Raw genomic sequence first — 115,343 nt, 5'->3', positions numbered from 1 at the left:
TAACAAAACTTAGTTTATATTTTTACATTTTAAGGAGAACAAAATGCCAAATTTACAAGATAATAACTACGCTCAAGATACCCTAGCCCTGCACGCAGGTTATGATTACGACAGTCAAAGAACCATTTCAGTCCCTATTTATCAAAATACAGCTTATAGCTTTGAAAGCTTGGAGCAAGCTGCTGCTAGATTTGCCTTGCAAGAGCTTGGAAATATTTACTCAAGGCTTACAAATCCAACTTGCGATGTTTTAGCTAGACGCTTAGCAGCTATTGAAGGAGGAGCCTTTGCAAATGTTACTTCAAGTGGCTCAGCGGCTGTTTTTTACTCTCTTTTAAATTCAGCTCATAGTGGAGATAAAATTCTTTACTCAAATAAAATTTACGGAGGCTCACAAACTCTACTTTCTTATGTCCTGCCAAAAAGGTTTGGCATAGAAACCCAAAGTTTTGATATAGACAATCTAAGCTCTTTGGAGAATTTAATCGATTCTAAAACTAAGGCTATATTCTTTGAAAGCCTTTCAAATCCTCAAATCGCAATAGCAGACACAAAGACTATCACAGATATAGCTAAAAAACACGGCATTATTACAATCTGTGATAATACAGTTGCCACGCCTTTTTTGCATATGCCTTTTGATTACGGGGTTGATGTTGTTGTATATTCTCTTAGCAAATACATAAACGGCCAAGGTTCAACCATAGGCGGTGCCATCATAGAAAGACAGGGGCTTAATGACTTGATTAAGGATAATCCTCGCTACGAGAGCTTTAACAGTCCTGATGAGAGTTACCATGGGCTAGTTTATGCGAATTTACCTTTGCCATTTTTTTCCATAAGGATAATCACAGAATGGTTAAGAAACATAGGAGCAACCCTTAGCCCGCACAGTGCTTGGCTCTTGCTTCAAGGACTTGAAACTCTAGAACTTAGGATTAAAAAACATAGTCAAAATGCCTTGGATGTGGCCAAATTTTTAGATTCTCATCCTAAGATAAGTTTGGTTTCTTATCCTGCCCTAGAACAAAATTCTTACAATGCTTTGCTTAAAAAGTATTTTAAAGACTCTAGAGCTAGCGGGCTTTTAAGCTTTGAGGCACAAAGTTATGAAGAGGCTAAAAAGATATGCAATAAGGTAAAAATCTTTATCATAGCCGCAAATTTAGGCGATGCAAGATCTCTTATCATACACCCTGCCTCAACCACACATTCTCAGCTTAGCGAAAGCGAGTTAAAAGAGGCTGGCATAAGCCCTTGCACAGTTAGGCTTAGCATAGGTTTAGAAAGCTCTAGCGACTTAATAGCTGATTTAAAACAAGCGATAGAGGCTTGAAGCACCTTTAAGAAAGCTAGTAAGTTAAAATCAAGGAGCAAATATGCCTGTTATCATACCAAAAGAAATTCCAGCCTTTAAAGAATTAGAAAAAAGCGTGTTCGTAATGGACACGCAAAGGGCTAACACCCAAGATATAAGAGCTTTAAAAATTTTGATTTTTAATCTCATGCCTACTAAAATTCAAACCGAAAATCAACTCCTAAGTTTGCTTGCAAATTCTCCCTTGCAAATAGACATAAGCTTGCTTTCTACTCAAAGTTATGTTGGCAAAAACACCCCAGCCTTGCATTTGGACAAATTTTACAAGGGTATAGATGATGTAAAGGATAAGAAATTTGACGGGGCTATAGTTACGGGTGCACCTATCGAGCTTTTGAGCTATGAGGAGGTTAAGTATTGGAACGAATTTAAAACCGTGCTTGATTTTTTACGCAAGAATGTAACTAGCACCATGTATATATGCTGGGGTGCCATGGCTGCTTTGTATTATTTTTATGGTATTAGAAAAAAGGTTTTTAAGGATAAATTATCAGGAATTTACAAGCATAAAATTTTGCACAGCGACTTACTGCTAACAAATTCAAATGATGAAATTTTAATGCCTCATTCTAGGTATGCTAGGTTGAAAGAAAAGGATATTGCAAAACATAAGGATTTGAAAATTTTACTTTCCTCCAAAAAGACGGGAGCTGCCTTGCTAAAAGATGAAAAAGATGTGTTTGTTTTGGGACATCCGGAGTATTTTAAAGATACTTTAAAACTTGAATATGAGAGGGATTTAAGCTTAGGCTTAAAGATAAAAAAGCCTTGCAATTATTTTAAGAAAAACTCTAAAATTTCATATTCTTGGCGTTGCGATGCGAACAATATCTTTGCTAATTGGCTAAACTACAGCGTCTATCAAGCCACACCTTATGATATAGAGTAAGCTTATACGTAAGCTTGCTTACGCTGATAATTATTGTTTTTAAATTTATGCGCTAGTTGCTGTGTTTTGCTCATTGGTTTTGGCGGTCAAACAAAGAATAGATTAGATTTATTTAGTCCTTAAGCAATAAATCCAAAAGAAAGTTCCAACAAAGATTTTTTTATAATCATCTGCGATACATGCTTAAACATAACAGGCGAGTAGGACAAGGGTGAAAAGATTGGCGATATTGATGAGTTTAATATGCGTTAAATTTAATGCAAAATAAAACACTAAAGCAAAGGCAATTCCCTCATCATATTGTGTAATTTTATCGCTACTCTTGGCAAATGCTCGGCGATAGTAAGTCCTACTAGCTCATAGTTTGCGTGAATAGCATTTATGAGATTTAGCACTTCAGCTATCTTTAGTCCATTTTCCACCACGCCAACTGCCATTACTAGCTCGCTAGGATCAAGCACATCTAAGTCAAAATGCACCACGACCTTGCTTTTTCCTGAATTTTTTAGCCACTGCAAAAGCTTTTCAGGAGCTTTAGAATTCTCTGGGCTTAAGTAGCTCACGCCAATTTCTTCTAGCCTTTCTTTTTTGCCCTCAAAGTCCCGCACACCCACAAGGATACAATCTTTAGGGCTAAAATGATAGGGCAAAATCTTTGCGATACCCTCCTTATCCACAAGCCCACAGCAAGAAGCCAAAGCCATAGCGTGATAACCCTCATAGCTATCGCCGGGCAAATTCAAGTCCTTATGCGCATCTATCCACACCACCGCCACATCGCCTTTGTATTTATGTCCTAGATAGCCAAAGGGCGGCACAGAAACAGAGCATTCACCACCAAGGGTTAGAATTTTGTCAGGATTTTGTTTTTCTAAAAGCTCCAAAGCCGCCTTAGTTTGCGTAAGAATTTCATCATAATTTAAAATTCCGTTTTTACTCTCTCTTTTATATTCCATAGAGACAGGCATTCTGGCGGTTTTAGCACTTTTAGGCGCTAAAAACTCTAAGAGCTCCGCACCCAAAGCATAACCAAGGCTCACATCCTTTGCCTCTAACTCTGGCACAAAGGTAGCTATATCGCCTCCCTGCCATTGCGGGTAAATAAGACGCAAGGTTTTTGAATTTGTGTTTTTAGAATTTGTGCCATTTTTTGAGCTTTTTGCTATAAAATCAGCATTTGTATTTTCTAAAACTCTTTTTTGCATTTTTTGCTCCTTATTTTTAGCATTTTATCCTGACCTATTTTTGAGCTCATCTCATATTCTATTGTATAGCCATATCAATACGCGTTTCAAGCACCTTATGTCCTAGAGTTTGTGAGCTATCTTTCGCCACATTATACAAGGCAAGATTAAGCCTAGAGCCAGACTAGCCAAAAGCCTTACCACCATTGAGTAAGAGTATTTTTGTGTATAGATTTTCCTTTAAAAGCCTTAAATTATATTTCAAAAGGAAATTATAAAGCTAAGGAAATTTTTGTCAATACGCACCTTTTTGTAATATGTTTTTCTTTTAGAAAGTATGAAAATTTATCTAACTATAAAAAATAATGAAGTTTATAAAAAATTATCTCATCTATATTCAAACCTCTTAAAATACTCATCAATTTCATTTCTCATTTCGCAGCCCACTTCTTCAAAGGCTTCAAGCAAGACTTTATAGCTGGAATTTCCACCTAAAAAATCCCAGAATTCACTTGCTACTTTGAGTTCAGAATCTAAATCCAGCATCCCAGCCATAGTCCATCGCTGATAAGGTTTTGGTTCGTAAGGATTATAGGGAATAGCAATGAGTGCATGAATGTCTATGTTTGGATTGTTGTGTGCAAAACTCGCTACCCAAGTTAAAAGCGTGCGTTTAAATTCCTTAAATCCACCCTTGTTTGGTTTAGCCGTTTTTATATCTATCAAATACACATTTTTATCTTTTTGTAAAAATAAATCTACCTTTGTGGGCTTAATCTCACTTACTTCGCCACTTTTTGCCACAGCTAGAATCTTTTGCATTTCATCTGCCTTGCAAGGCTTGGAGTTACCACTCTCTAAAGAATCCATTATATCTTGTATAACTCTTTGAGCCTCTTTTGTGATAATGCTACCAGCTTCAACCTGCCTTTTAACCACATCAAAATTTTGCAGAGCTAACTCCTCTGCCACAGGCTCAAAGATACTTGTGCCAAAATTTGTATTAAGACTTTGGATAAAACTATACAAAGCCATTCTATCTTTTCCTAAAAGTCTTGTGTGAAAAGGCATAAAGGCACTTTCAGGCTTGTAGTTTGTAAATTTTTGCCTTAGAGCCGAACTAAGCCTAGCTTTTATCTTTTCTTTAAGCATTCTTATCCTTCAGACAAAATATACTTTCGCTATATGTTTTAGAATCTCTTTCGCTACGATTAAGCACGGGTCTGTCGTATTTTTTGATTATTTTCATTCCAGCTAAGTCAGCTATTTTTGGATAGAGGCTAAATTTATCATTTGCCACTAAAAAGATTACATAGTCTTTTTGCAAAAAGGCTTTTGCATTTTTTAAACTCTGTGCTATATCCTTTACATACTGCTCTTGTGCGGCTTTGCCTTGTCCCTCACTTAATCTTCCTATCTCGCTAGAATCTTGCCTTTTTAGTCCAAAAATATCATAAGAGTATGCGTGCTGTTCGTGGTAGTCAATCAAGCCCACATAGGGCGGCGAGCTAAAAATTCCAGCTATTTTTTGAGATTTTAGCAAGGTGGCAAAATCACTATCTTGCTTTTTTAGCAAATCCATAATGTTTGCATTCTTAGAATCTGCATTTAAACATATTTGCTTGGTACTTGTTTTTAAGTTTTTAAATTCTTGCAATCTTTTTAGTGTATCTTTGGCATAGCTTTTAAACCACTTTTGTATGCTAAAAAGCGGCTTACAGATTCTGCCGTGCTTTTTGCAATAATAGCTCATCGTTACAGGCTCTTGCAAGGTCGCTAAATCGCTATGTGTGGTGGCTCTGCAACTCCTTGCCGTGCGGCTTAGTATGATTTGTAATATCTCTTGTAAGTCTTTGGGTGCGGTATCAATGGCATTTTTTAAAAGCATAATCTCTTGCTTTATAGAATCTACATACCACTTCTCAAAAAAGCTTCCCTCTGTGTTTAAGCTCGTATCAATGCGAAATTCTTTTAGCAAATTTTGATAGATTGGCAAAAACTCCAACTCTTTTTGCTTGCCATAGCTCTTTTCATCAAGCTCTTTTAAAGCTACCTTTCGTTTGAAATCTCTTGGAAAATATTTAGCATTAAACTCACTTAGTGCTTGATTTAAGACATTCTCAAAAGCTTTAATTCCTTGTGTTGTATTGTATGATTCTAAAAGCTTGCTTAGTCTTTGTAGCTCAGATTCTAAAGTTTTTATATCATAGTCTTGCACCTTTGCATTGGCTAGTTTTGTATTAAAAATGGAGAGTTCTAAACCTATGGCGTGCATTCCTAGCTCATTTGCTACGCATAAGGTCGTGCCAGAACCACAAAATATATCAAGCACTATGTCTCCCTTTTTAAAAAAACTTTCTTGTTTTAACTCATCAATATGAGAATCTAAAAAATACTCCACAAGCTGCGGGATAAATTTGCCTTTATAGGGGTGTAGTCTATGGATATGCTTTGTTGTCTCTGCTTCTTTATATTTTGAAAAAGAGAGTGGGTGAGATAGGCTGTCATTATTTTTACTTAGAGAATCATAATAATTCTTAAGCTCCTCTATATCTATTAAGCTTTCTTTTAGATTTTTAGAGCGATTAGCAATCTTACCATAGTTTATAAGATAGCTAATATTTGAGTTGCTTACCTTTTTGCCTAGATACTCACTCGCCCATAAAGCTGCTTGTTGAGTGGTAAGGAGATTTTCTGCTTGGGTTTTGAGACTTTGCTTTTGTTTATCTTTTTTATTTGTATATGTCTTATGAGAGTTTTCTTTAAATTCTTGCATTTGGGTAAAAAGACTCTGTCTTGTATCTTTTAAAATCAAATTTTTATCCTTGTTAAAGTATTTTGATCATTATACTTTAACAAAGCTTAGATTTATAACTCCCTTTGCTCACATTTGTTAGCCCTAACAAATAACCCTACTTTGCCATATAGGTTGATATCTCATGTATTATTTTTTCATATAATTCCAAAGATTTTTAACAACTTCCACATCGCTGTGGTTCATAAAATAGCTTTTGTTTTCATCAAGTTTTGCAATTTCTGCCATATCGCTAGAATCTAAGCTAAAATCAAAAACATTGAAATTTTCTTTCATTCTATCTTTGCTCAAAGTCTTTGGAATGACCGCAATTTCTCTTTGTATAAGCCATCTTAAAATCACCTGTGCCACGCTTTTATTGTGCTTTGCTCCTATGCTTTTTAAGGTAGCGTTGTTAAAAATATCATTTTGCCCCTCTGCAAAAGACGCCCAAGACTGCATAGCGATATTATGCTCCCTTAAAACCTTTTGCCACTCGTGTTTTTGGAAAAATGGATGGCATTCGATTTGATTAAGGGCTGGGATAAGCTCATTATTTAGACAAAAATCCGTGATTTTATCCGGATAAAAATTACTAACCCCGATGGCTTTTATCCTGCCCTCTTTATATAGCTTACTCATAGCCCTCCACGCACCATACACATCGTTATAAGGCTGGTGGATAAGGTAGAGGTCGATGTAATCAAGTCCTAAATTTTTTAAGGATTTTTCAAAGGCCTGTGTGGCTTTAGATTCGCTAGTATCATCTATCCATAGTTTTGTGGTGATGAAAAGCTCCTCTCTTTTTAGTCCGCTTGCCTTTAGTGCCGCACCCACTCCCTCTTCATTGCGATAAGCTGCTGCGGTATCAATGAGGCGGTAACCCACTTCCAAAGCGTCCTCTACGCACCTTTGCGTATCTTTTGCTTGAATTTGAAAAACCCCATAGCCTAAAATTGGCATTTTCACGCCATTATTTAGAGTGATTGTTTGCATACTTTCTCCTTTAAGTATAAATAAAATGAAATTATAAAAGCCATAGATTTTTTTTGTCAATATGCGCTTTTTTAATATACTTCCCTTTTAGAAAGTGTAAGATAAAAATCTTAAGACTCTATTTGTTATAATTGTAACAGCAAGAAGAATTTTACAAAGCAAGGAAATATATTGAATCAACAAGAATTTAAAGAAAAACTTCTTAGCGTACAACCTGCCTTAGAGTGCTTAGAGTTTCTTTATAAAAGGGTTTTGCGAGAGGATTATCGTGGCACACATAAGATACAACATTATCGTTGGGATAAGGACTATATAAAAATTATCTTAAAGCATTTGCCAAAAAACGAGCTTTTATATCACACGAAAGGAGATGTTTATGCAGATTATAGATACACTCCAGAAGAAGAGGCTTTTTGCGAGTATTTAAAAAATGTAAATAAAGATTTGTTGGCATATAAAAAATCCGTTGAAGATATGTCTATGCGAAAAATTATATTTGTAAATTTGCAAAGAATGGGCTTTATAGAAAGATTTGATAAGCATAAAAAACTTTGCGAAATAGGCAAAAGAAAGCAGTATCGCTATGTAAAAATCACACAAAACGCACTTGATTTTTTGCACAGTAAGGATATTTTTGAAGAACAAAAGCATTTAGGTATAGCCCTTGATTTTCTTTTTGGCGGAGTGGTGCAAGATATTTTAGACATTATCAATGAGTTAGAGCCAAAATATGTGAGTGTGATCGAAATGATGTTTTTTGTAAGCTATCTTGGTAAAACTTATGAAAATGAAATTATTACAAAAGATAAAATTTTAGAATTTATAAATGAATTTAGAGGTCTTAAAGCTAGACAAAAGGTAGTGGAATCTGTGATACAAGAGTATTGTGTTCCAAAACAATTCAATGGTACCAAAAACACAAAAAAAGATTTTCATAACTGGAAAAATGAGGCTCAAAGTATCTTTAATAGCCTAGCTCTTATGTCCTTGTTTGAGTATGATGGACAAACAAAAAGACTGTTTTTAAAAGCTGATATAAGCGGAGAAAAAATTGCTTTTAGACGAAGTTCGCTTATAAAAATACAGTATTTCAAAGAACACGAGGTGCAAAAAGACCTTCGATTCGAGCTTCATCATATAGTGCCGTTTTATTACGCAAAGGATATAGACGCTTTAAAAGCCATCGATGATTGGCAAAATTTGATTTATATTGATGCAAATTCACATAAGATTCTAAGCCTTGATAAGAATAAGAAAAAAGCAATACGGCTAAATTTTGAGGATAAAAATGCCGTGCTTGATAACTTAATAGGCGATGAGATTGTTTTGCGATATACAGATAATGTAAAATATAAACTATCCTTGCAAAAAAGATTATTAAACTACAATAAAAGACTGCTTGGATTAGAAAGCTGAAAGATGACAAATTCACTAAACCAAATTTTTTACAAATCTAGTATTTCTATGAATGAAGTGCTAGATTCTAGTATAGATTTGATTATCACATCTCCTCCGTATTTTAATATCAAAGACTATGCAAAAGACGGCTATCAAAACCTCAAACATTCAGAAAGCAAAAAGGGTGATTTGGGAGCTTTACAGGATTATAAAAGCTATATTAGTGAGCTTTTAAAGGTATGGCAGGAATGTTTTAGAATCTTAAAGCCAAATGGCAAACTCTGTATCAATGTGCCCTTAATGCCGATCTTTAAAAAAGACTTAAACACACATTATAACCGCCATATCTTTGACTTGCAAAGTGATATTCAGCACGCTATCTTAGAATCTACAAAATTTTTCTTGCTTGACTTATATATTTGGAATCGCACGAATACGACTAAAAAGCTAATGTTTGGTAGCTATCCTTATCCGAGAAATTTTTATGCCCAAAATACAAGTGAGTTTATCACTATCTATGTCAAAGACGGTAAGCCTAAAGAGAGTGCAAAAGAGCTAAAAGAGCAAAGCAAACTAAGCCAAGCAGAATGGGTAGAGTACACCAAGCAAATTTGGAATATCCCTATCCCAAATAAAAGTGATATAGCCTTTGGTAAGCATCCTGCGATAATGCCTAGTGAGATTCCTTATCGTCTTATAAGGCTTTTTTCTTTTGTGGGTGATGTGGTATTAGACCCTTTTGCTGGGAGTGGCACGACCTTAAAAGTAGCAAAGGATTTAGGGAGGCATTACATAGGTTATGAGCTCTATGAGAATTATAAAGATGTGATAGAAGAGAGGCTAAGATGACAAAGTATTTTAAAAATGAAATTTTGCAAAATACAGAATCTATCCCTATACAAGCTGATTCTAATGCAAATCTTACCTTACAAGGCTTGGAAATAAATATTATTTATATTGCTGATGTATTTAGCTTTTTAAAATCCTTGCAAGATTCTAGCATAGATTTAGCTATTATCGATCCGCCTTATAATCTTAAAATAGCTACTTGGGATAGCTTTAGGAGTGAAAAGGACTTTTTAGATTTTAGCTTTGCGTGGCTTGATTTGCTTTTGCCTAAACTTAAAAAGAATGCAAGTTTTTATCTCTTTAATACACCTAAAAATTGTGCTTTATTTTTACACTATTTGCAAAATAAGGTAATTTTACAAAATTGGATTACTTGGTATAAAAAGGACGGTTTTAGTGTGAGTAAAAGAAAGTTTAATAATGCTCAAGAAAGTATACTTTTTTATACAATCGATTCTAAAGATTATTATTTTGATAGTGATAGTGTTCGCATTCCTTATGATTCTAAAGAACGCATAGCTCATGCTGCAAAAAAAGGAATTCTAAAAAATGGCAAGCGGTGGTATCCAAATGAAAATGGCAAACTCTGCCCCGATGTATGGGAAATAAGCAGTGAGCGACATAAAAGAAAAATAAACGGCAAGACACAAAAGCTAAACCACCCCACACCAAAGCCAAGAGAAATGATAGAACGAATGATAAAGGCGAGTAGCAAGGAAGGAGACTTAGTGTTAGATTTATTTGCTGGCACGGGAATGAGTAGCCTTGTAGCTAGAGAGTTAGGACGCAATTTTATAGGCTGTGAGATGAATAGGGAATATGTAGATATGAGTCTTAATATGCAAAATATCAACTAAAAACAACTTCTCTTTTAGAAAGTATAAAAAGCTTCAAAGGACACAAATGCAAGGCAAAGTAAAATCGCCAAGTAGGCAAAATTTCTTAAGGAGTTACTATGAAAAAGCAAAATGTAATATATATTGATACAGAGGTGTTTTTTACAATGTTGCGTAGCAATAGCCTTGATGAGATTGCATATAAACATTTAGAAAAACTTACTTCCGCAGATTGTTTGCAGATAAAAATTCCAAAGACCCAGCATACGCACCTGCATAAACTAAGGACAGATAGCCTCTCAAATAAAAATCTCATATCCCAAGAAACACTAAGGCTTATTAACTACTTCCTTGATAAACGTATTTTTAGCTTTGTTGATGATAAAGATAGCGATGAGGTGTTTTGGCAAAAGGTGCTAGAGGATTTGCAAGAGGGAGCAAATGTGAGCATTATTAGCGATGATACAAGAACGTACAGTCTCATAAAATCCCAGCTAAAAAGCGTGGATTTGGCCTTGCAAAAACGCTTTTTTATCATTAATAGCAAGGAGATTAAAGAATGGCTAGAAAAGGTGTAGGCATAAATTTCAGCAAAAATGTTTTGAATGCTTTATCAATAAAGGTAAATCTTGATATGCAAAAAAAAAAAAAAACGTTTTTCATAATTTCTTTATATTTGATAAGATAAAATATTGTTTTATATAAAAAATAAAATAAGGAAAAAGGTGAAAAAGTTTATTTTTATCTCGCTGCTACTTAATCTTTGTCTAGCAAATGAGCTCATCAGTCCTATACCTCAAAGTTTGGAATTTGATAAACAAAAGGCCTTGCTAGGTAAAAAGTTATACATGGACAAATCCTTGTCAAAAGACGGCACCATATCGTGCAATAGTTGCCATTTAGTAGATAATTATGGTGTTGATAACAAGCCAACATCACCGGGCGTAAATCAAGCTCAAGGTGTTTTTAACTCTCCTTCTAGCTTCAATGCTGTGTTTAACTTCGTTCAGTTTTGGGACGGAAGGGCCAAGAATTTGAAAGAGCAGGCAAAAGGATCACTTTTAAATCCTATAGAGCATGGATTAAACGAAACAGAAGTGGTGCAAAAGGTTAAAAGCAACAAAGAATATCAAAAAAGCTTTGATGAGATTTATGGAGAAATAAATTTTGATAATATCGCAGACGCTATAGCTGAATTTGAAAAAACCCTTATAACTCCAAATTCGCCATTTGATAGATATTTAAGAGGTGATGAAAATGCTATAAGCGAACAAGCAAAAAGAGGTTATGCTGCCTTTGTGGCAAATGGTTGCACCTCTTGTCATCACGGGGTTAATGTGGGTGGAAATATGTATCAAAAATTTGGAATTTTTATCCAGTATCCAAACCAAGATTTGCAAGGACTTTTTGACAGGACAAAAAGAGAGGAAGATAAAATGGTTTTTAAGGTGCCAAGCTTAAGAAATGTAGAAAAAACGGCACCTTATTTTCATGACGGCACTATGCCGGCATTAGAACAGGCTGTGCAATTTATGGCGTATTATCAGCTTGGTAAGTTTTTAGAAGATGAGACAGTAAATGATATAGTAGCCTTTTTAAAAACACTAACAGGAGAATATAATGAAAAAATCCAATAAGAGATTTTCATTTTTACATCTTTTTATAGTTATGACTGTTGTGATAATTTCCTTGGTTTTTTTAATGCTTTTTTTCATTTTTGATAATTACAAGCACCAAAAAGAAAGCCAATACAGTATGAGCGAGCTACAAAGACTAGCATTTTTAAACGCTAGGTTAAACAATATCTTTTCTCTTGCCTTGCAAAGCGTAAATTATGATGAAACGGTGCAAATAGGCAGGGAAATGGAGGAGATATTTTTAACACTAGATAAAAATGGCATAGATATAAACGAAAGTTTTGAGGTGTTTAATGACAAGATGTGGCAGGTAGAGAGGTTTAAGTCCGCAAATTCCATAGCCTTAAATTCTAAAATTTATCTCTTCGAACTAGCCCAAAACTACCTAAAAGAAAGCGACACAGGGCAAAAGCAGACAATAAATGCTCTTTATTCCACCCTTTCGGTGATAGGAACGCAAAATGTTTTGCAAAAAGATGTGCTTAGGCTCTTGCAAAAATACATAAAGGATGTAAAAGATACAAGCAATGAGAATATCTCTATATTTTTGAAACATTATAGGATGATAATACAGCAAATAAGCATAATGCAAGATAATTCCAAGTATTACCAAAGCGACACTTTAGCCCAACTTTTGTCAAAGAGCATAAGGCAAAATCAAGAGCATATAAGCAGCACAAATGAAAATAAATTCTACAGCTCTATCTTTGTTTTCGCATTTACTGTGCTTCTTTTGCTAAGTCTTATAATCATAACCATAAAACGCGTTTTAATACCTATAAAACAGCTAGAACAGCTAAGTGCAAATTTGGTTTCAAATGAGGCAAATTTAAGATCTAGGCTAAACATATCTTTAAAAAGCGAACTAGCGCAGTCAGCCTCTTACATAAATTCTTTTATATCCTTGGTGCAAAACTCTATCTTACAAGCTGTGGATAACGCTGAAAACGGCTACAAAACTTCAGAACTTTTGCAAAAAAACGCACAAGATCTTAAACATAATTCCATCTCATCTTATCAGGAAATGCAAAGCATAAAGGAGAATTCTTTGGTGCTTGATAAGCATATAAGCTTAAGCTCTGAGCTAAGTCTTAAAAGCATAGACGGCATGAATGAGATGAAAAATGTTATGTCAAAGGTGGATACGACCTTAAAAGAATTGTTGGCCTTAGTTGAGCAAAACACACAAAAAGAACAGGATATAACAAATAGTATGTTTTCTTTAAAAGAAAGTGCCGATAGCATTATACAAATGACAAATTCTATAAAAGATATAGCCGAGCAAACAAATCTTTTAGCCCTAAATGCAGCCATAGAAGCAGCACGTGCGGGAGAACACGGACGCGGCTTTGCGGTGGTGGCTGATGAGGTAAGAAATTTGGCTGAAAAAACCGATAAATCCTTAGCCGATATAAATTTAACAGTTCAAAGCATAACAAGCAAGATAAATCAAAATGCAGAACTCATGCAAAACATACACGAATCTATGATGCAAACTTCAAATAAAACAAATGATTTGCAAGAGGAAATTTTGGCTTCCTTGCAAAGTTTGGATTATATAACAGATTCTACTTATAGCATGCAGAAAAAGGCTGAGGTCGCTAAGGAAAAGATGAGCCAGCTTGAAGAAAATATCAAAAAAGTTGAGGATATGCAAACCTCGCTAAAAGAACTATCCTCAGAGCTTAGCTCGATGTCAAATACCCTGCTAGACTCATCAAAAGAACTCTCATCAAAGTTAAATTCATTTAAATAAACTTAGGCGTAAGAAAGCCTAAGTTTTGTTAAGGGCATTTATAGCGTTTTTTGTTAAAAATATCCTAGAATTTGCCTTAAATTTTCACTTAGGCACTACAAGATCGCTTCTGCATTCTATGCTTGTATAGACATTTCCTCTTGGATTAAATTCAGCTACTAGCTTGATGTATTTTGGTTTTAGCTTATTTTTTAGGGTGGAGTAAATTTCATTTACACTAGCTTCGTGGCTGATGTGTTTATACATAAAGGAATTTATATAAATCTTTATAGCCTTAAGCTCAACTATAAACTTATCAGGTATATACTCAAGCTTTAAGGTGGCAAAATCAGGATAACCTGATCTTGGACAAAGACAGGCAAATTCAGGCAAAGTAATCTTTACAAGATAATCATTTTCAGCCTTATTTTCCCAAAGCTCTAAGTCCTTATCCACATCAAATTCTTTTATCTCTTTTTCTCCGTATCTCATATTTTTCCTTTTTACAATTTTTGTGGCTTTTAAGCTATTTGCAAATTAAATCTTACCCTCGCTTAGCATTTTAAAGGCACTTAGCTCAGGTTCTTTTTCATCCTTACAAGCTTTTAGAGCCTTTAAAGCCTTTTCATAATCCCTTGGCATTATCTTAAAAAAGTCTTTTTTGTCAAATTTTTGCATTATGTCCTTAGCCTTTTTAGAGCCTGTGTATAAGATGTGCTCTTCTATTATGGCTTTTAGCTCTTTTTCATCCTCTTTGCTAAGATTTTTTATATCTACAAGCTCAGGATTAACATTTGCTTCATTATGTCTACCAAAGATATAAGCCACTCCCCCGCTCATACCAGCGGCAAAATTTACGCCCACATCGCCTAGCACAACCACAATTCCACCAGTCATATACTCACAACCATGCACTCCCGTGCCTAAAACTACAGCCTTTGCGCCTGAATTTCTAACGCAAAATCTTTCTCCTGCTATGCCGTCTAAATACACAGCCCCGCTTGTAGCTCCGTATAAACAGGCATTTCCGGCTATTATATTTTCTTCAGGGCTAAAGGTAGCCTCATCTGAAATTTTAGCCACTATCTTACCACCGCTTAAGCCCTTGCCTAGATAGTCGTTGGTATCGCCTATGATTTCAAGCTTTATACCCTTGCATAAAAAGGCACCAAAGCTATTTCCAGCAGAGCCTATGGCTCTTAGGCTTATCTTATCTTCTTCTAAGGCGTTTTTGCCGTAGTTTTTCACTATGTAGCTTGAAAGCATAGTGGCAAAGGTTCTGCTAAGATTGCTTACCTCTAGGCTTAGTTTTATCTTTTTATTTTTTTCTAAAGCGGATTTGCAAAGCGGGAGTAAAATTCTATAATCAATACTTTTTTCAAGCTTATTATCCACAAAGCTTTCAAAATGCACCGCACTTTTGTTATATGTAGGCAGGGATTTTATAATCTTATCTAAATTTATCTTTGCTAATTTTCCACTTAGCTTTTTTTGCTTTAATTTATCTATGCGTCCTATCATATCATCAAGCTTTTCAAAACCAAGCCTTGCCATATATTCTCTAAGTTCCTCAGCTATGAAATACATAAAATTCACCACATCCTCAGGCTTACCCTTAAACCTATCTCTAAGTTCTCTGTCTTGAGTGGCTATACCAAAAGGACAGGTGTTTAGATGGCAAACCCTCATCATCGTACAGCCCAAAACCATCAAAGGTGCGGTTGCAAAGCCAAATTCCTCAGCCCCTAAAAGTGCTGCTATGGCTAAGTCCCTTCCGGTTAAAAGTTTGCCGTCTGTTTCAAGACGCACCCTTTGCCTAAGTTTATTTAGGATAAGGGTTTGATGAGTTTCTGCAAGTCCTAATTCCCAAGGAAGACCAGCGTGAGGTATGGAAGTTCTTGGACTTGCTCCCGTGCCCCCGTCATAACCTGAAACAAGGATTAAATTTGCTCCTGCCTTTGCCACTCCAGCTGCGACCGTGCCTATGCCACTTTCACTAACTAGTTTAACCGAAATTTTAGCCTCGCTATTTGCGTTTTTTAGATCATATATCAGCTGGGCTAGATCCTCTATGGAGTATATATCGTGATGTGGTGGAGGAGATATTAAAGAAACTCCGGGGGTTGAATTTCTAGCCTTTGCTATCCAAGGATAAACCTTAAAGCCCATAAGCTGTCCGCCCTCGCCCGGTTTTGCTCCTTGTGCTACTTTGATTTGAATTTCCTTTGCATTTACAAGGTAGTTTATATCAACTCCAAATCTCCCACTAGCAACCTGTTTTATCGCAGAGCTTTTATTTAGCCCTTCTTTTATCTCGTATCTGCTTTCATCCTCGCCGCCCTCGCCTGAGTTTGATCTAGCATTTATGGAATTCATAGCTATGGCTAGGCATTCGTGGGCTTCTTTTGAGATAGAGCCATAACTCATAGCACCTGTTTTAAATCTCTTTACTATCTCATCGGCGCTTTCTACCTTGTCTATGCTTATGGCTTCGCTAAAATCAAAGTCCATTAAATGCCTTAAATTTACTATTTTATTATCCACTAAGGAGCTGTATTTTTTAAAGAGTTTATAGTCCTTGTTTTTGCAAGATTCTTGCAAGTGAAAGATGACTAGTGGGTCAAGTAGGTGCTCTTCCTTGCTGGATCTATACTTGTGAGAGCCTATGGAATCAAGGGCTTTTGTATTATCTTTAAAGGCTTTTTTGTGATGATAGATAAGCTCCTTTTCTATATCTTCAATGTCTATACCTTCTATCCTTGAGCTTACAGAGGTAAAATACTTTTGCATTATTTTACTACTTAGTCCTAAGCACTCAAAAATTTGAGCCCCACAGTAGCTTTGCAGGGTTGAAATTCCCATTTTAGAAGCTATCTTAACTATACCACTTGAGGAAGCCTTTATAAAATTTGCCACAGCCTTTTCGTAGCTTAAGTCTAGCTCTTTTTGTTTTATAAGTTGATTTATACTTTCATAGACTAGATAAGGATTTATGACAGTTGCTCCAAAGCCTAATAAACAGGCAAAATGATGAATTTCTCTAGGCTCGGCACTTTCTACTATAATGCTTACGTGTGTTCTTTTTGACTTTCTAACTAGATAATTATGTAGTCCCGAAACGGCTAAAAGTGCTGGTATGTAGCTTAAATTTTGCTTTACTCCCTTATCATTTAGCACCACTATACTAGCTCCCTCATCTATCTCTTTTTCCACCTTTAAAAAGAGCTCATCCAAAGCCTTTTCAAGTGAAATTTTTTCATACTCAAAAAGCAAGGAAAAGTCTTTTACCTTAAAATCTTTTAATTTTTTTATCTCGTGCAATTCTTCATTGCTAATGATAGGCAAACTTACCTTAACCCTTTTGCAGTGGCTCTCATCTGGTTTTAAGAGATTGCTTTCCCTGCCAAGATAAATTCTAGTTGAGGTTACTATCTCTTCTCTTATGGCGTCAAGTGGAGGATTTGTAACTTGGGCAAATAATTGCTTAAAATAATTATAAAGTGGTTGATATGAATTTGACAAAACCGCTAGAGCTGAGTCATTGCCCATAGCAGCTAGTGCTTCCTTGCCTGTTTTTGCCATAGCCTCAACGCTTTGTTTTAGCTCATCATAAGACCAAGCAAAGACCTTTTGCAGCCTTAAAACCTCATCTTCGCTTAAGAAATTATGCTTATAATCCTTGCTTTTTAAGTCCTCAAGCCTAACTAAATTTTCAAGCCACTTTTCATAAGGCTTTGCATTTGCGTAATGCTCTTTTACTTCCTCATCTGATATCACCCTGCCTCTTGCTGTATCTACTAAGAGTAGTTTGCCCGGCTCAAGTCTTTTTTTAGCCTTGATGTTTTTTTCATCTATTTTCAAGGCTCCCGTTTCGCTTGAGAGTATTAAAAAATCATCCTTTGTAAGATAGTATCTTGATGGTCTAAAGCCATTTCTATCTAAGGAAGCTCCCATAACAACGCCGTCTGTAAAGATGATAGCAGCAGGTCCGTCCCAAGGCTCCATTAAGGTTGAGTGATACTCGTAAAAGGCTCTTTTTTTCGGATTCATATTTGAATTTCTATGCCAAGGCTCTGGTATCATCATCAAAAAGGCTTCCTCTAGGGTGCGACCATTTAAGGATAAAAACTCCAAAGTGTTATCAAACATAGCAGAATCACTGCTATACTTCGCTATCACAGGTAAAAGCTCGTCTAAATTTTCAAAATAATCAGACTCTAACAAGCCCTCTCTAGCACTCATAATATCGACATTTCCTCTTATGGTGTTTATCTCTCCATTATGCGCCATATATCTGTTTGGGTGGGCTCTTTCCCAGCTTGGAAAGGTATTTGTAGAAAAGCGAGAATGCACTAGGGCAATGGCTGATTTTAAATTCACATCCTTAAAATCAAGATAAAAATCACTTAGCTGGGTTGAAAGTAGCATACCCTTATACACTATGGTTCTTGATGAAAAGCTTGAAAAGTAAAATTTAGGCACTAGGGCTGCTTTTTTTTCTATGATTCTTCTTGCATTATAAAGCACTCTTTCAAAGGCTAAGCCCTCATCAACTTCTTTTGGTCTTTTAACAAAGGCTTGTAGGAAGTAAGGCATTGCAGCAAGGGCTGTTTTGCCAATATCGCTAGGATTTACAGGAACTTCCCTAAAGCCTAGAAATTCTAAATTTTTTTCTTTTAAGCCCTCTAAAAATATCTTTTTAGCCTCCTCTTTTGCCTCGTAATTTGGAGACAAAAACATCTGTGCTACTGCGTAATCTCCCTTTTTAGGCAAAGTAAAGCCAAGTTCTAGGGTAGCGAAAAAGTCGTGAGGTATCTGTATAAGTATGCCAGCACCATCTCCTGTGTTTTCCTCAGCTCCGGCTCCTCCTCTGTGCTCAAGTTGCATTAAAATTTCTAAGGCATCGCAAATAACCTTATAAGAAGCAATGCCCCTTATATTTACCACAGCTGCTATACCGCAAGAATCGTGCTCGAATTTGCTATCATAAAGACCGAAATTATAAGAAGAATCCAAATTTTGCATATCTTTTCCTTGCATTTTTTAAAGCTAGATTATATCTAAAAAATTTTTAAGGATAGTTTAGCTCCTTATTTTTCTTGTCTTTGTTTTAAATTTAGCTTTGTTTTACTCTTAGAAGTTTTGAATTTTATATGAGATTTATAAAGGACAGGGCTTAAAATAGCCCTTTGGTTTTTAGCCCTAATTTTGTGGGGTGTTTTTATTTAAATAGATTGTTCTTAAGTGTATCGTATAACTTATCCCTACATCTATCATATTCAATCCTATATAAACTAGGATATGCCCTGCTATGACCCTCTTTTACCGTTGGATATTTTATAGCCATCTCGTTTCGTGTTATTGTTTTACATTGTTCTGCTACCCATCCTACCGGCTTACCCCATTCTAAAATTTTTGTCGCTGCTGCAAAATTTAAAGACAATAAGCCTAAAACTATAAATTTTTTTCATGAATTTTTCCTTTCTTTTTGTAAATTTTTAAAACTAAGTTAAAAACTTAGAAACAAGGAGTTAAAAACCAAGAGTAGCTATACGAAAAAAAGAATTTTTTACAAAATTTAAGATAAATGCTAAGCCTTTTTTAGAATGAAAAAATTTAAATTTTTAATGTCAAATTTTAAAGTTAAACAATAAAATTCTTTTCCTTAAATAAGAGATGAAAGCCTTAAAAATGATTAGACTTTTTGATTAGGAAATCAAGCTTTAGGTCTATAAATTTAAAGTCTTTTAGCCCTTAACTAAGACTAAAATTACTTGCTTTTACTTAGAAATTTTTTGCTTCTTTTGCTTGGCAGTGAGAGCGAAATTTTTTATCTTTAAAACTTTACTTTTTAAAATGTTTCCTGTGAAACATTAAATTTTTTTTTCTATCTTAGAGACTTTTTACTATTTTAAAAATAAAGGCTTTTTCTTTTCTAGTATGAGCGTTAAAATCTGCTCTCTCTTATAATCCTTTTCAAGGCTCATAAAATAAGAATTTTATCAGTATCCACAAATTCTTTTAAAATAAATCCCTTTCCACTTATCTACAAGAGCTTTAGTTTCTTGTATCTAGCTTTGATATAGGGTAAAATCCTCTCTTTCTTTATTGTTTAGCTTTATAATAAGACTTTCTATTTTTAAGTCAAAAAATATAGAATTTTATAAAGAATTTTATCTATCTTTATACTTAAAATTCATAGCTTCCGCCAAGATGAAGTGAAAAATACCTAGGATAGCTTACATCATCAACCTTGCCCTTTTTCGTAGAGGCAGATACTCCTATATCAACAAGTCCAAAGCCCAAACCAAAGGACATTATAAGCCCATTTTTTTGCGCTATATCACTTGCCAAACCTGCTCTAGCAGAGAAAAAAGGCGTATGTGCGTCTATTCCTATACCCATTTTTTGCGAATATTGTTTAGGTGAGCCACTAGGAGTAAGCATAATATTTCTGGTTAAATCAGCGTCCATTCCTAGTAACAAACCCTCTCCTAGCTCGTAAGCTAGTCCTAGTCTTGCTTGAGGAAAGGCTGTGATCTTTCCTTGTTCTTTGAAATTAAATTTGGGTCTGTTTAAATTCCTTCCGCTTAATCCTAAGCTAAATTCAGGTAGTATGGCAGGACTATAAGCAAAGCCAAGATCTATGCCGTAGTTGTAAGCGGATACGGAATTTGAGCCGTTCATTATGGATTTTATCTCTTTTTGTATGCTTGATTTGGAGTCAGTAACTCCTAGTTTTCTACTTAATTCTACATTTGAAAAGCTCATAAATTTCAAGGCTGCACCCCAAGAAAGCTCACCTAGAGCGGTGTCTAGGGCAAAGGAGTAAGCTACTGGAAGTTCTACTGTATCAAGCCTTCTTATCTTAAAGTCTATATTATCATTTATGGCTGTGATGTCATTTGCTAAGCGTCCTGTGAAAGTTGAGGCTGTATATACATTTATCATAAAGCCTATGGATAAATCGCCAAAGATGAGATTGCTCGGTGCTTTTAAAGCCCAAGCTCCTTGAGCCTTTGTTCTAAGTAAATTATCATCTAAGAGCTTGTTCAATTTGCTTACATCTTGTATATTGTTTAGGTCGAAGTTAAAGACATCTAGGAGATTTTTTTCGCCAAAGGCAGCAGAAAGAGCATAGCCCATCCTAGCATTGTCATTTGCACTAGCTAGGGCAGGATTGTAAAATATAGCATAAGGATTGTTTTTCATAGCCACTCCAACCCCACCCATAGTCGAGGCTCTGTGTCCTACTTCTTCAAATTCTAGGGCAAAGGAGCTTAAAACAAATAAGAAAAATACTAAAAAAAATCTCATAAAAATCCTTAAAAAGTCTTTTTGCAAGGCAAATTCTATCAAAAAATAAGCAAATTTTGCAAGTCTTTAAAAGCTTTGACTAAAGTAGTATTTTAAACCTTTATGCTTTCTTTTTCAAAGGGCTTATGTTTAGTTTTTTTATCTTTTCAGCTAGAGTGAATTTTGATTTATCAAAGAGGGCATTAAGAATTTTTTATCTATTTCTTACTAGCAGTTGTTAAATTTTTAAAAATTTTATTAAGAATTTAGGATTTATTTTTATTTATTTTCATCTCTTAAAACCTTTATAATGCCTACAATGGATACAAAAACCACAGCAAAGATAAAGGCTATTTGCACCATATCCAAAATGCTCATCTTTTACCCTTTTTGCTAAGTTGCCCGCAAGCCGCTGATATATCAAGCCCCTTGCTTTCTCTTATGGTGCATACTATCCTTTTAGAGCTTAGATAGTCTTGAAAGGCTATGGCATCTTGCATACTCGGTCTTTTGTATATGGCACCAAAATGAGGATTAAAAAGTATCAAATTTACCTTAGCCCTTATGCCCTCTAAAAGCTTTACTAATTTCTTAGCGTGCTCTAGGCTGTCATTTACACCGGCTATTAGCAGGTATTCAAACATCAATCTTTTTCTTTGATTTATAGGAAATTCTTTTAAGGCTTCTATGATTTGTGCTATATTATAAGCCTTGTTTATAGGCATAAGCTCACTTCTTAGCTCATCATCCACAGCGTGCAAGGATATGGCTAAAAGCACTCCAAGGTTCATTTTTCCAAGCTCTTTTATCTGTTTTGCTAAACCGCTTGTGCTTATGGTCTGTCTTTTCGGTGCTATGGCTAGGGTATCATCCTCGCTGATTATACGTACGGCTTTTGCTACATTTTTAAGATTATCCAAAGGCTCTCCCATACCCATATAGACGATATTTACCCTTTTTTCGTAGGCTATGTTTTTCTCTCTTTTGATGTATAAAATTTGCTCCACTATCTCAGCGGCTTCTAAATTTCTCTTAAAGCCGTCCTTTGCAGTGAGACAAAAAGAACAGCCGCTTTTACAGCCCACCTGTGAGGATACGCAGATAGTGTATTTTGCCTCTTGTAAGACCTTGCCCTTTTCATCCCTTAGCTCTTTTTTCATAGGCAAAAACACAGTTTCTATAAGCTCCTTATCTTTTAGCTGAAATAGATATTTTACACTGCCGTCCTTGCTCTCTTCCTTTCTTATGCACTCTAAGCTTTTGAAGTGATAATTTTGCCCTAGCCTTTCTCTAAGTTCCTTTGGCAAAGAAGTCATTTGGCTAAAATCATCGGCATATTTTTGATAAATCCATTGAAAAAGTTGTTGCACTCTAAATTTAGGTTGTATTTCTAAGGCTAATTCTTCGCTTGTATAATTGAGTAAATTTTTCATTTATTTAGCAAAAACCTTTCATATCAGTTTTCTTTCTCTTAAAAAATTTTCTAAAATATCTTTTGCCTCTTTGTGATTTTTCAAAAATGTTTCGTGGGCCTTTTCATCACAAAAATTCGTAGCACATAAAATTCCCCTAGCCTTTATATCAAAATATTTAGCCACGCATAGCACCGAAAAAAGCTCCATATTTTCAAGCTCTAAACCAAGTTTTGCGAAATTTTTCGCAGCTTCTTTGTTTTGACAGATGTAGTTTGATGAATTTGTTTTGTGCGATGTTTCATATGAAACATTTAAGCTTATCTCATTTTTTATGGGGCTATAAAAAGAATTCGCTAAGGAGGAATATTCTACATTAAAAGCATAAGAGCTTTGATATATTTTTAGAAGCTCTCCTTTGTCATAAAGTCCGCAAGTGCCTATAAATATAAGCTCGTTAGGCTTTTCTTGCATACAAAGCTCTGTGGTTTTTATACTTGCTTGCACCATACCTATACCTATGGCTTTTGCAAAGCTGAAATTTTCATTTCCTCCCGCACAAAGTATCAAGGCTGACATATATCCCTTTCTTAGTTGAAAAAAAGGAAATTTTAGCCTTTTTTTTTAAATTCTTGCAAAATGTTAAGTAAATTTTTGCTACAATTAAAGATGATTAAGGCTAAGAAACATTTTGGACAGAATTTTTTAAAAGATAAGTCTGTGTTAGAGAAAATCACTCAAGCCATACCCAAGTATGTTAAAGACATAGTTGAAATTGGGCCTGGCTTAGGTGATTTGACACAGGAGCTTTTGAAAAAAGCGAGGGTGCAAGCTTACGAGATTGATAGTGAGCTTATTCCTTACTTGAGGAAAAAATTTCAAAAGTATATCTTGGATGATAAATTAGAATTAGTAAATTTAGACGCTAGCGAATTCTTTAGGGAAAAGATGAGCTCTAAGGAGTATTTTTTGGTGGCTAATTTGCCCTATTATATCGCTAGTTCTTTAGTTTTAAGTGCTTTAGAGGATGAAAACTGCCTAGGACTTTTGGTTATGTTGCAAAAAGAGGTGGCGCAAAAATTCTGTGCCACTAAGCTTGATAGCAACTACGGTGCCTTATCTGTTTTAAGCGAGTTAATCTGCGAAAGAAAGCTCATAAGCGAGGTTTCGCAAGAGTGCTTTGAACCAGCACCGAAGGTAAAATCAGCCCTCATACTCCTAGAAAAGCACAGTAACTATGGTGATATTTGCGAGATAGAGGACTTTAAAGCCTTTCTTAAAGAATGCTTTAAAGCTCCTAGAAAAAGACTTGCAAACAATCTCTCAAACAAGGTTTTGTTTGAAATTCTAAGATATTTAGATATACAAGATGATGTTAGACCTCATCAGCTCAGTGCCAAAGATTATCTTAAAATTTTTACTCAGTTAAAGGAAAGAAAATGAGCGAGGAAATTAAGACAAATGAGAATTTGCAAGATGAAAACAACAAGCAACATTCCAAGAAATTCAAATTTAAAAGAAAAAGAAAGTCTTTGCAAAATTCCATAAAAAGCGATGAGAGTGAGCAAAATCTAGCACAAGCTCAAAAGGATGAGACAAAGACAGCAAAAAAGAAAAAAAATAAAAATCTGCCTACAAATTTAACCGGCAACGAGCCCTGGCAGGTGCAAATGTCAAAATCAATAGAAGCAAATAAAATCATACACGAACAAAGGCTTTACCCTCTAAAATTCACAAATAGCACGGAGCATAAATTTAAGATAACTCCTATTGGCGGTCTTGGAGAAGTTGGTGGTAATATGACCGTGATAGAAACAAATAAAGATGCCATTATCGTAGATATTGGTTTAAGCTTTCCAGATGAGAGTATGCACGGGGTTGATATAGTTATACCTGATTTTGATTATATAAGAAAGATAAAGGATAAGGTAAGAGCGGTGCTAATAACCCACGCTCACGAGGATCATATCGGAGCTGTGCCTTATTTTTATAAAGAATTTTCCTTTCCTTTGTATGCCTCTCCTATGGCTCTTGGTATGATTTCAAATAAATTTGAAGAACACGGCTTAAAGGCAGAAAGAAAAAATTTCAAACCTATAGAAAAAAGAAAGCTTTATAATATAGGGGAATTTGAGGTAGAGTGGATACACATAACCCACTCTGTTATAGACGCTTCAGCCCTAGCTATCACTTCAAAGGCAGGGACCATACTTCATAGCGGGGATTTTAAGATAGATCATACTCCTATTGATGGCTATCCAAGCGATTTAAACAGGATAGCTTACTATGGAGATAGAGGGATTTTATGCCTTTTAAGCGATAGCACAAATTCTTATAAAGAGGGTTATACAAAGAGTGAAAGCTCGGTAGGTGATACCTTTGATAATATCTTTTTAAGAGCAAAGGGCAGGGTTATAATGAGCACCTTTAGCTCAAATATACACAGGGTTTATCAGGCTATAACTTATGGTTTAAAATACGGCCGCAAGGTTTGCGTTATAGGTCGTTCTATGGAAAGAAATTTATACACTACTATGGAGCTTGGTTATATAAATTTAGATAGAAAAATTTTCATAGACCCAGATGAGGTAAGTAAGCACAAGGATAATGAGGTCTTGATAGTTACTACAGGTTCTCAAGGCGAGACTATGAGTGCGCTTTATAGAATGGCAACAGATGAGCATAAATTTATAAAGATAAAGGAAAGTGATCAAATCATCATTTCAGCTAAAGCCATTCCGGGTAATGAAAAAAGCATAAGTGCCGTTCTTGATTATCTCTTAAAGGCGGGTGCTAGTGTTGCTTATCAGGAATTTAGTGAAATTCATGTAAGCGGACACGCAAACATAGAGGAGCAAAAACTTATGCTTTGCCTTACTAAGCCTAAATTTTTCTTACCGGTGCACGGAGAGTATAATCACATCACAAAGCATAAGCAAACCGCCATAAAATGCGGGGTCAATGAAAGAAATATCTATCTTATGAGTAATGGCGATCAAATAGAGCTTTGCCATAAGTATATGAAAAGGATAGGCACGGTAAAAACAGGTAAGGTCTTTGTAGATAATCAGATTAACAAACAAATAGCTGATGATGTTATCATAGATAGGCAAAAATTAGCTGATAATGGAGTGGTCGTCATCATAGCCCAGCTTGATAAGAGCACTAAAAAACTTATACAAAAACCAAGGGTTTTAAGCTATGGGCTTGTGGCGGATAAACAAGACTATGAATTTTCTAAGGAGCTAAGCGAGGTTTTATCACTTTTCTTTACAAATATCAAGGATGAAATTTTAAATAATCCAAAAATTTTAGAAGCACAGATAAGACAGGTTTTAAGAAAGCATATCTTTAGAAAGATTAAAAAGTATCCAACCATAGTGCCAACTGTATTTTTAATGTAGTTTCAAAGATATGCCAAAAAAACACAGTAAAGAAGATGATATTAAAAGAAAATTAGGGCAGTTTTTTACGCCCGATTTTCTCAAGGCAAAGTATGCGTATAAATAAATACATCTCTCATAACAGCAAATATTCTCGCCGTGAGGCTGATGAGCTTATAAAGGCTGGACTTGTTAAGATAAATAAAAAATTAGCCTCTCTAAGCGATGAGGTTAGCAAAAATGACAAGGTAAGCATAAGGGGTAAAATCCTAAATGAAAAAAAGCTTTTCACGGTTATAGTGTATAACAAGCCAAAGGGCGAGCTTGTAAGCAAGAAAGATGATAGGGATAGAAAGACTATATATCAGTCCTTGCCACAAAATTTTAGGCATTTTTTGCCTGTTGGAAGACTTGATTTTGCTAGTGAGGGTTTGCTTTTGCTAAGCGATAGTGTAGATGTGGTAAATGCTTTGATGCACAGCGATTTAGAAAGAAAATACTATCTAAAAATAAGGGGCAAGATAGATGAAAAAGTGCTTGAGGCTATGAAAAATGGGCTTGAAATTGTAAATTCAAAAAAAGGAGCCCACGCAAAAACAAAGATAAGCTCTATGAAAATAGCGCCCTTTTTAGACTTTGAAATTTTAGGCTTTAGCGGAGGATACACAAAGCTTAAGGTGCTTATAAATGAGGGGAAAAATAGGGAGCTTAGACGCTTTTTTGGCTTTTTTGATTTAGAACTTGTGGATTTAAAAAGAGTTTCTTTTGGCATAGTAAATTTAGGCCTTTTACCCAGCGGCAAACACCGCTTTTTAAGCAAGGGCGAGTATGCAAAGCTAAGGGATTTTTTAAAGACTAAGAAAACGGATGAGAAAGCTTAAATTTAAGGCTTTTATTTTATAAGGTCATTTAAATTTAGCATTTTAAAGCTTTTAAAATTTGGGCAAATGCAAATTTTATAAAATTATTTTTTCATTTTTTAAAATTTTTAGTATAATCCTAACTTTTGTAGTATTTCTAAAATGCAGATAAGGTGTGAATTTAGGAGTATTATTTTTATTTTAAAGGAGTTTAGATGGATAAACAGGTTAAAGAGCTAAAAGACTGTATATAAGACAAACAGTGGTGCATCAGGCATTATCGCTGTTTTACTTGGTTTTTTCTTTCATTTATTTGGTGCATTTTTTGCTTGGTGGTTGATTGCGAAATTTAGCTTCGGCAAGGCTTTACTGAAAACTTTTATTTTCTTTATAGTCTATGTTATTGCGTTTGTTACAGCCTTTATCATTATAGGTTATTTTATCGGTTTGATTGCTTATATAGTGATGTTAGTAATGCTTTATAAAGACTGTGCGAATTCTGAAATAACTTTCAGCACCGTTACCACTACAACCACAGAAGAACAGATAAAATAAGCAAACAAAGATAAAAATTCAAAGCCTTTGCAAAACAAAGGCTAAAGTTATAAAATTTTTCTCAAAGCTAAAATTTAAAGCTTCTTTGCGTGAAGACTAAGGATTAAAAAAGGAAAGCTATGTCATTTTTGTTTAAGGATATTAGGTTTTTTTAGAGTTTTTGTTTTGCTTTTTATTATGAATTCTATCTGCATTACTTTTTCTATGTTTTATGACTATGGGAAGTATTTTGATTCTTATTGGTTTTATTCCTTTGCTTATAGAGAAAGCTTTTTTATACTTTCTTATGGATTGTTATTTTTCATCATATATCATCTAAGATTAAGATTAATTCAAAATTTTCTTTTAGGCCTTGTGCTTGTTTAAGCCTCATTGCCTTTCTTGTAAATATCTTTTTGCTTTATAATTTTAAGTCGAATTTATCCTCTTACCTTTTTTCTTTCGCTCTTGATACAAACAGCAGGGAAAGCGTAGAGTTTTTACCTAATTATCTTAGCATGCCCTTGCTTTTGATTTGCCTTGCCTTGCTTGTTTTGTTTGCATTTTTATACCTTAAGCTTAAGCCTTTAAGCGTAAATAAAAGGCTTTTAAATTCAGTATTTGTCCTAGCACTTATCGCTATGGTTTTCATACATATCTTTAGGCTTCGTCCTGTGGATGAGAGGTGGAGTGATGTGCTTTATAATGCTTACAACTCCTTTAACAAGGCCTTTCACACCATAGCCGCCGTAAAAGATTATAAACAAAGCAACGCTGTTTTAAAAGAAGTGGCTGATAATCTTAAGAACTTAAATCCACCCACAAAGCCAAAAAAGCATATAAAAAATGTAGTTGTAGTTGTGGGAGAGTCAGCTCAAAGGTCTTATTTGCAAAGCTATGGATACGAGCTTAATAGCACACCTTTGCTTAGCAAAAGACTTGAGCAAAGCCCTGAAAATACCTTTTTATTTGATAATGTCATAAGTGCTAAAGTTAGTACCTCGGACTCCTTATCTCTAGCTTTAACCTTTGCTAATATGGAAAATAAAGCACTGTGGTATAAAAGCCTAAATTTCATAGATCTTTTTTCGCTTTTAGACTATGATAGCTATGTCTTTTCAAATCAAGAAAATGTGGGAGTTTTTGCGGTAGCCCATGTAAGTATCTTTAACAGAGCAAAAAATATCACTTTCTTAAACAAAACCGATAAATTCGACATAGCTAGATTTGATGAAAATCTTTTAAAACCTCTAGCAGAGGCTAAAGAAAAAAGCGACAAACCATCTTTATTTGTAGTGCATCTTTTGGGCTCTCACGCTACATATTACAAAAGATACCCAAAAGAATTTGATGTCTTTTCTTCAAATTCTATAAACGGGGGGGGCATTGCAAAAATACAAAAGCTGAGTATTTAAATTCCATACTTTATACAGATTTCGTGCTTGATGAAATCATAAATATCTTTAAGGATGAAGATAGCTTGGTGCTTTATTTTAGCGATCACGGCGAGGAAGTTTGCGATGTGGACGACTTTTCTGGGCATGTTGGCACGAGAATTTCAAGGTTTATGCTAGAAGTGCCTTTTGTGCTTTATCTTAGCAATACTTTTAAGCAAGAACACGAGGATTTTTACAAACGCATCAAAAATACAGATAAATCTGTGCCTTATATGTTAGATGATTTAACGCATACCTTAGCCGACATTGCAGGCGGTAAAATCTTAGGTTACGAGGAAAAAAGATCCATCTTTAGCAGTGATGATAGCTTTTTAAGAGCTAGACAAAGAGTGGTTGGTGAAAAGCCGTTTAAAGACTATGACAAGGAGCTAAAAAAGTTCTAAATTCTCTTGACTTAGAGTAGGTATCATTCTTTATAATAGTAAATTTAAACAGTTAAGCTAGTAAAAGGATATAAATGCGATACCTTACTCTAAACAATGGGATAAAAATGCCAATTTTAGGCTTTGGCACCTACAGCGTACATAGTAAAGATGTACTTTTACAAGCCCTTGATAGCGGCTACCGTCTTTTTGATACAGCACAAATGTATCATAATGAAAAAGAAGTAGGCCTTGCCATTAATGAAGCCATGCAAACACGCGGTATAAAACGGCAAGACTTTTTTATCACGACCAAATTATCTAGCAATATGAACTTTGATGAGGTGCAAAAAAGCATAGATTTAAGCTTAAGGGCTTTGAATTTAGACTATGTAGATTTGCTATTAATCCACGAGCCATACCCGCAAGCTAAGCAAATGTATGAGGCAATGCAAATAGCTTATAAAGAAGGCAAAGTAAGGGCATTAGGGCTTTCTAGCTTTAGGCCAAAGCCATATCTTGACTTTGTTAAGGGCTGTGAAATTTTACCTGCTATCAATCAATGCGAAACACATATTTACTATCAACAAAAGGCCTTAAAAGAGGCGATGAAAGCTTACGGCACGGTTTTGCAGTCTTGGAGTCCATTTATTGCTGGGAAAAACGGCTTTTTTGAAAATTCAAGCTTAAAACAAATCGCAAGAAAACATAAGAAAAGCGTGGCGCAAATAGCACTAAGATTTTTAATAGAACAAGATATTGTAGCCATCCCAAAAGCTTCAAAGATTACACATATGCAAGATAATATCAATATCTTTGATTTTGCCTTAGATGAAGAGGATATGCAAAACATAAGCAAGCTTGATAAAAACCAAACGCAGTTTTCTTGGGGCTATTAACTTTGGGTCTTTAAGCCCAAATTTAGCCTTAATCAAGCTTTTTTTAAATTCAACTTGCGCAAGTTTTACTCATAGCTTGCTTAGAATGAGGTTTTAAGCTCAAAAGTTCTTTTATTATTAGCAAATTTCAAGTATTATTTTTATCATTTAGATATTTGGAGGTGTTCGTGGAACAACAAACAGAATTAACAAGAGCAAAAAGAATTCGCTCAATAATAGCCGCAAGTAGCGGAAATTTGGTAGAATGGTTTGACTTTTATATCTATGCTTTCACAGCGGTTTATTTTGCGCACAAATTTTCAGGCTCAGATGACCCTGTAATTCAGCAAATTTCAGCCTTTGGAATTTTTGCCTTAGGCTTTTTTATGAGGCCTATTGGTTCGTGGTTTTTTGGTTCGCTAGCCGATAAAATCGGTAGAAAATCATCCATGGTGTTTTCAGTTATTTTAATGGCCGTTGGTTCTTTCATGATAGCTTTTATACCTAGCAAGGATGTTATAGGCGATTGGGCTATATTGCTTTTGCTTTTGGCAAGACTTATACAAGGCCTTAGCGTTGGTGGAGAATACGGCATAGCAGCCACCTATCTAAGCGAATTAGCAAGCGATGGAAAACGAGGCTTTTACTCATCTTTTCAGTATGTAACATTAATAGGCGGTCAGCTTCTAGCCGTGGCTAGCATATCTGTGATGCTTTTATTCTTTAACGAAGAACAGATGAAGGATTGGGCTTGGAGAGTGCTTTTTGTCGTTGGCGGAATTTTAGCACTTGGTTCTTTATTTGTTCGTTCTATTATGAATGAGAGTGCCACGCAGCTTCACAAGCACGAGGACAGAGGCACGCTAAAAGCACTATTTACAACATCTTGGAGGCAGTTTCTTTTAGTAGTTGGTATCACAGCTGGAGGTTCTTTGGTATTTTACACCATTACAACCTATACAAAAACCTTTATGATAGGTAGTGCAGGCATTGACTCAGGCGTATCAAACAACATCATGCTAGTAGCTTTATTTATACTTATGATGATACAGCCTTTGTTTGGGTATTTAGGCGATAAGATAGGACATAGAAATTTCTTGCTTATCTTTGCTGTCTTGGCTTTGATTGGAATTTATCCTTTATTTATGCTTTTAAAAGGCACCTCAAATGCTTATATAGCCTTTTTTATAATCCTAGCCTTATTTGTGATACTTTCTTTTTACACCTCAGTTGCTGGAATTTTCAAGGCAAAATTATTCCCAGAGCATGTAAGAGCCTTAGGGACAGGCTTTGGCTACGCTATACCAAATGCAATGTTTGGCGGCTCGGCACCTTGGGTTGCTTTGCAGTTTAAAAACGCTAATATGGAAAACGGCTTTTTCGTCTATCTTGCTTGTATGATGCTTTTGGTGCTTGTAGTTACCATAATCTTACCTAAGAAAGGAGAACTTGAATGATAAAAGGGCTTTTTGGGGCTTTGTTAGCTATTTTAGCTTTTATTTGCGGTCTATGTTTTTCAAATTTTTATCCTAAGGATAGTGAGCAAGGTTTTAGTTTTAGGCAAAATTTATATCACTCAAGCGAGCTTTTGCCCGATTCTTTTGTAAGCAGACCTACTTTTTCGGCAAGTTCTTTGCTTAGTACAAAGATAAATTTAAGCCTTGAGGAAAGAGGCAAAATCACAAAAACCTTTAATGACATAATAGCCCTTGCCAATGAAAATAAAATTTGCACAGGTGGTTCATACAGCATAGAGCCTACTTTTTATTATGATAAGGGCAGAAATGTTCCCAGGGGACACAGCTTTCGTGCCTCTTTTAACTGCGAGATTTCCGCAAATCAGCTTCAAGAGTACAACGAGCTTATAAATAATATGGCTAAACTAGCTTCCTTAAATGGCTTGATTGTTATGAACACCCCGGCTTTAAGTGCAGTTATTTCTAGTGAGTTATTAAGAAAAAATGAGCAAAATAGCATAAGTGAAATTCTAAAGCTTGCCGATGAGGCTAGAAAGCAATACTCAAAAGTTACAAATAAAAATTGCTATGTAAAAAATATAGATTTTGTGAATAATTCTATCGTTCCAAGGCCGCTATATGCCGCAAAGTCAAACAGCGATATTGTAGAAACAAGCCTTCCAGTGATAGACAGTAAAAAGATAGAAAAAACAGCTACTGTTGCTTTTTACTGTGAATAACTTATAAAGACTAAGAATTTACTTAGTCTTTGGGCATGAAATTTTGTTAAATTTTTTAAGACTTTTAGTTAAAATTTTCTACTTTTCATTTACTTTTCTTTTAAAAAGCTATAAAATAATGCTTTAAAGCAAATTTTGTTTTTTTGTACTATAATTAAGCTTTATTTTTTTAAAAGGATGACTTATGTTAAAAAAGAAACTTTTTAGGCTCTGCTGTAGGGCTATGCTTACTTTCATCTTGTGCCTTAGCAGATGAAAATTCAGGTTTTTACCTTGGACTTGAGGGTGGATATATACATAGTGCTTATAAGGAGGTAGATACTAATATTATGACAGGTTTCAGTGTAACTTTGCCGACTAAAAGTCTTAATGGCTTTAACCTAGGTGCTAAGTTGGGATATAGATTTACTGAAAATCATAGAATGTATTTTAATATAGGCAGTGATATGGGTCTTTCTATATCAGGTAATGGTGGAGATGTTGATATTAGTACTATGAGATATATCTTAGGTTATGATTTTACTCCTAGCATTACTGATAGTTTTAGAGGAGTTTTGGGACTTTATGCTGGATATACAACTCTTAAAGAAAAGTTAAATTTTTTTGGTGGCACAGAGAATATTAATTATGGCGGAGTAGTATGTGGAGCTAAAGTAGGTGCTATGTATGAGATAAATGCCAATAATGAGCTTGAACTTGGCTTAAAATACGAAGGTATGAATCTTGAAAATACCACAAAACTCTCATTTAAATCTGAAGTACAACCAACAAATTTACATCTTTATGTAGGCTATGCTTATAGATTTTAATCTTTCTTAGCTGCATTTTACAGCCTTAGTAAAAGTCAAAATTTTAGTTAAGTATTTACTAAAAATTTGGCTTTCACATAGGGCTAAATTCTTACTTAGTTATCTTTCAAACTAAGTCTTTTTAAAATTTTTTACCGAAATTGCAGTCTTTACCTTTGTAGTAAAAGCCTTTTTTAAGCTTAGTTTGATAGAATTTAGCTTTTATTTTGCGGGAATAGCTCAGTGGTAGAGCACAACCTTGCCAAGGTTGGGGTCGCGAGTTCGAACCTCGTTTCCCGCTCCACGCCCGGGTGGTGGAATTGGTAGACACAAGGGACTTAAAATCCCTCGGAATTTTTCTTCCGTGCCGGTTCAAGTCCGGCCCCGGGCACCATTAGGTAGGCTAAAAGGCGACATAGCCAAGCGGTAAGGCATGGGCCTGCAAAGCCTTGATCTCCGGTTCGAATCCGGATGTCGCCTCCATATTTTGCAATACAATCCTCGGGAGATGGCTGAGTGGTCGAAAGCGGCGGTCTTGAAAACCGTTGAGGTGCAAGCCTCCAGGGGTTCGAATCCCTTTCTCCCGGCCATACCATGAAATCTCTTAAATTCAAACTTTCACTAAAGCTTAATCAAAACACAAGGTTTTTGTGCTAAAATCATAGCCTTTAATTTTCAAGAAAGGAGAGTATTTGGCAAAAGATGATGTTATAGAAATAGATGGCACGGTTATTGAGGCACTACCAAACGCTACTTTTAAGGTAGAACTTGATAATAAAATGGTCATACTATGCCACATAGCGGGTAAAATGCGTATGCACTATATCAGGATAATGCCCGGAGATAAGGTAAAAGTAGAGCTTACGCCTTATAGCCTGGATAAGGGCAGGATTACTTTTAGGTATAAATAAGTTTAATTTCGATATAATCGAACTTTTTTGCAACAAAACTACACGAAGAAGTATTTTTAAAGTTACACTTGTTTTGAAAATACTTGCTTATTCTAAGAGCTATGTTGCGAAATTTAAAAGTGAAATTTTAAATTTTCAAGGAGACAAAATGAAGGTTAGACCATCTGTAAAAAAGATGTGTGACAAATGCAAGGTGGTGCGTCGCAAAGGCGTAGTCCGTATAATCTGTGAAAATCCAAAACACAAACAAAGACAAGGATAAGTTTATGGCTCGTATAGCAGGTGTTGATTTACCAAAGAAAAAAAGAATAGAGTATGGATTAACCTATATTTACGGTATAGGTTTGTACACTTCAAGAAAAATTCTTGATAAAACCGGAATTTCTTATGACAAAAGAGTGGCTGATTTAAGCGAGGATGAAGCCGCTGCCATAAGAAAGGAAATTCAAGAAAGCTATATGGTTGAGGGTGATTTAAGAAAACAAGTTGCTATGGATATAAAGGCTTTGATGGACCTTGGTTCATATAGAGGCTTAAGACATAGAAAAGGTTTGCCTGTAAGAGGACAAAAGACTAAGACAAATGCTAGAACTCGCAAGGGCAAAAGAAAAACAGTTGGCGCTAAATCATAAGGATAAAAAATGGCAAAAAGAAAAGTGATAAAGAAAAAAGTAGCCAAGAAAAACATAGCAAAAGGTATAGTTTATATAAACGCTACTTTTAATAATACTATGGTTACGATTACAGATGAAATGGGAAATGTTATAGCTTGGTCTTCAGCTGGAGGTTTGGGCTTTAAAGGCTCTAAAAAGTCAACTCCTTACGCTGCACAACAAGCAGTAGAGGACGCTTTAGCTAAGGCAAAAGAACACGGTATCAAAGAAGTTGGTATCAAGGTTCAAGGACCAGGAGGAGGCAGGGAAACTGCCGTAAAAAGCGTGGGTGCTGCCGAAGGTATAAAGGTAACATTCTTAAAAGATATAACACCATTAGCACATAATGGCTGTAGACCACCTAAACGTCGTCGTGTTTAAAAGGAGATAAAATGGCAAGATATATAGGAGCTGTAGAAAAACTTGAAAGACGATTTGGCGTAAGTTTGGCGCTAAAAGGAGAGAGAAGATTAGCCGGTAAAAGTGCCTTAGATAAAAGACCTTACGCACCGGGACAACACGGAGCAAAAAGAGGCAAGATAAGCGAATACGGACTTCAGCTAAGAGAAAAGCAAAAGGCTAAATTTATGTATGGCGTGAGCGAAAAGCAGTTTAGAAGGCTTTTTGCAGAAGCGGCTAGAAGAGACGGAAACACAGGGGTTTTACTCATACAACTTTTGGAACAAAGACTTGATAATGTAGTATATAGGATGAGCTTTGCTACTACTCGCCGTTTCGCAAGACAGCTAGTAACTCACGGACATATCTTAGTTGATGGCAAGAGGGTTAATATACCTAGCTACAGGGTTGAGGCAGGACAAAAGATAGAGATAGTAGAAAAGAGCAAGAATAATCCTCAAATTTCAAGAGCCATAGAGCTAAGTGCGCAAACAGGCATAGTTGCTTGGGTGGATGTGGAAAAAGATAAAAGATATGGAATTTTCACAAGATATCCGCAAAGAGAAGAGGTGGTAATTCCTGTTGAGGAAAGATTTATAGTAGAGCTTTACTCTAAATAATAAAAAGGCTATATATGAAGACTATTACTACATCGGCTTATACGCCTAATAAATTTGAAGTAGAGGATATAAGTGCTACTACGGCTAAAATCAGTGCTTGGCCTTTTGAGATAGGGTATGGCATAACCTTAGCTCACCCTTTAAGGAGACTGCTTTACACAAGCACCGTTGGTTTTGCGCCAACTGCACTTCATATAGACGGGGTTAGCCACGAATTTGATAGTATGCGTGGTATGCTTGAAGATGTGGCTTTGTTTATAATAAATCTCAAAAAATTGCGTTTTAGACTTAAAAATGATTCTAATAAAGAAGTGGTCGATTTTCATTTTAAGGGTGCTAAGGAAATTCACGGACGAGACTTAAATAATGACTTGGTTGAGGTTGTGAACGAAGACGCTTACCTAGCCACTATAAACGAAGATGTTGACCTTAAATTCTCTGTTATCATAGAAAAGGGCATAGGTTATGTTCCTAGCGAAGACATTAGAGATATGCTTCAAGATAACAAATACATAGCCCTAGACGCTTTTTTTACGCCTATTAGAGAGGCTGTGTATGATATAGAAAAGGTGCTTTTTGGTGATAATCCAGACTATGAAAAGGTTGTTTTTACCATAACAACAGATGGCCAAATTTCTCCAAACAAAGCCTTTGAAAATGCCTTAGAAGCTATGTATAAACAGCTTTCAGTCTTTGATAAGATTACAAATGTGGGCACTGTGGTAAAAAATCAACAAGCCTCAAACGAGATAGAAAATATGAAGTTGCTTCAAAACATCACCGACCTAAATTTAAGTGCAAGGTCCTTTAACTGCCTTGAAAAAGCGGGCATTACTTACATAGGCGAACTTGCTTTGATGAGCTTAAATGAGCTTGCGGCGCTTAAGAATTTGGGTAAAAAGTCCTTAGATGAGATAAAAAGCATAATGGAAAGCATAGGACTTCCTGTTGGAACTTCAAAACTAAGTGATAATAAAGAAATGCTTAGGCAGAAAATAGCCGAGCTTAAAGCACAAAATGAAGGATAAAAGATGAGACATAGACACGGATACAGAAAGCTAGGCAGAACCTCCTCTCACCGTGCTGCCTTGCTTAAAAATTTGAGCATAGCCTTAATCAAAAGTGGCAAGATAGAAACTACCTTACAAAAGGCCAAGGAGCTTCGCTCTTACATAGAAAAGCTTGTTACTAGGGCTAGGGTTGGCGATTTTAACGCACATAGAATTGTTTTTGCCTCCCTGCAAGATAAAGAAAGCACAAAAAAACTAGTGGATGAGGTAGCGCCTAAATTTAGAGATAGAAAAGGCGGCTACACTAGAATTATCAAAACTAGACTTCGCAGAGGTGACGCTGCTGAAATGGCTTTCATCGAATTTGTAGAGTAAAATTGCGTCCAAAGCCTAGTTTTACTTAGATTAAAAAGCACCTTTTTGGGTGCTTATCTGCACCAAATCTCGTTAAATTTTAAAGCTATGAAATTTTAATTTAAAACATAAAAGCTTACAAATTTGCAAGATTTTTCTATTTAGTTTCTTTTAAGTCCTATCTATAAATTCTAAAATCATCAGTTTAAACAGTTTTTTAAGTATAATTGCACTTTTATTTTAAAAAGAGGTTTTTATGCAAACATATAAAAAGACGATTTTTGCACTAGCTTTGTGCGCCTTTTGTTTGGGCGTTACTGAATTTGTAATGGCTGGTGTTTTAGTAGATGTGGAAAAATACTTTGAAGTGAATGCAAAGACTGCAGGCTGGCTAACTACGCTTTATGCCATAGGCGTTTTCATAGGCGCGCCACTTGTTAGCATACCTCTTAGCAGATATGATAGAAGATTGCAGCTTTTGATAAATTTAAGCATCTTCGCCATAGCGAATTTCATCATCTTTTTGAGCACGAATTTTTATCTAACCGCCTTTGCTAGATTTATAGCAGGCACTCAGCACGGGGTTTTCTTTGTCATAGCCACATTAGCAATCACATCCTTAGTTCCCTCAAACATACGCTCAAGAGCCCTAGCTGTGATGGTTACAGGACTAACGGTAGCCTTGGTTACGGGTGTGCCTTTGGGTACCTTTGTGGGACATTTTTTTGGCTTTAAATTTATCTTTTTGCTTATATTTTTAATAACCGTTTTTGCTATCTTTGGAATTTTTCATCTAATGCCCAAAAACATAAGCTCAAAGCCCATGACTTTGGGGAATTTAATACCGGCCTTTTCTCACAAAAACCTTTTAAAAACCTACACCATAACGATATGCACTTGCGGAGCGCAGTTTGTGCTTTATACCTATATACAAAAGCTTTTGGTCGAGGTGAGCGGCTTTGAGGTTACTAGCACTGCTTATATACTTTTAGTGTATGGTTTTTGCGCCATACTTGGAAATTTATACGGAGGAAAACTAGCCGACAAAATAGGCTCTGTGATGAGCTTAAGGATAATCTTAATTTTACAAGTGGCAGCATTTTTGCTCATAAGCATATCAATGTACTATAAAATTTTAGTCATTATAAACATAGCTTGCATAGGCTTTTTAGCCTTTTCAACCATACCTGCGTTAAAGATGATAGCTTTGCATAAGGCAAAAAGACACTCAAATCCCTTTGTAGACAGCACGGTTAGCGTAAATGAGGCCGCTTTTAATGTAGGCATTGCCCTTGCTTCCTGGCTAGGAGGCGTGGTTTTAGTAAAGTTAGGAGTTGAATTTAACGCAGTTTTTGCCGCACTTTTTATCCTGCCAGCACTTCTTTTTTCAGTCCTTTTTGCAAAGGATAAGATGGATTATAAAAAGCTAGAAAAGAAAAAGAGCAAGCTAAGATAAGGTTAAATTTAAGTCCAAAAAGCTTGATAAATTCAAGCTTTTTAAAGCACAAAGGTAAGATTTTAAAGCCTTTGTTGTGATTTAGAACGAAACGCCTACATTGAAAAGAAAGCCGCTAGCGTTTGTCTTGCCGCCGTTTATGTAGTTTAGCTTTTCGTATTCGTATTCTACAGAGGCAAAGATTGGCAAAATGCTTGTTTTAAGCCTTACTCCCACATTATATGAGATGTCATTTTCAAACAAGGCATTGAATTTTGAGTAGTTAAAGCCCACATAAGGCAAAATGCTAATTATGCTTAAATCCAGATTGTATCCCAGCGAAAGCCCGTATTGTTGCTTGGTGAAGTCAAAAAAGGTATTGTTTGCTTTGTAATACTTGTATTGTGGCGCTACAAAGATATTATTATATCCTAGCCACAGCCTAGCACCAACGCCGTATGTATTATAAGTATAAGAACCAATATTTTCATTTTTGTAAGAACCGCCAATCTCAGGCGAAATGCTAAGCGAACCTATACTTATGGCAAAGCTAAAGCTAGAAAATAAAAATAAGACAGCGATAAATTTTTTCATATTTTTCCTTGAAATTTTCTCTTATATTATAAAGTATTTCATAAAAAAGCCTTTAATTTTTTACCTTTAAAGCGAATATGCTTAGCAAGGATTATCCTTGCCAAGCTTAGCGACTGTATGAAAACTGCCCCTTGTTTTCATCTAAGTCTTGTATCTTTTTCATATCAGCCTTGCTTAATTCAAAATCAAAGATATTTAAATTTTCTTTCATATATTTTAATCTCGCAGCCTTAGGTATTACTATTATATTTTCTTGTGTTAAGAATCTTAGTGCAACTTGCGCTACTGTTTTGTTGTATTTTTTAGCTATTGCTAACATAGTTTTGTTTTCAAAGAATTCTTTTTTACCATGCACAAAAGGACTCCAAGACTGAAGCATTGTGCCGTGATCCTTCATAACTTCTCTTAGCTTCTTTTGTTGATAAAAGATGTGTGTTTCGCACTGATTTACAGCAGGTATTATCTCGCAAGATTTTACAAAGTCGCTATAAATATCAGGTGTGAAATTTGATACACCTATAGCCTTTATTTTACCTTTTTTATAAGCTTCTTCCATAGCCTTATACATTTGCTTTCTGTTTTCAAATGGTTGGTGTATTAAAAGCAAGTCTAAATATTTTAAATTCATTAGTTTCAAGGTGTCATCTATGCTTTTTTGTGTTTGTTTAAAGTCCATGTTGCTTGATAGTTTGGTAGTGATAAAGAATTCCTCTCTTTTTACCTTTGACTGTTTTACTGCCTCGCCCACCACCTTTTCATTTCCATAAAGTTGAGCACTGTCTATTAATCTATAACCTACATTTATAGCATCAAGAAAGGTAGAAACCTCATTTATAGAATAGGTCCCAAGTCCAATTATAGGCATAGAAACACCGTTGTTGAGTTTTACAGTAGGCACAGGCATAGCTTCTTTGGCAGTAGTTGCAAAAATATTTGTAGCAAATGTTGTGTTAAGCACTGCTAAAGCACCCGCACACTTAGCGGTATTTAGCAAAAATTCGCGTCTTGGATTATTTTTCATAATTTTTCCTTAATAAAAATTTTTCTTAATTATCTTATGAAATTCTAAACAAGATAATAATTATTGTATTTTATGTATAAAAATTCGAAGTTTTGTATCTTCTTGCAAGGGCAAAAAACTTTGTTTTATCTTGCAATAAGGCTTCATTATAAGTTTTTAAATCTCTTTTTTGTTTTTTATCCTTGCACTTTTTAAAAGACTTTTAATAGGAGTGCTTAAATTTAAAGAGCAAAGCGGAGAAGCTAGTATGATATTATCATAAGTGCTTAAGTCAAAAGATATCCTCAAGTACAACATCGGCTTTTTCTCCTTGTTCTTTTCTAGCTCTTATTAGAATTTCATCATAATCCTTAGGATAGAGATTAAGGGTGAATTCTATACACATCAGCCTTTATAGCTCTTGCTATATACTGGGCTAAAATATGGGTATTAAGCGTTTTGGAATAATACAGCAAAGCATTTTGAAACTTATCTTTAGCCACGGTTTTTGTTTAGCTAAAAACAAAGATAGCTTTATAAATTCTATACGATTTAACACAAGTTATTATAAATCCGCTTTATACTCATTTAGCCACTTAACCATAGCAGGGTCTCTGTGGTCGAAAAATAAGGACTTTTTATCGTCTAAACTTGCCATTGTTTGCATATCCTTAGCATCTAGTGTAAAATCAAATACCGAGAAATTCTCTAACATTCTTTCCTTTCTGGTAGTTTTAGGAATTACTGCTATCTCTCTTTGTATGAGCCATCTTAGTATAACTTGAGCTACTGTTTTGTTGTATTTTTTTCCAATTTTAGCTATGGTTGGATTGCTAAACATATTGTTTTTTCCCTCTCCAAATGAAGCCCAAGACTGCATAGCTACATTGTATTCTTTCATAAGTTTTTGCATTTGAAATTGAGCGTGTAAAGGATTGCATTCGATTTGATTTAGAGCCGGTTTTATTTCGTTGTTTAAGCAAAAATCCACCAATCTATCATCATAAAAATTACTTACTCCAATGGCTCTTATTTTTTTATCTTTGTAGAGCTTACTCATAGTTCGCCACGCTCCATAAACATCATTAAATGGTTGGTGTATCAAATAAAGGTCTATATAGTCTAAGCCAAGCTTTTTTAAAGAATTATCAAAGGCTTTTTTTGCTTTTGTTTCATTTGTATAACTTACCCATAACTTTGTAGTTACAAAGATTTCTTCCCTTTTTATGCCACTTGCTTTTATGGCAGCACCTACGCCCTCTTCGTTAAAATACGACTGTGCTGTATCTATAAGCCTGTATCCCACTTCTAAGGCATCTTCTACACATCTTTGAGTTTCTTTAGCGTCTATTTGATAGACTCCATAGCCTAAGATAGGCATTTTAACGCCGTTGTTTAGAGTTATAGTTTGCATGGTATTTCCTTTGTTATTATTTTTTGCTACGAGTGGATTAAAAGCAGCCATTCCTGCACCTAAACTAACTGCATAAGCTAGTGTTTTTGCACTATGTTTTAAAAAGCTTCGTCTTGAGTTGTTAGCAAAGTTTTTTGAGTGCTTTATATCTTGCATTTTTCTCCTTTGCAGAAAATTTGCATTATTATAAGAGCTAACACCTACTGTCTGTCAAGAGAAAATTGCAAAAAATTTAATTTTTATCCTTGTAGTATTTTTCTCCCCAAGCGTTAAGGGAATCTAGGATTGGTATTAAAGACTGTCCCTTTGTGGATAGTGAGTATTCTACCTTTGGTGGAATTTGAGGGTATTCTTTTCTTTGTATTAGCTTGTCGTTTTCAAGCTCTTTAAGTGCATTGCTTAAACTTTTAAAAGAAATTGAACCCATATATCTTTTAAGCTCGTTATAGCGAACTGTTTTGAAATGAAACAAGGCGTATAAAATTCCCATCTTATACTTTCCGCCTATTAAAGAAAGAGTGTAGGAAAATGGCGAACCTTGTATATTTTCTGCCTTTATGCAAGATAGCTCTTTTTTCATATATCTTTCCTTGTAGTAAGTATCTAACTTTATTTTCCGTATTGAACTTTCTAGCATTGTATCAGAAATATTTTTTATTTTAAGGAGTTATTATGGTTTTTACCTTTGAAGAAAGCTTACAGCAAAGATTTGCCTGCAAGGCTTTTACAGACAAAGAGATACAAAAAGACGACCTAGACTTCATCTTAGAGGCAGGCCGCTTGGCACCTAGTTCTTGCGGCTTTGAGCCTTGGAAATTTGTGGTTCTTAGCAAAAAAGAAGATAATGAGGCCCTAAGCAAGCTTTGTTTTAATCAAGAAAATGTCGCCACCGCAAGCCATAACATCATCATCTTAGCAAGAACTGATTTGCAAGCTAAGGATGAGTATGCGAGAAAGCAGGTTGCGAGATTTTGCAGTCCCAATGTAGATAAAGACAAATTTCAGCAGGTGTTAAATTCTTATACCGGAGCCACAAATGCCATGAATGAGGAGCAGCTTTACGCTTATGCTAATAATCAATGCCACCTAGCCCTTATGCAAATGGCGACTGCTGCTATGGTAAAGGGCATTGATTCTTGTATGATAGGAGGCTTTGAAAAGGCCAAGGTTGATGAGTATCTAAGGCTGAATTACCCTTTTCAAACCGCAGTTATCTTAAGTCTTGGATACAGAAAAAATGAGCCAAAATACAAAAAACAAAGACTTAAAATAGAAGAAGTGGTTGAGTATAGATAAGCTTTTGCCTGGTTTTACTAGGCAAAATTAAAATTTTAAAAACCAAGGCAAATGCAAAATTTAAACTCTTAAATGTATTTCTTTGCTTTCTAATGCTCTTAGTTCTTAATACAAATTCCAAGAATGCCCAAGCACGTTCAGTAAAAAAATTTTAAAAAATTCTCTCTTTCCTCTTGACTTAGACTAAGTCTCAGCCTTTATAATAGTCTTTTAAATTTATTTTAAAGGATTAATATGAAAGCTATATTAAAGGTCTTTCTTTTAAGCTTATTTTTTATAGGAGGTGTGGCCATGGCTGGGGACAAAGCTTGGGACAAGGTTTTCGCAAAAAGTGATGAGGTAAATGTGCAAAAGGTTAAATTTAAAAACCGCTACGGCATTACATTGGTGGGCGATTTGTATATACCTAAAAATGCAAAGGGTAAAATGCCTGCCATCGCTATAAGCGGACCATTTGGAGCTGTTAAAGAACAAGCTTCAGGGCTGTATGCTCAAAGTCTAGCAAAGCAAGGCTTCATCACCTTAGCCTTTGATGCGTCTTATACGGGCGAAAGCGAAGGAAAACCTAGAAATGTGGCCTCGCCGGACATAAATACAGAGGATTTTTCAGCCGCTGTTGATTTTTTGAGCACTCATAAAATGGTGGATGAAAATAAGATAGGAATTTTAGGAATTTGTGGTTTTGGAGGCTTTGCCTTAAATGCTGCTGCTATGGATACTAGGGTAAGAGCAACTGTCACTTCAACTATGTATGATATGAGCAGGGTTAATGCTAATGGCTATAATGATAGTGCTAACAACGCAAAGGATAGGCAAAAATTAAAAGAAAGCTTAAATAAGCAAAGAACGCAAGATTTTAAAAAAGGCACCTATGCTAAGGCAGCCGGTTTGCCTGATAAACTAAGCGGAAATGAGCCAAAATTCATACAAGATTATTATAATTATTACAAAACACCAAGAGGCTTTCATAAACGTTCTATAAATTCAAATGGCAATTGGAACGCGACCTCAGCCCTTTCTTTCATAAACATGCCTATCTTAGCATATAGTAACGAAATACTAAATCCTGTGCTTGTCATACACGGAGAAAAGGCACACAGCAGGTATTTTAGCGAGGATGCTTTTAAAAATTTAAAGGGTAAGAATAAAGAGCTCTTGATAGTAAAAGATGCTTCTCATGTGGATTTGTATGATAATTTAGATAAAATTCCTTTTGCAAAAATATCTGAATTTTTCAAGCAAAATTTGAACTAAAAGCCTTTTTAAATGCAAATTTGGCTAAATTTAGACAAATACTTAAAGGACAGTGTTGAAGCAAAGTATCAAGGATAAAAAGGCTGAATTTTTGCATTCTCTTAAGGGCAAAAGCCTAGCTTATAAACGTTACGCAAAAAGCCCCTTGCGTTATGGCGGAGGCAAAAGCTTGGCTGTTGGGCTTATAATCGAACAATTTCCAGATGATTTGCAAAGAATAATCAGTCCTTTTATGGGCGGCGGAAGCGTAGAAATCGCTGCTAGTTTAGAATTAGGGCTTGAGGTTAGAGCCTTTGATATCTTTGATATTTTAGTGAATTTTTGGCAGGTTTTGCTAAAAGATTCCAAGGCACTTTTTGATAGCTTAAAAGACTTAGAGCCAAGCAAAGAAACTTACGCAAAGATTAAAGATGAGCTGAAGTTGTTTTGGAACGAAAGGCAGAAAAACCCCGCAAACAAACCGCAAATAAAGCTAAGTCCTTTAGAGCTTGCAAGAGATTATTATTTTAATTTTAATTTGAGTTATGGGCCTGGATTTTTGGGTTGGCTAAGTAAAATTTATGAGGACAAAAAAGACGTTTATTTAAAGGCTTTGCAAAAGATAAAAAATTTTGATAACCCAAATTTACATGTGGAATGCACCAGCTTTGAAGCTGTTTTTGAAAAATACCCAAATGACTTTTTTTACCTTGATCCGCCTTATTTTTTAGAAGGAAATTCAAAGATGTTTAAAGGAATTTATCCTATGCGAAATTTCGCCATTCATCACAATGGCTTTAACCACGAGCTTTTGGCAAGGCTTTTGAAAGAGCACAAGGGCAGATTTATCTTAAGCTATAATGACTGTGAATTTGTGCGAGAGGCTTACAAGGATTTTAAAATTTTAGAGCCAAAATGGCAATACACAATGGGACAAGGTGAAATTAGGATAGGCAAAAACAGGGTAAAAAGGGGCGATGATACTAATACAAAAGTTTCGCACGAGCTTTTAATCATAAAGGATTAATTCTACCAGGCAAAAAGTCTAAAAAAAATCCAAAAAGCCCTTGACTTAGACCTACTCTCATCCTTTATACTTTTAAAAATTTCAAATTAGGATTTAGTATGCGTATCTTATTTATTGCGGCTTTTCTAGCTTGTTTTATTTTTGCAAAGGAGGCAAATATGGTGTTTTTAGAATATAAGACTCAGGGCGCGGATGTTAAAATTCAAGTTGAGTTAGATGGTAATCAAGCAAGCAAGGAATTTTTAGCACAACTACCGCTGGAGCTAGAATTTAGCGATTATGCGAACAAAGAAAAAATAGCTCATCTTCCTAAGGCCTTAACTGTTAAAAATACCCCAGACTACGACCCGCAAATTGGGGATTTGTTTTATTTTTCGCCTTGGGGGAATATCGGCATTTTTTATGGCAAGCAGCCACCTTATAAGGGGCTAGTGTATCTTGGAAAGCTTGTTAATGCTAAGGATTTGCAAAGCTTAAGGTCTATTAAGGGTAATTTTAAGCTAAAGATTACAAGATAGCTTTATAGCTTTGCTTTTGCTAAATCTAAGCTTTAGAAGAGATTTTACGCAAGTGTTTAAAAAGATTGCTTTGTTTTTCTTATATTAAAAATTATTTTGCTAAAATTTACACATAAATTTAAAAGGTAATTAAATGAAAAGTAAAATTTTAGGCATTTTTATCGCAGCCTTGTTGTTTGCCGCGTGTTCTACTTATAACACCTTAGACAGCAGCAAAGAATACGCTTTTGTGGTGGATGAAAATCAAAGCACAATGCTTAAAAATCCAGAATTTGGAAAAACTAGAATTTATGTTTATAGAAAGGACACCGCCCAGTCTTTTAACATAGGTTATTTGAGGCCTTTTGATATAAAAATCGAGTACGCAAACAAAAAAAGCGAAATTCTAGCAAGCTCTAGAATGCACAGTGCCTATTTTAAGGATATTGAAGTTGATTCAAACGAGAGTATTACTTTATCTGCAAAGCTAGATAAATACTTTTCTCTAAGCTTTACCCCTAAGAAAAATGTTATTTACTGCCTTCAAAGCGAGATTTTGCAAGATGATATGCAACTTGATTCTACGAGCTTTGTTGCTTTGCCGGTCTTTACCTTGGTTGAGAAAGATGAGTGCTTGTTTATGATGAAAAAAATGAATAAAATTCAAGGCTATAACTAAGCCCCTATAAGCTCTCTAATGATAAGCTGGGGCGTTAAAAGCCCTCTAAATTCATTTTTTGAGATACTAGCTACAAAGCTTATCTTTGAATTTAGCTCCACATCTTTATCGAAGTTGAAAAACAGCGCTTCCACCATTTTATTTTTATCTTGCAGGATAAGTTTTAGGTGCTGTTCTTTATCGCCCATAGTCTTTTTATGCTTGACATGTAAGTCTTTAAAGATAAAAAAAGGCTTTGGATTTTTATATCCAAATGGCTCAAAATGTTCTAGAATTTTAAGTATCTCAAAATCCACATCAAAGGCGCTTAGCTCGCCTAAAATGTCGTCATTGCATATAAAAGCACGGTGTGGAATTTTCTTACATTCTAAATTTATAAGCTCTTTAAAGCTTTCGTAGTTTTTGTCCTCCAAACAAAGCCCGGCAGCTCCTTTGTGTCCGCCAAAATTACTCAGCAAATTTTCAGCTGTTTTTATAAGTTCTAAAATATCCACAGTGCCAACAGAGCGTGCAGAGCCCTTGATATTGCCCTCATTTTTGCTAAAAACAAAACTAGGTTTGTTAAAATGCTTAGCAAGCCTTGAGGCCACTATGCCTAAAACGCCCTCATGCCAATCCTCTTTAAAAACCACAACGCAAGAGTCCTTATCATCACTTTGCATTAAGGCCTCGTTGAAAAGCTTGTTTTCCTCATCTTTTCGAAGCTCGTTAAAATTCTCTATCTTGCTTAACAGCTCTTTTGCCTCTGTGCTTTTTTTGCTTTTTAAAAACTCATAAGAAAGAGTGGCATCGTCCATTCTGCCCGCTGAATTTAAGAGTGGAGCTATCAAAAAACTTATGTTTTCAAGCTCAAATTTTTGCTTTTGGTACTGTTCTTTTAAAACCCTAAAGGCTGTTCTTTGGGATTTGTTTATGTATTCTATGCCGCTTTTAACCAAGGCTCTGTTTAAGTCCCTTAACTCCATCATATCAGCTATGATGGCTATGGTTAGAATGTCTAAGAATTTAGACATGTCGTATTTTAATTTACAAATTTGTTTTAAGGCCGCAACCAAATACCACACAACCTGAGCACCGCAAATTTCAATATCTGGGAATTTGCAATCCGCTTGCTTTGGATTTACTATAGCAAAGGCTTGTGGCAGAATTTTAGGCGGGCAGTGATGGTCTGTGATGATTAAGTCTATGCCCTTTTGCAAACAAAGCTGTGCGGCTTCAAAAGCTGATATGCCATTATCTACTGTTATGATTAAGGATACATCCTCAAGTTCTTCTATTATGTTTTGGTTTAAACCGTAGCCGTCTTTGAAGCGATTTGGAATTTTGACCACATAATCAAAGGCTATATCATCGAAAAATTCGCTAAGTATAACGCAAGAAATCACGCCATCAACATCGTAATCGCCAACTATCGCAACTTTTTCATTTTGCTCAATGGCCTCTTTTATCCTATTAGCAGCCTTGTAAATATCTTTTAAGCAAGAGGGCATAGGCAAATCGGCCAAATTTTTATGCAAATCCTCCTTGAAGCGAGACGATAAAATCTCTTTTATTTTCTCCTTATCAAGCATTGTCATAATTACAAGCTGCCTTTATGAAAGCTAGGATGACGGGGTTTACCTCAACTAATCTAGAGCTAAATTCAGGGTGAAACTGCACTCCTAAAAAAAATGGGTGTTTTTCAAGCTCAACAGCTTCTATCAAGCCGTCATTTTCGCCGCTTACTACAAGGGAGTGTTTTTCAAAATCTTCTTTGTATTTTACATTCGCTTCGTATCTGTGGCGATGTCTTTCATGAACAACTGTTTTTCCAGCATAAACCTTGGATAAAAGCGAATTTGGCTTTATCTTGCACTCATAAGCCCCAAGCCTCATAGTGCCACCTAAAGGGCTTTTTTTGGTGCGAAGCTGTTTTTTGCCATTTGTATCTATAAATTCATCTATAAGATAAATGATAGGGTTTTTGCATTTTTCATCAAATTCCATAGAATTTGCATCTTCTAATTTCAAAACATTTCTTGCAAATTCTATCAAGGCAAGCTGCATGCCAAGGCAAATTCCTAGAAAAGGAATTTTATTTTCTCTTGCGTACTGTATAGCCTTTATCTTGCCCTCAACCCCTCTACTTCCAAAGCCTCCGGGCACTAAAATCGCACTGACATCCTTAAGCTCATCCTCTACATCCTCAAGCTTTTCGCTATCAATCCACTTTAAATTTATCCTAGTATCAAGTGCAGCACCAGCGTGGATAATGGCCTCGGTAAGGCTTTTGTAGCTTTCTTTTAAGTCTATGTATTTTCCAACAAAGGCTATGCTAAGTTCATTTTGCGGAGCAATCACTCTTTTAACCAAAGAATCCCAAATTTGCATATTTGGCTTTAAATTTTTTAGCTCAAGCAAGGAAGCGATAGCCTTTAGTATGTCTTGCTTTAAGAAATTCAAAGGAATTTGATAAATGCTTGTTGCGTCAACGCTTTCTATCACGCAGCTTCTATCCACGCCGCAAGATATAGCTATCTTATCTTTTAAATCCCTATCTAAAGCCTTTTCGCTCCTGCAAATAATCATATCAGGGCTTATGCCTATGCGGCGAAGCTCGCCAACGCTGTGCTGAGTGGGCTTTGTCTTAAGCTCGCCGGCTGCTTTGATGAAAGGAACTAAGGTTAGGTGGATATTCATAGCATTTGCCTTGCCAAGCTCAAGTTTTAGGGCTCTAATGGCTTCTAAAAAGGGCAAACCCTCTATGTCGCCGACCGTTCCTCCAATTTCTACTATCAAAATATCTTGATTTGTCGCAGCTTGTTTTATACGCTCTTTTATCTCATCTACAATGTGCGGTATTACTTGTATGGTTTTTCCAAGGTATTTTCCTATACGCTCTTTTTCTATGACTGCTTGATAAACCTTGCCTGTGGTGAAGTTATTAAGCTGGCTTAAATCCTCATCTAAAAATCTCTCATAATGTCCTAAGTCAAGGTCAGTTTCAGCCCCGTCCTTTGTAACAAAAACTTCGCCGTGTTCAAAAGGGCTCATAGTGCCTGGGTCTACATTGATGTAAGGGTCAGCCTTTAAAATGCTCACTTTCAAACCTGAATTTTTTAACAAAGTTCCAATAGACGCAGCCGCTATCCCTTTGCCCAAAGAGCTCAAAACTCCCCCTGTGACAAAGATGTATTTTGTTTGTTTCATTAAATTTAACCTTATTTTTTCTCTAATTATATAAAAATTTATTTTAAAATGTGTAAAATTAAGCAAAATAAAAAAGGACGAAAGATGCAAATCACCTTGCTTTCTTACACAAATTTAGCAGTTTGCTCACACGCTATAAGAACTTGCTGGCAAAGCTTTGAAAAGGGCGATAATGGCGGTGAGATAGATAAAGAATTGATAGACAGGGTAGGCAATAAATTCAAACACGCTTCCACGCTAGAGCATTTAAACTACAGCTTTTACATACAAGGAATTTCAAGGGCTTGCTTGCAAGAATTAGCAAGGCACCGCCACGCAAGCCTAAGCGTAAAAAGCACCAGATACACCTTAAAAGAATTAAGAAATGAAGAGGAATTTAAGAGCATAAACAAAAATTCGCAAAAATATTTGGTGATGAGCGGAAATGAAATGGTGGATTTGGCAAGCGTTAAGGCACTTGAGAATTTAAGGCTTATACTTAAGGAGGGAATTTCGCTTGACATAGCTAAATACTGCCTGCCAGAAAGCTACAAAACCGAGCTTACTTGGAGCATAAATGCTAGAGCCTTGCAAAATTTCTTACATCTAAGAAGCTCAAAATCAGCCCTTTGGGAGATAAGAGAGCTTGCAAAGGCTATTTTTGCAGCCTTGCCTAAGGAGCATAGCTTTATATTTGAGGATTTTATGGCTAAGGAATAAACTTTAGCCAAATTCTTAAGCTAAATTTATAGTAAAACACGCAAAAACTCACTTCAAAGCCTTGTCAAAAGATGGATTTGCGTTTATTGGCTTTGATGTAAGTGTTTTTACTATTAAGTATCTTTGCTAAATTTTCAAAATCTAAATTCAACTACAAAGAAAAAGTCTTATATAAATATATTTTTAATGATATTTGTACAAAACTAAACAAAAATACAACAAATATTTAACAACTATTTCTAAAAGTAACATTTTTCCTAAATTCTACTTTTTATTTTTAAAATTTATGCTTGATTTATCGCTTGAGTGTTACTGTTTGTATAGATAAGCTATTTGATGAGCTCTAGAGTAGCTTTATCTTAAATTATTATTGTAAGAAAGGAGAAACAATGGGAATAAAAGGTTTTGCAATGCTTGGCATTGGTAAGGTTGGCATTATAGAAAAGGAACACTTAGAAGAAGTAACCACTGGCAAAAAGCTAGAAATGGGACCACTTGATGCTATAGTTAGACCATTAGCAGTTGCTCCTTGCACTTCAGATCTTCATACTTGCTATGAAGGCGGTATAGGCGAAAGAACAAATATGTTTTTGGGACACGAAGCAGTCGGCGAGGTCATAGAGGTTGGCAAACATGTCAAGGATTTTAAGGTCGGCGATAAGGTAGTCGTGCCTGCTATCACTCCAAATTGGAATTCTATAAATGCTCAAAGAGGCTTTGCACAACACAGCGGCGGTGCTCTTTCGGGTTGGAAATTCTCAAATTTTAAAGACGGGGTTTTTGCAGAGCAATTTCACGTAAATGAGATAGATGGCAATGTCGCACTACTGCCAGAGGGCGTTGATCCTATAGAGGCTGTTATGCTTTGCGATATGGTAACTACAGGCTTTCACTGCGCTGAAAATGCGAATATAAAACCGGGCGAAACCGTGGCTGTTATAGGGCTTGGACCTGTTGGGCTGATGTGTTGTGCGGGTGCTAACCTAATGGGTGCTAGTGAAATTTATGCTGTGGATTGCGTTGATTTTCGCTATGAGGTGGCAAACAAGCATTATGGTGCTACTCATTATGTAAATTTCACAAAGGGCAAATTCCAAGATCAAATCAACGAGCTTACCAAAGGTAGAGGCGTGGATAAGATCTTAGTAGCTGGAGGACATCTAGGCACTATGGGCGAGGCTTGCGAATGCTTGGTAAATGGCGGTATAGTTTCAAATGTTAATTATCTTGGTGCAGGAGAAAACATAACCATACCTAGAATCGCTTGGAATGTTGGTATGGGACACAAAACTATCAAGGGTGGCTTAACTCCGGGCGGTAGATACAGAATGGAAAAATTAGCAAGACTTTTACAAACCAAAAAGCTTGATGTAAAGCCTATCATCACTCACAAACTTGAAGGCGGACTTGAAGCCATAGAAAAGTCTTTGGATATGATGAAAAATAAACCTGAAGGGCTTATCAAACCTGCAGTTAAGCTAAGTTGGTAATAAAAGGCTAGAAAATTCTAGCCTTTTTTCTAAAAGAAAGCTTTTAAGCCTTTGATTTTTACAAGCCACTTAAATTCCACAAGTTTTTTTAGATAAGAAGCTATTTTACCCTCCACTTTTGTGCTGCCTATCACGCCTATGGCGTAATCATTTCCTAAAGGACAAAGCAAATTAGGATTAGTGTGAAATCTAAAAAGCGTGCAGCCTATTTTTTCATCAGTATAGGTATTTTCTTTGTGTATGTTTTTCTTAGATTCTGATTCGCTTTTTATAAAATCTTTATTTTTAGGCATAGATTCCACCGCATAAAAAATATCTAAAAGGCTTATGTCCTTAGCACTTTTAGCAAGTTTTACTCCCTTGCTGCCACGAAAAACAGAAATAAGCCCGGCACTTTTTAGCAAGGCTAAAATATTTCGCACTATCACACTATTTATACCTACAGATTGTGCTAATACCTCGCCAGTTACTTTTTTGCAGTGTTTTTATCTCTGTGTTTATTAAATTCAGAATCTTGGTTAAAAAACTCCACACACAGACATATATGAATGGCTATGCTAAACCTTGAGGGAATCTGCATTGATTTTCCTTAATAATAATTATAAGATTATAACAAAATTCTTAATATTACATTTGAAGCAGGATAAAAATTCTTAAGTCTTGTAAGTAAATTTAATGTATAATTGCGAGAAATCGAATATGCTATAACGTCACGGAGTTGAGAGAGAAATAATATAATAAAGGAAGGCTACATTATGGAAGCAAAGGCAACAAAACTCTTAAAACTTATAGGACAGTCTGAGGATCTTCAATTTGTAATCCCTGTGTATCAAAGAATGTATAGCTGGGATATAAGACATTGTAAGCAGTTGTTAGAAGATATTTTAAAGGTGGGAGAAAGCAAGAGATATGCCCATTTTATAGGTTCAATTGTTTATGTTGCTGATGGCGTGTATGGGACAAACAATAGTTTGCTTGTGATTGATGGCCAACAAAGACTGACAACCATCACCTTGCTCTTGATAGCATTAAGAGATTGTTTGGAGAATAGGGAGATTTTAGAAAAGTTTTCTTACAAAAAAATACATAATCGTTATCTTATTAATAGCGATGAAGTAGGAGAAAAACAATATAGACTTGTATTATCAGAAAACGACAAAGACACACTTATTGCCCTTGTGGATAAAGATAAAATACCCCCAAAGGAAGCTTCAATAAAAATACAAGAAAATTTTCATTTTTTCCAACAAGAGCTTCAAAAACTGCAAGATGACGACAGAAAACTAGAAGTTGTATGTAGGGGCATAGAAAAACTTATGATTATCTGTGTGTCTTTAGAGAGAGATAAAGATAATCCGCAACTTATTTTTGAATCTATGAATTCAACGGGCAAAGATTTATCACAAGCAGATTTAATTCGCAATTACATTTTAATGGGCTTGGAGCCAAAATTACAAACAAGGCTTTATGAAAAATATTGGTATGCTATGGAGCAGGATTTTGGACAAGAAAACTATGAAAGAATGTTTAATGCTTTTGTGAGGCATTATCTCACTATTAAAACTGGAGACATTCCCAATATTAATAAAGTGTATGAATTCTTTAAAGAATATCATCAAGATAACAATATAGAAATAGAAATATTATTGCAAGATATGAAAAAATATTGTGAATATTTTTGTGCTATAGCTTTAAAGAAAGAGCAAGATTGTGAACTTAAAAATGCCTTTCGTAATTTATTGGAATTACAAAATGATACAACATATCCTTTGCTTCTAACACTTTATGAGGATTATGCTACCGATAAGCTTTCTAAAGATGATTTCAAAGAAATTGTATCTCTTATAGAAAGCTATATCTTTAGACGTGCGATATGTGAGATTCCTACAAATTCTTTAAACAAAACCTTTGCTTCTTTTGCAAAATTTATTGATAAAAATGCTTATCTCCAAAGCGTGAAAGCACACTTTTTGCTTTTGAAGTCTTACACAAGATTCCCAAGCAATGAAGAATTTAAAAATGCTTTAGAAGACAAGAATATCTATCATTTTAGCAAAAAAAGTTATTTGCTTACAAGATTAGAAAACTATAAACGCAAAGAAAAAATCTCAACCAATGAATACACCATAGAACATATAATGCCGCAAAATCCTAATCTCTCAAAAGAATGGCAAAGGGATTTAGGAGAAAACTATAAAGAAATTCAAGAAAAATATCTGCATACACTGGGTAATTTAACGCTTACAGGCTATAACTCGGAATACAAAGATAAGCCTTTCAAAGAAAAAAGAGATATGCAAGGAGGTTTTAAGCAAAGTCCGCTTAAGCTAAATGATGGGCTTAGAGGTTTGCAGACATGGAATCAAGAAACAATAGAAAAAAGAGCAGAGGATTTAGCCAATAAGGCTTTAGAAATCTGGGCTATGCCGACACTAGAACAAGCACTACTAGATTCTTATAAACAAGAGATGCAAAATAAAAGCAAAAAGGAATATAGTCTAGAAAATTATAACTTTAGCCAAACAACAAAAGAAATTTTCAAAGCATTACATAAAGATATTGTAGCTCTTGATGAAAACATTACACAATCTTATACAAAACTATATATTGCTTATAAGTTAGAAACAAATATTGTAGATATTGTTCCACAAAAGAGTAAGCTAAAGCTCTATCTTAATATCCCATTTAATGAGTTAATAGATGAAAAAAGAATGGCTAGAAATGTTGCTAATATCGGCTCGTGGGGCAATGGTGATGTGGAGGTAAGCATAGAATCAGCACAAGATATTGCTTATTGTTTGGGGCTTATAAGACAGGCGTTAGAAAGACAGCTGTGAGAAATAAGTCAGAATATATAATGAATATTTGTAATATTAAATATGAGATATAATATTAACTAGGAAATTTCCATATAATTTTATTAAATGAAGTATTATAAACCCTAGCATATTAAAAAATAACGGTTAGAATTATTATAAATGTGATTTTTCCTTAACAACCTGCACAAAAAGCTCGTAAAAGCATTTATTTACATTTAAAAATAAGCACAAAAAATACAAATACAGCCACACGCACGACAATATTCAATACTATATAGCCTCCACTTGCTAAAATACCTCCTACACTTAAGGAAGCGATTAAGTTTGCTAAAAAGGTGGCTAGGGCATTTAGCTCTTGAAGTTTGAGTTTAAAAGGAGAGTTAATGGCATTTATCAAAAAAGTCCCTCCATTAAAAGAAAAACACCAAGCAATGCCAACGAGCACTAAAGAAAGCCAAAAGCCTAAGAAGTCTTGACTTGTAAAGCCTATCATCACTCACAAACTTGAAGGCGGACTTGAAGCCATAGAAAAGTCTTTGGATATGATGAAAAATAAACCTGAAGGGCTTATCAAACCTGCAGTTAAGCTAAGTTGGTAATAAAAGGCTAGAGAATTCTAGCCTTTTCTCTAAAAGAAAGCTTTTAAGCCTTTGATTTTTACAAGCCATTTAAATTCCACAAGTTTTTTTAGATAAGAAGCTATTTTACCTTCTACTTTTGTGCTGCCTATCACGCCTATGGCGTAATCATTTCCTAAAGAACAAATCGTAGCCTTGCTTTTGTATGAAAATCTTTCTTGCGTGTTAAAATTACTGTTAAAAACTTTAGCTAGATATTTTCCTTCTTCGTTTGCCAACTGTGCTGTTGGAGGGAAAAATCTACCATCAGGAGCTTTTAAAGCGGCACAGTCTCCTATAATGAAGATATTTTTCATTTCTTTTTCTTGATTGCTAGGATTTAAAAACTCATCAACTTCTACCTTGCTTCGTTGAGATTTGAAAAAAGGCGAATTTTGGATGACTTCATTGCCTTTAACCCCTGCTGTCCAAAGGATTATATCTGCTTTGATTTTTTCTTCTTTGTCATTATTTTGTATGATAACCCCGTCTTTTTCGCATTGTAAAATTTTAGAGGAGAGGTAAAACTCAACGCCCAAATCCTCTAGGTATTTCTTAGCTTTTAAAGAAAGTGTTTCCTCAAACATAGGTAAGATGATAGGCATGGCTTCTACGCATTTTATCTTGAAATTTTTATACAGTTTTTTTAAGTCCTTTGCTAAATTTCCAACCAATTCTATACCGCTAAAACCACCACCGCAGACTACTATTTCTAGGTTATCGCCGTGGTTTTTGATTTGTTCGTGAATTTTTAAGCTGTTTGTAAAATCAACCATGCTAAAAGCGTATTCCTTAACACCCGGGATTTTAAAGTCATCACTGCTAAAACCAAGACCCACAACAAGCATATCATACTTATAATTTCCTTTTTTGCCCAAGACCTCGTTTTCTTTGATTTCTTTTATCTCATCTTGTATGAAAGAAAAATTTTTAGGCAAAATTTCATCAAAAGAAATGCTTACATTTTTTCCAGAGCTTACCGCTTCGTGCAATAAAACGCTTTGATAGTGATGATTTTCTTTAGAAATTAGGGTAAAGTCATATTCTGCGACTTTGTTATTATCTAAGCTTTTTAAAAAGGATAAAGTCGCATATCCACCGCCTAGCAATAAAACCTTTTTCACTTTAACTCCTTTAGTTTTTTACAAAATAATAGCAAAAAATGACATTAAATAAAGCATTATTGCTATTTTTATTTTATTTTTGCAAAATTTTTTCACAAAATTTGTTTTTCTTTTTTTTGAATTATAATCATAAGATAAATCAAATTTATATGAAATACATACTTGCTTTTATAGCCTTATTTTTTGGTGCTTGTTGCCTGTGCAGACAAAGAAATTTGTTGATATGAGTTCTTACAAGTATGCCTTTGTAGAGCAAATACAAACGCTGTCTGGTGGCGTGGGTTCTGTCAATACAAATGATAGACACAAATACTAAAGAGCCTTTATTTACCTGTTCTGCTGAGGGCATAGGCAACACAGAAGTAGATGATATAAGACAGGCCATTACTAGATGTTTAAGTGAATTTTAGCCCTACATTTACTCTTAGCCAAATTCTTGCTAAGAGTAAGTTTATATCTAAATTTTTGTTACTTTTTGACACATAAAAAATTAATTTACACATAAAAACATAAAAATCGTTTTTTTTTTTTTGTATTTTGTATATTTTTCTTGTAGAATAAATTCAAGTTGCAACGATAACAAAATAAGGAGAATTTATGAGACACTCTTGGTCTAGCACTCTTACTTATGTCTTAGTAACCGCAGGTGCGACGATAGGCTTTGGAGCTACTTGGCGTTTTCCTTACCTTGTGGGTGAAAACGGCGGCGGAGCTTATGTCATAGTTTTTATCATCGCTATGTTTGTCATAGGCATACCAATGATTTTGGTTGAAAACGTCATCGGAAGGCGTGCCTCTGTAAATGCTCTTGATGCTTATGATCCTAAGTATCAAAGGAAAAATTTTTCTAAATTTTGGAAAATCGTGGGCTATACGGGGCTTTTAGGAGCTTATGGAATTATCGCTTATTATATGGTTTTAGGTGGCTGGGTGCTTACTTATATCTTTAACATTTTAAGCGGCAACTTAGACATCTCAAGCCCTATAGATAAAGAAATCACGCAGAGTTTTTATAGTGAAAATATAGAATATAGTCCCTTGATGATTACCTTTTACACCTTAATCTTTGTTGTGCTTAATTATATAGTGCTAATTAGAGGGCTTAGTGAGGGCTTGGAAAAAGCGATGAAGTTTTTAATGCCTTTACTCATGCTTTGCTTAATAGGTGTTGTTATAAGAAATTTAACGCTTGAGGGAGCTAGCGAAGGGATTAAATTTTATCTTTATCCTGATTTTTCTAAGATAAATGCAAAGCTGTTTATAGCGGTTTTAGGACAGGTTTTCTTTGCACTTTCTTTGGGCTTTGCTGTTATGATAACACTTTCATCTTTTTTGGATAAGAAGGAGAATATGGTAAAAACAGCCCTGCTAACTGCTATGATAAATACTGTTATAGCTATCTTGGCCGGTTTTATGATTTTTCCTTCTTTATTTACCTTTGGTCTTGAGCCTGATTCTGGTCCTAGATTAGTCTTTGAGGTTTTGCCAATAGTCTTTTCTAAGATGCACTTTGGCTCTGTTGTGGCACTTGCGTTTTTCGTGCTTTTGCTAACCGCAGCCTTTACCACATCTATCACGCTTTATGAGCCTTTAATTACCGTAGCGCAAGAAAAGCTTAAATTTAGTAGAAAAAAGGCTACTTTTTGGGTTTTATTTCTTACATTTATTTTGGGAAATTTGCCTTGTATCTTAGCTTACGGTCCTTTAAGGGATGTGAGAATTTTAGATAAAAATATCTTTGATGCCTTTGATTTTATAAGCGGGAATATCTTTTTTGTATTAACTGCCTTAGGAGCGGCTATCTTTGTAGGCTGGGTTTTAAAAGATGAAGCTAAAAAAGAGCTTAGCCAAGGCTTTACTAATAAAACTGTGATTGATATTTGGTTTTATTATGTCAAATTTATCGTGCCTATTGTGATTTTAATAGTATTTTACAATGGAATTTTTACATAAAGGAGAGATGATGAATATAGCTTGTGTTAAGGAGATAAAAAGACACGAGTATAGAGTTGGACTAACACCTAGCAATGTTAAGGAATATGTAGATGCTGGGCATAAGGTCTTTATAGAAGAGGACGCTGGAAAGGCTATAGGCTTTTTGAACGAAGACTATGAAAAAAATGGTGCTAAAATAGTAGCTAAAAAGGAGCTTTTTGAAAAAGCTGATATGATCATAAAGGTAAAAGAGCCTTTAGAAGAAGAGTATGAGTATTTTAAGGAAGGGCAAATTCTTTATACCTATCTTCATCTAGCAGCTGATGAAAAGCTTACAAAAATGCTGCTTGATAAGAAAATTTCTTCTATGGCTTATGAGACTATAAAGGTGGGCAATGCTTTACCCTGCCTTGCTCCTATGTCTATGATAGCTGGTCGTTTGGCTGTGCTTGAGGCTGCAAAATATAGTCAAAAAACCTATGGTGGAAATGGTATGCTTTTAAGTGGAATTCCGGGCGTTGCAAAGGGTAAGGTCGTGATAGTAGGAGGAGGAGTTGTAGGCATAAATGCTGCTCAAATAGCACTTGGAGTTGGTGCTGATGTTAGCATTTTAGACATAAACACTCAAAGACTTTCTTATATAGACCAAATTTTTAATATGAAGGTGCATACCTACTACAGCTCAAAGGCAAATTTGCTAAGCTTACTTGAAAATGCTGATGTGGTAATAGGAGCTGTGTTAATTCCGGGTGCAAAGGCTCCAAAGGTGATAAACAAGGAGGATTTAGCCCTTATGAAAAAATCCTCTATCTTAGTGGATGTTGCTATAGATCAAGGAGGCTGCTTTGCCACCTCAAAGCCTACTACTCACGATGAGCCTATATATGAGGTGGATGGAATTTTACACTACTGCGTTGCTAATATGCCAGGATGCGTTGCTAAAACATCTACCATAGCTTTAACTGATACAACTTTATCTTATGGGCTTAAGATAGCTAATCAAGGCTTTGTAAAAGCTTGCTTAGGCGATGAATCCTTGCTTGAGGGAGTAAATACCTACAATGGACTTTGCACCTACGAAGCAGTAAGCAAGGCTTTTAATCTACCTTATACCAAAGCTGCTAAGGCTCTGGCCTAAATTTCAAAGCTTTCTAAATTTTAGAAAGCTTTTGTTTATTAATCCTTCTAATCTAAGAATTTAATATCTCATAAATAAAATCTAATATATAATTACAAAAAGCTTTTTTAGGAAAAAAATGAGAACCTCTTTTTTGTATGATAATGCTCTAAACCACGAAAACATCATAAAAGATTCAAAAACTCTAAAACCCCACTATCTCAACACTATCTTACAAAAAAGCGAAAAATACCTTAAAGAAACATTCAATCCTAAACAATATAAAGAATTTTTAGAATCTATCAAGCACATATATTCCTTTGATTCCACAAAAGATATTGTGAAAGCTTTTGAGAAAAGCTACTATGACTTTGTGAAAGAATACTATCAAAAAAGCTATGCTTATGATGAGGCTTTAGAAACTTTTTTAGATTCTAAAGAGATTAATCCAAAAACCCACAAAGATTCTACACAAAAGATTATATGGGGCGATTGCCTTAAAGCCCTAAAAGCTATGAAAAGTGAATCTATCGGGGCTATGGTAACTTCGCCTCCATACTACAACGCTAGAGAGTATGCACAATACAAGAACTTACAAGAATATTTAGACTTTATGGAAGAGGTTTTAAAGGAATGCTACCGAGTGTTAGATAATCACCGTGTCTTTGTCTTTAATGTAGGCGATGTGTTTGACAATGATAATCTCTTTAGCACTTCTACTTGGGGCAAGAGGCGATTGCCTTTGGGGGCTTATTTTATCACACTTTTTGAAAAAGTGGGTTTTACCTTTGTAGATGATATTATCTGGGATAAAGGACAGGTGCAAAGCCAAAGGCATAAAAATGGGGACAAGCCTTATCCTTACTATCAATACCCGATGAATTGCTATGAGCATATTTTAATCTTTCACAAACATAGGCTAGATTCTACTCGCTATCCTTGTCCTGTGTGTGGCTGTTTGCAAGTCAATGGCAATGCTTATACAGAAAGAGGACTTAAAAGCTGGGAGTGTAAAAACTTAGACTGCTTTGAAAGAAGTGCGGCAAATCGTGGTAAGAGATTTTCAGCAAAGACGTATTTCACACAAAATGAGGGCTTTAATAAAGGTAGTGAGATTGAAAAAGATTTTATTTATGCTTGGAGACGTGATATAAAGGCAATAAATCCTGTGATAAAAATAAACGCTAAAGGGCAAAATATACTAGGACACACGGCACCGTTTCCTAAAGAAATCCCCGAATTTGCAGTTAAGATGTTTAGCTATAAGGGTGAGAGAGTTCTAGATCCTTTTGCTGGTATTGGCACGAGTGTGAAAGTAGCAAGTGAGCTAGGACGCATCGGCATAGGCATAGAGCGAGATAAAAAGCTAAAAGAGAATGTGTATAGATTCTTAGGTAGCAAAGAGAATCTAGGAGAATACAAGCTATGAGCGAAATAGAAGATGAAAAGAAAAAGCAAGTCATTGGTTTATATGGTGAAATGCAGTTAGCAATGAGACTACATAATAATGGGTGGCAAGTGCATAGAAGCTATATAGATGAGGGCATTGATTTTGTTATTTCAAAGTATTATTGTAGTAGATGTAAAAAATTTAGTAATCAATTTATAAGACAAGGTGAGTATAAAGGCACAAATGCTAAGTGTGTAACCAATCTTTGTGAATCTTGCCAAGCTCAAAAGCTTGATATTGTAACGAAATATTTACAAGTTAAGACAAGTGAGGGCAAGACTATCAAAAAAGGCGGTGAGATTTTAAAAAATGAGCGAGATTTTAGCTTTCACCCTAAAATTCGTTATGATATGGATAAAAATGTCTTTTATGTGTGGATTGCGGTATTTACGGACAATGATGAGCTAGAATCCGCTAAGATTCACTACTATATCTTTCACTCAAGCGATGTAGCTAGGTTTGATGATATATCCCTACCTACTTATCAAATCACAGACAATCAAAAAACCACTTTGCGTATTAATATAGCAGGGGAGATTCTTAACAAAGGTAAAAAATATAGCTATGAATGTTTTAAAAACTTTCATAATAATTTTGCTCTCTTAGAATCTCTATAAAATCTTATTCTTTCCTCAAAAGGCTCCACACAAAAAAACTTAAGAAAAGACAGAGAATCCCGCAGATTATAAGCGTATAAATAAAGCTTTCATCATAGATATGTGCTAAGCTTTGCTTAAGCTTTTAAAATTTAGCCACGTTAATTAAATCCCGCCCCAAAGCCAAAGCCTTTTGCCTAAAATTTTCTTTATTAAAATGCTCTAAATGCACTACCTTTACACCGCTATATTTAAACACAAAGTCATCTATATCCTCATCTTTTTTCCGCTCATCACAAAGTGGGGTAAAAGCTATCCATCCTCAGCTGTTTCTATAAGGAAAAATATTTTCAAATCAAATGCAAATTTAAACACTTGTCATTAAAAGATAAATATTGTAAAATAATTTTAATTTTCTAAATATAAGGCAAAACTATGAATGAAACATTACAATATGAATACACAAGTGATAGATTAAAAGAATTAATTAAGATTTATATAAATGACAGCACAGAAAAAATTTAATGAATGTTGCTAAAGAAATTAAAAAAGAAAATTACTTAGAAACAAAAAAACTTCTTGATTTGGCCTTAATAGAAATTAAAAAAGAACTTGAAAAAATCTCTGATAAATTTGTTAGCAAAGATTATTTAGACGCAAAGCTAGAAGCTTTAGAGTATAAAATAAATGAAAAAATATCAAACTTAAAAAGAGAACTAAAAGAAGAAATAGCTAGTGTAAAATCTGAACTTAAAGAAAAAATAGATGAAAATACAAATGAAATAAAGAACATAAAAAAAGATATTAAATATTATGCCTTTTTAATAATAGCTTTAATGATTATACTTCAACCAAAAGTAATAGAATTTATATCTACAATATTTTCTGTATCTAAGTAAATTCAAATCAACTTAATTTAAATTTTTTTAAAACACCAAAGGCGTATCATAGCCCCCTCAAAAGAGGGGCTACTTTAGTATGATTTGACAACAATCACACAAAGTAGTATAATCATAACTATGATTTTTTTTAAACATTTAATCACCGCCTTTCTGGGCGATAAGAGAATGTCAAAGGGTGCGAGCCTTTGGCATTCCACCCAAACAAATTGTAATAAATTCTAGTGTAAAATCCTCTTAAATAAAATAGCAATCTCTCTAAGGCTTAAAACAAGACAAAGAATTCCACAAAGGCTAGAAATAAAGCTTTCCTAACAAGCATACACCAAGCTTTGCTTAGCCTTTAAAATTTAGCTACTCTAATTAAATCCTGCCTCAAAGCCAGAGCCTTTTGCCTAAAATTTTCTTTATTAAAATGCTCTAAATGCACTATCTTTACACCGCTATATTTAAACACAAAGTTATCTATATCCTCATCTTTTTTTCCGCTCATCACAAGGGCAAGTAAGGGAAGCTGTCTTTGCCTTAAGGCTTCTATGCTAAGGATTATATGATTTATACAGCCTAGATAATAACTTGCCACCAAGATACAAGGCTTTGCATTTAAGGCTAAATAATCTATCATACATTTTTCCTCATCCAAAGGAGTAAAAAGCCCCCCAGCTGTTTCTATAAGTAAATTCTTACTTTCAGGTAAAACTATATCAAAAGCTTTATAATTTAGCCCTTCTAGCTTTTTACCTATGTGAGGCGAGGCAGGGGTTTTTAAAAAAACCCCTTCTTTGTAAATTTTAACATCTTTAGCAAAAGAAGCTACCAAGTTACTATCTTTATTTTCTCCAGCCTGTATCAGCTTAAAATACTCATAAGAAAAAGCCTCGCAAAAAGCGGCACAAAAATGAGTTTTGCCCACATCAGTTGAGCTTCCGCAAACATAAATTTGCATTAAGATACCGACTTTAAAGCTATTGATGAGGCTACGATTAAAAACAAAAATACAAGCTTAAGAAAGGACTTGCTTTCCTTAAAGAAAAAAATCCCCACAAGCACACCTCCAGCAGCTCCTATGCCTGTCCATATCGCATAAGCCGTTCCCATTGAAATTCCTTGCATAGCCTGAGATAAAAAGCCAAGGGATAGGATAAAGCAAAAAGCTATGCTTAATAAAAAGATTTTTTTGTCCGTGCTAACAAATTTTTTCATAGCTATAACACCCACAACCTCCATAAGTCCAGCTAAAATCAAAAAAAACCAGCTCATTTTTTCTCTCCTAAGATCTCCTCAAGCTCATCTATGCCTAAATTTTTTGATAGCTCATTTGCTAAGTCCTCATCGCTTTTTTCTCCTTGTTCTTTGCTAACTAACTTAAGTCCTATAACGCCTAGCAAGAGAACTGCTATGAGTATTATTTTTACTAAGGATACGGCCTCAGCAAAGACTAGCATTTCACTTACAACAACCCCAGCTGTTCCTATGCCAACAAAGACAGCGTAAGCTATGCTTACCTCAAGTCTTTTCACAGCCAAAAGCATACATATGAAAGAGATTAAAACTCCAATAGCTGTTAAGCAGTATTCTAAAATGCTTTGCGAGTATTTAAGCCCACTTACCCAAAAAATTTCAACAAAGCCACCAAAAAGTACTGAAAACCAAGCAAAATTCGCAGATATTTTCTTTTTCATATATTTTTCCTTTTAGTCTAAATTTTAATCCTTTAATAAGCTTTTTAGATTAAAACAAGTCTAAAAGGATTAGGAATGAAAAGATTAAAGGACTTAATTTGCAGATATTAAAAAGTAGTAATCTAAAATTATTTCTTAAACTTTGTTCCTTAGCTAAAATTTCATAAAACATACCATTGTAGCAGTATTTTAAATACTTTCTATAAAGCCTGTAATGCAAGGAGCTAAAAAGCTGTATGCTAAAATTTATGATAATCAAAGTAAGGGCTATAAAGGTGTGAAATTTCATACTAGGATTTAGGAAAAAGCTCTTTATAAAAAAAGATGAAAAGCCCTATGAAAATGATGGCTAAACCGCAAATCTTAAAAAGTGAAATTTCTTTTACAGCTAAGGAAAATGCACCCATTCTATCCAAAAGCATACCTGTTATAATCTGTCCTAAAACAAGCATTAAAAACATATTTGTAAGACCGATTTTTGGTGCTAAAAAAGCAGCCGCAAAGACTATAAAAGCTCCTAAAACGCCTCCTAAATACTTCCACCACTCCTGACTTATACTAAGCTTAAAAACAGAGGCATTCAAAAGCCCAGCAAAATAAATAATAACAAGCAAACAAAGAGTGCCAACAAAAAAATTTACAAAGGCAGCCACTAAATGCGCATTTAAAACAGAGCGTCCTAAAGCTGCATTGATAGGCACTTGCACTGCTAAAGCCACGCCTATAAAAAGAGCCATTATGTAATAAAACATAGCAATAACCTTAAAAATTTTTAGCTAAATTCTAGCAAAATAGCCATTAATATTAAGGATTTTTTTCAAAGAATATTAAAAAGTTCTTGTTATAATTTCACACAAAAAAAGCATAAAATTAGGATAAGAAATGCCAAAAAGAACAGACATAAAAAATATCTTGCTTATAGGAAGCGGACCTATAGTTATAGGTCAGGCTTGTGAATTTGATTACTCTGGAACTCAAGCCGCTAAAACACTCAAAGAGCTTGGATATAGGGTTGTTTTAATAAATTCAAATCCAGCCACAATTATGACAGACCCTGAATTTGCAGACGCTACCTACATAGAACCTATAACAAAAGAAAGTATTTTAAAAATCATCAAAAAAGAAAATATTGACGCCATCTTACCCACAATGGGCGGACAAGTAGCCTTAAATGTGGCTATGGCGGTTTATGAAAGCGGCGAAGCAAAAGATGTAGTCTTTTTGGGTGCAAAGCCAGAAGCTATAAAAAAAGGAGAAGATAGGCAAGTCTTTAAGGAATGTATGAAAAAAATAGGTATGGATTTGCCTAAGTCTATGTATGCTTATAATTACGATGAAGCCTTAAAGGCTGTTGATGAGATAGGCTTTCCTTTGATGATAAGGGCTTCTTATACGCTTGGTGGTGCGGGAAGCGGGGTTGTTTATAATTTAGATGAATTTAAAGAGCTTGCAAAAACTGCATTATCATTATCTCCAATACACGAAATTTTAATAGAAGAATCCCTGCTTGGCTGGAAAGAGTATGAAATGGAGGTTATAAGGGATAAAAATGATAACTGTATCATAGTTTGCTCCATAGAAAATTTAGACCCCATGGGAGTGCATACAGGAGATAGCATAACGGTCGCTCCTGCACTAACGCTTACTGATAAAGAATATCAAGTTATGCGAAATGCCTCCTTTGCCATTTTAAGAGAGATAGGGGTTGATACGGGTGGTTCAAATGTGCAATTTGCCATAAATCCAAAAGATGGTCGTATGATAGTTATAGAAATGAATCCAAGAGTATCTCGCTCCTCAGCTCTTGCAAGCAAGGCCACAGGCTATCCTATAGCAAAGGTTGCCACGCTTTTAGCTGTGGGCTTTTCCTTAGATGAGATAAAAAATGACATCACTCTTACTCCGGCTTCTTTTGAGCCCGCCATTGATTATATAGTTACAAAAATTCCTCGCTTTACCTTTGAAAAATTCCCTGAAGCTAGTGAAATTTTAGGCACTGCTATGAAGAGTGTGGGCGAGGTTATGGCTATTGGTGCTACCTTTAAAGAAAGTTTGCAAAAAGCACTGTGCTCTTTAGAAAGAAGTATTTGTGGCTTTGAAAGCCTTGATATGAAAAAAAATGAGCTCATTTTTAAGCTAAGAAATCCAAATGAAAAAAGACTACTTTGCATAGCACAAGCCTTTAGAGAAGGGCTTAGTGTGGATGAAATATATGAGCTTTGCAAGATAGATACTTGGTTTTTACAACAGATAAAAGAAATCGTGGATTTTGAAGCTAAGATAGATATGGATATACTAAATGATAAAGCCTTGCTTAGAAGGGCTAAAACTATGGGCTTTTCTGATAAGATGATAGCAAAACTTATAAACAAAAAAGACAATTTAGACCTAAGCGAAAATGATATATATCACAAAAGACAAAAACTAGCTATCTTAAGTAATTTTAACGAAGTAGATACTTGCGCTGGTGAATTTGAGGCTTTTACTCCTTATTATTACTCATCTTTTTCTCCTATGCAAGAAAGCTTTAGCGAGGAAAAAAAGCAAAAAAATGAAAAAAAGGTAATGATAATAGGCTCAGGACCAAACCGCATAGGTCAAGGCATAGAATTTGACTATGCTTGTGTGCATGCCTCTTTTGCCTTAAGGGATTTAGGCGTAAAAACTATAATGTATAACTGCAATCCAGAGACCGTCTCAACAGATTATGATACAAGCGATAAGCTTTATTTTGAGCCTATAGAATTTGAATACTTAAGATCTGTTATAGAAAAAGAAAAGCCAGATGGCTTGATAGTGCATTTTGGAGGGCAAACTCCTTTAAAATTTGCTAAAAAACTTAGTATTTTCGGCACAAAGATAATAGGCACCTCGGCTAGGGTTATAGATTTAGCTGAGGATAGAAAGAAATTTGCCGAATTTATGGAAAAACTTGGCATAAAACAACCCAAAAACCACACCGCCACAAGCATAAATGAAGCACTTTCTAAGGCAAGTGATATAGGCTATCCTGTGCTTGTTAGACCTAGCTATGTTTTAGGCGGTAGAGCTATGCGTGTGGTTTATAATGAGGATGAATTAAGCCTTTATATGAAAGAGGCCATAGAAGTAAGCGATAAAAGTCCTATACTTATAGATAAGTTCTTAGACAATGCAACAGAGCTTGATGTGGATGCTATAAGTGATGGCAAGGATGTGTATATAGGCGGCATTATGGAGCATATAGAAGAGGCTGGAATTCACTCAGGCGATAGTGCTTGTTCCTTACCTCCTTATAATATAGATGAAAAAACAATAGAATTAATAGAGCAAAAAACAAAGGAAATCGCTCTAAATTTAGGAGTTATAGGGCTTTTAAACATACAATTTGCCCTGCATAATAATGAGCTTTTTATGATAGAGGTAAATCCAAGGGCAAGCAGGACAGTGCCTTTCGTAAGCAAGGCCACAGGAATTGCCTTAGCAAAGGTTGCAACTAGGGTTATGTATCAAGGAAATTTAAAAGAAGCCTTGAAATTTTATGATAAATACGGCGTTGTTGAGGAGAAAAATGGAATTTTAAAAGCTAAAAATAAAAAGCACAGCAGCGTAAAAGAAGCGGTATTTCCTTTCGCAAAACTAAGCTCAGCGGACTTAGAGCTAGGACCTGAAATGCGTTCAACAGGAGAGGTTATGGGTATAAGTAAAAATTTCTACACCTCTTATGCTAAAAGTCAAATTTCAGCCTTTAACGACCTACCAAGTGCTGGCACGCTTTTTATATCCTTAAAACAAAAGGATAAAAAATACGCAAAGGATTTAGCAAAGGCCTACTCAAAACTAGGCTTTAAAATAATTGCTACAAGTGGCACAGCAGCAGCCATAAAGGAAGCTAAGATAGAGTGCGAGATAGTGTATAAAATTTCAGAAGGAAGACCAAATATAGAAGATAAGCTTAAAAATGAAGAAATAAATCTTGTCATAAATACAAGCGATGAAAATAGCGTTAAAAGCGATACAAAGATAATCCGCTCAAACATCACCCGCTTTAAAATTCCATATTTTACAAATATAAGATCAGCCCTAATAGCAGCAAAGTCCTTGCAAAACAAAGAAGAGCACTTAGCTGTAAAAAGCTTGCAAGAGTATTTAAAATAAGTCTTTTGCTTAGGGTTTTAAGCTTACAAATTTTAAGGAGCCTAGTCAAAAAACTAGGCTAAAAATTTTCTTTATAAAAAATTGCAATATCAAGTTTTATTGCCAAAATAAACTTAAAATAAAAACCCTGAGTTTTAACTTAGAATTTCAAAGAATTCTAAGTTCGTAAATTCAAAGCCCTTAAAACTAAAGTAGAAGTGTTAAAACTCCCACCTAATCCCAACTTGTCCACTTATAAAAGAATCAGCATTATCATATACTCTTTTTGATATAAGACTTTTAGCAGCTAAGGATAAGTTTAAAGCTAAACCATCATTATTAAGATCAACCTTACCTCCTGCTAGTATTTGAGCATAGGTTCTATTCTTATTAACTTCTTTAGTATCTATAGTAATGACATTATTAGACCCAGCCACAACTACATTATAAAAAGAAGCATCATTACTTGCAAAATGTTCTATCTTAGGTCCTATGAAAAAGAAAGAATTTTCATTAAAATATTGTTTTAAACCTATACCTAGATCAAATGATATTGCAGAAGCTGCATAAGATTTATGCTCTAAAGAAAAATCAGAATTTGTATTATAAGCTGGAGTATAAGTATTATAATAATTTACTCCTATAAAATGCTTTATAGATGTTCCTCCATTATCAGCTAAATCAACTACCTTACCTACAGAAGCTGAGATTGTATAATAGTTTCTTGTAAAAGATGAAGTAGTATCATATGAACCTAGCATATAATTTTGCTTAGCAGGATTAAAACCAAAATTTGCTTTTAAATCAAGTTCCATATTATTAGCAAAGTTTTTATTATAATATAGTCCTAATTGATATGATTTTCCCTCTTCATTTATAATCTTATCATTTAAATTTACATCTGCATATGTTAGATAAAGTCCTAGTAAGCTATCATCAGATATTCTTTTATCAAATCCTAAACTTCCTCCTAATACAGAAGCAGAATTACTATTAAGTATATTCTTACCACCAAAGAAATTTGCCCATAAACCATTATCTGTATTATTTATAAAAGTAGCATATGTTCTTCCTGCTTCATCATATGCCATATTACCCATCTTTTCTTCATCACTTTTATAAGGATTTTTAAGATAAACCATTCTTGCATTTATAGCTGCTTCATTAGCTAGATTTATTATTTGTTGTTGAGATGAGATTGCTGAGTTTGAATTTGCTATGCTTTTTGCTGATTTATTAATACTACTTGCTACTTCTGCTTTGTGGGATGGGGAGTTTAGCATTTCAAAGATTACATAGTTTTTTAGTCCTGAATTTGCTATGTTTTTATCTATAAGATTAGTGCTTAGCTCAAGTATTTGTTCATCTTTTATAAACAAGGCATTATAAGCTTTTAAGGCTGCGTCTTTTTCAGCTTGGGTGGAAGCATTTGTGTAAGCGGTGATGGCTGCTTGCTGGTCGTCTATGTCATAGATAGCTTCTTGCATTTGAGAGCGAATATTCACATCCGTAGCTTCATTTTTAGCACTTATTAGCTGTTGTCTTAACTGTCCTAGATAGGTATTTTTAGCCGTTAAAACCGCATTTATATCCCTTGCGTTATCATTAAGCTTTCCACTCATCACGCCATAAGATGAGCCAGTGCCATTTGCCGGTCTTTCAGCCCATACATCATAAGTTACGAAATTATTTAAATTTTGCTCTCTAGCCTCAAAGGCTCCTAAGTTTATATTTGAATTGCTTAAAATTTCTTTGTAGTCTTGCTTTAAAAGAGCCGTAGTTTGGCTTCCTCCATCCACAGAACCGTCTATAGTACCATTTACAGTTAGAGCTACGAAGCGATCAAATTCTAAGGCTTTGTAATTTGTAGCTACCATAACAAATAAAGCACTTGAAGTATATATTCCTCCGGTTCCAATATTGCCATTTATTACGAAATTTGAGTGAGAGCTAGAACCATCGTTTTCTATATGTATCACAGATGAGTCCTTAAATTCAAGGCCTCCATTTACAAGCACTGAGGCACCTTGGCTTATAAGAATTTGAGCGTTTTTATCGGATAAATTTAAGTTGTTTAAATCAGCTGTGTTTTATGAGCCTTGTAGCGTGAATTTGCTTGCATTTATAACGCTTTGTCCGCTTAAGGCTCTAAAACTAACATCCTTTGCGCTTAGCGAGCCACCTGAAATTTCGAAGTTGTCGATATAAACTAGGTTATTTGTCATTTCGTTGTTTATAGTTATGGGAGAATTTACGCTGCTTACATCAAGGCGAAAGCGAGCGCCCTTATGTAAAATACGAACCCAGAGCATTAGCACTATTTATACTAACATCGTTTGCCGCCACAGCACAGGAGCTAAGAGCAGATACCAAAGCCAAAGAATAAAGAGGTTTTGTAAAAGAATTTTTAATACTCATAGTTTTCCTTTTCATATATAAAAAATCATGGAGGAAGTATATACAAAAAAAACAAAAAATGTCTTTAAATCTTTATATTTTAGGACTTTTGCTGAGATTTGAACTTAAAAAATAGTAAATGAATGGCAAATAGCATTAAAATTTGCTTAAAAATTTTTAGAAATTTTTTAAATTTTTTAAAAATAAGGTGTAAAAAAGTAACAAATAACTTTTTATTTTCATAAGAAAGGTGTATCAAATTCTTTAAATTTTAAATTTAAAATACAAGTAGATAAATTTGCAAGGTTTAGTTGTGAAGGGTAGATTGAGGCTTAAAAAGCACTTAAAATCTTTTTATACTTTTTTAAGGCTTTTTTATAGTTTACAAGCTCTAGTTTCGCTTCTTTTGCCACCTTTTTGTAAGATTTTTCAAAAAGTTTTTCTAACCTTTTAAAAGCCTTTAAATTTAGCTCTTTTGAGCCTAGTTTGTAGCTTTTTAGTAAGTTTTTATACTCTTTTTTGCTTAGATAATCTTTCAAAAGCTTATGCTGTTTGCCTAGGTATATTTTCTTACCTTCTTTTAAGCTTAGTTCCCACTGAAGCATTACAAACAAAGCCTCACGCATAGAATCTATATAGTAAATAAAGCTAAGCTCTTTGTCCCTTAAAAACTCACGCCAAGCATAGCCGCTTAGGTGGTAAAACTCATTTAGCACATCAGTAAAGCTTCTTTGGCTTAAATCCTTTGGCAAAAAGTACTCAAGATTTTGGATCTTAGATAAGGCTAAATTATCCTTATCTAGCAAAAAGATAGCTAGTTTTTCATAGCCTAAGTAAAAGTTCAAATCCTTAATATCAATGATTGTAAAATCTATCTTAGTGCCATCTTCATACAAGCAAAGGTAAGAAAACCAGCCCTGTTTTAAATCAGGTTCGTAAAATTCCATATCCTCTGGCTTTTGCACAAATAAAAGCTTTCCAAAGCTTAAAAGCCAAGTTTCATCTTGTATAAAAGCTTTGCTATCCTTGCAAAAAAAGCTTATATCATAATCTGAGTATTTGTCCTTAAGTGGCAAGGGATTTGCTCTTGAGCCCTCCAAACTTAATAATCTTATATTTGAATCTTTTTTTGCAAAGGAGATGATTTTTTCTAAAATTTGCAATTCTTATCCTTTTTTAAGGATAAGAATAACATAAAATTACTAGCTAAAGTTTAGAAATTGTATTGATAAGCTAAACCTGTTATGGAAGTCATTTCGTATGTTTCTAAAATTCCAGCTTCGTATTTTTTGAAAGGTAAGGATTTGTAAAATATTTCTATTCTGTGTCTAGAGGAAAGAGTTAGTGCAAGTCCTGCGTTATAACCTAAACCTTTGCCATCAAAAGCTGACATATTATCGCTGCTCTTAAAGTTGTAAAATCCATAATTCACACCGCCAAAAACGCCTACAAAACTCTCGGTATTAGGTATATTAAAATCTAGTAAAAGGTCTAAATTTAAACCAAGTAGGGTTTGTGTTAGTTTTAAGTCTGTATTTTCTACTTTAGCATTTGCGTAAGAATAATCCACATAAAACCTAGTCCCAAAGATACCGCTTTCATTAAAGCTTTGAAAACCAAGTCTTGCACCAATAGGTATAAAATCTGCCTTGTTAATAAGTATATTACCACCAAGAATAGTATGTTCTGCTGAGTTTGACCCGCCAAACACACCTAGCAAAAAGCCACTTTTATCAAAATCCTTAGCATAGCTAAAACTAAGCACAAAGGCCAAAATAGATAGGACAATCTTTCTCATAAATTTTCCTTTAAATTTGATTAAAGGGGAAATTGTACCCCCCCCCCCCTTAAATTTTGCTTAAGCAAATCTTAAGTTTTAATGAGTTTGATTTTTTTAGATTTAAAAATAAATTTTGATAGGATTGAAGTTTAAATTTGAAGAGTAAAATTCAAGCTATCCCCGAAGGGATAGAGCTTAAGCTTTTTTATCGCTTACTATATCTACTATGGTGTCGCCAACCATAAGAGCGATTTTGTCCATATATTCAGCAGGACTTGTAAAGCCAACGCAAGAGCAGTTTATTTCTCCTAGAACATATTTATCTTTACCATCTTTATCTGTATCAAGGATAAAATCAGCAGTCCATATCAAAGGCAAATCGTAATTTCCAAGCTTGGTGCGAATTTGTGGAAGCTGTGCTAAAAACCAATCTATAAGGCTTTGCCATTCTTTTGGCTCATCGTAGCGGTATTTTGCACCCGAAAAAAGTGTGGCAGAAAAGGCATCAGCACCTTCAGCTGGTTTTTTATGCACCACATAAACAGGAGTTTTATAAAGCATTAAAATTCTAATCTCTCCTTCTTTTATACGCGGTAAAAAGGTCATATCCACAAGCATACCATTATCGCCTATGATGTATTGTTCGCAAAAGTCCATAAATTCGCCTAAAACCCTGTGTTCTACGTGATTATCTTTTGCTTCGGTGCATTTGATTTTGGTATTTAAAGGCACGACAGTAGCTCCAGCAGGTAAATCCTCCTCAACACTCACACGCCAAATTCCCTCTCCGGTTGAGCCTCTATTTTGCTTTAAAACCCTTTCTCCCTTAGCTAGGCTTTTTGGAAAAGTCTCCTTAAAGGTTTTTATATCGTAGTAGGCATAGGTATCATCAGGCACAAGCTCGGTGCTAGCAAGTTTTGTAAGTGCGTCTTTTGCACCATATCCTATCATAGCGTCAGGATGAGGCATACCGATAAGCCCGTCCATACAAAGCTTTCTTAGCATATCAAAGTATTCGTTTTCTTCCTTTAAATTTCCGGGATTTATACGAGAAACATAGCCGTCAAAATTTTCCTTGACATACTTATAAATTTCATCCTTTTTTCCCACTTCAAAAAAGATGACCTCAGCATCCCAGCCCTTATTTTTAAGAGCATTCACCATAGGCATAGTATCCTTTCTATAGCCATCAGGACCCTTGTCGCTTCCGCCTTGAACCTCGAAAAAAACAATCTTTTTTTTCACTGTTGCCTCCTTAAAATTTAGTATAAAATCCATTATATTAAAAATAAATTTAAGTTTCATTGAAAAGAAATTTGAAATATAAATTCAAGACAAAGCTAAAAAATTTTATTAAATTTTTCAATAAATTTCATTTTGATTTTTATGCTGTTACTTTTCGTAAATTATTTTTTTGAAAGAATTTTTGATAGGGTGTGTTTTTGCGTATTTTTAGATAAAAGCCTTATTTTATCGATATTTGTAGTATATAAAAAAAATTATTACATGAAAATTTTATTCGAATTTTTGCGAGTTTATCCTTTTAAAAGATATTTTGTAGAAAAAATTTAAAGATTTTTAAAAATTTAAGCGAAAAACGGGGGGGGGGGTGGTAGAATAGCACTTATTAAAAAAGTCTACGAAAAAGATTTTTGATTTCCACATTTAAATTTAGCAATTTTCGAAAGGATTTAAACATGTTTTCTAGATTAAGTATAGGCACGAAAGCTATTTTAAGCATAGTTTTTGTTGTTGTTCTTTGTATGGGACTTATGTCTTGGGTTATCTTGCAGAATGTAACTCAGGCGCAAAATGAGTCTACTCAAAAATTCTTAAACTCCGTTACTAAAGAAAGCTCAAGGATTATAGACGGTATCATTAACGAGCTATACACTTCCGTTCTAGCTACGCAGACAAACATTTCTAGCTTGGTAAAGGCCGGCGCAAGCCCTGAAATTCAAAGAACCTTGCAAAGAAATCTTTTATCTATGGTTGATTCCTCTTACTACGCTAGAGCAGGGTATATCTATATAAAAGATAGTGCGTATTTTGGCGATAATATAGTAAATCCTAAAAACAGACTTGGCAATGGCGAGTTTTTAATCCTAGCAAAAGCAGAAGGCCTGGGCAATAGCAGCGGTGCTGAGCATATGCAAGCAAGCGATACTATTGCTAAATTTAATTCCGTGGCGAAAATTTTTGAAGGGGCTAGCGTTAGCATTGGAAATCCAAGCTATCAAGACATTTTTTCAGACGGAAGCAAGACATTTGGTATGGGCATAAATATGCCTCTTAAAAATGCTGACGGTAAGGTAATTGGCGTTATAGGAATTTTTCTTGATATGAAAAATATAAGCGATATTCTTTTAAGCAGTGATTTGGATGTATTTGAGGGTGATTATAGGCTTTTAATTGCGGCCGATGGCTCTGTAGCTGTACATCCTAATGAAAGAGTTTTATCTAAAACCTTGTATGAGGTAAACCGCTCCGAGCTTACTAGACAGCTAGGCGAGACCATAGAAAAGAAACAAGGCGGAATAATGGACTATGTGGCTTACGATGGCACCAAGTCTAAGATAGGATTTTCGGTTTTTGAAATGGGGCATGGCACGGGCGTGTATTGGACTTCTGCAGTTATTGCACCTACTGCTTCTGTGTATGAGGATGTGTATTTCATGCAAAAGGTTATCATCATAAGCATTTTGGTTTCTTTGCTTGTGATTGCCTTGTTCGTTGCTTGGTATATAAAGTCTAATATCACAAGTAGAATTCGCACTATCTCAGCGCATCTAAAAGCCTTTTTCAAATGCTTAAATCACGAAACGGACAGATGTCCTGCGGATTTAAAACCAAGGGCAATGGATGAACTTGGCCTAATAGCTGTTGAGATAAATACTAATATCAAAAACACCCAAACAGGCATTGACAAAGACGGTGCTGCGGTAAATGAGTCCATACAGGTGGCAAAAGCCATAGAAAATGGAGATTTAACAGCAAGAATTAATGCTAATCCTTACAATCCTAAGCTCATAGAGCTTAAAAATGTTTTAAACAAAATGCTACAAACAATGCAAGAAAAGATAGGAAGCGATATCAACGACATAGAACAAGTCTTTAATTCTTATACTAGCCTTGATTTCACGCCTAGCATAAGCGAGGCTAAGGGCAGGGTGGAATTAGTGACTAATCAACTTGGAGCCGAGATTAAAAAAATGCTTAGCACGAGCTTTGGTTTTGCTACAAATTTATCACAAGAGCTTGGAAATTTAAGTGCGCAAATGCAAAAGCTAACTGACGGTGCAAACACTCAAGCAAATTCTTTAGAGCAGTCTGCCGCTGCCATAGAGGAGATTACCTCATCTATGCATAATGTTTCAGATAGAACTACCGAGGTTATCTCTCAAACAGATGAGATAAAATCAATCATTAACATTATAAAAGATATAGCCGAGCAAACAAATTTACTAGCCTTAAATGCAGCCATAGAAGCAGCCCGTGCAGGTGAGCATGGACGCGGCTTTGCGGTGGTGGCTGATGAGGTGAGACAGCTTGCTGAAAGAACTACAAAATCCTTAAGTGAGATAGAAAGCTCATCGAATTTATTGGTTCAAAGCATAAATGATATGGCTGTTTCTATAAGAGAGCAAACAGAGGGAATTTCACAGATTAACGAGGCTATCACTTCGCTTGAAGCCGTGACTAGAGAGAATTTAGATATAGCAAACCACACAAATGGCGTGACAAAAGCAGTGAATGACCAAGCATATCAGCTGCTAGATGATATAAATAAAAATAAATTCTAATATAGGCAAAGTTTTCTTTGCCTTTTACTAAATTTTGCATATAATAGCAATTTTGCAAAAGGAGAAGATATGCAAAATTATTTGCAAAAAGCTGAAATTTTAATAGAAGCCCTGCCTTACATACGCAAATTTAATTCTAAGATTATTCTTATAAAATACGGCGGTTCTGCTATGGAGAATGAGGACATTAAAATGTCTGTTATGCAAGATATAGCACTGTTTAAGCTAGTGGGACTAAAGCCTGTTATAGTGCATGGTGGAGGAAAAGAAATCACCGCTATGTGCGAAAAACTGAATGTAAAAAATGAATTTAAAAACGGCCTTAGAGTAAGCTCTAAAGAAACCGTTGAAGTGGCTGAGGCTATGCTTTATAAGATAAATAAAAGCTTGGTGCAAAATTTGGAATTACAAGGCGTTAAGGCTATAGGGATAAGCGGCAAAGATGGCTTTTTGCTTGACTGCGTGAAAAAAGATGAGGATTTGGGCTTTGTAGGCGAGATAAAAAATGTAAATGCGAAAATTTTAAATGATTTGTTAGAAAAGGACTTTTTGCCTATAATTGCGCCTATTGGAATGGATGATGAGGCAAATACTTACAATGTCAATGCCGATGATGTGGCCTGCGAAATAGCAAAGGCTTTAAGGGCTGAAAAATTGGTATTTTTAAGCGATGTTGAGGGACTTTATGAGGATTTTTCTAACAAAAATTCCCTTATATCAAAGATAGATATACAAAAGGCTAAAGAACTTTGTAAAAAAACTCAGGGCGGAATGCTAGTTAAATTACAGTCTTGCATACAAGCTTGTGAAAGTGGGGTTGAGCGAATTCACATAGTAGATGGCAGAGTAAAGCACAGCCTTTTGCTTGAAATTTTCACAGACGAGGGCATAGGAACCGTTATAACAAGGAAATGATATGAATTTTAAAGAGCAAAAAAATTTAGTCCAATTATATAAAAAATTTGACATAGTTTTAAGCAGGGGCGAGGGCGTTTATCTCTACGATGATAAGGGTAAAAAATACCTTGATTTCGCAAGTGGCATAGGAGTTTGCGCACTTGGCTACGCTCATAAGGCTTATACAAAGGCCTTGAAAGAACAAATCGATAAAATTCTACACTGCAGCAATCTCTTTCATAATGAGCAAATAGCCCTAGCCACGAGCAATCTAAGCAAGGCCAGCAAGCTTGATAGAGTTTTTTTCACAAATTCAGGCACAGAAGCTATCGAGGGTCTTTTTAAGGTGGCTAAAAAATACGCTTTTAAAAAGGGCATTAAAAACCCCCAATTCATAGCCTTTAAAAATTCCTTTCACGGTCGCACCCTAGGCGCTCTTTCTTTAACTACTAATGAAAAATACCAAAAGCCTTTTAAGCCGCTCATACCAGGAGTTAAGGTTGCCAAATTTAACGACATGGCCTCGGTAAAAAAGCTTGTAAATGATAAAACTGTGGCTATTTTCATAGAAACCGTGCAAGGCGAGGGCGGCATAAATGCTGTTAATAAAGAGTTTTACAAGGATTTAAGAAAGCTTTGCGATGAAAAGGAAATTTTGTTAATAGCAGATGAAATACAGTGCGGCATGGCAAGAACGGGCAAATTTTTTGCTTACGAACATTTTGATGTTCTGCCCGATGCCTTAGCAAGTGCAAAGGCTTTGGGTTGTGGCGTTAGTGTAGGAGCCTTTGTCTTAAGCGAAAAGCTTGCCGCGTCTTCGCTAGAACATTCAGAGCATGGAACAACTTACGGAGGAAACCCCTTAGTTCTCGCTGCTGTGAATGCTGTTTTTAGCATTTTTAAAGAGGATAAAATTTTACAAAATGTGCAAAAGCTTAGCCCTTATTTAGAACAAAAGCTTGAAAATCTAGTCTCTAACTTTAAATTTGTGAAAAAAAGACAAGGCCTAGGCTTTATGCAAAGTCTTTGTTTGAGTGCTGATGTCAAAGTGGCTGATGTGATTAAAGAGGCGCAAAAAAATGCTCTTATAGTGGTTTCTTGTGCTAAAAATGACCTGCGTTTTCTACCGCCTTTGATAATGCAAAAAGAACACATAGACGAAATGGCAAACAAGCTTCACAAAACATTTTCTGCGTTTTAGCATGTCAAAGCCAAATATCATCATACTAGCCACAGGCGGCACGGTAGCTGCAAAGGCTAGCGATGAAAGTACAAGTACAGATTATAAAGCGGGTGTTCTTAGTATAACTTCCTTGCTTAAGGCTGTGCCAGGACTAGATGATATAGCAAAGTTAAGTACGGAACAAATCGCAAATATAGACAGCTCAAACATGAGCGATGAGCTTTGGCTCAAACTTGCAAAAAGAGTAAATTCGCTAGCAAAAAGCCCAAAAGTAGATGGTATAGTTATAACGCACGGCACGGATACCATGGAGGAGACGGCGTATTTTTTAAATTTGGTATCGCACACAAACAAAGCTATAGTTTTAACAGGAGCCATGAGGCCAGCAAGTGCCATAAGTGCTGATGGTGCTAAAAATCTTTATAACGCTGTGTATTTAGCAGCAGATAAACAGGCTAGAAATAAAGGCGTTATGATTGCCATAAATGATAAAATTTACGCAGCCAGAGATGTGAGCAAAACGCATACCCTAAACATAGACGCTTTTAAGGCACAAAATTCAGGCGAAATAGGCTACATAATAGACGGGAAAGTCTTTTTTAGCCACAACAGCACCAAGCTACACACAGTAAATTCAGTATTTTGCGTGAGAGGGCTTAAAAAGTTGCCAAAGGTTGATATAGTTTATTCTTACGCAAATGATGGCTCCAAAGTAGCCATAGATGCCTTTTTAAAGGCTGGAGCCAAAGGCATAGTAGTGGCGGCAAGTGGAGCAGGAAGCATTCATGAAAATTCAAAAAAGCACCTAATAAAGCTATTAAAAGCTAAAAAGCTTGTGGTTGTGAAAAGCTCTCGTGTCGGTGCAGGTCTTGTTCCTTTAGGCAAAGAGGATGAGGAACAAGGCTTTATAAGTGCAAATGATTTAAACCCTCAAAAAGCTAGAGTTTTGCTAATGCTAGCTTTAACAAAGACAAAAGAGGGCAAAGAAATATCTAAATACTTCGAACTTTACTAAATATCTTTAAATTTAACAAGAAAATTCAACAAGCTAATAATTTAAAATTTCTTCTTAAATATTTGACAAAAATTTAATTTTAGTTTTATTTTTCTTATAATATAATTTTTTAATCAATAAAATTTATTAATTGAAGGATAGATTATGAAAAAGCTTACGAATGACTTTGGAAATGTAGTTGCGGATAATCAAAATTCGCTTTCAGCTGGTGCACAAGGACCTTTACTTTTGCAAGATTATATCTTACTTGAAAAACTAGCTCACCAAAATAGAGAAAGAATCCCTGAAAGAACAGTTCACGCAAAGGGTTCTGCTGCTTATGGTGAGTTAAGAATCACTGAAGATATTTCAAAATACACCAAGGCAAAGGTTTTACAAAAAGGCGAAGTTACCCCGCTTATACTAAGATTTTCAACCGTTGCTGGAGAAGCAGGTGCTGCTGATGCTGAAAGAGATGTAAGAGGATTTGCTATAAAATTCTATACAAAAGAAGGAAACTGGGACCTAGTTGGTAACAACACTCCAACTTTTTTCATAAGAGATCCTTACAAATTCCCAGATTTTATACATACTCAAAAAAGAGATCCTAGAACTCACTTAAGAAGCAACAATGCCGCTTGGGATTTTTGGACTCTCTGTCCTGAATCTCTACACCAAGTAACTATACTTATGAGTGATAGAGGAATTCCAGCAAGTTATAGAAATGTAAATGGTTATGGTAGCCATACTTACAGCCTTATAAACGATAAAGGTGAGAGATTTTGGGTGAAATTCCATTTCAAAACCAAACAAGGTATAAAAACACTTACTAATGCAGAAGCTGAAGCCATAATAGCTAAAGATAGAGAATCTCACCAAAGAGATCTTTACAATGCTATAGAAAAGGGAGATTTCCCAAAATGGACTGTTAAAATTCAAGTTTTACCTGAAAATGAAGCTGATAAGCTAGGATTTAATCCTTTTGATTTAACTAAGGTTTGGCCACACAGCATAGTTCCTCTAATAGAAATAGGAGAAATGGTGCTAAATAAAAACCCAGAAAACTATTTCAACGAAGTAGAGCAAGCTGCCTTTAGTCCTGCTAATATAGTTCCTGGAATTGGCTTTAGCCCTGATAAAATGTTACAAGGTAGAATTTTCAGCTATCCAGACGCACAAAGATATAGAATAGGCACAAACTATCATCTTCTACCTGTAAATAGAGCAAGAAGCGAGGTAAATACTTACAATGTAGCCGGAGCGATGAATAGCGATACATACAAAAATGGTGCAGCTTACTATGAGCCAAACAGCTATAGCGATAGCCCTAAAGAAGATAAGTCTTACTTAGAGCCAGATTTAGCTTTAGATGGTGCGGCACAAAGATATGCTCCACTTGATGATGATTTCTACACTCAACCAAGAGCTTTATTTAATCTAATGAATGATAATCAAAAAGCTCAACTTTTCAGCAATATAGCTGCTTCTATGGATGGGGTTGAAAAAAGCATTATAGATAGAGCCTTAGCTCATTTTGAAAAAATAAGCCCAGATTACGCAAGTGGCGTTAAAAAGGCATTAGGCTTATAATCCTTAGAGTGAGTTTTTCTCACTCTAATTTATACTAAGTGTCAATAAACCTCCCTCCATATTGGCACTTAGTATAAATTAAAGGATAAAAGATGATGAATGAGCTTTCCTTAGAAGAAGAAAAGCACTTTGCAAGACTTTGTAATATGGCTTTTAACTTTGCTAGAAATAACGAGGCTGAAAATTTAAAGATTATGATAGAAGCAGGACTTAGTGTGAATTTAAAAACTCACAAGGGCGATACCTTGCTAATGCTTGCAGCTTATAATAATTCTTATAAAACAGCACAAATGCTCTTAGAAAAAGGTGCTAGGGTTGATGAAAAAAATGACAGAGGACAAACTCCACTAGCTGGGGTTTGTTTTAAGGGCTATCTACCTATGTGTAAGCTTTTGGTTGAAAATGGAGCGAATATAGATGAAAATAATGGCTTAGGAATGACTCCTTTTTCCTTTGCTGTTATGTTTGGTAGAAAGAATATAGCTAGATATTTAATGTTACATTCAAAAAGAAGTTTATTAAAAAAAATAAGCTTTTTCATTCTAAGTATATTTAAAAGGTCTTAATTTTGCTATCATTTTGCTATGAAAAAGATAGCAAAAACATCCCATTCTAAGTTAGAAATCAAAAAATCAACCTTCATAGCCTATCTTTGCGAATTTAAAGAGTATAAAAAGCTCTTGCAAGAGCTTAAAAAAGAACATCCAAAGGCTGTGCATTTTGTGTATGCTTATAGATATTTAAATGATAATAAACAGATAGTAGAGGATAAAAGCGATGATAACGAGCCCAAAAACTCTGCCGGACTTCCCTGCCTTAATGTCTTAAGAGGTGCAGAGCTTATAGACACAGCTGCTGTGGTGCTTAGGTATTTTGGCGGTATAAAGCTTGGTGTTGGAGGGCTTATAAGGGCTTATTCCTCTGCCTTAAATTTAGCCATACAAGAAGCTGAATTTGTAAATTTCGAGCTAAAAGAGAGCATAAGCCTTAAGATAAAGATAAAAGATTTTAACAAATTTAAGCATACTTGCTTAAAAAACGATATAAATTTTAATTCTACTTTTTGTGAAGAAGAGGTTTTTATAAGCTTAAATTTAAACGAAAAAGAAAAAGAAGTCTTAAAACAATACTTATCCTAAGCTTAAAGCTTAGGAAACTTGGTTTAAAAGCTCATCCAAGGTGCTTTTGTTTGTGCTAGAGCCCTCTTCTTTTTTGTTTAAAATGTTTTGCTCATCTTGTCTAAATTTATAGGCTTGTAAAGATGTGCTAAAATCATTTGAAAAAGAGTTTTTTGAAGGGCTATCCCCACCAAAGGACAAAGAAGCCATACTATCAGGCTCACTTGCGTAGTTTTTGCCCGATAAAGAGTAAGGATCGCTGCTATTATCCGTGCTCGAGCTAGCCTCCAAAAGAGAGGAAAAAGAGCTAGATGATGTATCCTCAACTTGCTTTTCAACCTGCTTGTAAGAACCGCTTAAAACATCAAATTCAAGCGAACTTATAGTCTTGTAATTTACCTGCATATCATCTCCTTTCAAAATATATGCAAGGCATAACAAGCAAAAATCATTCCTTTTTTTGCTTTATTTTTTAGTGTAAAGAACTTATTGCTGTGAATTTAAGTTTAGAAAGAAAAATTTACGCAAGGATAAGGCTATCCTTGCTATTTGCTTATTTTAAGCTCTTCATATCTATAACATAGCGAAATTTTGCCCTGCCACTTGTAAGTTTATCATAGGCTTCATCTATTTGATTTACTGAGATTAGCTCTGTTTCTGGGTAAATTTCATTTGCTAAGGAAAAGTCAAGCATTTCTTGCGTTTCTTTCATACCGCCTATTAAAGAGCCATAAACCTTTTTCCCAGCTGAAAAGACTAAGGATTTTATATTTATACTAGGGCAATCTTGCGTAGGCGGTAAGCCAACTATGGCTAATTCTCCCTCATATTTTAATAAATTTACATAATCCATTGGCTCATAAGCAGTAGGTATGGTAGATAGTATGAGATCAAATTTTTCCTTAACTTCGCCTAATTTATCCGTGGTATAAAGTGCCTTAACGCCCATTTTCAAAGCCTCATCCTTTTTGTTTTCATTTCTAGCAAATACAAAAACTTCAGCACCCATTTTTAAAGCGTATTTTACAGCCATTACCCCAACTCCGCCAAAGCCAGCCACTCCTACCTTGCTTCCTTTGCCAATCTTGCTAAATTTAAGCGGAGAATAAGTAGTTATACCAGCACAAAGCAAAGGTGCTACCTTTTCAAGTGGTGCATTTTGTGGCACAGTTACTGCAAAGTCCTCATCTACTACTATATTATTTGAATATCCTCCATAAGTTGGCTCATCGCCGTGAAAATAATCTAAGCAGTTGTAGGTAAAGACGGTTTTGCCATTTTCACAAAACTGCTCTTGACTGCTTTTACAAGCCTCGCATTCTTTACAAGAATTTACCATACAGCCAACCCCGGCATAATCACCCACTTTAAATTTCTTTACCTTTTCACCCACTGCTATAACTTTTCCTGCTATCTCGTGTCCTGGCACCATAGGGTAAATTCCCTCGCCCCATTCGCTTCTAGCCGAGTGTATATCGCTATGACAAATTCCAGCATAAAGAATTTCTATAAGTATGTCTTTTTCTCCAAGCGGATGTCTTGTGAAGTTAAAGAGCTTAAATTTAGAGCTTTTGCTATCTACGGCAAAGCCTGTGGCTGAAATTCTAGCCTTGTTTTTGACCTCTTCAAGTTGCTTTTGCATACTAACTCCTTGTATAAAATTTTGTGTAATTATAACATTAGAGTAGTCTAAGTCAAGGGGATTTTGTAAAATTTTATAATCTTTGGTTATACTTTTGTCATGGATTTTTTCTTCGTTGAATACAGAGACCCTATAACCGGACTTATTGTTCTTGTGGCTTTGGTTTTTATAGTTGCGCTTAGCCATTATGTGTGGAGAATTTTTGCCAATAAAGACGAAAGGCAAAAGCTTGAGGAATTTGTTAAAAAATTTGAAATCGCCTCAGTTCATGAGGAGCTTTTAAGAGGTTCAAATTTCAACCTTTCTTCCTTGCTTTTTCTTGCTTTGGTTTTTACCAAGAGCGGCGAATTTGAAAAGGCTGCGCAAATTTATTTAATAGCTTTGGAAAAAACAAAGGATAAAAACGAGCAAGAGGAAATTTTTTTAGAACTCTCTAAGCTTTATTTTAAGGCAGGGTTTTTGGAAAAAAGTAAGAATGTTTTACTGCAAGCCTTGCAAATTCGCCCCAGAAATAAAGAAGCCTTGAAGCTTTTAAAAACAATTTATATAAAATTAAAATTATACGATGACGCCCTGCAAGCCTTGCTATGCCTTTTTGAGTTAGGAGAGGATACGAAAGAGGAGGAAAATTTCATAAAAATTTTGCTCATGAAAGAAAAAAATGCCGACTTAAATTTCGCAAAGATAAAAGATAAAGGTAAGATGTTAAAAAGATTTGTATATCAAAATTTTAAGCACTATGAAAAACAAGAACTCGAAAATATAATCGATCTTTTGTATTTTAATAAAGACTTGATTGAGGATAAGAATTTTGATGAATTTTTTTATGCTATTTCCTTAAAAGAAGCGCCGCAAAATTTTACTTTTACAAATTCAAATTTTAAAATGCTTTATATTTTAACTCGGGCGAATTTTAAGGCAAGGCTTGATTTTTCGTATTTTTGTTCATCTTGTAAAACTCAGCTTCCTTTATTTTTCTACCACTGTCCTTTTTGTTATGAATTTGGAACTTGTGCTATACTTTATGAGGTTAAAAATGATGAGGTGAAAGCTTAATGCCAGAGATTAATCTTTACACAGACGGTTCTTGCCTTGGCAATCCAGGCATTGGCGGCTGGGCTTATATATTAAAATATGAGGCCAAAAACTATGAAAAAGAAGGTTTTGGTGCAGAACAAAATACCACTAATAACAGAATGGAGCTAAAGGCTATCATCGAGGCTTTAAAGCTTATAAAACAGCCTTGTAAAATAAATCTTTACACAGATTCTAATTTAATGGTTCAAAGCATAAACGAGTGGATTTTTAAGTGGATTAAGACAAATTTTAAGGGCAAAAAAAATGTGGATTTGTGGCAAGAGTACTTAAATCTTTCAAAAGAACACAGGATAAAAGCCTTTTGGCTAAAGGCACATAATGGGCACAAAGAAAATGAAAGATGTGATTTTTTAGCTAGAAACGAGGCTTTAAAACTGCAAAAAAGTATGGAGTAAGGATGAGGGATTTAGAAAAAAAATTAGGATATGACTTTAAGGATAAAGAGCTTTTAAAACAAGCCATAACGCATAAAAGCCAGAGCGGGGCTAAGCATAATGAAAGGCTTGAGTTTTTAGGCGATGCGGTGCTTGATTTGGTAGTGGCGGAGCTTTTGTTTGAGAAATTTAAGGATGTGGCTGAGGGAAAATTATCTAAGCTAAGAGCAGCCCTTGTGAATGAAAAATCCTTTGCTAAGATAGCAAATAGCATAAAGCTAGGCACTTTCATACTTATGTCAGCCTCAGAGCAAAGCAATAACGGACGCAAAAAGCCCTCCATCCTTTCAGATGCCTTTGAGGCCATCATAGGAGCGATATTTTTAGAAGCTGGTTTTAAAAGGGCTAAAGAAATTTCTTTAGCTTTGATACAAAAAAATTTCCCAGATATAAGTCTTGATTTGTGCAAAGATTATAAAACTGAACTTCAAGAACACACCCAAGCTACTATGGCTCAAACGCCAGAGTATATAACCTTAAGAGCCTTTGGGCCTGACCATAAAAAGAAATTTGAAATAGCACTTGAGCTTAACGGAAAAGAGATGGCAAGAGCCATTTCAGGTACGAAAAAAGAAGCCCAGCAAATAGCTGCAAGGCTTACACTTGAGAAGTTAGGATTATTATGAATAGCTTTGGCACTAGATTTAAATTTACAAGTTTTGGAGAAAGTCACGGCAAGGCACTTGGTTGCGTGATAGATGGTATGCCTAGCGGAGTGAAATTTGATTATGACTTTTTACAAGCTGAGCTTGATAAAAGAAGGCCGGGGCAGAATAAATTTAGCACCCAAAGAAAGGAAAGCGATAAGGCTGAAATTTTAAGCGGAGTTTTTGAAGGTTTCACCACAGGAACTCCCATAGCCATAGTGGTTTTTAATGAAAATCAGCACTCAAAAGACTATGATAATATCAAGGATATTTTTCGTCCCTCGCACGCTGATTTTACTTATTTTCACAAATACGGCATAAGAGATTACAGAGGCGGGGGCAGGGCAAGTGCTAGAGAAAGCGTAGCAAGGGTAGCTGCAGGGGCTGTGGCCGCTATGCTTTTAAGGGAATTTAACATAGAGGTTGAAAGTGGAATTTTAGGAGTGGGTAGTTTGCAAAGCACTCTTAAAAATGAGGATTTAGACTTTGACTTTGCTAAAGATAGTGAAATTTTTTGTCTTGATAAAGGCTTAGAAGAGGGGCTAAAGGCTGAAATTTTAGAGGCTAGAAATGCTAAAGATAGCGTTGGTGGAGTGGTTTTTTCTAGGGTTTTAAATGCTTTTATAGGACTTGGAGAGCCACTTTATGACAAGCTAGATAGCAAAATAGCCCACGCTTTAATGGGAATAAATGCTGTAAAGGCTGTAGAGATAGGAAGCGGGGTAAGTCTTAGCAAGATGAGAGCAAGTGTGGCAAATGATTGCCTAAATCAAAAGGGCTTTTTAAGCAATCATTCAGGAGGTATCTTAGGAGGCATTAGCAATGCAGCTAATATAGAGATAAAAACTCATTTTAAGCCCACGCCTTCGATATTTTTAGAACAAGATAGTATAAATACAAAAAATGAGCCTGTAAAATGCCTCATAAAAGGCAGACACGATCCTTGCGTAGCCGTAAGAGGCTCTGTGCTTTGTACTGCTATGTTAAGGCTTGTTATGGCTGATTGCTTGCTTTTAAATTTGAGCTCAAATTTAAGCATGATAAAAAAGGCTTATAAGCTATCTTAAAAACTTAAAGTTAAATTTAGGGCGGATTTTACGCCCGCACTTTGCGGTGCTTGCGGCATTTTGCAGAGCAAAACAAGTTAGATAAAACTGAATTTAAATTACCACAACCTCTCTTTGCAAATTTATGCCAAAGCTTTCAAAAACTCTTTTTTCAGCTTCTTCTATCAAAAAGATAGCATCTTCAAAGCTGGCATTTTTTTTATTTATCAAAAAATTTGCATGCTTTTGACTAAACATCGCGTCATTTTTTGCAAAGCCCTTTAAGCCCACTGCTTCTATGAGCCGTCCTGCGTAGTCATTGGGCGGATTTTTAAAGACAGAGCCAAAAGAAGCCCCGCTTGGTTGATTATCCCTCATAGCTCTTAAAAGCTCATCTTTTTGCCTATCAAAACCATACTCAAGTTTAAATTTAGCTGAAAATATAAGCTCTTTTTCGCCGCAGTATCTATAGGCAAAATCAAGCTCCTCTTTTTGCTTTTCTTTTTGAAAGCTTTTTATGCTAAGCAAATTTTTACTAATCACCTCATCTTTTAAACCAGCATTCATCTTAATAAGCCCGCCAAGGGTTCCGGGAATTTTGCATAAAAACTCAAAGCCTTTTAGATTGTGTTTCTTTGCAAAGCTATAAATTTTACTTGATTTTGTAGCACAGCCTATATCTAAAAGCATATAATTTTTATTTTGCTCAAGTATGTTTATAAAATCAAAGTTAGGCGATAAAAGTCCAAGTTTTTTAGGCTCATTTGAAACTAAAAGATTGTTAGCACCGCCCACTATAAAGCCATCAAATTCCTTTATCTCATCTATGAGCTCGACTTCAAATTCCTTGCCTATTTTTACGGAGGAGTATTTTTTAAAATCTATTATCATTTTATAAAGCTTGGAATTTGATTTAAAATGCTAGTGGTAAAATCTATCATAACATTCATCATCCAAGGCATTAAAAAAATCAGCACAACAACAACGAGTAAAATTTTAGGCACGAAAGAAAGTGTCATTTCATTTATCTGTGTGGTAGCTTGAAAAATGCTTATTATAAGTCCGGCAATAAGCCCTGCTAAAAGCATAGGCAAAGAAAGCATAAGAGTGATTTTAAAAGTTTGAACGCCAATTGCAACTAAAGCACTTTCCATACATAGCCCTTAAATTTTTTAAAATGATAACAAATTTTTTTAAGAATTCCTAGCCTCTTCATACTCAAGCGGTATCAAATAATCCTTCACATCTATAGCTTTTTCATAAAATCCAGCCTTAAAACCTAGCTCAAAAAGCTTATTTACCGCTTTTAGCTGAAGCTCACTCATAGAGATAGAATTTTTATTTGCATAAAGGTTTAAATACAGATCAAGCTTTTGCTCATCTACTCTTATCATCTTTCTTTGCATAAGCATTTTAGAAAGTATGAAGCGGTTGTTATGTGCTACATCAACAGCCTTTGTTAAAATTTTTTCTATCTTTATAGCATCGCTTAAGGGTAAGGAGCGTCTAAGAGCCATACCACCGAGCGGCAAGGGTAAATCTTCTTTCACAAAATCAAGCCATATATCCCAAATTTCAGCCTCAACACAAAGAGACTCATCAAATTCTAAGATACTTTCGTGTATCAAAACACCCGCATCAACCTCGCCCTCAAGCACAGCTTTTTCTATGTCTAAAAAATTCTTATAAACTATCCTAGCCTCCTTATACCTCATCTTAAAAAGCAAGGCATTTGTGGTATGTGCCCCGCTTAAGGCTACCTTGAAATTTTTCTTTAAAATCTTATCTTTTTTCTTTATAAGCTTTGGTCCATAACCCTCGCCAAATGATACTGCCGTGCGTAAAAGAGCGTATTCATCGGCTATTAAAGGATAAAGAGCAAAGGAAATCGCACTCACATCATACAAATTTTCTAAAGCCTTTTCATTTAAACTTTGTATATCTAAGGCTGTATTTTCAAAGTCAAAGTCCTGTCCTAGCCAACCAAATTTAACAGCCATATACATAAATATATCATCTGCGTCCGGCGAATGTGCTACTGTTACTTTTTTTCTCATTATAAAACCTTTGTAAATAAAATCAAATTCTAGCAAAATAAAAGCATAAAATAAAGTTTATGTTAAAAATCTTTATTGTAGAATTTAGGGCTAATTTAAAAAGGAAAGCAATGGATGAAAATAAGAAAAAATCCCTAGAAGCAGCATTAAAAAGTCTTGATAAAACCTTTGGAAAAGGCACTATTTTAAGGCTTGGAGATAAAGAAGTTGAACATATAGATTCAATCAGCACAGGCTCGGTAGGACTTGATCTAGCACTTGGAATAGGCGGGGTGCCAAAGGGAAGGATAATTGAAATTTACGGACCTGAAAGCTCTGGAAAAACAACACTTACCCTACACATAATAGCAGAATGTCAAAAAGCGGGCGGAGTTTGTGCTTTCATAGACGCAGAACACGCACTTGATACAAGATATGCTAAAAATTTAGGAGTGGATACAGATAATCTTTACATCTCTCAACCAGACTTTGGCGAGCAAGCCTTAGAGATAGTAGAAACCATAGCTAGAAGCGGTGCAATTGATTTAATAGTAGTAGATAGCGTAGCAGCACTCACTCCAAAGGCTGAGATTGACGGAGATATGGGCGATCAACATGTTGGACTTCAAGCAAGACTTATGTCTCAAGCCCTAAGAAAGCTAACGGGCATAGTGCATAAGATGAATACAACCGTGATTTTTATAAATCAAATTCGTATGAAAATAGGTGCTATGGGTTATGGCACACCAGAAACCACAACAGGAGGAAATGCCCTTAAATTCTACTCCTCCGTAAGACTTGATGTAAGAAGGGTAGCCACACTAAAGCAAAATGAAGAATCAATAGGCAATAGAGTAAAGGTAAAAATAGCTAAAAACAAGGTAGCACCTCCCTTTAAACAGGCTGAATTTGATGTGATGTTTGGCGAGGGCATTAGCAAGGAAGGCGAGATAGTAGATTACGGAGTAAAGCTTGATATAATCGATAAGAGCGGAGCTTGGTTTTCTTACAAGGCTAAAAAACTAGGACAGGGTAGAGAAAATGCTAAGGCTTTCTTAAAAGAAAATAAAGATATAGCAGATGAGATAGTAGCTGCCATAAAAAATTCAATAGGCATAGAAGGTGCTTTAAGCACTGATGAAAACGATAATGAGGAGGAGTAAATGCTTTATATAGAGGATGTAATGGCTTATGAAGTGCTTGATAGCAGGGGCAATCCTACACTTAAAACCCAAGTTACACTAAGTGATGGCTCTGTGGGAAAGGCTATAGTTCCAAGCGGAGCTAGCACAGGCTCAAAAGAAGCCTTAGAGCTTAGGGATAAGGATGATAGATTCTTTGGAAAAGGGGTTTTAAAAGCTATATCTAATGTAAATGAAAGCATAGCTGAAAACATCATAGGACTTGACGCCTTTAATCAAACACAACTTGATGAAAGCTTAAGAGAGCTTGATGGCACGAAAAATTACTCAAATTTAGGTGCTAACGCAACTCTTGGCGTGTCTATGGCAAATGCAAGAGCAGTGGCAAAGTCCTTAAACATACCTTTATATCGCTACTTAGGCGGGGCAAATGCTAGTATTTTACCCGTGCCTATGTGTAACATCATAAACGGAGGCGCACACGCAAATAACAATGTAGATTTTCAAGAATTTATGATAATGCCTTATGGTTTTACAAGCTTCAAAGAAGCTTTGCGTTCTGTGTGTGAAATTTATGCTGTCTTAAAAGGCGAGTTAGCCTCCTTAGGACACTCAACTGCCTTGGGTGATGAGGGTGGTTTTGCACCAAATTTAGCAAATAATACAGAGCCTCTTGATTTGCTAATGACTTGTATAAAAAAGGCAGGTTATGAAAAGCAAATAAAACTAGCCCTTGATGTAGCTAGCACGGAGCTTTTTAAGGATGGAAAATATCACTTAGAAAACAAAAGCCTTTCTAGCGATGAGCTTATAGATAGATATGTAGAGCTTTGTGCTAAGTATCCTATAGTAAGCATTGAAGATGGCTTGGCTGAAAATGATTATGAGGGCTGGATAAAACTTACTCAAAAGCTTGGAGATAAAATTCAGCTTGTGGGCGATGATTTATTTGTAACAAATGAGGAAATTTTAAGAGATGGCATAAGCAAAAAAATGGCAAACGCAGTGCTAATAAAACCAAACCAAATAGGCACAATTACTCAAACTATGAAAACCGTGCGTTTAGCTCAAAGAAATAATTACAAATGCATTATGTCTCATAGAAGCGGAGAAAGCGAGGATGATTTTATAGCTGATTTTGCAGTGGCTTTAAACACAGGACAGATAAAAACAGGAGCCCTAGCAAGAGGAGAAAGGACAGCTAAATACAACCGCTTACTTGAAATAGAGCTTGAAAATGATGAGTATTTAGGAGAAAAATTATAAGCGACTTACTAAAAGATTATGACGAGCGGGTTAAGAAAAGACATTTTTACATAGACCTGCTTAAAGGCACTGCTTATGGTGCCTTAGCTATAGTGGCTGCCATTTATTTTGGCAATATGCTTTTTGGGCAGTCCTCTTTGGACACCTTGCTTTCTTTGCAAGCTACTAAGGAGGAGCTAAATAAAAGGATTGTTTGGCTTAAAAAGCAAAATGCCGAAGCACAAAAAGATTATTTCGAACTGAAAGGATTGTATCCAAAATGAGAAAAATTAGTGCATTGTTTTTTTTTACACTCCTTTTATCCTACGCAAATGATAATCCTTTCATCGCGCCAAAGGAGATACAAAAGGCTGAACTTAAGAACTTTGAAAAAGAGGATTTTAAATTTAGCTCAGACGCAAGAATTTTAAAAAGTGTAAAAATCACCTACATCAGCTTTGATGGTAGTGAAAAGACTATGGATTTAAATATCAATCAAAGCATTGATTGGCACGATAATTTTTCTATCATAAAAAATAAAACCCAAAATCCAAATTCAACGCCTATTATGGATGTTTCAGTAACCATACCAGAGCAAAAAACAGGCGAGATAAATTCATCTTTAAATATACAGTCTCCAAATGAAAATGGCAAGATAGAGGATTTTCTAAGCTTTGCAACATACGATAGAAGTATAAAACTTGTAAGCGTTGATGAGATAGTTGGGGATTTTGCACTTGGAAATCCTAGCAAGATAGTCATAGACTTTAAAAGAAAGGTAGCTTTTAACACGAAAAATATAAGTCTAAAAAAAGCACCTTTTAAAAGGATTAGTATAGGCTCTCACGGCACTTACTACAGGCTTGTTATCTATCTTGATGGCAAGTATAATTACAATATAGAAAAAAATTCCGATGGATACACCATATCGCTGATTTAAGCATTAGCTTATTTTTGTTAGAATATCTTAATTTTTAGAAAGGCTATTTATGAGTATTAAAGCAGATAAAATTTGGCTTGATGGAGAGCTTATAAATTTTGAAGATGCTAAGTTACACTTTTTAACGCATTCTTTGCATTATGGAAATGCCGTTTTTGAGGGAACAAGAGCTTATAAGACTGATAAGGGTTTGGCTATTTTTAGACTAAAAGAGCACACAAAAAGATTGCTTGAATCAGCTAAAATTTGCCTACTTAAAAGCCCTTACACACAAGATGAGCTAGAAAAGGCACAAATCGAGCTTTTAAGGGCTAATAACTTTAAGGCAAACACCTACATAAGACCGCTGATATTTTTAGGCGATGGTATAATGGGACTTTATCACGCAAAAGCTAAGGTAAGGGTTGGTATAGCGGCTTGGGAATGGGGTGCTTATCTTGGAGAAGAAGGACTTGAAAAAGGCATAAGGGTTAAAATTTCATCCTTTGCTAGAAATAGCGTAAAATCCTCTATGGGCAAGGCAAAATCAAGTGCAAACTACCTAAATTCACAAATGGCAAAATACGAAGCCATAGAAGCAGGTTATGAAGAAGCTTTAATGCTAGATGAGGAGGGCTTTATAGCTGAGGGCACAGGAGAATGCTTTTTTATAGTTAAAAATGGCTGCTTAATTACCCCTCCAAATGATTTTTCACTAAAGAGCATAACACAGGATATGGTATTAAAACTAGCAAAAGACTTAAGCATACCTGTGCTAAGACAAAGGATAAGCAGAGACGAGGTATATACTGCTGATGAGGCCTTTTTCACAGGCACAGCAGCAGAACTTACTCCCATAAACGAGGTAGATGCAAGGATAATAGGCAATGGCAAAAGAGGAGACATAACTCATAGTTTGCAAAATGCCTTTTTTGATGTGGTTTATGGGAAAAATGACAAATATAAAGATATGCTAACTTACATTTAAAAGGAAGAAAATGCCAGCGGATTTAAATGATTATTTTAAGAAAAAATCAAATTCTAACAATGAAAATAAATCAAGCTTTAATTTCAAAGCACCAAATATAAATTTCAAGGGCTTTGGCAAGGCAAGTGGCTTTATTTACGCAGCTATAATTATAATATTAGTCTTGGTTTTAATACGACCCTTTGCCATAGTAAATGAAGGAGAAATGGGTATAAAAGTAACTACAGGTAGTTATGATCCTGAGCCTTTAAAATCAGGCTTACACTTTTTTGTGCCTATCTTTCAAAAAATCATCATAGTAGATACTAGACAAAGACAGATGACTTACACTTCTTCGGATTCTGCTTCTAGCTTTGCGGTAAATTCAGGTATAGTAGATAAGGCAAGTATCTCGGTGCTTGATTCAAGAGGCTTAACCGTGCTTGTAAATATCACAGTAAAATATAGCTTAAATCCTACCGAGGTGCCAAGGACTATAGCTATGTGGAATTTAAACTGGGAAAATAAGATAATAGACCCAACCGTAAGAGATGTGGTACAAAGCGTTATAGGTAAATACACAGCTGAGGAATTACCAGCAAATCGTAATGCCATAGCCTCACAGATAAATGAGGGCATAACAAAAACCATCTCTTCTTTGCAAAACAATCCCGTGCATTTGCAAGATGTGCATTTAAGAGAGATAATCTTACCTCCTAGCGTAAAAGAACAGATAGAAAAGGTGCAAATAGCCAGACAAGAAGCAGAAAGAGCAACTCAAGAAGCCATAAGAAGAGCCACCCTAGCAGAGGGTGAGGCAAACGCAACTATAATCAGTGCAAAAGGTAAGGCTGATGCAGCTAGGATAGAGGCTGACGCACAAGCTTATGCAAACAAAGAGGTAGCAAACAGCCTTAACACTCCTTTGCTAAATTTAAGACAGATAGAAGTTCAAGGCAAATTTAACGAAGCCTTAAAAGCAAACACAGACGCTAAGATTTTCTTAACTCCGGGCGGGGCTGTGCCTAATATATGGGTGGATACAAAGGATGCTAAAAAACAAAGCTCTACGGGAGCGAATTAAGGATTTGTAAATGCTTGAGCTAAAACAAAGTTTGCTATTTTATATAAAGAATTTATATACTATAGACTTTGTTTTTGCTCTTTTGGTTCTTTTTATTTTTGTATCCTTGCTATTGCCTGCTGTAATCTTTCATCAAAGACCGATAATTGCTTTTTTATTTATCTTTTTTGACATAGTTTTTTGCTGTGTTTTTGCTTATTTTGGCTATAAGCTTATAGATGATAGGGTGAGAACTAGGACTGTTGAACTTGTGGATGAGAATTTTTACGGAGGCTCAAATTTTGTAATCGATGTTAATATAAAAAATCAGTCCAAATACAATTTCTCTCACTGCAAAATTATAGCAAAGATTTATAATACAAATTCGGACGCAAATTTAAGCACGCTAGAAAAATACAAGCAAAGTTATATTCCTATTAGACTAAAAAGCAAAAGCATAGAAAAGCCCCTGGCTAAAAACGAGGCTCAAAGTCATAGGATAAAATTTGATAATTTTAATAAAGATATGAATTATAGTATCAAACTAGAAAGCGAATGCTTTTAAATGCTCTTAAATGCTTTTCACATCACGGTTATAGTTATTGCTATCTTAAATTTTTCCCTGATTTCCCTTGTGATTTTTTTAAAGGTTAAAAATTTACAAGCTAGTATCGCGTGTTACTGTATAAATTTTTTCGCAACTCTTATCATTTCTTATTCTTTGTTTATAACTATAGATGAGCATACTATCAGGGCTGAGGTGAGCGATGTTAGCTTTACTAGGAATTTACGCACAGAAACTGTTTTGGTTAGGGGAAGGGTTACGAATTTAACAAAATACCCTATCCAAAAATGCTACCTAAAACTTAGCATAGTAAATAAAGTAGGCGCCTCAGACGATGTTTTTAAGCAAAATCAGGTAAGAAATACCCAAAACCAACAAAACAGCGTTCATTATAATCTTTTAATCTCAGACACACTTGAGGGGCACACATACAAGGACTTTGATGTGCGTATCCCTTTTCCTCCAGGTTTTACCAGGGCTGAATTTTATCACACCACGCACTGTATTTAGACTAGGTTTTTCTCCTTTAGTATCACATACATTTTAATTGTGGATATGAAAAATGTTAGTATGGCAGGGCCTAGTATTATGCCCCAAAAACCAAAGCTTGAAATTCCGGCTAAAATGGCTAAAAAGATTAAAAGCTCGTTGATTTTTGTTGGTTTTTTCACTAATTTTTCATTTATCCATTTTATTATCAAAGGTTTTACAAAATTATCTGCTAAAAATGAAATTACTACCATTGAGTAAAGCAAAATCCAAAGTGCGGCATAAAGGTTGTTTGAAGCAAATTCATATATGCTAAGCGGCACATATATCAAGGCTCCTCCAACCACAGGTATCATGGATGAAATGGCAAATAAAATTCCCCACAGCACAGGGTCGTAGCCAAAAAATACTATTACAAAGGAAAATAAAAGCCCTTGTAAAATCGCCGCCAAAATCATAGAGTAAAGCACCACAGACATGACATTTGCAACCTCTGATAATACCTCGCCAAGCTCCTTTTTGTCGATAGGAACTATTGATTTGATATATAAAAGCAACTGCGTGCCGTATAAATTCGCAAAAAAGTAAAAAACGCATATTAAGGCTATATCGCTTACTACATGCACGCCTGTTTTTGTAAAATTGCTAATGTATGTGAATATATTTCTTGTGATTGAATTTAAATCTATGCTTGATAAAAACTCCCTTATCTTAGGCTCTATAAAATTCATAGACTCAGGCAAATCAAAATGATAGTTTTTGATGTAATTTATGGTATTTGTGATTGTGCTGTAATCGAAATTCTTCAGCATTATGCCAATTTGTATCAAGGCGTATAAAAAAGGAAGGATTAAAAAAGATGATACAAGTATGGTTGTAAGGGAAGAGGCTAAAAGTTTATTCCCCTTTGTTAATTTTAAAAAATACACATTGATGTTTGATGTGGCAACGGCCATTAGACAACCGATGGAAATGACCAATAAAAAACTTTTAAAAAGATACAAAAGAAGACACAAAACAACCAGCATAAAAGCTGCGAAAAATAACCTACCTTGCTGCATATACACTCCTAAAAATCTTTTATATCAAAGCTTTGCATATCGTTAAAGCCATAAAATTTAACATAAGTATCTAAGGCCTTTTTGGCCTCAAGGTTTTTGCCCATAGCTTTTTTTGCTCTTGCGAATAAAAGCCAAGAGTGCTGGGAATTTTTATCCAAGGAATTTGCCTTAAGGCTCCAAAATACACTTTTTTCATACTCTTGTCTATCTAAGTAAAGCTTTGCTAGCAATATAGCCTTTGAGAAGCTTTGTTCTTTGTAAAATTCTTGCTTTGCTTTAGAAACGCTTATATTATAGCTTTTGATTGTAATTTTCTCATCTTTTTCTTCATTGTTTAAAGGCTGCTTTTTGTTTTTTAATACTTCGGCCTTACTCAGCTGAATTTTTGCTTCTTGTAGCTTTTTGCTAAGTTTTCTTTTTTCTTCTAAGGCTGTGTTTAGGTTTTGTTCCTTTTCTTTTTTATGTTCAAAAATGATATAAGATAAAAACGCTACAAGTAAAAGCAAAAACACATAAAAAGCTCTTTTAAGATAAATTTTTAGCTTGTATTTTTTATGTATTTTTTCTAATTCTTCCACTTGCAAGCTGCTAATCATGCTTTTATTATCCCGTGATGAAGTGCGCTAAGTTCTAGTAAGCTTTTATTATCTTTAGTTTTCCTAGCTTTTTCGTAATGCAGTTCAAGCTCTTTAAATGTGTTTAAAAGCTTGTCAACTGTTCTTAAATTTAAGAGGCTTTTTTTGGCTAAAAAGCTAAGGCAGGATGTGTTGAATACGGTGTTGTATTTTTCTTTTAGATAATATTTTAATTCCTCTTTTTTGGCTTGTTCTAAGATTATTTCCTTGCTTATTCTGCTTGCAAAATGCTCTTTTTCTAGTAATTTGTGCTTTTTGTGCGTGCTAAAAACAAGACTTAGGCAGTTTAATTCGCTTAAAATTCTAAGCCTTTCAAGCAAAACATCCTCATACATTCCAAATTCATCAAAAATCAAGACAAAATGTCCTTTTTCTTTGGACAAAAGCTTGTAAAGCTCATCAAAAGAAGGTTTTATATCCTGTTTTAAAACAGCATTTGCTATATTTGAGCTTAACTCCTCCTCGTTAAAAAATGGCTTTTTAAATAAAATAAAATCATATTTTTTGCTGATTGTATCTAGCAAAAAGCTTTTTCCGGTTCCGCTTTTTCCAAGCAGCAAGATGATTTTTGCCTTGTTTTCTAAAGCGTTTTTTAGGCTAGTTAGGGCTAAATTTTGGGATTTTAAATCAACAAAAACACTCATATGGAAAAACCCAAATCACTCAAGGTAGGTGCTTCTTGCGTATCTATGATAATTGGCTTTATTATGAAAACTATTTCAGTTGAGCTTGAGACCTCGTTTGAGCCTTCAAAAAACCACGATAGGACAGGAATTTTTGATAAGAAATTTACAGAGCTTTCATCTGTAGAATCGCTATGACTTATCAAGCCACCTAAAATCAGTGTTTGCTCATTTTCCATAGATACTACAGTGGATAGCTTTTTTTGCACTGTATCTGGTGCTATCGTGCGGGGACTTTCTTGTCTTTTATTATCTTGTGCGTATTTAAAGGAACTTAAAGATGGGTTAATTCTAAGCATGATTTTGCCATCATCTGAAATTTCTGGCAAGATATTTAGCAAAATTCCCACAAAAATAGAGTAGTTATTGTAGCTTTCGCTAACAGTCGTGCCGCTTTCCGTGCTTTTTGAGCTTTCTCTTACTTGATAGTTTATGGTATCTCCCACAGAAATGATTGCTTGCTGGTTGTTTAGGGCTAGTAGTTTTGGGTTTGATAGGGTTCTTGTCTTGCCATTTTGAGATAAGAAATTCATCACAGAGTCTAAATTCGCATTTAGGCCTAAATTCAAGATAAATCCATTATTCGCAGCATTTTCTTGATTATTAGAATTAAGCGTTAGGTTAAAATTTTGCCAATTAATCCCGCTAGAACTGCTTTTATCAAGGCTTACAGCTATAATGCTTACATCGATTATGACTTGTTTTTTAAGCCTGTTTTGTAAATTTTGTATGTATGTTTGCACTCTTTGAAGCTGTTTCGCGCTCCCGCTTACTGTTATTAAGCCTGCATTTTGATTGATTATCGGGCTTGCTGCTTTTTCATTTTCGCTGCTTAAGATAGCTTGTATTTCTTTTTCTATATTTTGCCAAAAATCAAATTTTTCTAAACTTTTTATCATATTATCATCTAGATTTACATCCGTATTTGAGTAGTCATTTTGTATGGATTTAGAATCCACCGATGCCTTTGTTACGCTTTGTCCCTCTCGCACGGAGGTGATATAATTTAACTTAAAACTTTGTGTTTTTATGCTAGAAATGCGTAAAATTTTGCCGTTATAATCGTAATGCAGGTTTTGTTCTTTTATAAGCAAGTCAAAAAGTTCGTCCAAATTTACTTGCTTTGCGTTTATATTTTTTTGCATAAGTTCTAATTTTTCTTTCGCTAAGTCATCTTTTAAGATGATGCTAAAAGAACATAATTTTGAGAAATGCTCTAAAATTTCGTAGTTGCTTAACTCACTTACAACAGCCACATCAAACAGCCTTGAAGAGCAAGTTGCGTGTAAATTTAAGCAAAGAAATAAACTTAGACTAATTAATGCTAATTTTATGAGATTTCCTTTCGATGTCTAAGTAGAAATCGCCACTTAAGCCTTGTAACAAAATTTTGTTATCTTTTATGCTGATGATTTTTGCATCGTCTATGTAATCGCCTTGCATATACCATAAACCATTTATTTTGGCTTTGTTATCTAGGATTGCTTGTAGTTTGAGCTTTGTTTTTTTTTGCTCGTCTTGTTCAAAAAAGGGGTCTTTTATTTCATCTAGCATAGTAAATGAAGCCTTGTTGTGTAGAAAGCTCCTAATATCAGCTTTTATAGTCGATATTAGGAGTAAGAACAAGATTAGGACTTTAATCTTTTTTATGTCTTTGACCTTTTTCGTCGCTAAAATCAGCACTTGCTAATCTTTTTAGCTGCCTATATCTTCTTTGAGAATCTGCCTTGTTTTTGTCAAATAATTCTTGAGCGTGGCCTGGGTTGCTTTTCTTAAGAGAATTATAACGAACCTCGTTCATCAAAAAGCTTTCATAAAGGTCCCAATCAGGCTCTTTTGAGGAGGCTAAAACTAGAGGATTTTTACCCTCATCTTGAAGTCTTGGGTCAAAGGTGTATAAAGGCCAATATCCGCACTTAGTAGCTAGCTCTCCTTGGTTTCCAGAGTATCCAAGTCCACCTTTTATACCGTGTGCTATACAAGGTGAATAACAAATTACCAAAGATGGTCCGTCGTAAGCTTCAGCAGCTAAGATAGCTTTTAGTAAGTGGTTATAATTCGCACTTGAATTTACTTGTGCTACGAAGATATATCCGTAAGTCATAGCTATTTGACCTAAGTCTTTCTTTTGCACAGGTTTTCCAGAGGCAGTAAATTGAGCTACTGAGCCGGTTCTTGAGGATTTTGAGCTTTGTCCTCCGGTGTTTGAGTAAACTTCAGTGTCTAGGACTAGTACATTTACATTTTCTCCACTTGCTAAGACATGGTCAAGTCCGCCATAACCTATATCATAAGCCCAGCCGTCTCCACCAAAAATCCAGTGAGATTTTTTGCTTAAGAATTGTTTTAATTCTAAGATATCTCTTATAGCCTTATTATCTTTGTTTGCTTCTAATAAAGGTACTAATTTATCCCTAAGCTCCATAGAAGCAGAAGCGTCATTTTTGTTAGCTATCCATTCTTTAAAGAGGGCGGATAATGAATTTGGCACTGTTTGCATATTTTCATTCATTATATTTTCTATTCTGTTTCTATTGCTTTCAGTGGCTATGCTCATTCCAAGTCCAAATTCTGCATTATCCTCAAATAAAGAATTCGCCCAAGCAGGCCCATGGCCATTTTTTACACTCTTTCTATAAGGAGTAGAAGGAGCAGAACCGCCATAAATAGAGCTACAACCTGTTGCGTTTGCTATAATCATCCTTTCGCCAAATAACCTAGTAACTAAGGTTATATAAGGAGTTTCCCCACATCCAGGACAGGCTCCGTGGAATTCAAATAAAGGTTGAGAAAACTGCGCGCCTTTTAGTGTTTCTTTTGATAAGATATTGTCTTTATAGCTTATTTTTTTGAATAAATAATCAGCGTTTTCTTGCTCTCCAAAATCAACTTCCTCATCTAAAGGCACCATTACTAAGGATTTTTCTTTAGTAGGGCACTCATGAACGCAAAGCTCGCAACCTGTGCAGTCAAGCGGTGATACTTGAATTTTAAATTTAAGTTTTTCTCCCTTAGTGCCTTTGGCGTCTAGGGCGTGTTCTTTAACTCCATGTGGCGCTGCGTTAAATTCCTCATCATTTATTAGGAACGGTCTAATAACAGCGTGAGGGCAAACAGAGGCACATTGATTACACTGGATACAATTTGCTTCTATCCATCTAGGCACCATAACGCCCACGCCTCTTTTTTCAAATTCAGTAGTTCCGTGCTCAAAGCTTCCATCTTCATAGCCTAAGAAATCAGACACCTTAAGCTCATCTCCCTTTGCTGCGTTCATAGGTTTTACTATGTTTTCTACGAATTCGGTTCCCTTGTAGCTTATATTAGTGCTTGTTTCATCCTCAAGATTAGCCCAAGAAGGATCTACATCTATCTTAACTAAGCCATCGCCTCCTATGTCTATGGCCTTATAGTTCATCTCAACTATAGCATCGCCTTTTTTGCTGTATGTTTTGTGGGCTAGTTTTTTCATATATTCTTTTGCTTTTTCAAAGTCTATGATTGCTGTTAGCTTGAAAAAGGCTGATTGCATAATGGTATTTGTCCTGCTTCCAAGTCCTATATCTCTAGCTAATTTTGTAGCGTTTATGATGTAGAAATTTATCTTTTTTTGCGCTAGTACCCTTTTTACCTTGTTTGGTATATGTTTTATGGTGTCGTTTGCGTTCCATATGCTGTTTAAAAGAAAGGTTCCATTTTCTCTTATGCCTGCTAAAACATCGTAGGTTTCAAGGTAAGCAGCAACAGAACAAGCCACAAAGTGCGGAGTTGATACGAGATAAGTAGAGCGGATAGGCTTTTTGGAAAATCTTAGGTGAGACCTTGTGTAGCCGCCTGATTTCTTAGAATCGTAAGCAAAATAAGCTTGTGCGTAAAAGTCTGTATTATCGCCTATGATTTTGATAGAATTTTTGTTAGCTCCAACAGTTCCATCAGCTCCCAAGCCGTAAAATAAACACTCGGTGGTGCTTTCATTGCTAAGCGACATCTTTTCTTTTAATTCTAAAGAAGTGTTTGTCACATCATCTACTATACCAACTGTGAAGTTGTTTTTAGGTTCTTTTTTATCTAAATTTTCAAATACAGATATTATTTGCGAAGGGTCAACATCTTTTGATGATAAACCGTATCTTCCTCCTACTATCAGAGGGGTTTTTTCTTTTTCATAAAAGGCGGCTCTAACATCTAGATATAAAGGTTCGCCTATGCTGCCTGGCTCTTTTGTTCTGTCTAAAACAGCGATTTTTTCAACTGTATCAGGAATCACATCAAAGAAATATTTTAAGCTAAATGGTCTATACAAATGAACCTTGACAAGACCTACTTTTTCTCCTTTGGCAGCTAAAAAGTCTACAACTTGTTCTATGGTTTGCGTAACAGAACCCATGGCTATGATGATTTTAGTAGCTTTTTCATCTCCATAGTATGTAAAAGGCTTGTATGTTCTACCTGTTATCTTTGAAATTTCTTTCATATACTCATTTACCACATCTGGTAATGCGTCGTAGTATTTGTTTGAAAGCTCTCTTGTTTGAAAATATATATCGTCGTTTTGTGCTGTTCCGCGTGTTTTTGGATTTTCTGGATTTAAGCAAGATTCTTTAAATGCTCTTACAGCGTCTTTATCTAACAATCTATCAAAGTCAGCGTAATCCATAAGTTCTATTTTTTGAATTTCATGACTTGTTCTAAAACCATCAAAAAAATGTAAAAATGGCACTCTTCCTTTTATGGCCGCCAAATGCGCCAAGCCCGCTAAATCCATAACTTCTTGCACCGAATGAGAGCAAAGCAGGGCAAAGCCTGTTTGTCTGGCAGCATAAACATCTTGATGGTCTCCAAATATAGACAAGGCTTGCGAAGCTAAAGATCTAGCCGCCACATGTATAACGCAAGGCAGTAGCTGGCCAGCTATTTTATACATATTAGGAATTTTTAATAACAAACCTTGAGAAGCTGTATATGTTGTGGTCAAAGCACCAGCTTGTAAAGAACCATGCACGGTTCCAGCAGCACCTGCTTCGCTTTGCATTTCTACAACTTTCACTGTATTTCCAAAAAGATTTTTCTTTCCCTCAGCAGCCCACATATCAGTGTGATCGGCCATAGGCGAAGAAGGTGTTATAGGATATATACCAGCAACTTCCGTGAAGGCATAGGAAGCATAAGCGGCGGCTTCGTTGCCGTCCATTGTTTTCATAATTTTAGCCATCATAAAGTCCTTTTCTCATTTTTTCTAATCTTTTAATATACAACTTATTAAATTAAAATTATATTAAAAAAAAATATTAGGAAAATAAATATTTTGCAGTAAGGAAATTTAGGAGTTAAAGTTACTCCTAAATTTAAAGACCAACGGCACTTAGGGTTTGGTATTTGTTCATATAAATTTGTGCTTCGATTTTTCTCATAGTATCAAGGGCAACTTGAACCACGATGAGAACGGATGTGCCTCCAAAATAAAAAGGAACGCCCATAAATTTAACCAAGAGCCAAGGAAGAGTTGAAACTAGCCCAAGATAAATAGAACCCGAAAGCGTTAGGTGCGAAGCCACTGTGTTAAGGTAGTTTGCAGTGCCCTCACCAGGTCTAATGCCCGGTATAAAGCCTCCTTGTTTTTTCAAATTTTCAGCTATGTCCTTTGCGTTAAACACTATGGAAGCGTAAAAATAAGCAAAGAAAATCACAAAGAAAAAGGTAAGTATGTGAAATAAATAGCCATTTGGGTTTAGATAGTCATTTATCATCAAAACATACTCATTTGTGCTACTTTGCATAATAGTAGCTGGAAACATCAAGATAGCGCTTGCAAAGATAGGAGGTATAACCCCGCTTAAATTTACCTTTATAGGTATGTAATTCATAATGCGTTTGTTTTGATTTTGCATAACCACTTTTCTTGAGTAAGATATAGGAATTCGCCTTTCTCCAAGCTCTACATAAATGATAGCACCTATGGTTAGCAGTATCACAAGAAGGATTAAAAAGGCTACTAAGAAATTCATCTCGCCTGAATTTATAAGTCCTATAGTGCCATCTATGGCTGAAGGTATGCTTGAGACTATACCGGCAAAGATGATTAAAGAAATTCCATTACCCACGCCTTTTTGTGTGATTTGTTCTCCAAGCCACATCAAAAGCATAGTTCCAGCAAGCATTGAAAGAGCTGAAAGAGCTATAAAGGTGTTTAAATCCTCTATCATTATGGCAGATTGTCCCTGTGAGCCTCTTAAATTTTGAAGTCCTATGGAAACTCCTATACTTTGCACTAGGGTTATAAAAATAGTTGCATAGCGGATGATTTGCATATACTTTTGCATACCATCTCGCTCTTTTTTCATCTTGCCTATACTATGAAAGGTAGCTGCTAAAAGCTCCATTATAATGGAGGCTGTTATGTAAGGCATAATGCCAAGAGAGATGATAGAAAATCTCTCTGCTGCACCACCGCTAAACATATTAAAAAGTCCAAGGGCATTGCTTGAATTTTGGTTAAAAAACTCAGCCACCACATCAGCATTTACTCCAGGAACTGGCACATAGGCTAAAATTCTATAAGCAAATAAAAATGCTAGAGTGATTAGAATTTTATTAGTTAAAGACTTGTTCATTATTCTTTTCCGCTAAAGCTTATATTCTCATCTTTTATTTTTGAAGCTAAGTCTTTTGCACTTTTTCCTATGAGTTTTACTTTGCTTACTGACTTAGGAAGTTTATACACTTCTTTTAGACTTGAAAGAGTGATTTCACTTAAAGTTGCTACGGCTTTTACCTTTTCTACATTTATTTCATAAGGTTTTTGTACTCTTGAGTTAAAGCCTACTTTTGGTAATCTTCTTTGAAGTGGTTGTTGTCCGCCTTCAAAGCCTCTTTTTTCATTATAACCCTTTCTAGCGGTTTGTCCCTTACCACCCTTTGTAGCGGTTTTGCCCATACCGCTACCTTGACCGCGACCTATTCTTTTTATCTTTCTAGTTGAACCTTTTGCCTTTGTTAAATTCATAAACTTATCCTTTTAACATACTTAAAGCTTTTATAGTGGCGCGCACTACATTGGCGGAATTATTAGAACCTAAAGACTTTGTTAAAATGTCTTTAATCCCCGCAAGCTCAACGATAGGACGAGTAGAGCCTCCAGCGATAACTCCTGTACCTTCGCTAGCTGGTTTTAGTAGAATTCTACTTGAGTTGTATTTTACTTCTACATCGTGAGCTATGGTAGAACCTTTGGTTTTGACCTCTACTATGTTTTTAAAGGCATCATCCACAGCCTTTCTTATAGCGTCTGGCACTTCCTTTGCTTTGCCGTAGCCAACGCCCACAAGTCCTTTTTTGTTTCCTATCACAACTAGGGCTGTAAATCTAAATCTTCTACCGCCTTTTACAACCTTTGTAACTCTACCTATATCAACTATGGTTTCTTCAAATTCTTCTCTATTATACTTTTGCATTATCTCTCCCTTAAAGCTTTATGCCATTTTCTCTTAAAGAATTTGCTAGCTCTGCAACAACGCCGTGATACAAGTAGCCATTTCTGTCAAAAACTGCTTCATTTATATTTTTATCTTTTAAAGCCTTTGCAAAATCAGCGGCGATTTTTTTCGCACCTTCTTTGTTTGCCTTTATGCCTAGTTTTGTTCCACTACTTGCCACTATAGTTTTTGCGTTTACATCGTCTATGGCTTGTAGATATATGCTTCTATTTGATTTAAAAATAGAAATTCTAGGCAAAGATGCTGTACCCGATATATTTGCTCTTATTCTTTTTTTTCTTTTTAGTCTTAATTTTATCTTTCTTTTTAAAACATTTGCTCTCATATTCTATCCTTATTTCTTAGAAGTCTTACCAGCTTTGCGGATGATTCTTTCATCAGCATACTTAACTCCCTTGCCTTTGTAAGGCTCTGGCGGTCTAAATTCACGAATTTGAGCAGCAACCTGTCCAACTTGCTGTTTATCACTGCCTTTTACTACTATGTTATTTTTGTCAACAGTTATTTCTATACCCTCTGGTATATTGTAATTTATTGGATGTGAAAAGCCTAAGCTAAGCTCTAAAATTTTACCCTTTAAAGCTGCTTTGTAACCAACTCCGTTTATCTCTAAGGTTTTTGAAAAGCCTTGAGTTAAGCCTGTGATTATATTTTGAGTTAAGGCTCTGTAAGTTCCCCAAAATGCTCTACTTTGTCTATCATCACCTTTTGGAGAAAAGCTTATGCTATTATCTGCCAAAGTAACATTTACATGTGATTTTGTATCTAGTTCCTTGCTTAAATTTCCTTTTTTGAATTTAAGCACAACTCCTTCTAGTTTTACCTCTACTCCACTTGGAATAACAACTGCTTGTTTGCCTATACGAGACATATTTTTATCCTTTTTATTTGTCTAAGGTATTTCTACTCAAATGCCATAAAAAGCATATTTTTACCAAATAGTGCACAGCACTTCGCCACCAACTCCGGCTTTGTAAGCTTCATCGTTGGCCAATACACCCTTGCTTGTGCTAACTACTATGGTTCCATAACCGTTTTTAAATCTCTTGATTTCTTCTTTTCCTCTGTAAACACGGCGACCCGGCTTTGAAACGCGTTTGATTTCGTTTATAACACTAGCTCCGTTTTCATCATATTTAAGAACAACTGAGATAAATTTCTTTTTATCTTCTTCTATTACATTAAAGCTTTCTATGTAGCCTTTGTTTTGAAAAATTTTAACCAAGGCTTCTATAACCTTTGAATGAAGTAGCTTTGTATTTTCAAGCCTACGCATGCTAGCATTTCTTATACGAGTTAAAGAATCAGAAATTACATCATTTATCATATCTCTTCCTTACCAACTTGCTTTTTTAAGACCTGGTATCAAGCCTTCATTTGCCATTTTTCTTAAGCAAACCCTGCAAATTCCAAAGTCTCTATAAACTGAATGCGGTCTCCCACAAATTTGACATCTAGTATAAGCACGGACTGAAAATTTAGCCTTTCGTGCTGCTTTTGCTATCATTGATTTTTTAGCCATTTTATTTTCCTTTTGCAAAAGGCATACCAAAAAGTTCTAGTAATTTTTGAGCCTCTTTATCGTTTCTTGCACTTGTAACTACAGAGATATTCATACCGTGAGTTCTTAGAATTTTATCGTATTCAACCTCTGGAAACATAAGCTGTTCATCAAGTCCGAAATTATAATTTCCTCTGCCATCAAATCCATCCCTTGGCAAACCTCTAAAGTCCTTAACCCTAGGCAAGGCTATGCTAATTAGCTTGTCAAGAAAGGCGAACATATTATTCTTTCTTAGAGTTACCATAACGCCCACAGGGAAGCCTTCTCTTACCTTAAAGCCTGCAACTGATTTTTTAGCCTTGGTGATTACAGCCTTTTGTCCGGCTATTAAGGAGATAGTATCAGCTATATTTTGAAGTATCTTTTGATCCTTTGCTAATTCTCCTGCCCCAACGCTAATAACTATTTTTTCAATGGCAGGTATAAGCATAGGATTTTTAATATCAAATTCCTTTGCTAAAGCTTCTTTAATAGTATTAGAGTATTTTTCTTTTAATCTCATCTTTTATCTCCCTAAACCTTAGCCACATTTGAAATATGAATAGGCATTTCTTTATTTATAAAGCCACCATTTTGGAATTTTTCACTAGGTTTTACAGCTTTCTTAGCTAATTTACAACCCTCAACTAAAACTTGATTTTTCTTAGGAAAAACGGCTAAAACCTTGCCTGTTTTACCCTTGTCATCGCCTGCTATGATTTTTACCGTATCGTTTTTCTTAATCTTTACTTTCATTATAAAACCTCCGGAGCAAGTGAAACTATTTTCATGAAATTTGCATATCTTACTTCACGACCCACAGGACCAAAGATACGAGTTCCAATAGGCTCTCTTTTATTATCAAGTATAACAGCTGCGTTTTCATCAAAGCGTATTAAAGAGCCATTTTCTCTGTGAATTTCTTTTTTCGTTCTAACTACAACAGCCTTTACAACTTGACCTTTTTTAACCTTGCCATTTGGTAAAGCCTTTTTAACGGACGCTACTATCACATCACCTATGGTAGCGTATCTTCTTTTGCTACCGCCTAAAACCTTTATACACATAAGTTCTTTTGCACCGCTGTTATCAGCAACTGCAAGCCTTGTAAAACTTTGTATCATTACTCAACTCCTGTTGCTAATATAGTCTTTAAGCGAAAGGCTTTTCTTTTTGATAATGGTCTACACTCAAGTGCTACGACTGTATCTCCTACCTTTGCTTGATTTTTCTCATCATGGATGAGGTATTTTTTAAATCTTTTTACTATTTTTCTATATCTAGGGTGAACTACTTTTCTTTCTACCAATACACTTACTGTTTTATCACCACTTTTTTGGACAACAATGCCTTGAATTTCTCTTTTAAATGCCATTTTTTATCCTTGTATTTTCGCATTTATTGCAGTGCTTATTCTAGCAATATCTTTTTTTACCTGTCTTATTTCTTGATTATTGGTAAGCTGCATGGTTCTTAACTTCTGTTTTAGTGTAAACAAAAGCAACTTCTTTTCTTTCAACAAATCTTTTAATTCTTGCGCACTTTTATCTTTAAATTCAGTATATTTCATTTTGACTCTCTCTTGTAACAAACTTTGTTTTAAAAGGAAGTTTATGCATAGCCAAAGTAAGTGCTTCTTTAGCCATTTCTTCACTAACGCCGGCCATTTCATATATAATGCGACCCGGCTTTATATTCATAACCCATTCTTCAACCGCTGCCTTACCCTTACCCATACGAGTTTGTAGAGGTTTTTTAGTAAGTGGTTTATCAGGAAAAACTCTAATCCAAGTTTTGCCCTGTCTTTTTACAAAACGAGTTAAAGCAATACGAGCAGCTTCGATTTGCCTTGAGTTGATGCGTCCAGCCTCAGTAGCTTTTAAAGCATAATCTCCAAAGGTAAATTCAGTGCCTCTGCAGGCATAACCTCTGTTTCTACCTTTCATCATCTTTCTATATTTTGTCTTTTTTGGCATTAACATTGTTATTTACCACCCTTTCCTCTGCTTCTTCTAGTTTTTTTAGCAGGAGTATTCTCTTCTTCAGTTTTTTCTACTTGCATGCCTTTTTGTAGAACTTCACCTTTAAAAATCCAGACCTTAACGCCTATATTTCCATAAGTAGTTCTAGCTTCAGCAAAACCATAATCAATCTTTGCTCTTAAGGTATGTAAAGGCACACGACCTTCTAAATACCATTCTGTCCTTGCCATTTCAGCACCGCCTAAACGACCAGAAACAGATACCTTTATACCTTTTGCACCGGCTTTTTGTGCATTTTGTATAACCTTTTTCATCGCTCTTCTAAAAGAGACTCTTTTTTCAAGTTGAGTAGCTACGCTTTCTGCGGCGAGTTGGGCTGAGGCACCGGCTTTTCTTTCTTCTTTTATATTGATATTAATCTCTTTTTTTATGACATTTTGTAGTTCTTTTTTAAGATTATCTACATCTGAGCCTTTTTTACCTATGATGATACCCGGTCTAGCAGCAACAACTGTAACTCTTAGTTTTTTAGCTGTTCTTTCTACTAGAATTTGAGATATACCGGCATAGTAAAGCTTTCTTTTTAAAAAGGCTCTTATTTTATAATCCTCGCCTATATTTTCTACCAAATTTGCTTTAGTAGGAAACCATCTTGATTCCCAATTTCTATTTATACCTAGTCTTAAGCCAATTGGATTTACTTTTTGTCCCATACTACTCTTCCTTCTTTTTCGCTACTTTTTTAGTAGTAGTTTTTGCTTTTTTTTCATCTTTTACATCCTTTTTATCTTCTTTTTTTACTTCTTTTGATACCTCTACTAAGATGTGAGCTGTAGGCTTTCTAATGCGACTTGCGCTACCTCTTGCTCTTGGTCTAAATCTTTTTAAAACAGCACCAGCATCTATCCTACAAGAGCTAACTACAACTTCATTTGCCTCAAAGCCACCATTTGCAACCGCACTTGAGATAGCATTTGCTATATATCTTGCACCTCTGTTTGGTGTGAATTTTAAGGTAGCTAGGGCTAGCTCTGCATTCATGCCTTGAATTTCCCTTGCTATTAATCTTGCTTTTGTAGGAGATAATCTTATGTATTTAATCAAAGCTCTACTCATGCTCTCTCCTTACTTACCTATCTTCTTTTGCACTGAACCCTTGTGTCCTTTGAAGGTTCTAGTTGGTGCAAATTCGCCAAGCTTATAGCCTATGTGATTTTCTGTTACATACACAGGTATAAAACTCTTGCCATTATGAACATTAAATGTAAGTCCTATCATGTCAGGAATTATCGTGCTGCGTCTTGACCAAGTCTTTATAGGCTTGTTATCATTAGCTTCTTTAGCAGCAATGACCTTTTTCATAACATGCACATCTACGAAAGGACCCTTTTTTAAAGACCTAGCCATTTTATTTTCCCTTTCTTCTTGAAATTATTAGTTTATCACTAGCTTTTTTGCGTCTAGTTTTAGCACCTTTGGTTGGTTTACCCCAAGGAGTAACCGGATGGCGACCTGAATTTTTCTTTCCTTCACCACCACCGTGAGGGTGATCAACAGGGTTCATCGCAGAACCTCTTGTTTGAGGGCGAATTCCTCTGTGGCGGTTTCTACCAGCCTTTCCTATGGTAACATTAGCCCAGTCTTCATTTCCAACCTCGCCTATGCTAGCCATGCACTCAGCTAAAACCTGTCTCATCTCACCGCTGGCTAGTCTTAAAATAACATATTTTTCTTCCTTACCCATAAGCTGAGCATAAGCTCCGGCTGAGCGGATCATTTGGCCACCTTTGCCTGGTTTTAATTCTATGTTATGAACCACGGTTCCAACAGGTATATTTTTAAGCTTCATAGCATTGCCAGGCTTTATATCAAGCCCGCTTTCAGCAGCAGCTATCACATCGCCCACCTTAAGTCCCTTAGGCTGTAAGATATATCTTTTTTCTCCGTCTTTGTAAGAAACTAAGGCTATGCGGCAGTTTCTGTATGGGTCATACTCTATAGCTTCTATCTTACCTTCTATGCCAAATTTGCGTCTTTTAAAGTCTATTATTCTATATAGCTTTTTAGCACCGCCTTCTTTATGTCTGCTTGTAATTCTTCCGTTATTGTTTCTACCTGAATGGGTAGGAAGTTTTATAAGCAGGGAGCGAACCGAAGGTTTTGCTGTGATGTCTTCTGAGCTTAAACCTGTTATATATCTCCTACTTGGTGTATATGGTTTGTAAGTTTTTATCGCCATATTAAGCCTCCGCACTTTCTAAGCTAACGCCTTCTGGTAGCTTTACATAAAATTTCTTATAGTCATTTCTTTGTCCTAAGTGACCTCTAAATCTTTTTACCTTGCCTTGAATTTTTAAAGAATTTATCTTTAAGGGAACTACGCCAAAGTATTCTTTTAAAACAGCTTTTAATGAATTTTTAGTCATCTTAGGCGAAGTTTGTATAACTACCACGCCATTTTCTTGTAAATTCAAACTTTTTTCAGTGTAAAGTATAGTTTTTATATCGGTTATATCTGCCATTTTAGTCCTCTTTTATGATGGATTGCAAAGCGTTTTGCTCTATGATAACAGACTTAAATACAGATACTAAGTAAGCATTTACCTCTGTTATATCTACTAAATAGCAATTTGCTAAATTTCTATAAGCAAGAAAGGTCTTTTCATCTACAACATCTTTTACTATCAAAACATCTTTTAAGCCAAGTTTTTTAACGATAGCATTTGCGTCCTTTGTTTTACCGCTTTCTACTATCAAAGATGGCACAGTAAAAAGCATGCCCGCATTTGCCTTGTCTTCTAAGGCTCTTTCTAGAGCTAGTCTTTTTTGCTTTTTATTTACTTTTTGAAAATAGTTTCTGTTGTTTTTAGGTCCAAAGGCAACACCACCGCCTACCCAAACATTCGTTCTAGTAGAACCAGCTCTTGCACCGCCTCTTCCTTTTTGTCTCCAAGGCTTTTTACCACCACCGCTTACTTCGCTTCTATTTTTTGTATGAGCTGTGTTTGACCTCAAAGAAGCAAGGTATGATTTTACATAAAGATAAAGATTATGAGGGTTTATCTCTGTATATCTAGCAGGTAATTCTAAATCGCCCTTTTTTTCAAATTTATCATCTAAAATAATAGCCTTACTCATTTTGCAATCCTTATCTTACCTAAGGCTCCATTATGACCAGCAACACAACCTTTTAAAACTAAAATTTTGCTCTCGCTATCATAGCTTAGAACCTCGTTTTTAACTGTTATTTTTACATTTCCATAATGTCCAGCCATTTTCATACCTGGTTGAACCCTACCTGGCCATTCTCTGTTACCGATAGAGCCGTGGCGTCTGTGAAAACGCGAACCATGACTTGCAGGACCACCTGAAAAGCCGTGTCTTTTAATAACACCGCTATATCCTCTACCTTTTGAGTTGAAAGAAACTTTTAAAATTTTAGCCTCACTTAAAGGGCTTTCATCCAAATCGCCCACTTCAGTGTTTTTTACAAGGATACTAGCGAATTTGTTAAATTCAGGAGATAGATTGTATTTTTTTTGCTGTCCTTGTACGCATTTATTTTTATTTTTTCCGCTAGAATAAGCAACCAAAGCCTTGCCATTTTCCTTTAAATCGCAAACCTTAGCAGGCAAAACTCTAAGTAAGGTTACTGCGGTGCTAGGATTGCTAATAGTTCTGCTCATTCCTATCTTTTCTACTATATATTCCATAAATATCCTTTTAAGCTACTATTTTCCCATAGCTCTAACTTCTACATTAACCTCTGGGGCTAAGTCAAGCTTGGTTAAAGAATCAACAGTATCAGGAGTTGCTGCTACTATATCAAGCATGCGAGCGTGAATTCTCATTTCAAATTGCTCTCTTGAATCCTTGTTGATATGAGGAGACCTTAAAACTGTGTATCTTTTTATCTTTGTAGGTAAAGGCACCGGACCTCTTATATCTGCACCTGTTCTTTTGACAGCTTCTACTATGGCTGCAACTGTGCGGTCTAAAACTCTGTGGTCATAAGCTTTAAGCTTAAGCCTTATTCTTTCCATCGTTTTCCTTTAAAAAGAACTTGTTGACTGCTAAATCAACATAAATTTGAAATTTTAAAAACAAAGTGTGATTGTATTTAAACTAGCTTTTAAAGTCAAGATTTTTTTAATTTTTTTTGCATTTTTTTCCTTTAAATAAGGAAAATATTTCTAAAATGCTGAACAAAAATGTCCTATATGTACCCCACCAAGAAATTTAAAATTTACCTGAAAAGCTTTTAATGAAGATTTTACAAAAAACCTAGTCTAGACTTAGATTTAAAAGATTTTTTATGATTTCAAAGACTAAGAGCAAGTGCTTTTTACATAGACTTTTATATCAGGGGGCTAGGATGTTAAAATTTTATTTCTTGCATTGACTTTTCTTGAAATTTTAAAGATTAGATATAAGCTCATAAATTTAGAAAAATATTTAAATTTTAAAACACAAGCCTAAGTCCAAGAGAGCCATTTACAGAAAAAAAGCCATTATCATAAGCTTGAGTCATAAGAGTGGCACTTAGATCAAGATTTTTACTAAGTGCTAAATTCGCTCCTGCAAAAAGATTTCCAAAAAACTCAGCCTCATTTTCATATCTTATCTTTTGATCTCCCATACTTAGCTCATAAGCTTTCTTGCCAAAAACAGCCCCGCCTCTAACAGCTTCTAAGGCCACGAAAAAAGAGCCTCCATCATCATTTTGCTTTCTATACTCAAGCCCTAAGGCACCATATAAGCTAGTAAAGGTGTTTAACTCTTTGCTTACCGGTAAAACCAAGCCATCTTCTTTATAAGCTGGCATATAATAATAAGTCGCAAAAAAGCCAAAATAAGGCTTTAAGCTATGTCCGTTTATAAACTCAGCCCTATAGCCAAGTCTTGCTTGTGTTCCTATGTTGTGAGCCTCATACTTAGCTTTATTTGTGCCTGTCATTCCTGCAAAGCTTCTTTCATACTCATTTTGAGAATTTGAGTAATAGCCCAAAAGATCAAATTCAAGAGAATACGGCAAATGAGTTCGTGAATATAAACCCGCACTATAATTATACCCATCAAGGCTCATGCTATCACCCTTTTGATGTCTTTTGCTTATAGAAGCATAAAAACCAGCAAAGAGGCTATCTTGTATCTCCTTATCATAGCCCAAATTCACACCATAATCAAGCGAGTTGCTATTTTTATAATGCGAGTATCCAGCTAGGGCATTAACATAGAAATTATCACTATCTTCTTGCTTTTGAAAATAAGGTATTCTAGTGAAATCACTTGCTAAGGTTGCATACCTTTGCCTTGTGTTAAGAGCGTATTTAGCTCTATGGCTGTGGGCTATGCGGCCTAGCATGTTGTGATGCATTACAGAGCCTTGATAAGTTTTTTGCTCTACTTTCATACTATCAAGCTGTTTTTTGACAGTATCAGTAGCAGCACTTATGACATCGTCATTTTCTATAAGAGAGCCGTCTAAGGCTTCATAAATAGCATTGTATATAGGGTCAGAGCTTGGCGGGGTATTTGGATTTATTGGTTTATCATTGCCTTGATTATCATCACTACCTGAATTTCCGCCAGAGCCGCCTTGGTTGCCACCACCCGAGCCCGAGTCTCCTCCTGTTTCGCCACCACCCGAGCCACCGCCTTCTTGTCCATAACCCGGAACATGACCTCCCGGAGGCGTTGCGTCTGCTTGAGGGTAGTTAGGATTTCCCACATCATTTGCCTCGCCAAATACTAAAAAGTACTTATCACCTATCTTAACTATCTTTGAAGTGTAGCCAGAAAGAGGTGCACCGGTAGAGCTATACACAGTTACATCGCCTTCTTGTATGCCGCTAACATTCTCACTTTCTAAGAAAAGATAAGACATATTTTCATTTTTAAGTACAGCTCCTGTTAGTTTAAAACCAACCGTGCCATCAAATGTAGCCTGATTTGAGGCATTTACGTAACCAAAACCTAAATCAGAGCCTATGAAACTTATGCTAGCGCTAGAATTTAGATTAAAATCTGTAGTGTAAATTTTAGCCGAATTTGTTAGAAAGATATCACTTCTATAAGCGTCAAATTTGCCTTTTACCACTAAATTTGCGTCATTTAAATCAACGGTTGAGCGATAGCTTGTCGAAGTGCTAAAGTTATCTCCTTGTGCATCGCTTAGAAAATTTCCACCAATTGTTATTAGGGCACCTTGAGTGGCTATTAATTTGCCAATTCCGTAATAATCACTATAGGCATAGGTGTTATTTCTACCATTTTCAAAGTTGCCATTTACAGTAAAAGTTCCGCCGTTTATTTCTACTAAGGAATCTTGTCTGCCTCTATCTTGAGGAGAGAGATTGTAAAAACCAGCATTGTAAAAAGAACCTGTTATGGTAGTTTGACCACCGTTTTGAAGAAAATATCCACCATTTGTTCCGGGGGTGCTTAGTGAAGACTGCTTATTATAACTATATACATTGGCATTTATGTATAGCGTGGAGTTATCATTTCGTATGCTTGCTGTATTATTCGCATTTGATTGATTGGTTAAAATATCTACATTATTTATATTTAAAGTGCCTCCGTTTTGAACTACTATACCACCAGATTTGATAGCATTTATAACTATAGTATTTACATTATTAATATCTATGGTCGAAGCATTTGCTGTTATAGTTCCGCCTTCTAATCTAAATAAACCTTGCCCTTTTTTGCTATCTAAATTCATAACTAAATGGCTTCTTTCATTTACTAAGATATTGCCCTCTATATAGTAAGCCATATCTGTTCCCTGAGCAGAACTAGGAGTGCTTGGGTCTTTTTGTAGTATGAGTTTTGAGGTGCCAGACTGCGTAGAGTATGTAAAATTTGTTTTATATCCTAGTCCGAAGTTATTGCCCCTGTTAAGTTGTATATTGGGGTTTCGCTTTAATATAATAGTCGTATTCTCACCATTATTTAAATTCGCGCTATTTTCTTCTATATAGCCATTCCACTCAGATTGTAAGGCAAGAGATAAAGAGAAAGAAAATGTTAATAAAAGTAAAATCTTTTTCATAGCTATGCTTTCTTAAATACCCTTAGATATTATTTTATCAATGTGAAAAAATATTATATAACAAAAAAAAAAAAAAATAAATTAACAAAATTGATAATTTTTACTTGACAAAATAA

General features: G+C 35.2%; 118 protein-coding genes, 4 tRNA genes and 3 pseudogenes. 63 read left to right on the top strand and 62 right to left on the bottom strand.

Annotated features, from left to right (window positions below; all coding sequences use genetic code 11):
- Window positions 1-43: 43 nt before the first annotated feature.
- Window positions 44-1,336 carry an O-acetylhomoserine aminocarboxypropyltransferase/cysteine synthase family protein gene (locus tag CAV_RS08720; RefSeq protein ID WP_094324442.1) on the top strand — a complete coding sequence of 431 codons (1,293 nt, stop codon included), beginning with the start codon at window positions 44-46 and terminating at the stop codon, window positions 1,334-1,336.
- A gap of 43 nt (window positions 1,337-1,379) precedes the next feature.
- The gene (locus CAV_RS08715; RefSeq protein ID WP_094324441.1) at window positions 1,380-2,267 is read left to right on the top strand and encodes a homoserine O-succinyltransferase; all 888 of its coding nucleotides are present in this window, start codon (window positions 1,380-1,382) and stop codon (window positions 2,265-2,267) included.
- Between the two features lie 272 nt (window positions 2,268-2,539).
- Here the strand turns inward: CAV_RS08715 and CAV_RS08710 are convergent, their stop codons facing one another.
- From CAV_RS08710 to CAV_RS08695, 4 genes are all read right to left on the bottom strand, one after another.
- Window positions 2,540-3,472: an arginase family protein gene (locus CAV_RS08710; protein ID WP_094324440.1), complete on the bottom strand. Its 933-nt coding sequence runs from the start codon at window positions 3,470-3,472 to the stop codon at window positions 2,540-2,542.
- 366 nt (window positions 3,473-3,838) lie between these two features.
- Window positions 3,839-4,603 carry a TdeIII family type II restriction endonuclease gene (locus CAV_RS08705; RefSeq protein ID WP_094324439.1) on the bottom strand — a complete coding sequence of 255 codons (765 nt, stop codon included), beginning with the start codon at window positions 4,601-4,603 and terminating at the stop codon, window positions 3,839-3,841.
- Window positions 4,596-6,266, bottom strand: a complete 1,671-nt coding sequence (locus CAV_RS08700; RefSeq protein ID WP_245807410.1) for a DNA methyltransferase — start codon at window positions 6,264-6,266, stop codon at window positions 4,596-4,598. The genes CAV_RS08705 and CAV_RS08700 overlap by 8 nt, the downstream gene beginning before the upstream one ends.
- Before the next feature lie 129 nt (window positions 6,267-6,395).
- Complete coding sequence (locus tag CAV_RS08695; protein ID WP_094324438.1) at window positions 6,396-7,241, bottom strand: aldo/keto reductase; 846 nt, start codon at window positions 7,239-7,241, stop codon at window positions 6,396-6,398.
- A gap of 171 nt (window positions 7,242-7,412) precedes the next feature.
- On the opposite strand from CAV_RS08695, the gene CAV_RS08690 reads away from it, so the two are divergent.
- The 7 genes and pseudogenes from CAV_RS08690 to CAV_RS09375 all read left to right on the top strand — a co-directional run bounded on the left by CAV_RS08690 (window position 7,413) and on the right by CAV_RS09375 (window position 13,717).
- Window positions 7,413-8,657 carry a hypothetical protein gene (locus CAV_RS08690; protein WP_094324437.1) on the top strand — a complete coding sequence of 415 codons (1,245 nt, stop codon included), beginning with the start codon at window positions 7,413-7,415 and terminating at the stop codon, window positions 8,655-8,657.
- Window positions 8,658-8,705: 48 nt separating this feature from the next.
- Window positions 8,706-9,488, top strand: coding sequence for a DNA-methyltransferase (locus CAV_RS08685; protein WP_094324491.1), 783 nt, complete (start codon window positions 8,706-8,708; stop codon window positions 9,486-9,488).
- Window positions 9,489-9,574: 86 nt separating this feature from the next.
- Window positions 9,575-10,345 carry a DNA-methyltransferase gene (locus tag CAV_RS08680; RefSeq protein WP_245807445.1) on the top strand — a complete coding sequence of 257 codons (771 nt, stop codon included), beginning with the start codon at window positions 9,575-9,577 and terminating at the stop codon, window positions 10,343-10,345.
- A 98-nt stretch (window positions 10,346-10,443) separates the two neighbouring features.
- On the top strand, window positions 10,444-10,902 hold the full coding sequence (locus CAV_RS08675) for a hypothetical protein (protein ID WP_094324435.1): 459 nt from the start codon (window positions 10,444-10,446) through the stop codon (window positions 10,900-10,902).
- Window positions 10,903-11,049: 147 nt separating this feature from the next.
- Window positions 11,050-11,961, top strand: a complete 912-nt coding sequence (locus CAV_RS08670; RefSeq protein ID WP_094752864.1) for a cytochrome-c peroxidase — start codon at window positions 11,050-11,052, stop codon at window positions 11,959-11,961.
- Window positions 11,945-12,595, top strand: a pseudogene (locus CAV_RS09380) (DAHL domain-containing protein); the annotation flags it as partial. The gene CAV_RS08670 and the pseudogene CAV_RS09380, both read left to right, overlap by 17 nt.
- Before the next feature lie 390 nt (window positions 12,596-12,985).
- Window positions 12,986-13,717 carry a methyl-accepting chemotaxis protein gene (locus CAV_RS09375; RefSeq protein WP_390088238.1) on the top strand — a complete coding sequence of 244 codons (732 nt, stop codon included), beginning with the start codon at window positions 12,986-12,988 and terminating at the stop codon, window positions 13,715-13,717.
- A gap of 84 nt (window positions 13,718-13,801) precedes the next feature.
- Here the strand turns inward: CAV_RS09375 and queF are convergent, their stop codons facing one another.
- The 5 genes from queF to CAV_RS08635 all read right to left on the bottom strand — a co-directional run bounded on the left by queF (window position 13,802) and on the right by CAV_RS08635 (window position 22,974).
- Complete coding sequence (gene queF / locus CAV_RS08660) at window positions 13,802-14,188, bottom strand: preQ(1) synthase (protein WP_094324433.1); 387 nt, start codon at window positions 14,186-14,188, stop codon at window positions 13,802-13,804.
- A 45-nt stretch (window positions 14,189-14,233) separates the two neighbouring features.
- Complete coding sequence (gene gltB, locus CAV_RS08655; protein ID WP_390088203.1) at window positions 14,234-18,721, bottom strand: glutamate synthase large subunit; 4,488 nt, start codon at window positions 18,719-18,721, stop codon at window positions 14,234-14,236.
- A gap of 1,164 nt (window positions 18,722-19,885) precedes the next feature.
- On the bottom strand, window positions 19,886-21,013 hold the full coding sequence (traF, locus tag CAV_RS08645; protein WP_094324430.1) for a conjugal transfer protein TraF: 1,128 nt from the start codon (window positions 21,011-21,013) through the stop codon (window positions 19,886-19,888).
- 353 nt (window positions 21,014-21,366) lie between these two features.
- Window positions 21,367-22,425 carry a dual-specificity RNA methyltransferase RlmN gene (rlmN, locus tag CAV_RS08640; protein ID WP_094324429.1) on the bottom strand — a complete coding sequence of 353 codons (1,059 nt, stop codon included), beginning with the start codon at window positions 22,423-22,425 and terminating at the stop codon, window positions 21,367-21,369.
- 18 nt (window positions 22,426-22,443) lie between these two features.
- On the bottom strand, window positions 22,444-22,974 hold the full coding sequence (locus tag CAV_RS08635) for a nucleoside phosphorylase-I family protein (RefSeq protein ID WP_094324490.1): 531 nt from the start codon (window positions 22,972-22,974) through the stop codon (window positions 22,444-22,446).
- A 99-nt stretch (window positions 22,975-23,073) separates the two neighbouring features.
- On the opposite strand from CAV_RS08635, the gene rsmA reads away from it, so the two are divergent.
- The 21 genes and pseudogenes from rsmA (at window position 23,074) to CAV_RS08525 (ending at window position 38,266) form a co-directional block, all read left to right on the top strand.
- Window positions 23,074-23,847 carry a 16S rRNA (adenine(1518)-N(6)/adenine(1519)-N(6))-dimethyltransferase RsmA gene (gene rsmA / locus CAV_RS08630; RefSeq protein ID WP_094324489.1) on the top strand — a complete coding sequence of 258 codons (774 nt, stop codon included), beginning with the start codon at window positions 23,074-23,076 and terminating at the stop codon, window positions 23,845-23,847.
- On the top strand, window positions 23,844-25,808 hold the full coding sequence (locus CAV_RS08625; protein ID WP_094324428.1) for a ribonuclease J: 1,965 nt from the start codon (window positions 23,844-23,846) through the stop codon (window positions 25,806-25,808). The genes rsmA and CAV_RS08625 overlap by 4 nt, the downstream gene beginning before the upstream one ends.
- Window positions 25,809-25,900: 92 nt before the next feature.
- Window positions 25,901-26,668: a pseudouridine synthase gene (locus CAV_RS08620; protein ID WP_094324427.1), complete on the top strand. Its 768-nt coding sequence runs from the start codon at window positions 25,901-25,903 to the stop codon at window positions 26,666-26,668.
- A 929-nt stretch (window positions 26,669-27,597) separates the two neighbouring features.
- On the top strand, window positions 27,598-28,596 hold the full coding sequence (locus tag CAV_RS09245; RefSeq protein ID WP_094324425.1) for a sulfatase-like hydrolase/transferase: 999 nt from the start codon (window positions 27,598-27,600) through the stop codon (window positions 28,594-28,596).
- A 23-nt stretch (window positions 28,597-28,619) separates the two neighbouring features.
- Window positions 28,620-29,021, top strand: coding sequence for a sulfatase-like hydrolase/transferase (locus CAV_RS09240; RefSeq protein WP_261786910.1), 402 nt, complete (start codon window positions 28,620-28,622; stop codon window positions 29,019-29,021).
- A gap of 74 nt (window positions 29,022-29,095) precedes the next feature.
- Window positions 29,096-29,899 (top strand): aldo/keto reductase, encoded by an 804-nt coding sequence (locus CAV_RS08600; RefSeq protein ID WP_094324423.1) that lies wholly within the window; start codon window positions 29,096-29,098, stop codon window positions 29,897-29,899.
- Window positions 29,900-30,066: 167 nt separating this feature from the next.
- Window positions 30,067-31,335, top strand: coding sequence for an MFS transporter (locus tag CAV_RS08595; protein ID WP_094324422.1), 1,269 nt, complete (start codon window positions 30,067-30,069; stop codon window positions 31,333-31,335).
- Complete coding sequence (locus tag CAV_RS08590) at window positions 31,332-32,075, top strand: hypothetical protein (protein ID WP_094324421.1); 744 nt, start codon at window positions 31,332-31,334, stop codon at window positions 32,073-32,075. Before CAV_RS08595 ends, CAV_RS08590 begins: the two co-directional genes overlap by 4 nt.
- Before the next feature lie 227 nt (window positions 32,076-32,302).
- Window positions 32,303-32,884: pseudogene (locus tag CAV_RS08585) on the top strand (outer membrane beta-barrel protein); the annotation flags it as partial.
- A 208-nt stretch (window positions 32,885-33,092) separates the two neighbouring features.
- Window positions 33,093-33,167: transfer RNA gene (locus CAV_RS08580), tRNA-Gly, on the top strand.
- Between the two features lies 1 nt (window position 33,168).
- A tRNA-Leu gene (locus CAV_RS08575) sits at window positions 33,169-33,257 on the top strand.
- A 15-nt stretch (window positions 33,258-33,272) separates the two neighbouring features.
- A tRNA-Cys gene (locus tag CAV_RS08570) sits at window positions 33,273-33,346 on the top strand.
- A gap of 19 nt (window positions 33,347-33,365) precedes the next feature.
- Window positions 33,366-33,453: transfer RNA gene (locus CAV_RS08565), tRNA-Ser, on the top strand.
- Between the two features lie 102 nt (window positions 33,454-33,555).
- On the top strand, window positions 33,556-33,774 hold the full coding sequence (gene infA, locus CAV_RS08560; protein WP_094324419.1) for a translation initiation factor IF-1: 219 nt from the start codon (window positions 33,556-33,558) through the stop codon (window positions 33,772-33,774).
- A 148-nt stretch (window positions 33,775-33,922) separates the two neighbouring features.
- Window positions 33,923-34,036, top strand: a complete 114-nt coding sequence (gene rpmJ / locus CAV_RS08555) for a 50S ribosomal protein L36 (RefSeq protein ID WP_002781429.1) — start codon at window positions 33,923-33,925, stop codon at window positions 34,034-34,036.
- Window positions 34,037-34,040: 4 nt separating this feature from the next.
- Window positions 34,041-34,406 (top strand): 30S ribosomal protein S13, encoded by a 366-nt coding sequence (gene rpsM / locus CAV_RS08550; protein ID WP_094324418.1) that lies wholly within the window; start codon window positions 34,041-34,043, stop codon window positions 34,404-34,406.
- Between the two features lie 9 nt (window positions 34,407-34,415).
- Entirely contained in the window at window positions 34,416-34,808 is a 393-nt protein-coding gene (gene rpsK, locus CAV_RS08545) for a 30S ribosomal protein S11 (RefSeq protein ID WP_094324417.1), read from the top strand.
- 11 nt (window positions 34,809-34,819) lie between these two features.
- Window positions 34,820-35,446, top strand: a complete 627-nt coding sequence (gene rpsD / locus CAV_RS08540) for a 30S ribosomal protein S4 (RefSeq protein ID WP_094324416.1) — start codon at window positions 34,820-34,822, stop codon at window positions 35,444-35,446.
- Between the two features lie 14 nt (window positions 35,447-35,460).
- Complete coding sequence (locus CAV_RS08535) at window positions 35,461-36,474, top strand: DNA-directed RNA polymerase subunit alpha (RefSeq protein ID WP_094324415.1); 1,014 nt, start codon at window positions 35,461-35,463, stop codon at window positions 36,472-36,474.
- Between the two features lie 3 nt (window positions 36,475-36,477).
- Window positions 36,478-36,831 (top strand): 50S ribosomal protein L17, encoded by a 354-nt coding sequence (rplQ, locus tag CAV_RS08530; RefSeq protein ID WP_094324414.1) that lies wholly within the window; start codon window positions 36,478-36,480, stop codon window positions 36,829-36,831.
- A gap of 235 nt (window positions 36,832-37,066) precedes the next feature.
- On the top strand, window positions 37,067-38,266 hold the full coding sequence (locus CAV_RS08525) for an MFS transporter (RefSeq protein WP_094324413.1): 1,200 nt from the start codon (window positions 37,067-37,069) through the stop codon (window positions 38,264-38,266).
- An 81-nt stretch (window positions 38,267-38,347) separates the two neighbouring features.
- On the opposite strand, the gene CAV_RS08520 is transcribed toward CAV_RS08525, so the two are convergent.
- The 5 genes from CAV_RS08520 to CAV_RS08505 all read right to left on the bottom strand — a co-directional run bounded on the left by CAV_RS08520 (window position 38,348) and on the right by CAV_RS08505 (window position 41,833).
- Window positions 38,348-38,839 (bottom strand): outer membrane beta-barrel protein, encoded by a 492-nt coding sequence (locus CAV_RS08520; protein ID WP_094324412.1) that lies wholly within the window; start codon window positions 38,837-38,839, stop codon window positions 38,348-38,350.
- Between the two features lie 106 nt (window positions 38,840-38,945).
- Entirely contained in the window at window positions 38,946-39,860 is a 915-nt protein-coding gene (locus tag CAV_RS08515; RefSeq protein WP_245807409.1) for an aldo/keto reductase, read from the bottom strand.
- Window positions 39,861-40,016: 156 nt separating this feature from the next.
- Entirely contained in the window at window positions 40,017-40,157 is a 141-nt protein-coding gene (locus CAV_RS08950) for a hypothetical protein (protein WP_157676360.1), read from the bottom strand.
- A gap of 247 nt (window positions 40,158-40,404) precedes the next feature.
- Complete coding sequence (locus tag CAV_RS08510) at window positions 40,405-41,409, bottom strand: aldo/keto reductase (protein ID WP_315968359.1); 1,005 nt, start codon at window positions 41,407-41,409, stop codon at window positions 40,405-40,407.
- A gap of 76 nt (window positions 41,410-41,485) precedes the next feature.
- Window positions 41,486-41,833: a winged helix-turn-helix transcriptional regulator gene (locus CAV_RS08505; RefSeq protein ID WP_094324411.1), complete on the bottom strand. Its 348-nt coding sequence runs from the start codon at window positions 41,831-41,833 to the stop codon at window positions 41,486-41,488.
- Between the two features lie 92 nt (window positions 41,834-41,925).
- On the opposite strand from CAV_RS08505, the gene CAV_RS08500 reads away from it, so the two are divergent.
- The 5 genes from CAV_RS08500 (at window position 41,926) to CAV_RS08480 (ending at window position 45,985) form a co-directional block, all read left to right on the top strand.
- Window positions 41,926-42,549, top strand: coding sequence for an NAD(P)H-dependent oxidoreductase (locus CAV_RS08500; RefSeq protein WP_094324410.1), 624 nt, complete (start codon window positions 41,926-41,928; stop codon window positions 42,547-42,549).
- 234 nt (window positions 42,550-42,783) lie between these two features.
- A complete protein-coding gene (locus tag CAV_RS08495; protein WP_094324409.1) occupies window positions 42,784-43,803 on the top strand; it encodes an alpha/beta hydrolase in 1,020 nt (339 codons plus the stop codon).
- A gap of 55 nt (window positions 43,804-43,858) precedes the next feature.
- Entirely contained in the window at window positions 43,859-44,809 is a 951-nt protein-coding gene (locus CAV_RS08490) for a DNA adenine methylase (protein ID WP_245807408.1), read from the top strand.
- A gap of 98 nt (window positions 44,810-44,907) precedes the next feature.
- Window positions 44,908-45,327 carry a cyclophilin-like fold protein gene (locus CAV_RS08485; protein ID WP_148131201.1) on the top strand — a complete coding sequence of 140 codons (420 nt, stop codon included), beginning with the start codon at window positions 44,908-44,910 and terminating at the stop codon, window positions 45,325-45,327.
- A gap of 133 nt (window positions 45,328-45,460) precedes the next feature.
- Entirely contained in the window at window positions 45,461-45,985 is a 525-nt protein-coding gene (locus CAV_RS08480; RefSeq protein WP_094324408.1) for a hypothetical protein, read from the top strand.
- Here CAV_RS08480 and recJ read toward each other — a convergent pair.
- Together recJ and CAV_RS08470 are read right to left on the bottom strand one after the other, a co-directional pair.
- Complete coding sequence (recJ, locus tag CAV_RS08475; protein ID WP_094324407.1) at window positions 45,982-47,562, bottom strand: single-stranded-DNA-specific exonuclease RecJ; 1,581 nt, start codon at window positions 47,560-47,562, stop codon at window positions 45,982-45,984. The genes CAV_RS08480 and recJ overlap by 4 nt on opposite strands.
- On the bottom strand, window positions 47,549-49,174 hold the full coding sequence (locus CAV_RS08470; RefSeq protein WP_094324484.1) for a CTP synthase: 1,626 nt from the start codon (window positions 49,172-49,174) through the stop codon (window positions 47,549-47,551). Before CAV_RS08470 ends, recJ begins: the two co-directional genes overlap by 14 nt.
- Before the next feature lie 84 nt (window positions 49,175-49,258).
- Between CAV_RS08470 and thyX the strand changes: the two genes are divergently transcribed.
- On the top strand, window positions 49,259-49,873 hold the full coding sequence (gene thyX, locus CAV_RS08465) for an FAD-dependent thymidylate synthase (protein ID WP_094324406.1): 615 nt from the start codon (window positions 49,259-49,261) through the stop codon (window positions 49,871-49,873).
- Between the two features lie 389 nt (window positions 49,874-50,262).
- Window positions 50,263-51,363, top strand: coding sequence for an NAD(P)-dependent alcohol dehydrogenase (locus tag CAV_RS08460; protein WP_094324405.1), 1,101 nt, complete (start codon window positions 50,263-50,265; stop codon window positions 51,361-51,363).
- A 29-nt stretch (window positions 51,364-51,392) separates the two neighbouring features.
- On the opposite strand, the gene CAV_RS08455 is transcribed toward CAV_RS08460, so the two are convergent.
- Window positions 51,393-51,791 (bottom strand): Rrf2 family transcriptional regulator, encoded by a 399-nt coding sequence (locus tag CAV_RS08455; protein WP_245807407.1) that lies wholly within the window; start codon window positions 51,789-51,791, stop codon window positions 51,393-51,395.
- 327 nt (window positions 51,792-52,118) lie between these two features.
- Between CAV_RS08455 and CAV_RS08450 the strand changes: the two genes are divergently transcribed.
- The gene (locus CAV_RS08450) at window positions 52,119-54,200 is read left to right on the top strand and encodes a DUF262 and DUF1524 domain-containing protein (RefSeq protein ID WP_094324403.1); all 2,082 of its coding nucleotides are present in this window, start codon (window positions 52,119-52,121) and stop codon (window positions 54,198-54,200) included.
- A 187-nt stretch (window positions 54,201-54,387) separates the two neighbouring features.
- On the opposite strand, the gene CAV_RS08445 is transcribed toward CAV_RS08450, so the two are convergent.
- Complete coding sequence (locus CAV_RS08445) at window positions 54,388-54,675, bottom strand: hypothetical protein (protein WP_094324402.1); 288 nt, start codon at window positions 54,673-54,675, stop codon at window positions 54,388-54,390.
- A gap of 135 nt (window positions 54,676-54,810) precedes the next feature.
- A complete protein-coding gene (locus tag CAV_RS08440; RefSeq protein ID WP_094324401.1) occupies window positions 54,811-55,923 on the bottom strand; it encodes an NAD(P)/FAD-dependent oxidoreductase in 1,113 nt (370 codons plus the stop codon).
- A gap of 597 nt (window positions 55,924-56,520) precedes the next feature.
- Between CAV_RS08440 and CAV_RS08430 the strand changes: the two genes are divergently transcribed.
- From CAV_RS08430 to CAV_RS08410, 5 genes are all read left to right on the top strand, one after another.
- The gene (locus CAV_RS08430; RefSeq protein WP_094324399.1) at window positions 56,521-57,876 is read left to right on the top strand and encodes a sodium-dependent transporter; all 1,356 of its coding nucleotides are present in this window, start codon (window positions 56,521-56,523) and stop codon (window positions 57,874-57,876) included.
- 10 nt (window positions 57,877-57,886) lie between these two features.
- Window positions 57,887-58,996 (top strand): alanine dehydrogenase, encoded by a 1,110-nt coding sequence (gene ald, locus CAV_RS08425; protein ID WP_094324398.1) that lies wholly within the window; start codon window positions 57,887-57,889, stop codon window positions 58,994-58,996.
- A 118-nt stretch (window positions 58,997-59,114) separates the two neighbouring features.
- Window positions 59,115-60,404 carry a DNA-methyltransferase gene (locus CAV_RS08420; protein ID WP_094324397.1) on the top strand — a complete coding sequence of 430 codons (1,290 nt, stop codon included), beginning with the start codon at window positions 59,115-59,117 and terminating at the stop codon, window positions 60,402-60,404.
- The gene (locus CAV_RS08415; RefSeq protein ID WP_094324396.1) at window positions 60,401-61,042 is read left to right on the top strand and encodes a hypothetical protein; all 642 of its coding nucleotides are present in this window, start codon (window positions 60,401-60,403) and stop codon (window positions 61,040-61,042) included. The genes CAV_RS08420 and CAV_RS08415 overlap by 4 nt, the downstream gene beginning before the upstream one ends.
- A gap of 503 nt (window positions 61,043-61,545) precedes the next feature.
- Window positions 61,546-61,920: a hypothetical protein gene (locus CAV_RS08410; RefSeq protein ID WP_094324395.1), complete on the top strand. Its 375-nt coding sequence runs from the start codon at window positions 61,546-61,548 to the stop codon at window positions 61,918-61,920.
- Between the two features lie 343 nt (window positions 61,921-62,263).
- Here the strand turns inward: CAV_RS08410 and CAV_RS08405 are convergent, their stop codons facing one another.
- The 4 genes from CAV_RS08405 to CAV_RS08385 form a co-directional block, all read right to left on the bottom strand.
- Complete coding sequence (locus tag CAV_RS08405; RefSeq protein ID WP_094324394.1) at window positions 62,264-62,866, bottom strand: dethiobiotin synthase; 603 nt, start codon at window positions 62,864-62,866, stop codon at window positions 62,264-62,266.
- Window positions 62,866-63,180 carry a DMT family transporter gene (locus tag CAV_RS08400; protein WP_094324393.1) on the bottom strand — a complete coding sequence of 105 codons (315 nt, stop codon included), beginning with the start codon at window positions 63,178-63,180 and terminating at the stop codon, window positions 62,866-62,868. The genes CAV_RS08405 and CAV_RS08400 overlap by 1 nt, the downstream gene beginning before the upstream one ends.
- On the bottom strand, window positions 63,177-63,602 hold the full coding sequence (locus CAV_RS08395) for a DMT family transporter (RefSeq protein ID WP_094324392.1): 426 nt from the start codon (window positions 63,600-63,602) through the stop codon (window positions 63,177-63,179). Before CAV_RS08395 ends, CAV_RS08400 begins: the two co-directional genes overlap by 4 nt.
- A gap of 290 nt (window positions 63,603-63,892) precedes the next feature.
- Entirely contained in the window at window positions 63,893-64,354 is a 462-nt protein-coding gene (locus CAV_RS08385; RefSeq protein WP_094324390.1) for a DMT family transporter, read from the bottom strand.
- Between the two features lie 130 nt (window positions 64,355-64,484).
- On the opposite strand from CAV_RS08385, the gene carB reads away from it, so the two are divergent.
- On the top strand, window positions 64,485-67,739 hold the full coding sequence (carB, locus tag CAV_RS08380; protein WP_094324389.1) for a carbamoyl-phosphate synthase large subunit: 3,255 nt from the start codon (window positions 64,485-64,487) through the stop codon (window positions 67,737-67,739).
- 200 nt (window positions 67,740-67,939) lie between these two features.
- On the opposite strand, the gene CAV_RS08375 is transcribed toward carB, so the two are convergent.
- The 6 genes from CAV_RS08375 to CAV_RS08360 form a co-directional block, all read right to left on the bottom strand.
- Window positions 67,940-69,736: an autotransporter outer membrane beta-barrel domain-containing protein gene (locus CAV_RS08375; protein ID WP_094324388.1), complete on the bottom strand. Its 1,797-nt coding sequence runs from the start codon at window positions 69,734-69,736 to the stop codon at window positions 67,940-67,942.
- Between the two features lie 72 nt (window positions 69,737-69,808).
- Entirely contained in the window at window positions 69,809-70,030 is a 222-nt protein-coding gene (locus CAV_RS08945; RefSeq protein WP_148131200.1) for a hypothetical protein, read from the bottom strand.
- Entirely contained in the window at window positions 70,005-70,136 is a 132-nt protein-coding gene (locus CAV_RS09235) for a hypothetical protein (RefSeq protein WP_261786908.1), read from the bottom strand. Before CAV_RS09235 ends, CAV_RS08945 begins: the two co-directional genes overlap by 26 nt.
- A gap of 311 nt (window positions 70,137-70,447) precedes the next feature.
- On the bottom strand, window positions 70,448-71,278 hold the full coding sequence (locus CAV_RS08370) for an aminoglycoside 6-adenylyltransferase (RefSeq protein WP_094324387.1): 831 nt from the start codon (window positions 71,276-71,278) through the stop codon (window positions 70,448-70,450).
- 50 nt (window positions 71,279-71,328) lie between these two features.
- On the bottom strand, window positions 71,329-71,913 hold the full coding sequence (locus tag CAV_RS08365; protein WP_094324386.1) for an outer membrane beta-barrel protein: 585 nt from the start codon (window positions 71,911-71,913) through the stop codon (window positions 71,329-71,331).
- 177 nt (window positions 71,914-72,090) lie between these two features.
- On the bottom strand, window positions 72,091-73,140 hold the full coding sequence (locus tag CAV_RS08360; RefSeq protein WP_094324385.1) for a Cj0069 family protein: 1,050 nt from the start codon (window positions 73,138-73,140) through the stop codon (window positions 72,091-72,093).
- A 2,168-nt stretch (window positions 73,141-75,308) separates the two neighbouring features.
- On the opposite strand from CAV_RS08360, the pseudogene CAV_RS09370 reads away from it, so the two are divergent.
- The 7 genes and pseudogenes from CAV_RS09370 to CAV_RS08325 form a co-directional block, all read left to right on the top strand.
- Window positions 75,309-75,698 (top strand): annotated as a pseudogene (locus CAV_RS09370) (methyl-accepting chemotaxis protein); the annotation flags it as partial.
- 69 nt (window positions 75,699-75,767) lie between these two features.
- Window positions 75,768-76,613, top strand: coding sequence for an acetylglutamate kinase (argB, locus tag CAV_RS08350; protein ID WP_094324383.1), 846 nt, complete (start codon window positions 75,768-75,770; stop codon window positions 76,611-76,613).
- A 1-nt stretch (window position 76,614) separates the two neighbouring features.
- The gene (locus tag CAV_RS08345) at window positions 76,615-77,796 is read left to right on the top strand and encodes an aspartate aminotransferase family protein (protein ID WP_094324382.1); all 1,182 of its coding nucleotides are present in this window, start codon (window positions 76,615-76,617) and stop codon (window positions 77,794-77,796) included.
- Window position 77,797: 1 nt separating this feature from the next.
- Window positions 77,798-78,793, top strand: coding sequence for an asparaginase (locus CAV_RS08340; protein WP_094324381.1), 996 nt, complete (start codon window positions 77,798-77,800; stop codon window positions 78,791-78,793).
- A gap of 144 nt (window positions 78,794-78,937) precedes the next feature.
- A complete protein-coding gene (locus CAV_RS08335) occupies window positions 78,938-80,362 on the top strand; it encodes a catalase (RefSeq protein WP_094324380.1) in 1,425 nt (474 codons plus the stop codon).
- A 95-nt stretch (window positions 80,363-80,457) separates the two neighbouring features.
- Window positions 80,458-80,928, top strand: a complete 471-nt coding sequence (locus CAV_RS08330) for an ankyrin repeat domain-containing protein (protein ID WP_094324483.1) — start codon at window positions 80,458-80,460, stop codon at window positions 80,926-80,928.
- Window positions 80,929-80,946: 18 nt separating this feature from the next.
- On the top strand, window positions 80,947-81,501 hold the full coding sequence (locus tag CAV_RS08325; RefSeq protein WP_094324379.1) for an IMPACT family protein: 555 nt from the start codon (window positions 80,947-80,949) through the stop codon (window positions 81,499-81,501).
- A gap of 9 nt (window positions 81,502-81,510) precedes the next feature.
- Here CAV_RS08325 and CAV_RS08320 read toward each other — a convergent pair whose 3' ends face one another.
- On the bottom strand, window positions 81,511-81,885 hold the full coding sequence (locus CAV_RS08320) for a hypothetical protein (protein ID WP_094324378.1): 375 nt from the start codon (window positions 81,883-81,885) through the stop codon (window positions 81,511-81,513).
- A gap of 148 nt (window positions 81,886-82,033) precedes the next feature.
- Window positions 82,034-83,122 carry an NAD(P)-dependent alcohol dehydrogenase gene (locus CAV_RS08315; RefSeq protein WP_094324377.1) on the bottom strand — a complete coding sequence of 363 codons (1,089 nt, stop codon included), beginning with the start codon at window positions 83,120-83,122 and terminating at the stop codon, window positions 82,034-82,036.
- A 99-nt stretch (window positions 83,123-83,221) separates the two neighbouring features.
- On the opposite strand from CAV_RS08315, the gene CAV_RS08310 reads away from it, so the two are divergent.
- Genes CAV_RS08310 through aroC form a run of 4 tightly spaced genes read left to right on the top strand, consistent with a single transcriptional unit; the run spans window position 83,222 to window position 86,368 of the window.
- Window positions 83,222-84,178, top strand: coding sequence for a tetratricopeptide repeat protein (locus CAV_RS08310; protein WP_094324376.1), 957 nt, complete (start codon window positions 83,222-83,224; stop codon window positions 84,176-84,178).
- On the top strand, window positions 84,178-84,615 hold the full coding sequence (gene rnhA, locus CAV_RS08305) for a ribonuclease HI (protein ID WP_094324375.1): 438 nt from the start codon (window positions 84,178-84,180) through the stop codon (window positions 84,613-84,615). The genes CAV_RS08310 and rnhA overlap by 1 nt, the downstream gene beginning before the upstream one ends.
- 2 nt (window positions 84,616-84,617) lie before the next feature.
- On the top strand, window positions 84,618-85,280 hold the full coding sequence (rnc, locus tag CAV_RS08300) for a ribonuclease III (RefSeq protein ID WP_094324374.1): 663 nt from the start codon (window positions 84,618-84,620) through the stop codon (window positions 85,278-85,280).
- The gene (gene aroC / locus CAV_RS08295; protein WP_094324373.1) at window positions 85,277-86,368 is read left to right on the top strand and encodes a chorismate synthase; all 1,092 of its coding nucleotides are present in this window, start codon (window positions 85,277-85,279) and stop codon (window positions 86,366-86,368) included. The genes rnc and aroC overlap by 4 nt, the downstream gene beginning before the upstream one ends.
- A 93-nt stretch (window positions 86,369-86,461) precedes the next feature.
- On the opposite strand, the gene CAV_RS08290 is transcribed toward aroC, so the two are convergent.
- The 3 genes from CAV_RS08290 to CAV_RS08280 are packed head-to-tail and all read right to left on the bottom strand — an operon-like array spanning window position 86,462 to window position 88,404.
- The gene (locus CAV_RS08290; RefSeq protein ID WP_094324372.1) at window positions 86,462-87,238 is read right to left on the bottom strand and encodes a UDP-N-acetylmuramate dehydrogenase; all 777 of its coding nucleotides are present in this window, start codon (window positions 87,236-87,238) and stop codon (window positions 86,462-86,464) included.
- A complete protein-coding gene (gene fliQ / locus CAV_RS08285) occupies window positions 87,235-87,501 on the bottom strand; it encodes a flagellar biosynthesis protein FliQ (protein ID WP_094324371.1) in 267 nt (88 codons plus the stop codon). Before fliQ ends, CAV_RS08290 begins: the two co-directional genes overlap by 4 nt.
- A 39-nt stretch (window positions 87,502-87,540) precedes the next feature.
- Window positions 87,541-88,404 carry a menaquinone biosynthesis family protein gene (locus CAV_RS08280; protein WP_094324370.1) on the bottom strand — a complete coding sequence of 288 codons (864 nt, stop codon included), beginning with the start codon at window positions 88,402-88,404 and terminating at the stop codon, window positions 87,541-87,543.
- Between the two features lie 110 nt (window positions 88,405-88,514).
- On the opposite strand from CAV_RS08280, the gene recA reads away from it, so the two are divergent.
- The 8 genes from recA to CAV_RS08240 all read left to right on the top strand — a co-directional run bounded on the left by recA (window position 88,515) and on the right by CAV_RS08240 (window position 94,794).
- Entirely contained in the window at window positions 88,515-89,546 is a 1,032-nt protein-coding gene (gene recA / locus CAV_RS08275; protein ID WP_094324369.1) for a recombinase RecA, read from the top strand.
- On the top strand, window positions 89,547-90,791 hold the full coding sequence (gene eno, locus CAV_RS08270; RefSeq protein ID WP_094324368.1) for a phosphopyruvate hydratase: 1,245 nt from the start codon (window positions 89,547-89,549) through the stop codon (window positions 90,789-90,791).
- Window positions 90,792-90,907: 116 nt separating this feature from the next.
- Entirely contained in the window at window positions 90,908-91,054 is a 147-nt protein-coding gene (locus CAV_RS08265; RefSeq protein ID WP_094324482.1) for a hypothetical protein, read from the top strand.
- Complete coding sequence (locus CAV_RS08260) at window positions 91,051-91,710, top strand: AMIN domain-containing protein (RefSeq protein WP_094324367.1); 660 nt, start codon at window positions 91,051-91,053, stop codon at window positions 91,708-91,710. The genes CAV_RS08265 and CAV_RS08260 overlap by 4 nt, the downstream gene beginning before the upstream one ends.
- Before the next feature lie 49 nt (window positions 91,711-91,759).
- Window positions 91,760-92,677 (top strand): branched-chain-amino-acid transaminase, encoded by a 918-nt coding sequence (ilvE, locus tag CAV_RS08255; RefSeq protein WP_094324366.1) that lies wholly within the window; start codon window positions 91,760-91,762, stop codon window positions 92,675-92,677.
- A 10-nt stretch (window positions 92,678-92,687) separates the two neighbouring features.
- Window positions 92,688-93,740 (top strand): prohibitin family protein, encoded by a 1,053-nt coding sequence (locus CAV_RS08250; protein WP_094324365.1) that lies wholly within the window; start codon window positions 92,688-92,690, stop codon window positions 93,738-93,740.
- A gap of 10 nt (window positions 93,741-93,750) precedes the next feature.
- Entirely contained in the window at window positions 93,751-94,284 is a 534-nt protein-coding gene (locus tag CAV_RS08245; RefSeq protein WP_094324364.1) for a DUF2393 family protein, read from the top strand.
- Entirely contained in the window at window positions 94,285-94,794 is a 510-nt protein-coding gene (locus CAV_RS08240; protein ID WP_094324363.1) for a DUF2393 family protein, read from the top strand.
- On the opposite strand, the gene CAV_RS08235 is transcribed toward CAV_RS08240, so the two are convergent.
- The 28 genes from CAV_RS08235 to CAV_RS08100 form a co-directional block, all read right to left on the bottom strand.
- Window positions 94,791-95,834, bottom strand: a complete 1,044-nt coding sequence (locus CAV_RS08235) for an AI-2E family transporter (protein ID WP_094324362.1) — start codon at window positions 95,832-95,834, stop codon at window positions 94,791-94,793. The genes CAV_RS08240 and CAV_RS08235 overlap by 4 nt on opposite strands.
- An 8-nt stretch (window positions 95,835-95,842) precedes the next feature.
- The gene (locus CAV_RS08230) at window positions 95,843-96,412 is read right to left on the bottom strand and encodes a transformation system protein (RefSeq protein WP_148131199.1); all 570 of its coding nucleotides are present in this window, start codon (window positions 96,410-96,412) and stop codon (window positions 95,843-95,845) included.
- Window positions 96,413-96,426: 14 nt separating this feature from the next.
- Window positions 96,427-97,113 carry an ATP-binding protein gene (locus tag CAV_RS08225; protein ID WP_094324360.1) on the bottom strand — a complete coding sequence of 229 codons (687 nt, stop codon included), beginning with the start codon at window positions 97,111-97,113 and terminating at the stop codon, window positions 96,427-96,429.
- The gene (gene mshL / locus CAV_RS08220) at window positions 97,110-98,486 is read right to left on the bottom strand and encodes a pilus (MSHA type) biogenesis protein MshL (protein WP_094324359.1); all 1,377 of its coding nucleotides are present in this window, start codon (window positions 98,484-98,486) and stop codon (window positions 97,110-97,112) included. Before mshL ends, CAV_RS08225 begins: the two co-directional genes overlap by 4 nt.
- Window positions 98,467-98,706, bottom strand: coding sequence for a hypothetical protein (locus tag CAV_RS08215; protein ID WP_094324358.1), 240 nt, complete (start codon window positions 98,704-98,706; stop codon window positions 98,467-98,469). The genes mshL and CAV_RS08215 overlap by 20 nt, the downstream gene beginning before the upstream one ends.
- 82 nt (window positions 98,707-98,788) lie before the next feature.
- Window positions 98,789-102,364 (bottom strand): pyruvate:ferredoxin (flavodoxin) oxidoreductase, encoded by a 3,576-nt coding sequence (gene nifJ, locus CAV_RS08210; RefSeq protein ID WP_094324357.1) that lies wholly within the window; start codon window positions 102,362-102,364, stop codon window positions 98,789-98,791.
- Window positions 102,365-102,497: 133 nt separating this feature from the next.
- A complete protein-coding gene (gene secY / locus CAV_RS08205) occupies window positions 102,498-103,763 on the bottom strand; it encodes a preprotein translocase subunit SecY (protein ID WP_094324356.1) in 1,266 nt (421 codons plus the stop codon).
- On the bottom strand, window positions 103,763-104,155 hold the full coding sequence (rplO, locus tag CAV_RS08200) for a 50S ribosomal protein L15 (protein WP_094324355.1): 393 nt from the start codon (window positions 104,153-104,155) through the stop codon (window positions 103,763-103,765). The genes secY and rplO overlap by 1 nt, the downstream gene beginning before the upstream one ends.
- A 4-nt stretch (window positions 104,156-104,159) precedes the next feature.
- Window positions 104,160-104,603: a 30S ribosomal protein S5 gene (gene rpsE, locus CAV_RS08195; RefSeq protein WP_094324354.1), complete on the bottom strand. Its 444-nt coding sequence runs from the start codon at window positions 104,601-104,603 to the stop codon at window positions 104,160-104,162.
- Window positions 104,604-104,613: 10 nt separating this feature from the next.
- A complete protein-coding gene (gene rplR / locus CAV_RS08190; protein ID WP_094324353.1) occupies window positions 104,614-104,970 on the bottom strand; it encodes a 50S ribosomal protein L18 in 357 nt (118 codons plus the stop codon).
- 9 nt (window positions 104,971-104,979) lie between these two features.
- Window positions 104,980-105,516 carry a 50S ribosomal protein L6 gene (gene rplF, locus CAV_RS08185; protein WP_094324352.1) on the bottom strand — a complete coding sequence of 179 codons (537 nt, stop codon included), beginning with the start codon at window positions 105,514-105,516 and terminating at the stop codon, window positions 104,980-104,982.
- Window positions 105,517-105,576: 60 nt separating this feature from the next.
- Window positions 105,577-105,972, bottom strand: a complete 396-nt coding sequence (gene rpsH, locus CAV_RS08180; protein ID WP_094324351.1) for a 30S ribosomal protein S8 — start codon at window positions 105,970-105,972, stop codon at window positions 105,577-105,579.
- Between the two features lie 9 nt (window positions 105,973-105,981).
- On the bottom strand, window positions 105,982-106,167 hold the full coding sequence (locus tag CAV_RS08175) for a type Z 30S ribosomal protein S14 (protein WP_094324350.1): 186 nt from the start codon (window positions 106,165-106,167) through the stop codon (window positions 105,982-105,984).
- 1 nt (window position 106,168) lies between these two features.
- On the bottom strand, window positions 106,169-106,711 hold the full coding sequence (gene rplE / locus CAV_RS08170; protein WP_094324349.1) for a 50S ribosomal protein L5: 543 nt from the start codon (window positions 106,709-106,711) through the stop codon (window positions 106,169-106,171).
- Window positions 106,712-106,722: 11 nt separating this feature from the next.
- Complete coding sequence (gene rplX / locus CAV_RS08165) at window positions 106,723-106,944, bottom strand: 50S ribosomal protein L24 (RefSeq protein WP_094324348.1); 222 nt, start codon at window positions 106,942-106,944, stop codon at window positions 106,723-106,725.
- On the bottom strand, window positions 106,944-107,312 hold the full coding sequence (rplN, locus tag CAV_RS08160; protein ID WP_094324347.1) for a 50S ribosomal protein L14: 369 nt from the start codon (window positions 107,310-107,312) through the stop codon (window positions 106,944-106,946). Before rplN ends, rplX begins: the two co-directional genes overlap by 1 nt.
- Window positions 107,312-107,563 (bottom strand): 30S ribosomal protein S17, encoded by a 252-nt coding sequence (rpsQ, locus tag CAV_RS08155; RefSeq protein WP_094324346.1) that lies wholly within the window; start codon window positions 107,561-107,563, stop codon window positions 107,312-107,314. Before rpsQ ends, rplN begins: the two co-directional genes overlap by 1 nt.
- Before the next feature lie 3 nt (window positions 107,564-107,566).
- Complete coding sequence (rpmC, locus tag CAV_RS08150) at window positions 107,567-107,758, bottom strand: 50S ribosomal protein L29 (RefSeq protein ID WP_094324345.1); 192 nt, start codon at window positions 107,756-107,758, stop codon at window positions 107,567-107,569.
- On the bottom strand, window positions 107,745-108,170 hold the full coding sequence (rplP, locus tag CAV_RS08145; RefSeq protein ID WP_094324344.1) for a 50S ribosomal protein L16: 426 nt from the start codon (window positions 108,168-108,170) through the stop codon (window positions 107,745-107,747). Before rplP ends, rpmC begins: the two co-directional genes overlap by 14 nt.
- Window positions 108,171-108,172: 2 nt before the next feature.
- Window positions 108,173-108,883, bottom strand: a complete 711-nt coding sequence (gene rpsC / locus CAV_RS08140) for a 30S ribosomal protein S3 (protein WP_094324343.1) — start codon at window positions 108,881-108,883, stop codon at window positions 108,173-108,175.
- A gap of 1 nt (window position 108,884) precedes the next feature.
- Complete coding sequence (gene rplV / locus CAV_RS08135; protein ID WP_094324342.1) at window positions 108,885-109,286, bottom strand: 50S ribosomal protein L22; 402 nt, start codon at window positions 109,284-109,286, stop codon at window positions 108,885-108,887.
- 9 nt (window positions 109,287-109,295) lie between these two features.
- On the bottom strand, window positions 109,296-109,577 hold the full coding sequence (rpsS, locus tag CAV_RS08130) for a 30S ribosomal protein S19 (RefSeq protein WP_094324341.1): 282 nt from the start codon (window positions 109,575-109,577) through the stop codon (window positions 109,296-109,298).
- Window position 109,578: 1 nt separating this feature from the next.
- Entirely contained in the window at window positions 109,579-110,409 is an 831-nt protein-coding gene (gene rplB / locus CAV_RS08125; protein WP_094324340.1) for a 50S ribosomal protein L2, read from the bottom strand.
- Window position 110,410: 1 nt separating this feature from the next.
- The gene (locus CAV_RS08120; protein WP_094324339.1) at window positions 110,411-110,692 is read right to left on the bottom strand and encodes a 50S ribosomal protein L23; all 282 of its coding nucleotides are present in this window, start codon (window positions 110,690-110,692) and stop codon (window positions 110,411-110,413) included.
- Window position 110,693: 1 nt separating this feature from the next.
- Entirely contained in the window at window positions 110,694-111,308 is a 615-nt protein-coding gene (gene rplD, locus CAV_RS08115) for a 50S ribosomal protein L4 (RefSeq protein WP_094324338.1), read from the bottom strand.
- The gene (rplC, locus tag CAV_RS08110) at window positions 111,305-111,883 is read right to left on the bottom strand and encodes a 50S ribosomal protein L3 (protein ID WP_094324337.1); all 579 of its coding nucleotides are present in this window, start codon (window positions 111,881-111,883) and stop codon (window positions 111,305-111,307) included. Before rplC ends, rplD begins: the two co-directional genes overlap by 4 nt.
- A gap of 18 nt (window positions 111,884-111,901) precedes the next feature.
- Entirely contained in the window at window positions 111,902-112,213 is a 312-nt protein-coding gene (gene rpsJ, locus CAV_RS08105; RefSeq protein ID WP_094324336.1) for a 30S ribosomal protein S10, read from the bottom strand.
- 419 nt (window positions 112,214-112,632) lie between these two features.
- A complete protein-coding gene (locus CAV_RS08100; RefSeq protein ID WP_094752862.1) occupies window positions 112,633-115,227 on the bottom strand; it encodes an autotransporter family protein in 2,595 nt (864 codons plus the stop codon).
- Window positions 115,228-115,343 lie beyond the last annotated feature (116 nt).

Source organism: Campylobacter avium LMG 24591 (genome assembly GCF_002238335.1).
In the GTDB taxonomy this organism is placed as follows: Bacteria; Campylobacterota; Campylobacteria; order Campylobacterales; family Campylobacteraceae; genus Campylobacter_D; species Campylobacter_D avium.
Note: the sequence above shows the minus strand (reverse complement) of the source record. Positions and strands in the feature narration are given on the sequence as shown.

Excerpts from the sequence above, each read along its gene's own strand:
- rpsQ (WP_094324346.1), bottom strand. The coding sequence starts at position 107,563 with ATGGCATTTAAAAGAGAAATTCAAGGCATTGTTGTCCAAAAAAGTGGT.
- CAV_RS08215 (WP_094324358.1), bottom strand. The coding sequence starts at position 98,706 with ATGCTAGATGAAATAAAAGACCCCTTTTTTGAACAAGACGAGCAAAAA.
- CAV_RS08245 (WP_094324364.1), top strand. The coding sequence starts at position 93,751 with ATGCTTGAGCTAAAACAAAGTTTGCTATTTTATATAAAGAATTTATAT.
- aroC (WP_094324373.1), top strand. The coding sequence starts at position 85,277 with ATGAATAGCTTTGGCACTAGATTTAAATTTACAAGTTTTGGAGAAAGT.
- rlmN (WP_094324429.1), bottom strand. The coding sequence starts at position 22,425 with ATGAAAAATTTACTCAATTATACAAGCGAAGAATTAGCCTTAGAAATA.
- rpsS (WP_094324341.1), bottom strand. The coding sequence starts at position 109,577 with ATGGCTAGGTCTTTAAAAAAGGGTCCTTTCGTAGATGTGCATGTTATG.
- rplC (WP_094324337.1), bottom strand. The coding sequence starts at position 111,883 with ATGGAATATATAGTAGAAAAGATAGGAATGAGCAGAACTATTAGCAAT.
- CAV_RS08675 (WP_094324435.1), top strand. The coding sequence starts at position 10,444 with ATGAAAAAGCAAAATGTAATATATATTGATACAGAGGTGTTTTTTACA.
- rpsC (WP_094324343.1), bottom strand. The coding sequence starts at position 108,883 with ATGGGACAAAAAGTAAATCCAATTGGCTTAAGACTAGGTATAAATAGA.
- CAV_RS08620 (WP_094324427.1), top strand. The coding sequence starts at position 25,901 with ATGCGTATAAATAAATACATCTCTCATAACAGCAAATATTCTCGCCGT.
- rplR (WP_094324353.1), bottom strand. The coding sequence starts at position 104,970 with ATGAGAGCAAATGTTTTAAAAAGAAAGATAAAATTAAGACTAAAAAGA.
- rplX (WP_094324348.1), bottom strand. The coding sequence starts at position 106,944 with ATGAAAGTAAAGATTAAGAAAAACGATACGGTAAAAATCATAGCAGGC.
- rplB (WP_094324340.1), bottom strand. The coding sequence starts at position 110,409 with ATGGCGATAAAAACTTACAAACCATATACACCAAGTAGGAGATATATA.
- CAV_RS08420 (WP_094324397.1), top strand. The coding sequence starts at position 59,115 with ATGAGAACCTCTTTTTTGTATGATAATGCTCTAAACCACGAAAACATC.
- CAV_RS08225 (WP_094324360.1), bottom strand. The coding sequence starts at position 97,113 with ATGAGTGTTTTTGTTGATTTAAAATCCCAAAATTTAGCCCTAACTAGC.
- CAV_RS08520 (WP_094324412.1), bottom strand. The coding sequence starts at position 38,839 with ATGAAAAAATTTATCGCTGTCTTATTTTTATTTTCTAGCTTTAGCTTT.
- CAV_RS08250 (WP_094324365.1), top strand. The coding sequence starts at position 92,688 with ATGCCAGCGGATTTAAATGATTATTTTAAGAAAAAATCAAATTCTAAC.
- argB (WP_094324383.1), top strand. The coding sequence starts at position 75,768 with ATGCAAAATTATTTGCAAAAAGCTGAAATTTTAATAGAAGCCCTGCCT.
- CAV_RS08480 (WP_094324408.1), top strand. The coding sequence starts at position 45,461 with ATGAAAAGTAAAATTTTAGGCATTTTTATCGCAGCCTTGTTGTTTGCC.
- fliQ (WP_094324371.1), bottom strand. The coding sequence starts at position 87,501 with ATGGAAAGTGCTTTAGTTGCAATTGGCGTTCAAACTTTTAAAATCACT.
- CAV_RS08260 (WP_094324367.1), top strand. The coding sequence starts at position 91,051 with ATGAGAAAAATTAGTGCATTGTTTTTTTTTACACTCCTTTTATCCTAC.
- CAV_RS09235 (WP_261786908.1), bottom strand. The coding sequence starts at position 70,136 with ATGAGTATTAAAAATTCTTTTACAAAACCTCTTTATTCTTTGGCTTTG.
- CAV_RS08365 (WP_094324386.1), bottom strand. The coding sequence starts at position 71,913 with ATGAGAAAGATTGTCCTATCTATTTTGGCCTTTGTGCTTAGTTTTAGC.
- traF (WP_094324430.1), bottom strand. The coding sequence starts at position 21,013 with ATGAGATTTTTTTTAGTATTTTTCTTATTTGTTTTAAGCTCCTTTGCC.
- CAV_RS08485 (WP_148131201.1), top strand. The coding sequence starts at position 44,908 with ATGCGTATCTTATTTATTGCGGCTTTTCTAGCTTGTTTTATTTTTGCA.
- nifJ (WP_094324357.1), bottom strand. The coding sequence starts at position 102,364 with ATGGCTAAAATTATGAAAACAATGGACGGCAACGAAGCCGCCGCTTAT.
- gltB (WP_390088203.1), bottom strand. The coding sequence starts at position 18,721 with ATGCAAAATTTGGATTCTTCTTATAATTTCGGTCTTTATGATAGCAAA.
- CAV_RS08320 (WP_094324378.1), bottom strand. The coding sequence starts at position 81,885 with ATGCAGGTAAATTACAAGACTATAAGTTCGCTTGAATTTGATGTTTTA.
- secY (WP_094324356.1), bottom strand. The coding sequence starts at position 103,763 with ATGAACAAGTCTTTAACTAATAAAATTCTAATCACTCTAGCATTTTTA.
- rpsH (WP_094324351.1), bottom strand. The coding sequence starts at position 105,972 with ATGATAAATGATGTAATTTCTGATTCTTTAACTCGTATAAGAAATGCT.
- CAV_RS08500 (WP_094324410.1), top strand. The coding sequence starts at position 41,926 with ATGGTTTTTACCTTTGAAGAAAGCTTACAGCAAAGATTTGCCTGCAAG.
- rnc (WP_094324374.1), top strand. The coding sequence starts at position 84,618 with ATGAGGGATTTAGAAAAAAAATTAGGATATGACTTTAAGGATAAAGAG.
- rplN (WP_094324347.1), bottom strand. The coding sequence starts at position 107,312 with ATGATACAAAGTTTTACAAGGCTTGCAGTTGCTGATAACAGCGGTGCA.
- CAV_RS08395 (WP_094324392.1), bottom strand. The coding sequence starts at position 63,602 with ATGAAAAAGAAAATATCTGCGAATTTTGCTTGGTTTTCAGTACTTTTT.
- CAV_RS08175 (WP_094324350.1), bottom strand. The coding sequence starts at position 106,167 with ATGGCTAAAAAATCAATGATAGCAAAAGCAGCACGAAAGGCTAAATTT.
- CAV_RS08515 (WP_245807409.1), bottom strand. The coding sequence starts at position 39,860 with ATGAAAAATAATCCAAGACGCGAATTTTTGCTAAATACCGCTAAGTGT.
- CAV_RS08340 (WP_094324381.1), top strand. The coding sequence starts at position 77,798 with ATGTCAAAGCCAAATATCATCATACTAGCCACAGGCGGCACGGTAGCT.
- CAV_RS08445 (WP_094324402.1), bottom strand. The coding sequence starts at position 54,675 with ATGATAGGCTTTACAAGTCAAGACTTCTTAGGCTTTTGGCTTTCTTTA.
- rpsM (WP_094324418.1), top strand. The coding sequence starts at position 34,041 with ATGGCTCGTATAGCAGGTGTTGATTTACCAAAGAAAAAAAGAATAGAG.
- CAV_RS08600 (WP_094324423.1), top strand. The coding sequence starts at position 29,096 with ATGCGATACCTTACTCTAAACAATGGGATAAAAATGCCAATTTTAGGC.
- CAV_RS08345 (WP_094324382.1), top strand. The coding sequence starts at position 76,615 with ATGAATTTTAAAGAGCAAAAAAATTTAGTCCAATTATATAAAAAATTT.
- CAV_RS08385 (WP_094324390.1), bottom strand. The coding sequence starts at position 64,354 with ATGTTTTATTACATAATGGCTCTTTTTATAGGCGTGGCTTTAGCAGTG.
- CAV_RS08120 (WP_094324339.1), bottom strand. The coding sequence starts at position 110,692 with ATGGCAGATATAACCGATATAAAAACTATACTTTACACTGAAAAAAGT.
- CAV_RS08510 (WP_315968359.1), bottom strand. The coding sequence starts at position 41,409 with ATGCAAGATATAAAGCACTCAAAAAACTTTGCTAACAACTCAAGACGA.
- rplV (WP_094324342.1), bottom strand. The coding sequence starts at position 109,286 with ATGAGTAGAGCTTTGATTAAATACATAAGATTATCTCCTACAAAAGCA.
- rplE (WP_094324349.1), bottom strand. The coding sequence starts at position 106,711 with ATGAGATTAAAAGAAAAATACTCTAATACTATTAAAGAAGCTTTAGCA.
- CAV_RS08495 (WP_094324409.1), top strand. The coding sequence starts at position 42,784 with ATGAAAGCTATATTAAAGGTCTTTCTTTTAAGCTTATTTTTTATAGGA.
- rplO (WP_094324355.1), bottom strand. The coding sequence starts at position 104,155 with ATGAATTTAACAAAGGCAAAAGGTTCAACTAGAAAGATAAAAAGAATA.
- CAV_RS08290 (WP_094324372.1), bottom strand. The coding sequence starts at position 87,238 with ATGATAATAGATTTTAAAAAATACTCCTCCGTAAAAATAGGCAAGGAA.
- CAV_RS08310 (WP_094324376.1), top strand. The coding sequence starts at position 83,222 with ATGGATTTTTTCTTCGTTGAATACAGAGACCCTATAACCGGACTTATT.
- rplD (WP_094324338.1), bottom strand. The coding sequence starts at position 111,308 with ATGAGTAAGGCTATTATTTTAGATGATAAATTTGAAAAAAAGGGCGAT.
- CAV_RS08720 (WP_094324442.1), top strand. The coding sequence starts at position 44 with ATGCCAAATTTACAAGATAATAACTACGCTCAAGATACCCTAGCCCTG.
- rpsD (WP_094324416.1), top strand. The coding sequence starts at position 34,820 with ATGGCAAGATATATAGGAGCTGTAGAAAAACTTGAAAGACGATTTGGC.
- CAV_RS08330 (WP_094324483.1), top strand. The coding sequence starts at position 80,458 with ATGAATGAGCTTTCCTTAGAAGAAGAAAAGCACTTTGCAAGACTTTGT.
- thyX (WP_094324406.1), top strand. The coding sequence starts at position 49,259 with ATGCAAATCACCTTGCTTTCTTACACAAATTTAGCAGTTTGCTCACAC.
- eno (WP_094324368.1), top strand. The coding sequence starts at position 89,547 with ATGCTTTATATAGAGGATGTAATGGCTTATGAAGTGCTTGATAGCAGG.
- CAV_RS08430 (WP_094324399.1), top strand. The coding sequence starts at position 56,521 with ATGAGACACTCTTGGTCTAGCACTCTTACTTATGTCTTAGTAACCGCA.
- CAV_RS08410 (WP_094324395.1), top strand. The coding sequence starts at position 61,546 with ATGAATGTTGCTAAAGAAATTAAAAAAGAAAATTACTTAGAAACAAAA.
- rplF (WP_094324352.1), bottom strand. The coding sequence starts at position 105,516 with ATGTCTCGTATAGGCAAACAAGCAGTTGTTATTCCAAGTGGAGTAGAG.
- CAV_RS08470 (WP_094324484.1), bottom strand. The coding sequence starts at position 49,174 with ATGAAACAAACAAAATACATCTTTGTCACAGGGGGAGTTTTGAGCTCT.
- CAV_RS08315 (WP_094324377.1), bottom strand. The coding sequence starts at position 83,122 with ATGCAAAAGCAACTTGAAGAGGTCAAAAACAAGGCTAGAATTTCAGCC.
- ald (WP_094324398.1), top strand. The coding sequence starts at position 57,887 with ATGAATATAGCTTGTGTTAAGGAGATAAAAAGACACGAGTATAGAGTT.
- CAV_RS08705 (WP_094324439.1), bottom strand. The coding sequence starts at position 4,603 with ATGCTTAAAGAAAAGATAAAAGCTAGGCTTAGTTCGGCTCTAAGGCAA.
- rplP (WP_094324344.1), bottom strand. The coding sequence starts at position 108,170 with ATGTTAATGCCAAAAAAGACAAAATATAGAAAGATGATGAAAGGTAGA.
- CAV_RS08450 (WP_094324403.1), top strand. The coding sequence starts at position 52,119 with ATGGAAGCAAAGGCAACAAAACTCTTAAAACTTATAGGACAGTCTGAG.
- rpmJ (WP_002781429.1), top strand. The coding sequence starts at position 33,923 with ATGAAGGTTAGACCATCTGTAAAAAAGATGTGTGACAAATGCAAGGTG.
- CAV_RS08280 (WP_094324370.1), bottom strand. The coding sequence starts at position 88,404 with ATGAGAAAAAAAGTAACAGTAGCACATTCGCCGGACGCAGATGATATA.
- rpmC (WP_094324345.1), bottom strand. The coding sequence starts at position 107,758 with ATGAAATATACTGAATTTAAAGATAAAAGTGCGCAAGAATTAAAAGAT.
- CAV_RS08235 (WP_094324362.1), bottom strand. The coding sequence starts at position 95,834 with ATGCAGCAAGGTAGGTTATTTTTCGCAGCTTTTATGCTGGTTGTTTTG.
- rpsJ (WP_094324336.1), bottom strand. The coding sequence starts at position 112,213 with ATGGAAAGAATAAGGCTTAAGCTTAAAGCTTATGACCACAGAGTTTTA.
- CAV_RS08335 (WP_094324380.1), top strand. The coding sequence starts at position 78,938 with ATGAAAAAGCTTACGAATGACTTTGGAAATGTAGTTGCGGATAATCAA.
- queF (WP_094324433.1), bottom strand. The coding sequence starts at position 14,188 with ATGAGATACGGAGAAAAAGAGATAAAAGAATTTGATGTGGATAAGGAC.
- CAV_RS08415 (WP_094324396.1), top strand. The coding sequence starts at position 60,401 with ATGAGCGAAATAGAAGATGAAAAGAAAAAGCAAGTCATTGGTTTATAT.
- CAV_RS09375 (WP_390088238.1), top strand. The coding sequence starts at position 12,986 with ATGCAAAGCATAAAGGAGAATTCTTTGGTGCTTGATAAGCATATAAGC.
- CAV_RS08100 (WP_094752862.1), bottom strand. The coding sequence starts at position 115,227 with ATGAAAAAGATTTTACTTTTATTAACATTTTCTTTCTCTTTATCTCTT.
- CAV_RS08400 (WP_094324393.1), bottom strand. The coding sequence starts at position 63,180 with ATGAGCTGGTTTTTTTTGATTTTAGCTGGACTTATGGAGGTTGTGGGT.
- rpsK (WP_094324417.1), top strand. The coding sequence starts at position 34,416 with ATGGCAAAAAGAAAAGTGATAAAGAAAAAAGTAGCCAAGAAAAACATA.
- CAV_RS08685 (WP_094324491.1), top strand. The coding sequence starts at position 8,706 with ATGAATGAAGTGCTAGATTCTAGTATAGATTTGATTATCACATCTCCT.
- rnhA (WP_094324375.1), top strand. The coding sequence starts at position 84,178 with ATGCCAGAGATTAATCTTTACACAGACGGTTCTTGCCTTGGCAATCCA.
- recJ (WP_094324407.1), bottom strand. The coding sequence starts at position 47,562 with ATGACAATGCTTGATAAGGAGAAAATAAAAGAGATTTTATCGTCTCGC.
- CAV_RS08505 (WP_094324411.1), bottom strand. The coding sequence starts at position 41,833 with ATGAAAAAAGAGCTATCTTGCATAAAGGCAGAAAATATACAAGGTTCG.
- CAV_RS08710 (WP_094324440.1), bottom strand. The coding sequence starts at position 3,472 with ATGCAAAAAAGAGTTTTAGAAAATACAAATGCTGATTTTATAGCAAAA.
- CAV_RS08325 (WP_094324379.1), top strand. The coding sequence starts at position 80,947 with ATGAAAAAGATAGCAAAAACATCCCATTCTAAGTTAGAAATCAAAAAA.
- carB (WP_094324389.1), top strand. The coding sequence starts at position 64,485 with ATGCCAAAAAGAACAGACATAAAAAATATCTTGCTTATAGGAAGCGGA.
- CAV_RS08950 (WP_157676360.1), bottom strand. The coding sequence starts at position 40,157 with ATGTTGTACTTGAGGATATCTTTTGACTTAAGCACTTATGATAATATC.
- CAV_RS08535 (WP_094324415.1), top strand. The coding sequence starts at position 35,461 with ATGAAGACTATTACTACATCGGCTTATACGCCTAATAAATTTGAAGTA.
- rsmA (WP_094324489.1), top strand. The coding sequence starts at position 23,074 with ATGATTAAGGCTAAGAAACATTTTGGACAGAATTTTTTAAAAGATAAG.
- ilvE (WP_094324366.1), top strand. The coding sequence starts at position 91,760 with ATGAGTATTAAAGCAGATAAAATTTGGCTTGATGGAGAGCTTATAAAT.
- CAV_RS08405 (WP_094324394.1), bottom strand. The coding sequence starts at position 62,866 with ATGCAAATTTATGTTTGCGGAAGCTCAACTGATGTGGGCAAAACTCAT.
- CAV_RS08625 (WP_094324428.1), top strand. The coding sequence starts at position 23,844 with ATGAGCGAGGAAATTAAGACAAATGAGAATTTGCAAGATGAAAACAAC.
- CAV_RS08240 (WP_094324363.1), top strand. The coding sequence starts at position 94,285 with ATGCTCTTAAATGCTTTTCACATCACGGTTATAGTTATTGCTATCTTA.
- CAV_RS08525 (WP_094324413.1), top strand. The coding sequence starts at position 37,067 with ATGCAAACATATAAAAAGACGATTTTTGCACTAGCTTTGTGCGCCTTT.
- CAV_RS08695 (WP_094324438.1), bottom strand. The coding sequence starts at position 7,241 with ATGCAAACAATCACTCTAAATAATGGCGTGAAAATGCCAATTTTAGGC.
- recA (WP_094324369.1), top strand. The coding sequence starts at position 88,515 with ATGGATGAAAATAAGAAAAAATCCCTAGAAGCAGCATTAAAAAGTCTT.
- CAV_RS08460 (WP_094324405.1), top strand. The coding sequence starts at position 50,263 with ATGGGAATAAAAGGTTTTGCAATGCTTGGCATTGGTAAGGTTGGCATT.
- rplQ (WP_094324414.1), top strand. The coding sequence starts at position 36,478 with ATGAGACATAGACACGGATACAGAAAGCTAGGCAGAACCTCCTCTCAC.
- CAV_RS08265 (WP_094324482.1), top strand. The coding sequence starts at position 90,908 with ATGCTTTTTGGGCAGTCCTCTTTGGACACCTTGCTTTCTTTGCAAGCT.
- CAV_RS08590 (WP_094324421.1), top strand. The coding sequence starts at position 31,332 with ATGATAAAAGGGCTTTTTGGGGCTTTGTTAGCTATTTTAGCTTTTATT.
- CAV_RS08715 (WP_094324441.1), top strand. The coding sequence starts at position 1,380 with ATGCCTGTTATCATACCAAAAGAAATTCCAGCCTTTAAAGAATTAGAA.
- rpsE (WP_094324354.1), bottom strand. The coding sequence starts at position 104,603 with ATGCAAAAGTATAATAGAGAAGAATTTGAAGAAACCATAGTTGATATA.
- CAV_RS08945 (WP_148131200.1), bottom strand. The coding sequence starts at position 70,030 with ATGCTCTGGGTTCGTATTTTACATAAGGGCGCTCGCTTTCGCCTTGAT.